The organism is Rhizobium sp. NFR07 (assembly GCF_900111905.1).
GTDB lineage: Bacteria > Pseudomonadota > Alphaproteobacteria > Rhizobiales > Rhizobiaceae > Neorhizobium.
The window spans coordinates 1-113,150 of record NZ_FOKM01000006.1 but is presented as its reverse complement, the minus strand read 5'-3'; the positions used below and the strand labels follow the sequence as shown (position 1 = coordinate 113,150).

The 113,150-nt window shown below is 61.8% G+C and carries 107 protein-coding genes, 1 rRNA gene and 1 riboswitch (1 of these 109 running past the window's edge); of the genes, 44 read left to right on the top strand and 64 right to left on the bottom strand.

Annotated features, from left to right (window positions below; translation table 11 throughout):
* The 8 genes from BM216_RS14315 to BM216_RS14280 all read right to left on the bottom strand — a co-directional run.
* Window positions 1-1,705, bottom strand: partial view of a TonB-dependent receptor domain-containing protein gene (locus BM216_RS14315; RefSeq protein ID WP_092999868.1) — the 5' portion only. Its footprint begins 581 nt before the window's first position; 1,705 of the gene's 2,286 nt are visible here — the first part of the coding sequence; the start codon lies at window positions 1,703-1,705; the stop codon falls past the left edge of the window.
* Window positions 1,706-1,835: 130 nt separating this feature from the next.
* The gene (locus tag BM216_RS14310; RefSeq protein ID WP_092999867.1) at window positions 1,836-2,840 is read right to left on the bottom strand and encodes a FecR family protein; all 1,005 of its coding nucleotides are present in this window, start codon (window positions 2,838-2,840) and stop codon (window positions 1,836-1,838) included.
* A gap of 99 nt (window positions 2,841-2,939) precedes the next feature.
* A complete protein-coding gene (locus tag BM216_RS14305; protein ID WP_348272004.1) occupies window positions 2,940-3,485 on the bottom strand; it encodes a sigma-70 family RNA polymerase sigma factor in 546 nt (181 codons plus the stop codon).
* 135 nt (window positions 3,486-3,620) lie between these two features.
* Entirely contained in the window at window positions 3,621-4,463 is an 843-nt protein-coding gene (locus BM216_RS14300) for a sugar phosphate isomerase/epimerase family protein (protein ID WP_092999866.1), read from the bottom strand.
* Window positions 4,460-5,779 carry a DUF6005 family protein gene (locus BM216_RS14295; RefSeq protein ID WP_348272003.1) on the bottom strand — a complete coding sequence of 440 codons (1,320 nt, stop codon included), beginning with the start codon at window positions 5,777-5,779 and terminating at the stop codon, window positions 4,460-4,462. Before BM216_RS14295 ends, BM216_RS14300 begins: the two co-directional genes overlap by 4 nt.
* Complete coding sequence (locus BM216_RS14290; RefSeq protein ID WP_092999865.1) at window positions 5,779-7,056, bottom strand: AMP-binding protein; 1,278 nt, start codon at window positions 7,054-7,056, stop codon at window positions 5,779-5,781. The genes BM216_RS14295 and BM216_RS14290 overlap by 1 nt, the downstream gene beginning before the upstream one ends.
* Window positions 7,053-8,780 carry an IucA/IucC family protein gene (locus BM216_RS14285; RefSeq protein WP_092999864.1) on the bottom strand — a complete coding sequence of 576 codons (1,728 nt, stop codon included), beginning with the start codon at window positions 8,778-8,780 and terminating at the stop codon, window positions 7,053-7,055. Before BM216_RS14285 ends, BM216_RS14290 begins: the two co-directional genes overlap by 4 nt.
* Window positions 8,764-10,563, bottom strand: a complete 1,800-nt coding sequence (locus BM216_RS14280) for an IucA/IucC family protein (RefSeq protein WP_092999863.1) — start codon at window positions 10,561-10,563, stop codon at window positions 8,764-8,766. Before BM216_RS14280 ends, BM216_RS14285 begins: the two co-directional genes overlap by 17 nt.
* Window positions 10,564-11,039: 476 nt before the next feature.
* On the opposite strand from BM216_RS14280, the gene BM216_RS14275 reads away from it, so the two are divergent.
* Entirely contained in the window at window positions 11,040-11,561 is a 522-nt protein-coding gene (locus BM216_RS14275; protein WP_177230793.1) for a helix-turn-helix transcriptional regulator, read from the top strand.
* A gap of 52 nt (window positions 11,562-11,613) precedes the next feature.
* On the opposite strand, the gene BM216_RS14270 is transcribed toward BM216_RS14275, so the two are convergent.
* From BM216_RS14270 to BM216_RS14260, 3 genes are all read right to left on the bottom strand, one after another.
* The gene (locus BM216_RS14270; RefSeq protein ID WP_177230792.1) at window positions 11,614-14,457 is read right to left on the bottom strand and encodes an ATP-binding protein; all 2,844 of its coding nucleotides are present in this window, start codon (window positions 14,455-14,457) and stop codon (window positions 11,614-11,616) included.
* Between the two features lie 111 nt (window positions 14,458-14,568).
* A complete protein-coding gene (locus BM216_RS14265) occupies window positions 14,569-15,945 on the bottom strand; it encodes an aldehyde dehydrogenase family protein (RefSeq protein ID WP_093000097.1) in 1,377 nt (458 codons plus the stop codon).
* 183 nt (window positions 15,946-16,128) lie between these two features.
* The gene (locus BM216_RS14260) at window positions 16,129-17,679 is read right to left on the bottom strand and encodes an ATP-binding protein (RefSeq protein WP_092999860.1); all 1,551 of its coding nucleotides are present in this window, start codon (window positions 17,677-17,679) and stop codon (window positions 16,129-16,131) included.
* A 383-nt stretch (window positions 17,680-18,062) separates the two neighbouring features.
* Between BM216_RS14260 and BM216_RS14255 the strand changes: the two genes are divergently transcribed.
* The 4 genes from BM216_RS14255 to BM216_RS14240 all read left to right on the top strand — a co-directional run bounded on the left by BM216_RS14255 (window position 18,063) and on the right by BM216_RS14240 (window position 21,863).
* The gene (locus BM216_RS14255) at window positions 18,063-18,368 is read left to right on the top strand and encodes a putative quinol monooxygenase (RefSeq protein ID WP_092999859.1); all 306 of its coding nucleotides are present in this window, start codon (window positions 18,063-18,065) and stop codon (window positions 18,366-18,368) included.
* A gap of 52 nt (window positions 18,369-18,420) precedes the next feature.
* The gene (locus BM216_RS14250) at window positions 18,421-19,650 is read left to right on the top strand and encodes an MFS transporter (RefSeq protein WP_092999858.1); all 1,230 of its coding nucleotides are present in this window, start codon (window positions 18,421-18,423) and stop codon (window positions 19,648-19,650) included.
* A gap of 82 nt (window positions 19,651-19,732) precedes the next feature.
* Window positions 19,733-20,842, top strand: a complete 1,110-nt coding sequence (locus tag BM216_RS14245; RefSeq protein ID WP_092999857.1) for an NADH:flavin oxidoreductase/NADH oxidase — start codon at window positions 19,733-19,735, stop codon at window positions 20,840-20,842.
* A gap of 208 nt (window positions 20,843-21,050) precedes the next feature.
* Window positions 21,051-21,863 (top strand): type 1 glutamine amidotransferase domain-containing protein, encoded by an 813-nt coding sequence (locus BM216_RS14240; RefSeq protein ID WP_092999856.1) that lies wholly within the window; start codon window positions 21,051-21,053, stop codon window positions 21,861-21,863.
* A 63-nt stretch (window positions 21,864-21,926) separates the two neighbouring features.
* Here BM216_RS14240 and BM216_RS14235 read toward each other — a convergent pair whose 3' ends face one another.
* The 3 genes from BM216_RS14235 to BM216_RS14225 are packed head-to-tail and all read right to left on the bottom strand — an operon-like array spanning window position 21,927 to window position 24,723.
* Window positions 21,927-22,766, bottom strand: coding sequence for an ABC transporter permease (locus BM216_RS14235; RefSeq protein ID WP_244530178.1), 840 nt, complete (start codon window positions 22,764-22,766; stop codon window positions 21,927-21,929).
* On the bottom strand, window positions 22,766-23,641 hold the full coding sequence (locus BM216_RS14230; RefSeq protein ID WP_092999854.1) for an ABC transporter permease: 876 nt from the start codon (window positions 23,639-23,641) through the stop codon (window positions 22,766-22,768). The genes BM216_RS14235 and BM216_RS14230 overlap by 1 nt, the downstream gene beginning before the upstream one ends.
* The gene (locus tag BM216_RS14225; protein WP_092999853.1) at window positions 23,638-24,723 is read right to left on the bottom strand and encodes an ABC transporter ATP-binding protein; all 1,086 of its coding nucleotides are present in this window, start codon (window positions 24,721-24,723) and stop codon (window positions 23,638-23,640) included. Before BM216_RS14225 ends, BM216_RS14230 begins: the two co-directional genes overlap by 4 nt.
* 134 nt (window positions 24,724-24,857) lie before the next feature.
* Here BM216_RS14225 and BM216_RS14220 point away from each other — a divergent pair, with 134 nt between their 5' ends.
* The 5 genes from BM216_RS14220 to BM216_RS14200 all read left to right on the top strand — a co-directional run bounded on the left by BM216_RS14220 (window position 24,858) and on the right by BM216_RS14200 (window position 29,830).
* The gene (locus BM216_RS14220; RefSeq protein ID WP_177230791.1) at window positions 24,858-25,889 is read left to right on the top strand and encodes an extracellular solute-binding protein; all 1,032 of its coding nucleotides are present in this window, start codon (window positions 24,858-24,860) and stop codon (window positions 25,887-25,889) included.
* A gap of 241 nt (window positions 25,890-26,130) precedes the next feature.
* Window positions 26,131-26,556 (top strand): GlcG/HbpS family heme-binding protein, encoded by a 426-nt coding sequence (locus BM216_RS14215; protein ID WP_093000096.1) that lies wholly within the window; start codon window positions 26,131-26,133, stop codon window positions 26,554-26,556.
* Window positions 26,557-26,647: 91 nt separating this feature from the next.
* Window positions 26,648-27,703 (top strand): NAD(P)-dependent alcohol dehydrogenase, encoded by a 1,056-nt coding sequence (locus BM216_RS14210; protein WP_092999851.1) that lies wholly within the window; start codon window positions 26,648-26,650, stop codon window positions 27,701-27,703.
* 80 nt (window positions 27,704-27,783) lie between these two features.
* Window positions 27,784-28,539, top strand: coding sequence for an alpha/beta hydrolase (locus BM216_RS14205; RefSeq protein ID WP_093000095.1), 756 nt, complete (start codon window positions 27,784-27,786; stop codon window positions 28,537-28,539).
* Between the two features lie 88 nt (window positions 28,540-28,627).
* Window positions 28,628-29,830 carry an amidohydrolase family protein gene (locus BM216_RS14200; protein ID WP_092999850.1) on the top strand — a complete coding sequence of 401 codons (1,203 nt, stop codon included), beginning with the start codon at window positions 28,628-28,630 and terminating at the stop codon, window positions 29,828-29,830.
* A gap of 15 nt (window positions 29,831-29,845) precedes the next feature.
* Here BM216_RS14200 and BM216_RS14195 read toward each other — a convergent pair whose 3' ends face one another.
* The 7 genes from BM216_RS14195 to BM216_RS14165 all read right to left on the bottom strand — a co-directional run bounded on the left by BM216_RS14195 (window position 29,846) and on the right by BM216_RS14165 (window position 37,244).
* Window positions 29,846-30,454 carry a DUF2026 family protein gene (locus BM216_RS14195; protein WP_092999849.1) on the bottom strand — a complete coding sequence of 203 codons (609 nt, stop codon included), beginning with the start codon at window positions 30,452-30,454 and terminating at the stop codon, window positions 29,846-29,848.
* 205 nt (window positions 30,455-30,659) lie between these two features.
* Window positions 30,660-31,925 (bottom strand): MGH1-like glycoside hydrolase domain-containing protein, encoded by a 1,266-nt coding sequence (locus BM216_RS14190; RefSeq protein WP_092999848.1) that lies wholly within the window; start codon window positions 31,923-31,925, stop codon window positions 30,660-30,662.
* Between the two features lie 20 nt (window positions 31,926-31,945).
* Window positions 31,946-32,998 carry an ABC transporter ATP-binding protein gene (locus tag BM216_RS14185; RefSeq protein WP_092999847.1) on the bottom strand — a complete coding sequence of 351 codons (1,053 nt, stop codon included), beginning with the start codon at window positions 32,996-32,998 and terminating at the stop codon, window positions 31,946-31,948.
* Window positions 32,999-33,009: 11 nt separating this feature from the next.
* On the bottom strand, window positions 33,010-33,840 hold the full coding sequence (locus tag BM216_RS14180) for a carbohydrate ABC transporter permease (protein WP_092999846.1): 831 nt from the start codon (window positions 33,838-33,840) through the stop codon (window positions 33,010-33,012).
* Window positions 33,837-34,688 carry a carbohydrate ABC transporter permease gene (locus tag BM216_RS14175; protein ID WP_092999845.1) on the bottom strand — a complete coding sequence of 284 codons (852 nt, stop codon included), beginning with the start codon at window positions 34,686-34,688 and terminating at the stop codon, window positions 33,837-33,839. Before BM216_RS14175 ends, BM216_RS14180 begins: the two co-directional genes overlap by 4 nt.
* A 212-nt stretch (window positions 34,689-34,900) precedes the next feature.
* A complete protein-coding gene (locus BM216_RS14170; RefSeq protein WP_092999844.1) occupies window positions 34,901-36,178 on the bottom strand; it encodes an ABC transporter substrate-binding protein in 1,278 nt (425 codons plus the stop codon).
* 55 nt (window positions 36,179-36,233) lie between these two features.
* On the bottom strand, window positions 36,234-37,244 hold the full coding sequence (locus BM216_RS14165; protein ID WP_092999843.1) for a LacI family DNA-binding transcriptional regulator: 1,011 nt from the start codon (window positions 37,242-37,244) through the stop codon (window positions 36,234-36,236).
* A gap of 304 nt (window positions 37,245-37,548) precedes the next feature.
* Here BM216_RS14165 and BM216_RS14160 point away from each other — a divergent pair, with 304 nt between their 5' ends.
* Entirely contained in the window at window positions 37,549-37,869 is a 321-nt protein-coding gene (locus BM216_RS14160; protein WP_092999842.1) for a chorismate mutase, read from the top strand.
* 58 nt (window positions 37,870-37,927) lie between these two features.
* Here the strand turns inward: BM216_RS14160 and BM216_RS14155 are convergent, their stop codons facing one another.
* Genes BM216_RS14155 through BM216_RS14130 form a run of 6 tightly spaced genes read right to left on the bottom strand, consistent with a single transcriptional unit; the run spans window position 37,928 to window position 43,885 of the window.
* Window positions 37,928-38,671, bottom strand: a complete 744-nt coding sequence (locus BM216_RS14155; RefSeq protein ID WP_244530177.1) for an SDR family NAD(P)-dependent oxidoreductase — start codon at window positions 38,669-38,671, stop codon at window positions 37,928-37,930.
* Window positions 38,664-39,548, bottom strand: a complete 885-nt coding sequence (locus tag BM216_RS14150) for a polysaccharide deacetylase family protein (RefSeq protein ID WP_092999841.1) — start codon at window positions 39,546-39,548, stop codon at window positions 38,664-38,666. Before BM216_RS14150 ends, BM216_RS14155 begins: the two co-directional genes overlap by 8 nt.
* 22 nt (window positions 39,549-39,570) lie before the next feature.
* Complete coding sequence (locus BM216_RS14145; protein WP_092999840.1) at window positions 39,571-41,283, bottom strand: dipeptide ABC transporter ATP-binding protein; 1,713 nt, start codon at window positions 41,281-41,283, stop codon at window positions 39,571-39,573.
* The gene (locus tag BM216_RS14140; RefSeq protein WP_092999839.1) at window positions 41,280-42,155 is read right to left on the bottom strand and encodes an ABC transporter permease; all 876 of its coding nucleotides are present in this window, start codon (window positions 42,153-42,155) and stop codon (window positions 41,280-41,282) included. Before BM216_RS14140 ends, BM216_RS14145 begins: the two co-directional genes overlap by 4 nt.
* Window positions 42,155-43,126, bottom strand: coding sequence for an ABC transporter permease (locus tag BM216_RS14135; RefSeq protein ID WP_092999838.1), 972 nt, complete (start codon window positions 43,124-43,126; stop codon window positions 42,155-42,157). Before BM216_RS14135 ends, BM216_RS14140 begins: the two co-directional genes overlap by 1 nt.
* A gap of 57 nt (window positions 43,127-43,183) precedes the next feature.
* Window positions 43,184-43,885, bottom strand: a complete 702-nt coding sequence (locus BM216_RS14130; protein ID WP_093000093.1) for a creatininase family protein — start codon at window positions 43,883-43,885, stop codon at window positions 43,184-43,186.
* 231 nt (window positions 43,886-44,116) lie between these two features.
* Here BM216_RS14130 and BM216_RS14125 point away from each other — a divergent pair, with 231 nt between their 5' ends.
* The 3 genes from BM216_RS14125 (at window position 44,117) to BM216_RS14115 (ending at window position 47,296) form a co-directional block, all read left to right on the top strand.
* Window positions 44,117-44,656 (top strand): MarR family winged helix-turn-helix transcriptional regulator, encoded by a 540-nt coding sequence (locus tag BM216_RS14125; protein WP_092999837.1) that lies wholly within the window; start codon window positions 44,117-44,119, stop codon window positions 44,654-44,656.
* Complete coding sequence (locus BM216_RS14120) at window positions 44,653-46,257, top strand: ABC transporter substrate-binding protein (RefSeq protein WP_092999836.1); 1,605 nt, start codon at window positions 44,653-44,655, stop codon at window positions 46,255-46,257. The genes BM216_RS14125 and BM216_RS14120 overlap by 4 nt, the downstream gene beginning before the upstream one ends.
* 88 nt (window positions 46,258-46,345) lie before the next feature.
* Complete coding sequence (locus BM216_RS14115; protein WP_092999835.1) at window positions 46,346-47,296, top strand: isoaspartyl peptidase/L-asparaginase family protein; 951 nt, start codon at window positions 46,346-46,348, stop codon at window positions 47,294-47,296.
* Between the two features lie 138 nt (window positions 47,297-47,434).
* On the opposite strand, the gene BM216_RS14110 is transcribed toward BM216_RS14115, so the two are convergent.
* From BM216_RS14110 to BM216_RS14085, 6 genes are all read right to left on the bottom strand, one after another.
* Entirely contained in the window at window positions 47,435-48,067 is a 633-nt protein-coding gene (locus tag BM216_RS14110) for a LysE family translocator (RefSeq protein ID WP_093000092.1), read from the bottom strand.
* 231 nt (window positions 48,068-48,298) lie between these two features.
* A complete protein-coding gene (gene rutD, locus BM216_RS14105) occupies window positions 48,299-49,072 on the bottom strand; it encodes a pyrimidine utilization protein D (protein WP_092999834.1) in 774 nt (257 codons plus the stop codon).
* A 69-nt stretch (window positions 49,073-49,141) separates the two neighbouring features.
* Window positions 49,142-49,528, bottom strand: coding sequence for a pyrimidine utilization protein C (gene rutC, locus BM216_RS14100; RefSeq protein WP_092999833.1), 387 nt, complete (start codon window positions 49,526-49,528; stop codon window positions 49,142-49,144).
* A 19-nt stretch (window positions 49,529-49,547) separates the two neighbouring features.
* On the bottom strand, window positions 49,548-50,291 hold the full coding sequence (rutB, locus tag BM216_RS14095; RefSeq protein ID WP_092999832.1) for a pyrimidine utilization protein B: 744 nt from the start codon (window positions 50,289-50,291) through the stop codon (window positions 49,548-49,550).
* Window positions 50,291-51,382, bottom strand: a complete 1,092-nt coding sequence (gene rutA, locus BM216_RS14090; protein ID WP_092999831.1) for a pyrimidine utilization protein A — start codon at window positions 51,380-51,382, stop codon at window positions 50,291-50,293. The genes rutB and rutA overlap by 1 nt, the downstream gene beginning before the upstream one ends.
* A 1,145-nt stretch (window positions 51,383-52,527) precedes the next feature.
* The gene (locus BM216_RS14085; RefSeq protein WP_177230790.1) at window positions 52,528-53,910 is read right to left on the bottom strand and encodes an FAD-binding oxidoreductase; all 1,383 of its coding nucleotides are present in this window, start codon (window positions 53,908-53,910) and stop codon (window positions 52,528-52,530) included.
* A 182-nt stretch (window positions 53,911-54,092) separates the two neighbouring features.
* On the opposite strand from BM216_RS14085, the gene BM216_RS14080 reads away from it, so the two are divergent.
* A complete protein-coding gene (locus BM216_RS14080) occupies window positions 54,093-55,208 on the top strand; it encodes an RHE_PE00001 family protein (protein ID WP_093000091.1) in 1,116 nt (371 codons plus the stop codon).
* A 317-nt stretch (window positions 55,209-55,525) separates the two neighbouring features.
* Window positions 55,526-56,356: an alpha/beta fold hydrolase gene (locus BM216_RS14075; RefSeq protein WP_093000090.1), complete on the top strand. Its 831-nt coding sequence runs from the start codon at window positions 55,526-55,528 to the stop codon at window positions 56,354-56,356.
* 60 nt (window positions 56,357-56,416) lie between these two features.
* Here the strand turns inward: BM216_RS14075 and BM216_RS14070 are convergent, their stop codons facing one another.
* The 7 genes from BM216_RS14070 to BM216_RS14040 form a co-directional block, all read right to left on the bottom strand.
* Window positions 56,417-57,448, bottom strand: a complete 1,032-nt coding sequence (locus BM216_RS14070; protein ID WP_092999829.1) for an ABC transporter substrate-binding protein — start codon at window positions 57,446-57,448, stop codon at window positions 56,417-56,419.
* Entirely contained in the window at window positions 57,445-58,242 is a 798-nt protein-coding gene (locus tag BM216_RS14065) for an ABC transporter ATP-binding protein (protein WP_092999828.1), read from the bottom strand. The genes BM216_RS14070 and BM216_RS14065 overlap by 4 nt, the downstream gene beginning before the upstream one ends.
* Complete coding sequence (locus BM216_RS14060) at window positions 58,239-59,045, bottom strand: ABC transporter permease (RefSeq protein ID WP_092999827.1); 807 nt, start codon at window positions 59,043-59,045, stop codon at window positions 58,239-58,241. The genes BM216_RS14065 and BM216_RS14060 overlap by 4 nt, the downstream gene beginning before the upstream one ends.
* A gap of 22 nt (window positions 59,046-59,067) precedes the next feature.
* A complete protein-coding gene (locus BM216_RS14055) occupies window positions 59,068-59,676 on the bottom strand; it encodes a YkoF family thiamine/hydroxymethylpyrimidine-binding protein (protein ID WP_092999826.1) in 609 nt (202 codons plus the stop codon).
* Window positions 59,670-59,781: riboswitch (TPP riboswitch) on the bottom strand. (Overlaps the previous gene by 7 nt.)
* A gap of 143 nt (window positions 59,782-59,924) precedes the next feature.
* Complete coding sequence (locus tag BM216_RS14050) at window positions 59,925-61,814, bottom strand: bifunctional sugar phosphate isomerase/epimerase/4-hydroxyphenylpyruvate dioxygenase family protein (protein ID WP_092999825.1); 1,890 nt, start codon at window positions 61,812-61,814, stop codon at window positions 59,925-59,927.
* 16 nt (window positions 61,815-61,830) lie between these two features.
* Window positions 61,831-62,697 (bottom strand): shikimate dehydrogenase, encoded by an 867-nt coding sequence (locus BM216_RS14045; RefSeq protein WP_092999824.1) that lies wholly within the window; start codon window positions 62,695-62,697, stop codon window positions 61,831-61,833.
* A gap of 58 nt (window positions 62,698-62,755) precedes the next feature.
* On the bottom strand, window positions 62,756-63,766 hold the full coding sequence (locus BM216_RS14040) for a TRAP transporter substrate-binding protein (RefSeq protein WP_092999823.1): 1,011 nt from the start codon (window positions 63,764-63,766) through the stop codon (window positions 62,756-62,758).
* A gap of 316 nt (window positions 63,767-64,082) precedes the next feature.
* Here BM216_RS14040 and BM216_RS14035 point away from each other — a divergent pair, with 316 nt between their 5' ends.
* Window positions 64,083-64,733 carry a TetR/AcrR family transcriptional regulator gene (locus BM216_RS14035; RefSeq protein ID WP_093000089.1) on the top strand — a complete coding sequence of 217 codons (651 nt, stop codon included), beginning with the start codon at window positions 64,083-64,085 and terminating at the stop codon, window positions 64,731-64,733.
* A 4-nt stretch (window positions 64,734-64,737) separates the two neighbouring features.
* Here the strand turns inward: BM216_RS14035 and BM216_RS14030 are convergent, their stop codons facing one another.
* From BM216_RS14030 to BM216_RS13995, 8 genes are all read right to left on the bottom strand, one after another.
* Window positions 64,738-65,574, bottom strand: a complete 837-nt coding sequence (locus tag BM216_RS14030) for a GntR family transcriptional regulator (protein WP_092999822.1) — start codon at window positions 65,572-65,574, stop codon at window positions 64,738-64,740.
* Window positions 65,575-65,856: 282 nt separating this feature from the next.
* Complete coding sequence (locus BM216_RS14025; protein WP_092999821.1) at window positions 65,857-66,627, bottom strand: ABC transporter permease; 771 nt, start codon at window positions 66,625-66,627, stop codon at window positions 65,857-65,859.
* A gap of 17 nt (window positions 66,628-66,644) precedes the next feature.
* Window positions 66,645-67,472: an ABC transporter ATP-binding protein gene (locus tag BM216_RS14020; RefSeq protein WP_092999820.1), complete on the bottom strand. Its 828-nt coding sequence runs from the start codon at window positions 67,470-67,472 to the stop codon at window positions 66,645-66,647.
* Complete coding sequence (locus BM216_RS14015; protein ID WP_177230788.1) at window positions 67,469-68,080, bottom strand: cysteine hydrolase family protein; 612 nt, start codon at window positions 68,078-68,080, stop codon at window positions 67,469-67,471. The genes BM216_RS14020 and BM216_RS14015 overlap by 4 nt, the downstream gene beginning before the upstream one ends.
* Entirely contained in the window at window positions 68,080-69,102 is a 1,023-nt protein-coding gene (locus BM216_RS14010; protein ID WP_177230787.1) for an ABC transporter substrate-binding protein, read from the bottom strand. The genes BM216_RS14015 and BM216_RS14010 overlap by 1 nt, the downstream gene beginning before the upstream one ends.
* 46 nt (window positions 69,103-69,148) lie before the next feature.
* Entirely contained in the window at window positions 69,149-69,961 is an 813-nt protein-coding gene (locus BM216_RS14005) for an acetoacetate decarboxylase family protein (protein WP_092999817.1), read from the bottom strand.
* 82 nt (window positions 69,962-70,043) lie between these two features.
* Window positions 70,044-71,495, bottom strand: a complete 1,452-nt coding sequence (locus tag BM216_RS14000; protein ID WP_092999816.1) for a class I adenylate-forming enzyme family protein — start codon at window positions 71,493-71,495, stop codon at window positions 70,044-70,046.
* Complete coding sequence (locus tag BM216_RS13995) at window positions 71,492-72,352, bottom strand: amidohydrolase family protein (RefSeq protein WP_092999815.1); 861 nt, start codon at window positions 72,350-72,352, stop codon at window positions 71,492-71,494. Before BM216_RS13995 ends, BM216_RS14000 begins: the two co-directional genes overlap by 4 nt.
* A 406-nt stretch (window positions 72,353-72,758) precedes the next feature.
* Here BM216_RS13995 and BM216_RS13990 point away from each other — a divergent pair, with 406 nt between their 5' ends.
* From BM216_RS13990 to BM216_RS13975, 4 genes are all read left to right on the top strand, one after another.
* Window positions 72,759-73,142 carry a response regulator gene (locus tag BM216_RS13990; RefSeq protein WP_244530176.1) on the top strand — a complete coding sequence of 128 codons (384 nt, stop codon included), beginning with the start codon at window positions 72,759-72,761 and terminating at the stop codon, window positions 73,140-73,142.
* The gene (locus tag BM216_RS13985) at window positions 73,123-73,497 is read left to right on the top strand and encodes a response regulator (RefSeq protein ID WP_092999813.1); all 375 of its coding nucleotides are present in this window, start codon (window positions 73,123-73,125) and stop codon (window positions 73,495-73,497) included. Before BM216_RS13990 ends, BM216_RS13985 begins: the two co-directional genes overlap by 20 nt.
* Before the next feature lie 210 nt (window positions 73,498-73,707).
* Window positions 73,708-75,015 (top strand): MFS transporter, encoded by a 1,308-nt coding sequence (locus BM216_RS13980; RefSeq protein WP_244530175.1) that lies wholly within the window; start codon window positions 73,708-73,710, stop codon window positions 75,013-75,015.
* Window positions 75,016-75,120: 105 nt separating this feature from the next.
* Window positions 75,121-75,942, top strand: coding sequence for a bifunctional allantoicase/(S)-ureidoglycine aminohydrolase (locus BM216_RS13975; RefSeq protein WP_092999812.1), 822 nt, complete (start codon window positions 75,121-75,123; stop codon window positions 75,940-75,942).
* A gap of 24 nt (window positions 75,943-75,966) precedes the next feature.
* Here the strand turns inward: BM216_RS13975 and BM216_RS13970 are convergent, their stop codons facing one another.
* Both BM216_RS13970 and BM216_RS13965 read right to left on the bottom strand, forming a co-directional pair.
* The gene (locus BM216_RS13970) at window positions 75,967-76,656 is read right to left on the bottom strand and encodes a GntR family transcriptional regulator (protein WP_092999811.1); all 690 of its coding nucleotides are present in this window, start codon (window positions 76,654-76,656) and stop codon (window positions 75,967-75,969) included.
* A gap of 87 nt (window positions 76,657-76,743) precedes the next feature.
* Entirely contained in the window at window positions 76,744-77,742 is a 999-nt protein-coding gene (locus tag BM216_RS13965; RefSeq protein WP_092999810.1) for a zinc-dependent alcohol dehydrogenase, read from the bottom strand.
* A gap of 125 nt (window positions 77,743-77,867) precedes the next feature.
* Between BM216_RS13965 and BM216_RS13960 the strand changes: the two genes are divergently transcribed.
* Entirely contained in the window at window positions 77,868-78,713 is an 846-nt protein-coding gene (locus BM216_RS13960; protein ID WP_092999809.1) for a sugar phosphate isomerase/epimerase family protein, read from the top strand.
* Window positions 78,700-79,896 carry a M24 family metallopeptidase gene (locus tag BM216_RS13955; protein ID WP_092999808.1) on the top strand — a complete coding sequence of 399 codons (1,197 nt, stop codon included), beginning with the start codon at window positions 78,700-78,702 and terminating at the stop codon, window positions 79,894-79,896. Before BM216_RS13960 ends, BM216_RS13955 begins: the two co-directional genes overlap by 14 nt.
* Here BM216_RS13955 and BM216_RS13950 read toward each other — a convergent pair.
* The 3 genes from BM216_RS13950 to BM216_RS13940 all read right to left on the bottom strand — a co-directional run bounded on the left by BM216_RS13950 (window position 79,893) and on the right by BM216_RS13940 (window position 82,282).
* Window positions 79,893-80,570: a GntR family transcriptional regulator gene (locus tag BM216_RS13950; protein WP_177230786.1), complete on the bottom strand. Its 678-nt coding sequence runs from the start codon at window positions 80,568-80,570 to the stop codon at window positions 79,893-79,895. The two genes, BM216_RS13955 and BM216_RS13950, sit on opposite strands and share 4 nt — an antisense overlap.
* Window positions 80,571-80,712: 142 nt before the next feature.
* Window positions 80,713-81,531 carry a sugar phosphate isomerase/epimerase family protein gene (locus BM216_RS13945; protein ID WP_092999806.1) on the bottom strand — a complete coding sequence of 273 codons (819 nt, stop codon included), beginning with the start codon at window positions 81,529-81,531 and terminating at the stop codon, window positions 80,713-80,715.
* Between the two features lie 10 nt (window positions 81,532-81,541).
* Window positions 81,542-82,282, bottom strand: coding sequence for an SDR family NAD(P)-dependent oxidoreductase (locus tag BM216_RS13940; RefSeq protein ID WP_092999805.1), 741 nt, complete (start codon window positions 82,280-82,282; stop codon window positions 81,542-81,544).
* Window positions 82,283-82,478: 196 nt separating this feature from the next.
* On the opposite strand from BM216_RS13940, the gene BM216_RS13935 reads away from it, so the two are divergent.
* Together BM216_RS13935 and BM216_RS13930 are read left to right on the top strand one after the other, a co-directional pair.
* On the top strand, window positions 82,479-83,177 hold the full coding sequence (locus BM216_RS13935; RefSeq protein ID WP_092999804.1) for a hypothetical protein: 699 nt from the start codon (window positions 82,479-82,481) through the stop codon (window positions 83,175-83,177).
* Window positions 83,174-84,073 (top strand): NAD-dependent epimerase/dehydratase family protein, encoded by a 900-nt coding sequence (locus BM216_RS13930; RefSeq protein WP_092999803.1) that lies wholly within the window; start codon window positions 83,174-83,176, stop codon window positions 84,071-84,073. The genes BM216_RS13935 and BM216_RS13930 overlap by 4 nt, the downstream gene beginning before the upstream one ends.
* On the opposite strand, the gene BM216_RS13925 is transcribed toward BM216_RS13930, so the two are convergent.
* Complete coding sequence (locus BM216_RS13925) at window positions 84,052-84,741, bottom strand: TetR family transcriptional regulator (RefSeq protein WP_177230785.1); 690 nt, start codon at window positions 84,739-84,741, stop codon at window positions 84,052-84,054. The genes BM216_RS13930 and BM216_RS13925 overlap by 22 nt on opposite strands.
* Window positions 84,742-84,954: 213 nt before the next feature.
* Between BM216_RS13925 and BM216_RS13920 the strand changes: the two genes are divergently transcribed.
* The 10 genes from BM216_RS13920 to BM216_RS13875 all read left to right on the top strand — a co-directional run bounded on the left by BM216_RS13920 (window position 84,955) and on the right by BM216_RS13875 (window position 94,895).
* Entirely contained in the window at window positions 84,955-85,788 is an 834-nt protein-coding gene (locus tag BM216_RS13920) for a transporter substrate-binding domain-containing protein (RefSeq protein ID WP_092999801.1), read from the top strand.
* A gap of 92 nt (window positions 85,789-85,880) precedes the next feature.
* On the top strand, window positions 85,881-86,315 hold the full coding sequence (aroQ, locus tag BM216_RS13915; protein ID WP_092999800.1) for a type II 3-dehydroquinate dehydratase: 435 nt from the start codon (window positions 85,881-85,883) through the stop codon (window positions 86,313-86,315).
* On the top strand, window positions 86,312-87,373 hold the full coding sequence (locus BM216_RS13910) for a Gfo/Idh/MocA family protein (protein ID WP_092999799.1): 1,062 nt from the start codon (window positions 86,312-86,314) through the stop codon (window positions 87,371-87,373). Before aroQ ends, BM216_RS13910 begins: the two co-directional genes overlap by 4 nt.
* Complete coding sequence (locus BM216_RS13905; RefSeq protein WP_092999798.1) at window positions 87,370-88,194, top strand: sugar phosphate isomerase/epimerase family protein; 825 nt, start codon at window positions 87,370-87,372, stop codon at window positions 88,192-88,194. The genes BM216_RS13910 and BM216_RS13905 overlap by 4 nt, the downstream gene beginning before the upstream one ends.
* Window positions 88,191-89,018 (top strand): aldo/keto reductase, encoded by an 828-nt coding sequence (locus BM216_RS13900; protein WP_092999797.1) that lies wholly within the window; start codon window positions 88,191-88,193, stop codon window positions 89,016-89,018. The genes BM216_RS13905 and BM216_RS13900 overlap by 4 nt, the downstream gene beginning before the upstream one ends.
* Window positions 89,019-89,043: 25 nt before the next feature.
* Entirely contained in the window at window positions 89,044-89,706 is a 663-nt protein-coding gene (locus tag BM216_RS13895) for an amino acid ABC transporter permease (protein ID WP_092999796.1), read from the top strand.
* Between the two features lie 12 nt (window positions 89,707-89,718).
* The gene (locus tag BM216_RS13890; RefSeq protein ID WP_092999795.1) at window positions 89,719-90,363 is read left to right on the top strand and encodes an amino acid ABC transporter permease; all 645 of its coding nucleotides are present in this window, start codon (window positions 89,719-89,721) and stop codon (window positions 90,361-90,363) included.
* Window positions 90,364-90,376: 13 nt separating this feature from the next.
* On the top strand, window positions 90,377-91,138 hold the full coding sequence (locus tag BM216_RS13885) for an amino acid ABC transporter ATP-binding protein (protein WP_092999794.1): 762 nt from the start codon (window positions 90,377-90,379) through the stop codon (window positions 91,136-91,138).
* Window positions 91,139-91,217: 79 nt separating this feature from the next.
* Window positions 91,218-92,945: an FAD-dependent oxidoreductase gene (locus tag BM216_RS13880; RefSeq protein WP_092999793.1), complete on the top strand. Its 1,728-nt coding sequence runs from the start codon at window positions 91,218-91,220 to the stop codon at window positions 92,943-92,945.
* A gap of 60 nt (window positions 92,946-93,005) precedes the next feature.
* The gene (locus tag BM216_RS13875) at window positions 93,006-94,895 is read left to right on the top strand and encodes a bifunctional sugar phosphate isomerase/epimerase/4-hydroxyphenylpyruvate dioxygenase family protein (protein ID WP_092999792.1); all 1,890 of its coding nucleotides are present in this window, start codon (window positions 93,006-93,008) and stop codon (window positions 94,893-94,895) included.
* Window positions 94,896-95,065: 170 nt separating this feature from the next.
* Here BM216_RS13875 and pcaG read toward each other — a convergent pair whose 3' ends face one another.
* From pcaG to pcaD, 4 genes are read right to left on the bottom strand one after another with little or no spacing between them, the layout of a single operon-like run.
* Window positions 95,066-95,680 carry a protocatechuate 3,4-dioxygenase subunit alpha gene (pcaG, locus tag BM216_RS13870; RefSeq protein WP_092999791.1) on the bottom strand — a complete coding sequence of 205 codons (615 nt, stop codon included), beginning with the start codon at window positions 95,678-95,680 and terminating at the stop codon, window positions 95,066-95,068.
* Complete coding sequence (gene pcaH / locus BM216_RS13865; RefSeq protein ID WP_092999790.1) at window positions 95,680-96,429, bottom strand: protocatechuate 3,4-dioxygenase subunit beta; 750 nt, start codon at window positions 96,427-96,429, stop codon at window positions 95,680-95,682. The genes pcaG and pcaH overlap by 1 nt, the downstream gene beginning before the upstream one ends.
* 2 nt (window positions 96,430-96,431) lie before the next feature.
* On the bottom strand, window positions 96,432-96,842 hold the full coding sequence (gene pcaC, locus BM216_RS13860; RefSeq protein WP_092999789.1) for a 4-carboxymuconolactone decarboxylase: 411 nt from the start codon (window positions 96,840-96,842) through the stop codon (window positions 96,432-96,434).
* Window positions 96,835-97,647, bottom strand: a complete 813-nt coding sequence (pcaD, locus tag BM216_RS13855; RefSeq protein WP_092999788.1) for a 3-oxoadipate enol-lactonase — start codon at window positions 97,645-97,647, stop codon at window positions 96,835-96,837. The genes pcaC and pcaD overlap by 8 nt, the downstream gene beginning before the upstream one ends.
* A gap of 93 nt (window positions 97,648-97,740) precedes the next feature.
* On the opposite strand from pcaD, the gene pcaQ reads away from it, so the two are divergent.
* On the top strand, window positions 97,741-98,682 hold the full coding sequence (pcaQ, locus tag BM216_RS13850; protein WP_092999787.1) for a pca operon transcription factor PcaQ: 942 nt from the start codon (window positions 97,741-97,743) through the stop codon (window positions 98,680-98,682).
* Window positions 98,683-98,852: 170 nt separating this feature from the next.
* Entirely contained in the window at window positions 98,853-99,887 is a 1,035-nt protein-coding gene (locus BM216_RS13845; RefSeq protein ID WP_092999786.1) for a zinc-dependent alcohol dehydrogenase, read from the top strand.
* A gap of 36 nt (window positions 99,888-99,923) precedes the next feature.
* On the opposite strand, the gene BM216_RS13840 is transcribed toward BM216_RS13845, so the two are convergent.
* On the bottom strand, window positions 99,924-100,685 hold the full coding sequence (locus BM216_RS13840; protein WP_092999785.1) for an IclR family transcriptional regulator domain-containing protein: 762 nt from the start codon (window positions 100,683-100,685) through the stop codon (window positions 99,924-99,926).
* Between the two features lie 147 nt (window positions 100,686-100,832).
* On the opposite strand from BM216_RS13840, the gene BM216_RS13835 reads away from it, so the two are divergent.
* From BM216_RS13835 to pcaF, 3 genes are read left to right on the top strand one after another with little or no spacing between them, the layout of a single operon-like run.
* Window positions 100,833-101,540 carry a 3-oxoacid CoA-transferase subunit A gene (locus BM216_RS13835; protein WP_092999784.1) on the top strand — a complete coding sequence of 236 codons (708 nt, stop codon included), beginning with the start codon at window positions 100,833-100,835 and terminating at the stop codon, window positions 101,538-101,540.
* Complete coding sequence (locus BM216_RS13830) at window positions 101,537-102,226, top strand: CoA transferase subunit B (protein ID WP_092999783.1); 690 nt, start codon at window positions 101,537-101,539, stop codon at window positions 102,224-102,226. The genes BM216_RS13835 and BM216_RS13830 overlap by 4 nt, the downstream gene beginning before the upstream one ends.
* Window positions 102,227-102,237: 11 nt before the next feature.
* Window positions 102,238-103,443: a 3-oxoadipyl-CoA thiolase gene (pcaF, locus tag BM216_RS13825; RefSeq protein WP_092999782.1), complete on the top strand. Its 1,206-nt coding sequence runs from the start codon at window positions 102,238-102,240 to the stop codon at window positions 103,441-103,443.
* A 152-nt stretch (window positions 103,444-103,595) separates the two neighbouring features.
* On the opposite strand, the gene BM216_RS13820 is transcribed toward pcaF, so the two are convergent.
* From BM216_RS13820 to BM216_RS13805, 4 genes are all read right to left on the bottom strand, one after another.
* Window positions 103,596-105,101: a tripartite tricarboxylate transporter permease gene (locus BM216_RS13820; RefSeq protein WP_092999781.1), complete on the bottom strand. Its 1,506-nt coding sequence runs from the start codon at window positions 105,099-105,101 to the stop codon at window positions 103,596-103,598.
* On the bottom strand, window positions 105,101-105,580 hold the full coding sequence (locus BM216_RS13815; RefSeq protein ID WP_092999780.1) for a tripartite tricarboxylate transporter TctB family protein: 480 nt from the start codon (window positions 105,578-105,580) through the stop codon (window positions 105,101-105,103). The genes BM216_RS13820 and BM216_RS13815 overlap by 1 nt, the downstream gene beginning before the upstream one ends.
* Window positions 105,581-105,590: 10 nt before the next feature.
* Complete coding sequence (locus BM216_RS13810; protein WP_092999779.1) at window positions 105,591-106,559, bottom strand: Bug family tripartite tricarboxylate transporter substrate binding protein; 969 nt, start codon at window positions 106,557-106,559, stop codon at window positions 105,591-105,593.
* 116 nt (window positions 106,560-106,675) lie between these two features.
* On the bottom strand, window positions 106,676-107,920 hold the full coding sequence (locus BM216_RS13805; RefSeq protein WP_244530174.1) for a CaiB/BaiF CoA transferase family protein: 1,245 nt from the start codon (window positions 107,918-107,920) through the stop codon (window positions 106,676-106,678).
* A 341-nt stretch (window positions 107,921-108,261) separates the two neighbouring features.
* Between BM216_RS13805 and BM216_RS13800 the strand changes: the two genes are divergently transcribed.
* From BM216_RS13800 to BM216_RS13790, 3 genes are all read left to right on the top strand, one after another.
* Entirely contained in the window at window positions 108,262-109,194 is a 933-nt protein-coding gene (locus BM216_RS13800; protein WP_092999777.1) for a hydroxymethylglutaryl-CoA lyase, read from the top strand.
* 163 nt (window positions 109,195-109,357) lie between these two features.
* Window positions 109,358-109,762, top strand: a complete 405-nt coding sequence (locus BM216_RS13795) for a PaaI family thioesterase (RefSeq protein ID WP_244530173.1) — start codon at window positions 109,358-109,360, stop codon at window positions 109,760-109,762.
* 125 nt (window positions 109,763-109,887) lie between these two features.
* Entirely contained in the window at window positions 109,888-110,604 is a 717-nt protein-coding gene (locus BM216_RS13790; RefSeq protein ID WP_092999775.1) for an IclR family transcriptional regulator, read from the top strand.
* A gap of 453 nt (window positions 110,605-111,057) precedes the next feature.
* Here BM216_RS13790 and dinB read toward each other — a convergent pair whose 3' ends face one another.
* Window positions 111,058-112,146, bottom strand: a complete 1,089-nt coding sequence (gene dinB / locus BM216_RS13785; protein WP_092999774.1) for a DNA polymerase IV — start codon at window positions 112,144-112,146, stop codon at window positions 111,058-111,060.
* 761 nt (window positions 112,147-112,907) lie between these two features.
* Between dinB and BM216_RS13780 the strand changes: the two genes are divergently transcribed.
* Window positions 112,908-113,150, top strand: a 16S ribosomal RNA gene (locus BM216_RS13780); the annotation flags it as partial.

Genomic DNA, 113,150 nt, shown 5'->3' with positions numbered 1-113,150 from the left:
CGAGGCCGATCATGTAGTTGTTAGCGGTCACCGGTTCCGGCCCGTCGGAACCGTAGTCCCAAAGCGGATTGATGATGAAGTTTTCCGTCAGCGGCACGCCGGCCCAGACATGGGAAAAACCGGCCTTTGCGGTGAAGATGTCGGTCAGATCGTATTCACCGGAAATGTTGGCGGAAAGGCCGGCATTTGTGAAGTCGCGATCATCAACGCTGGTGAACCACTGGTGGTCGGCACGCCCGCCGAAGGAAAGCCGGGTCCTGTCCCAGGGTTCAAGCCTTGCCTGGGCGAAGATGCCGAAATTGGAGGCGCGCTCTTCGCCACCCTCGAAAGGATCGTCGAGCGAGGCCTTGTCGCGATAGAAGTCAATGCCGGCGACGACATTCCCGATATCGAAGGAGAACTTGTTCTCGAATTTTCCGTTGAAGGTCGAGGTTTTGCCAGTGTCGTCATAGAGTCGGCCCGGAGGTCCGTAGATCGGGATCGTCACCTCGGTCTCACCGTAGGCGAGCATCACCTTAGGGTCCCACCAGCCTTCCGGCGTTTCATCCGTATAGGTAAAGACAAAATTCTGCCGGTCGAGCTTGTAGTCGCGAATGCGCGGCTCCCACTCTCGCGGAGTTTCGACGAAGCCGGAATTGGCGCGGTAGGGCCGGGGTGCATCGTCGAGGACGCGGTCGTAGCTGAACTGGAACCGGTCGCCGCTGTCGAATTCGTAGCCGATCTTGCCAAGGCCGCTGAGCAGATTGGTTTCCGTTCCCTCGACGACATCGCCATGGCCGTTGTGGAACTCGTTGCCCTTGCCGTAGGTGAAGTAACCGAGAAAATCGAGGCCTTCATGCCGGCCATAGGCGGAGATGCCGGTAACCGCTGTGTCACTGTTGAAATTGTAGGTCGAGGTGACGAAGCCGCCGAAGGAGCGGCCATCTTCCAGCAGATCGGCGGCGTCCTTGGTCTCGTAATTGATGGCGCCCGCCAGTGCGCCGGGGCCTGCATCTGCCGGTGCGATGCCGGCATCCACGTCGACCGCCTTCAGGATCGACGGATCGATCAGGTTGGTGGCGTTGTGATGAAAGACCTTGTTGTTCTGGCGCGCACCGTCGATGCTGACGGCGAGATTGGTCTCCTCGACGCCGTGAACGTAGACCTTCTGGGACATGGGCAGCGAGCTGCCGACCTGGATGCCTGCTTCCTCGCGGAAGACGTCGGCGATGCTGTTGGGGTTCAATCGTTCGAGCTGTGCCGAATCGATGATGGTCTCGCCGATATCGCCCTGTCCAACCTGCTGGGTCTGCAGCACGATCGGCGCCAGGGTGTTGGCATCGCTTGCGCCCTGGTCGGCGGAGGCGCCCTGACGTCCAATCACGGCGGTGCCGTTGGAAATGCTGTAGGAAATACCAGTGCCCTGCAGAAGCTGGCCGAGTGCTGCTTCCGGCGAGAGACTACCAGAGACGCTGCGGGAGGTGATGCCCTGGGAGGTCGAGGCGGCAAGGGTGACCTGCAGGCCCGACTGCCGGCCGAAAGCGTTGAGCGCCGAGGCTAGCGGCTGGGCGGGAATGTTGAAGCTGCGCTGCGCGGTCTGTGCCAAGGCTGCCGGTGCCTGGATAACGGCAATCGCCGCAACTGCAACCGATGCCATCAATTTCAATGCGAGCGTCCTGCCACGCGTGGACTTCTTCGATCGTACCCCATTCCGCAGAAGCGCCATGCCGCCCCGTCTCCTATACGCCTTTACTGCAAGCCCCCTGCCTGCGTTCAGGGTAGAGACGACCAGCGTCCGCGCATTTTTCATCGCGAAGCGAAAAATTTTGCGCAAATGCGCCGAACTGGAAATTTGCCTAGAAAAGGGTGAGGACCCGCAGATATGGCGAGACATGATGGACCTTGCCGCCATAGGGGCTGACCAGCGCTTCAAGCGCGCGGTCGGGGTCGGCCAGATCATAAAGGCCGGTGATGCGGCGATCACCGAGTTCGACACTTGCCATGGTGATCCATGACGGATGGTAGCGCTGGAGTTCGGCAATCACCGTCGAAATCGGGACGTCCTGCACGAAGAGCTTGCGGTCGCGCCAGGAGGCGATCGTGTCGATCTCGACGGTGGCGCGGGACAGGCGTCCGCTCGTTCGGTCAAGCGTCACGGTGTCGCCGGCGATCATTCTCAGCGTGTCGCCACTGGCAACCTTGGAGAGACTGACGATGCCATGCGCGAGCTGCACGGTCTCGATCTCGGGCGTGACGTTCACGTCGAAGGCGGTGCCGACCACAGTGACGTCCAGTTCGCCGGTCCTGACGATGAATGGTCGGGCGGTATCCGGGCGGACGTCGAAATAGGCTTCGCCGGACAGAAGGCGGACCTGTCGGCTGCCGGTGGAAAAGTTGACCGCGATCGCGCTTGCCGCCCCAAGGTCGACGGTCGAGCCGTCTGCCAGCGTGATCCGACGGATTTCCGCCGTCGCGGTCGTATAGTCCGCCTCGATGCGCGTCAGGAAGGTGGGGGCCGCGATCACGGCCACGAGACAGGCTGCCAGTGCTGCGATGCCGATCGCAATCCTTCCTCGGGCGCTCCATCGGCGGCCGGGATGCCGCTCGTTCCCCGCCTGCGGTCTGCGTCTCTCGGTCTGTCCTCCGCGGACGTGGCCCCGGTCTAGGACAGGAACCGTCTCTCCCATGACCTCCCAGGTCCGACAGGCCTTCGTCCACGCGTCGCGGTTTTCGGCAGACCTGTTCATCCAGGCGGCGAAGGCTTCCTCATCGCCTTTCGCGCGGGATGGCTCGTTCAGGCGCAGGAACCAGTCCATCGCCTCTTCAAGCCGTTCCTCATTGATCTGGTCGTGCCGCGTCAAATCATACCCACTTCGGATCCGCAGAAAACTGTAACGGAGTTTGCCTGCCGAAAGTAGAAACGATTATCGCGGGTGAATTTTTCGCCGCGGAAAAGAAGTTCAGGCATTTTTTCTATCAAGCGCGACGGCGATCTTGACCATCGCCGTTCTGACATGCCGGTGGGCGGTCGCGACCGATACACCGAGATGTTTCGCCACCGCGTCCAGCGTCTGGCCGCCATGACGATGCATCTCGACCGCGATCCGGATGTCTTCCGGAAGGGATGCCAATACCTGCTGGGCTATGCGCACCTCGTCGCAGAACATCGTCGTCTGCTCGGGCGTGTCGGAGGCGCGCGGCACGATCCAGAATGGCGGGTCGTCGGACTGCGCCCGCTGCTCGATCTTGCGACGCTTGACCATGTCGAGCGAGAGATTGCGGACGATGCGATAGAGATAGGCCAGTCCCTGACGGGCGGTCTCGGTCGGCGGCATGTCCGGTACGAAGCGCAGATAGGCTTCCTGCACGATATCTTCCGCCGCATCCCGGGACCCCAGGATGCGGGCCGAGTAGCTGATGAGCGCCGCCCGATGGCCCATATAGATATTGTCTGCGTCGAGGCTCATGTCGTGGCGGTCTTGCTGCTTCGTCTGTCGTTCGTGCACGCTGTCTTCCGAGAGGTGGTCGATTGACTGAAGTGGTCTTCCCTGAGGGTAAACCTCAGCGTGCACTTCCCTAGCAGCAAAAACTTGAATTAGATAGTCATATTATGCAATTCGCTCGCAATCCCGATTGCGAGCCTAGCGTGCCATGACCCGCGTCGTCTGCGGCATGGCATCGAGTTCGCGCAGCGTGCTGCAATCCTGGGCGAGTGTCTGGAAGCAGTCATTCCCGAACCATTCGAGAGACACATCTCCTGCGGACATTGCCGGGATTGCCGAGAAGATCTGGTGGTAATCCACCTGTCCGGAAAACAGCGAGGTCATGCCGTTGCGGTTGCCTGCGGCGGCATAGACATTGGCCGGGGCGAAGACGGGAAGGTGACGGCGGTCGGTGATGTTCTTGAGGTGATAATGCCTGACGAGCGGCGCGATCTGGCGATGGAGTTCCACCGGGTCGTCGCCTGCCTCCCAGACATGCAGCACGTCGAAATTGATCTTCAGCGAAGGGTGGTCGACCTCCTCGATCAGGCGGATCGTCGATGCCGCGTTGTCGGCCAGGGTATCCGGATGGGTCTCGACCAGCAGATCGATGCCGAAATCGGCGACGGTCGCGGCGACCTCCCGAAGATCGCCGGCCAGGCGGCGGCGCTCATCGTCGGAGACCGCATGGCTCGCGCGGCCGCCGGCGAATGTCCTGATCTTCTTCGCCTTCCAGCGGCGGGCAAGGCCGCTGAGCTCTATCGTCTTGCGGCGCAGCGCCTCGCGGTGGCCGTCGAGCGGAAGATAGTCGCTGATCATCGGCACGAAGAGGTCGTAGTCGCGCAGCCAGTCGGCGTCCTTGTCGAGTTGGCTGGCAAGGTTGCGGGCATGGGCGCCCCACAGCTCGATGCCGTCAAAGCCGTTGCCGCGAGCGAAATTGGCGATTTCCGAGATCGAGATAAGCTGGTGCCGGAAGGTTATGGTGCAAAGGGAGATGTTCATACGGCAATCCTCCGCATCGGGACCACGGGTTCGGCGCAATGGCGATCGCGCCAGGCGCCGAAGATTTCGCCGAGCTTCGCCTTGAGGCGGAACTCGATCCTATCTGCTTCATCGAGCGCGTCGAACACGGAGCGGGCCTGTTGCCGATCACCGGTCTGGCCGAGCTTCATGCAGGCGTAGTGCAGCGACTTGAGCGACTGGACCAGCGCCTCGATCTCCTCGCACCAGCCTTCGAATTCGCCTGCCGGCAGTTTCAGCGCGCGCCAGAAGAAAGCGAAACCGTGCTCGTAGGCATATTTGCGGATGGTGAGCACCGGCAGCTCGCGGACCGCCAGCATTAGGTCGGAAAGCGCCAGGCCATCGCTGCCGTCGAGATGCGAGGTGACGATGGCGCGCACCGCATCGACGATCGGGTTGCGGTCGGCGATGAGGCAGCTGTCGAAGAAGGCCGCGATATCTTCCGGCGCGGGAACCCGTGCCTGCGCTGTGTCGAAGACGTAACCGCCGCCGACCGTAGGCTGCATGATCGCATGGATGACCTTGTCGCGCTCCATCGTTCCTTCCCAGCGAAAGTCTGGGTCATCAACGAACCAGGTGCCGGGATCGTCGGTCTCCTCGAGCATCAGATAGTGGGGGAACGGGTCCTGGTTGAACTTGTTCTCGCGCTCCGGCATGTGGAACATATCGAGCATGACCATGACCGAACCGGTCTCGCCGCGCGCTCTGACCAGATCGGTCATGACCGCGAGGTTCTCGGCCTTGCTCAGCGCTGGATCGTACCACTCCCTCACCGTTACGCCGTAAAGGCGTTCGAACCACGAGCGGAAGAATTCCTGGGTGATGCCGTCCGCGTGGTAGCGAAGCTGATGGCTGTCGCTGGCGGCGAATTTCGCGTCCCAGACGCCGAAATAGAGAGGGCGCTGGTCGAAGCCGCGTTTCTTCAGCCCGTGGCTGACGCAGCTCACGAAGCAATGAACCTTGATGTCGTAATAGGCCTCGCCATGCACGCCTTCGTCCGTCGCGCCGCCGGTGAGCGGGAAGGACGGAATGGGAAGGGCGGGGGCGGCAGGCTTCGGCTGATAGAGGCCAACCAGGTCATCGACCGTCTCGACATCCTGCTTCGCAATCGCTTCTTCAGGCATCGCGAGGCCGAATTCCAGCTCGAGATTGAGGAAGACCTGCAGCATCAGCACGGAATCGAGATAGAGATCCTCGTTGAGATGCGCTTGGAGGCCGAAGCCTTCCATGTGCGGATGGGCCATGTGTTGGCTCAATACCGTCTCGATGGCGGTCAGGATTTCGTCGCGGGTCATCATCATGTCACTCCCGTGCGCGCCGGAAGGAAGGCTCCGGCAGCGTGACGCTCGGCCACGTCGCGCCGGTTGATCTTGCCGTTCGCCTGGCGCGGAACCTCTGCAACCTGGATCATCTCCATCGGCAGCTGGTGGCTGGCGAGGTGGCGGCCGAGCCATTCCCTCAGGGCGCCGGGCGATATCGTTTCACCGGCGCTGAACAGCAGCGCCACTCGCTCTCCGGCAAAGCGGTCCGTCTTGCGGAAGGCGACGGCATCGGTGATGCCCGGCATGGCAGTCGCCGCATCCTCGACATCGCCCGGATAGACGTTGAGGCCGGCGACATTGATCATGTCGTCCAGGCGCGAGACGAAGACGAGCATGCCATCGGGCCTCAGATAGCCAAGGTCGCTGGTCCCGATCACCGAGCCGTCATCCTTTTGAAGCACGATCTCGCTCGCCGTCTCCAGACTGTCGCCGGTCTGCGCCTTTGCATGCGGGAGGAGGTAGCCCATGTCGTTTGCCGATGTGAGATCCGGGTTGATCGCCACGCAGCCGGCTTCCGAGCATCCATATTGCTGGAACAACCGGTCGCATCTGGCGCGGATGCGTTCGAACCATGGTTCGGGCAGGACCGTGCCGGAGGTCATCGCCGCGTGGATCGTCTCGCCGGACGGCAGGAGCTGGGCCAGCATGTTGAGAATGGCGGGCGAGGTATAGAGAAGCGGTCGCTCGGTCTCACGCAGGACCTTGAGCACATGCTTGGGATTGGTCGTATCGACGATGACCGGCACGGCACTGCGGTTAATGCCGACGAGGAGGCCGCAGATCAGCCCGTAGGAATGGGTCGTCGGGCAAGCGACGACCGGCGTCATGCCTTCCGGTGCGGTAAAGCTCGCCACGTAGCTTTCGATCTCGACGCGGATGCTCTCCCAGCTGCGGGCGATCAGCTTCGGCGCCCCCGTGGTCCCGGAGCTCATCTGCAGCAGCTGGCCCGGCTGATCATCCGCTTGCGGTTCGGAAAGCACTTCGCCGGCAAGGCTGTTGTAGAACAGCCGTTCACAGCCCGCATGCAGCGCCAGCCTCCGGGCCGCGGCATAGGGCGTTGCGGGATGGATGGGCAGCACGCTTGCGCCGGCATCGCGGATGGCGAAGAACAGCGCCAGCCATTCCGTCGCATCGGAGAAGCAGACGGCGTAGCGGCCCCGGTGTTCACCGTTTATGCCGGCGAGCTTCGCAAGCTCTGCCGAGCGGGTGTCGAAAAAGGCTTTGTCATACAGCCGTTCGCCAATTCTGATCATGGCATCGTCCTCCGCTGAGGTGTGACGTTGGCAAGGATGTTCGGGATGCGATGGTGGTATTCGGGATCGCGCGCGAGCAGTTTTCTGGTCAGCAGCGATTCCGTCAGGATCGTCGGCTGGTCGTAGCCGAGCGCCGCCATACGACGGCCGGCGCCGTGTTCATGGGCGTAGCCGTGAAGCAGATGGTCGACCTGTTCCCAGAAGACCGTCTCGGGCAGCCGGTAGATTTCCTCGAACAGATGGGCGACTTCGCTCAGATTGTAGATGAACAGCGTATCGACCACGAGCTCGCGCAGGAAATCGAGATTGTCGGTCCAGTAATACTGGTCGGGCTTCGCGTCGCGATAGAGCGGGTTCAGCGACAGGAAATCAGGCGCCGCGTCGGGATCGCGCAGGAAGGCGGGTGAAAACTCGATGCTTTCATGGAAGTCGCGCAGCACGAGACGCTCCGGCCAGCCGTCGCGGTGGACGAGCAGCATGTTCTGGCCATGCGCTTCGACCGCCAGCCCATGATGCACGAGCAGGTGCCAGACGGGCAGGATCGCGATTTCGAGAAGCCGATTGAGCCAGGGCATCAGGCCGAAGCGCTGGACCCATAGGTCGATGAACGGCTTTCCATCCTCTTCCAGCATCATCAGCGCGTTGAGGGGAATGACCTTCTCGCCCGGATTCAATCCGGCGGTGGCGCTTTCGCGCCAGATCGCACCGATCTGGCCGGAGAGCTTACCCTCATGCTGGCCGAGCACGCCGGCATATTCCTGCAGGATGGCCAGCGGATAGCGGTCGGTGAAGGCCGTGTCAGCCTCCACCATGCCGGCGATCCAGCGCGACAGGACTGGCGCGGTGCACACGGAATGCGGATCGAGAATGCGGCGCGAGGATGTGTTGACCACGTCGAGCGGCAGCTTGATGGTGGCGGCGGATGGCCTGTCGAGATTGTGCAGCGTTCTCAGCGACTGGCTCGCCAGATAACGGTCACCGAACGCGCCGAGAGCGTGCAGGCCGCCCGCCGCGACAAATTCGTCGGCGGGACCACTCATGAGATGCTGCCATTGCCAGGGATGCATGGGAACAAGCGCGAAATCCGCCCATGCCAGGCCCTTGGCCTGCCGCCGGCTTTCGATCTCGTCCCAGACGTCTTCGCCGAGTTCCCGGCGCCAGAAGTCACGCTCTTCGTCTGGCAGTTCCTGGCTGATCTCGGCCCTCGCATGCAGCACCCAGACCAACTGGAAAGGTTGCATCGATTCCGGACCGAAGCTCTGGTTATCCTTGGTGGTGAAACCGTATCTTGCCTTGAAGCAGGGGTGATAGGGATGGCCTTCGTCGAGCGCAGCATCCAGATCCGCAAAGGACATGGCGCGGCGGTCGCGGTGAGGGATGTTATCGCTGTTCCAGCGGCAAAGCGCGATCGTCTGCTCCATCTCGCGCAAAAGCTTGCCGCGGGTAATGCCGGTGCCGGGCAGTCCACGGACGACGGAGGCCAGCGTTGCGGCAATCCAGCGACCGTCATCACCCTTCATCTCGATAGAGCCGGGACGGATGCGAACCCTGCCGAATGCGCTGAAGGAAGCGCGGCAACGATAGTCGCTGTCCTCCAGCGTGAAGGCTACGCGATCCTCGCCTCTCAGGGTGAAGGACGTCAGACCCTCGAACAGAAGTGCGGCGACCAGCTGTCTCAACACCCGGTCTTCGGGGTGACCGGCGAGATCAAGAGGCAATGGCATGGGGCCTCTCCTGTGGCGGGTTGACGACTTCGGCGAGGGTCAATGGGTTAGGCATGGTGCGATAGAGCGAATGGCCGGAGGTGGAGTTCAATTCGTCCGCGTCGACGAGGCGCGTGGCGAGGTTCGCCTTGGTGCCGATCTGCGACCGGTCGAGGATATGACGAACGAAATCCCGCCCCGAGCCGCGTAGTCTGAGGGCAAGCTTTTCAAGCGTCTGGCGCAGGATGCGGATGAGGTCGATCTCGTCGGCCAGCCCGTCATGGGCCATCCGGCTGATGACGGAAAAGACCTGGTTGACGATCAGGTAATAGGCGAACCGGTCGTTTATCTCCGCCTCCGGGAAATAGAGCGAACCGATGGTTTCGGTCTCCGGCACGGTTCGGGCGATGTCAGGCCTGTGCCGTTCGGAAAGATAGAACCCTTGATTGTCGCGGTAATAGCCCAACCGGGGGTAGAGTTGGGAAATGTCGATCAGGCTGTTTTGCTGGTGCGCTTCCAGCGCAAGTCCATACCGGTCGTAGAGCTGGATCAGCGGCTCAACGGCGCAGGCGAGGTAGCGTCTGAACCATGTCGCGGCGATTTTAGCGATACCACCGCCTTCTGTCGCGTGGATGCGGCCGACCAGACGAGCGAGCCGCGAGGCCTCTCCGGGCAGAGGATCCGCAGTCAGGGCCGCAAGCGTGACGACGCCCCTGCCGCCATCGGCGCGGAAGGGATTTTCCCGCAGGATCGTCTCGAAGCCGCTTTCGCTGCGGTCGGGAAGTGCCCCGGGAAGTGCCAATGTGATGAAGGCCGGGTCCTTGATGATGCGGAAATTCGGCATTTCGCGTGCAAGTCCACGGCGCTCCACCAGCTTTGCCATCGCGACGCCGGCATCGAGTTCGTTGCGCCGGTTTATGCGCACGGAATTGGTAATACGCACCGGCAGCGAGAATTTCAGCATCCAGTCGGTTTGGCCGCTCCAGACGGTTCTGACCGAAGAAGTGGCGGTAAACATCGCGCCCGCTGCCCCGAGGCTCCGCAGGCTTCCTTCGCGCATCAGCGCTTCGATATCGGGATCGAGTGCCAAAGCCTGCGCCTGCAGGGGATGCATCGGCAGCAGCGTCTCGCCATCCTTGAGCGATATGCTTCCGGAGCCCTGGCGGGCCAGCGCATCGATGATCGTCGTTGCGGGATCGGCCGCGGCCGACGAATGTTCGATTAACTCGTTCCGAGCAGCGAAATAATGCAGCTGGAACTGCCCGTGAAATTCCGGCGCATATGTTTCCTGCTGCCAGAAGGTCATGCCCTGCCGGCTCTTCGGCGTCGGGTGCAGCCAGTGGCCGAAAACGAGGGATTGCTCGGCGGCGATGAAATCGTCGTCCCGATTGTGATCGGCAATCGCGTGCTCGACATGCATGCTGATCTGCTGGTGGCTGTCCATGACACGTAGCAGCAGCTCCGTTTCGCATCCCTGCAGATCCTGGCTGTTACTGCCGCGCAACGTGCGATAGGCCTCGTGCATCAGGGATTGCAGCGCCGACATCGGATCGGTCGGATGCCATGCGGTCTCCGAGGCGGCCCGTTTCCAGACCCGGCCGAAATGCTGCGGGCCGCACAGCGAGGCGGATGTCACCTCGGCCCGCAGCGATATTCTGTCTTCGGCCAGCAGCCATTCGATGCAATCGACGTGATCGGCCAGAATGGCGTGCCGGACCGGCTTGCCGCCGTCGATTTCACGCAGGTAGCAATTGGCAAAGCTTTGAAAGCTGGCCGTCTCGGCGGCCTTCCAGGATATGGACATGGGTATTCTCACCTAGCGGTCGCAGCAAGCTTCGATGCAGTCGCGGCGCGTGAGGCAGGTGGTTCGGCCAATGATAAATCGCGTTCCACAGGGGCCGGGCCCATGAACCCGGCCTGAAAGCGTCCGTCCTTCGTCATATCGGTTCCTCGTCGAGTTCCTGGATATGTCCCGAAGTCAAAGACGACTGGCGCTCGCGCTTTTTTCACGCCGGTCGTTTTTTTGATGAAGCAGGATCAGCAGAAGGTTCGTCGCAAGCGCTTCCGGAAGAAAGTGCGGTGCATCATCATGCGGAGCAAATGGCAATTGGTTCAATGATATGAGCGCGCTTATTCCGCTGAAGCCGCGTGTCGATGGCTCGGAGGGGGCCACCTTTCCTTGCACCATTCCACGCGACTTAACGGCCTTTGACTCGCGCCACGCGGTCTCCCGCTGCACCATCGGATCAGTCAATGGGATCCGGATACAGGGTGGCTTCCATGGAGCAGTGTTTCAGCCAAAACAGCCATGGCGGCTATCTCCCGCAGGTTCATCCAGACGCGCAATCGATATTGGGCGCCGTTGCAGGCCGTGAGCCTGTGTTGCGGGATACGCCGGTTGCAAACGCGCGGCAACGCGTCAAGGGCCTTCTGTTCTGGCAGGTGCGAAAGGTCGTTTTCTACGTCGAGGCAAACCTTGGGCGTACCATCCGTGTCGATGATATCGCCACGCTGGCTGGTCTGAGCCCGAGCCATTTCTCGCGCGCCTTCAAGCTGACTTTCGAGGACACGCCATATCGATATGTGCTGCGCAGGCGCATGGAAAAGGCGAAATTTCTGATGCGTCAGTCATCCGATCCACTTGCCGAGATCGCGCTCGATGTCGGATGCTCGGACCAGTCGCATTTCTGCAGGCTGTTTCATAGCTACATGGATCAATCGCCTTCCGAGTGGCGCCGGGATGCTTGCGCCGCGGGGGTGAAGGGAGCGATCGGAGGGCAGGTTTTGTCGCTGGCGACGTAGATGAGAATGCGCACCTCCTGCGGCTGTCCGTCCGCTTGCTTTCAGAGCGTCATCACCCGCGGCGTAACATGGTGGCGAGTTCGAGGGTCCTGGCGGCGGCGGCAAGGTCTCTGGTCGTTGTGCCGTCCACGAAGCGTGTCAATATCGGCTCGATGGTACGCACCGCCTGGTCGGGTTGCCCGGCCTCGATGTGGTGGTTCGCCAGATCGGTGGCGATCCGCAGCTCGAAGGATTTGGCCCCACTCGACCTTGCTTCGAGAAGTGCATTCTCCAGCACGATTTCCGCACCGACTATATTGCCGTCTCTTGCCAGGATGGCGGCCTTTATGCGCAGCAGTTCTGAAAGCGACCAACGTTCATTCTGTCGCTGTTGGTAGTCGAAGGCCCTTTGCAGCTGACTGCCGGCTTCAGCCACTTGCCCGCGTGAGAGGAATATTTCCGCGATGACGCCGAGATAGAAGCCGAGGCGAATGGTGAAGCGTGCGGCGACGAGCTCTTCCACGATGGCAAACATGGTGTCGGTATTGGCTGAGCCGTCGCGCAGTTCCGCGAGGACCTCGCAATAGAAACGCATGATCGGCTTCCAGAGGCCGGTGGTTTCGAGATCGAGATTTGCCTTCAGATGTGCCGCATAGGAATCCATCGCCTCGATATCGCCGTTCCAGAACGCGATCGGCAGGGCCGACATGGCAAGGACATTCGACTGGGAGACGAGATGCCCGAGTTCGCTCGCGGCGTGAATTCCCTCTTCCGCGATGCGCGCGGCATAGCGTGGACGGCCGGTAAGCCATGACACGAATGAGAGATAGGTGCGCGTGCCGATATAGCGATCGACCTGGAAACCGGCCATGCGTGACCTTTGCCCCGGCTTCAGCGTGGCGAGAACGAGGCGATCCAGTATCCGCTGTGCCTTGTTCAGATTGCCGAGATAGGCGTTGACGAAGGCAAAGAACCGCTCTCCGTCCGCTGCTGCGGGCGAACCTGGATTGTCCCTGGCGAGGCTGCGAAATTGCGTCAACCGCTCGAGCGACTGGTCGAGCCGGCCGGTCCCGCTGAGGTGGAACGAGTAACCGAGAAGGCCGCGCAGCTGATAATCGATATCGCCGTTGCGCTTGGCGAATTCGATGGCATCCTGCCATGAGCGTTCAGCGGCATATTCTCTTTTGGCGGCATAGAGCATGCTCCATGCATGGGAACTTGCAAGCTTCATCCGCTGAAAGTCCGATACCGGATGGCGCATGGCCTCGAGCGCCCTTTCCCCCACCTCCGCCATGGCGGAAATCTTGAAAAGGACCGGGATCGAGGCGATCGTCAGCCGAACGCCTATCTCGGCATCGCCGTCCTGCCTGAAGGTCCAGTACAGCGCTTTTCTGAGATCCGGCAATCGGTCCTGGTAGGAGGCAGACCATTCCTCCGGCTCCCGCCAATCCCATTCGCGCTCCGACCGTTCGAAGATTTCGACCATACGTTCGGCATGGGCCCGGCAGACTTTTTCATAAAGTGGATGCTGCCTGAGCTGTTCCAGTGCATAGCGCCGGGTCGTATCGAGCAGGCGATAGCGCATGTCCTGATCGTCGGCCGTCGCTGCCACGAGCGATTTGGCGATGAGGCTGCCGAGTGCGGCGGCGACGCCTGCTGCACTCAACTCCATACCGACGGCGATCGCGACCACGTCTGCTGCGCTGAACGTCCCGGCGAATATCGAAATCGCCTGAAAGAGCGCGGCCTCTTCCCTGGTCAGCAGCCGATAGCTCCAGTCGATCGTTGCCGAAAGGGTTCTTTGCCGATGGGGAACGCCCGCGTCCCTGCGCTCTAGGATTGCGAGATGGTCATGGAGCATGGACAGCAGCTCGGTCGCCCCGTGCCTTGCAAGCTTGCCGGCGGCAAGCTCGATGGCGAGCGGAATGCCATCGAGTGATCGGCAGATCCGGGCCAGCGCCGAAACGTCCTCATCGCGTGCCTTGTATCCCGCCACGTCGAACGCCCGCTGGATCAGCAGCCGCGCGGCGGGATATTGCTGTACTTCGTCAGGTGTCATGTCGCGATCGGTCGGCGGATAACCCAGCGGCTCCAGCCAGAATACCTGTTCGGTCGTTGTTGCCAGAGGTGCCCTGCTGGTCGCGAGCAGTCCGCATCTGCTTGCGGCTGCAAGTCGCGTCGATAGGATCGCGGCCGCGTGAAGCACGTGCTCGCAATTGTCCAGCAGGATCAGCATCCGTCGGTGCTGCAGGAAGTCGGTGACGGCATCCATGTGGTCGGCAGCCCCGCTACGCAGCCTGAGCGCCGAGGCGATCGTCGCCGGAACCAGCATCGGGTCGTCGATGACGGAGAGATCCACCATGCAGATGCCATCCGGGAAATCATCACGGCAATGTTGTGCAGCCGCGATTGCGAGTGTGGTCTTGCCCACCCCGCCGGTGCCGACGATGGTGACATGGCGGTTGTCGCGCAGCTTCTCCAGAATGCTGCCGATTTCGCGGCTCCGCCCGATGATCTCGCCCAGCTGTGGCAACTGCCGATGCTGCACGGATGGCGCAGCCGGTTTTGCCTCCCGGCTCGTGCGAACAGGGGCGATGAAGCGGTAGCCGCGACCGGGAACGGTGACGATATAATTCGATATGCCCGAAGCCTCTCCGAGAGCTCTCCTCAGGCTGAACATATTGACCTTGAGATTGCTCTCCTGCACGAACGTGTCCGGCCATGTCGCGGCGATAAGCTCTCGCTTGCTCACGACCTCGCCTTGGCGTTCGACGAGCAGGTTGAGCAGGTCGAAACCGCGCCCGCCGAGCTTCACCGGATTTTCGCCGCGAAGCAGCAACTGCTGGTCTGGATAGAGTCTGAAGGGCCCGAACATGCGAACGAGGCCCGCTGCACTGGAAATGCTCGAACTGTCCAAGTTGTGACCTCGCTCTGGATGTGGCAACCCAGAATAGCATGCCATGAACACGTTCGAGAAATTTTTGCGCTTGGCGCGTCGGCGGTCGGATCCCGTCTTCGAGGCGAAATCCTACAATCTGAAAACCACCATCTTTTCAGCCGTCATTTCCCGCATTGTGTAAGGTATTCCACCGATGCCGTATCCGGACTCGTGCCGACCGGCAAAGGGCATCCAGTCCGTGCGGAAGGCGGTATGGTCGTTGATCATCACGGCGGAGGCGTCGAGCCGTTCGGCTGCATGGAAGGCTGCCTGGAGATCCTGCGTGAAAATGCTCGACTGGAATGCCACCGGCAACGAATTCGCCTCGGCGATCGCCTCGTCCAGCGTGTCGGAGGGAAAGATGCAGGTCAGCGGCCCGAATACTTCCAGCGTCGACACTTTTGCATTCTTCGGCGGGCTGACCAGGACGGCGGGAGTAAGCGTCGTCTCGCTGAAACGCCCTCCGCCGAACAGCTTTGCTCCGCCCGCGATGGCTTCGTTGATCCATTGCTCGACCCTGTCCGCCTCCCTGGGCGTGATCAGCGGCCCGACTTCGGTTTCGGCAAGCAGAGGATCGCCATTCCTGAGCGCGGCGACACGGGCGGTGAAGCGATCTATGAACTCGTCCTGCACCTTGCTGTGCAGGTAGATGCGCTGCACCGACACGCAAACCTGTCCGGCATGATAATAGCCGCCCTTGGCAATCGGCTCGATGATCCGCTCGAGATCGACGGTCTTGTCGACAATCAACGGGGCGACACCTCCGTGTTCGAGTGCGCAGCGCGTTCCGGGCGCCAGTTTCGAGCGGAGCTGCCAGCCGACCTTGGCAGACCCGATGAAGCTCAGGAAGGCGATCCGCGGATCGGTCGCGAATGTTTCGGCGAGCCCGCGGTCTTCAGGCAGGAAGGTCTGCACCCAACCCTCCGGCATTCCCGCCTCATGGACGAGCCTGACCAGTTCAACGCAATTGAGCGGGGTGGAGGAGGCAGGCTTGATGATGATCGGGCAACCGGTGGCAATGGCCGGCGCGATCTGATGCACGACAAGGTTCAGGGGATGATTGAAGGCTGCGATCGCCGCCACGACGCCGATCGGTTCGGGCAGGGTCCAGGCACGCCTGTCCGTGCTTGCTGCGGTCAGCCCCATCGGGATTTCGTGGCCTGCCCATGTCCGAAGCAGATCGGCTGCACTGCGGATGCCGTCAATAGCGCGATCGGTCTCGATCAGGGCATCGGTGCGCGGCTTGCCTCCCTCGCGCGCGATCAGCCTGCCGAAATCCTCCCGCTGCGACTGAACCAGTGTCGCAAGCCTGTGGAGGATCTCGATGCGTTGATAAGGCTTCAGCCAGTTTTCCCGATCCTTGAACCGACCGAAGGCTATGGCCAGCTTCTTTTCAAGCAAGGTGGCGTCATCGGCTTGCAGCGAGGTGATCGGAGAGCGGTCAAAAGCCTGCACGACATCAATCATCATGAGCCCCATTCAAGACTTGGCCGGTTAATCAAGGGAATAGCGATTGGTTCGATAGGACGTCGCCGGATTTCGCGGCGAGTACATCTCCCAGCGGAGTTCGTCGTCAGCTATTATGCGGAAAATAACCCGTCAGAGGCCATCGCCGAAGTCAAACACCGTCAAACCTCGTGAATCGCCCGCCTAAGCCATGGATGACCTGCATTCGGTGTCCCACGGGAATGAAGGCGGGCGCCAGGCGGGCTCCACTCGCGTTTCACCACGTTTCGGTTCTTGCATATGAATAACCGAATGCAGCCTGTGCATGCGCGGTGTCTCTCCCGACGCAGCCAGTTTCATGCCTGCATAGGTTCTTGTGACATCGAGCAGCCGGAAGCGGATAGGGCCATCATCGGCATGAAGCGCGATCAAGGACTTGTCGACCAGTTCGCCGATGATCTCGACGATCTCTGCGTCCTCCGTTTCGTCGTCACTGGCAACGGACGCTGCGGCATCGATCGAGAATTCACCTGCGAAGATCGATAGTCGACGCAGCACCCTCCGATGGCGCTCGGGCAGCAGATCATAGCTCCAGTTCAACATGGCCTCGACGGTTTGATGACGGGGAGCAGCATCTCGGCTGCCGCGCCATCTGAGGGCCAGCTGGTTGGTCAACAGCTCGGCCGCTCTTTCGAAGCCGTAGGTGCCGACCCGACTTGCGACCAGCCCGATCGCGAGCGGATTTCCGTCGAGCCGGCGGCAGATCGCGGCAACGATCAGCGCCTGCTCATCGGTCAATGGCTGGTGGTGCCCGCCGTCATAGGCGCGCTCCATGAACAGCGTGACTGCCGGCCAATCCAGTGCCTGCCTTGCCGAGAGCCGCCCGGTATGCGGCGGCGATGCAAGGGGCCGCAGAATGTAAACCACTTCACCTTTCAGCCGCAGAGCCTCACGGCTGGTCAGAAGCACATGCACATCCGGGGTGTTGTCGAGGATTACCTGCACGAGCTCGGCAACATCCTCGATGACATGCTCGCAATTGTCGAGAATGAGAAGGCGCGGTCCTGTTGAGAGCGGCGAGATCAATGCCTGAAGGCAATCATCGCCGGCATCAGGGATCCCGAGGCCCCGAGCAACCGCATCACAGACGAGCGAACCGTCCTCGACGCAGCTCAGATCTATGAAATGAGCTGAACGCGATGCGCCATCCAGGGCATGGGCCACGAGAATGGCAAGCGTGGTCTTGCCGATGCCGCCCGGGCCAACCACGGTAATGAAGCGACGCGTGGCGACTGCCCGCTTGAGGTCGTCGATGTTTTCGTCCCGTCCAAGGACATGCTCATGGGGATGCGGCAGGCGAGCATGTTGCCACTGTGGAACGGTGGCATTCCTGATACCTGGCGGCGCGGCTTTATCCTCAAGCGGAAGATCATCCGACGCCAGCCGCTGGATCGGTGCGACAAAGCAATAGCCACGACCCGGTATGCTGATGACATAGCGGGCCCCCTCCACACCACATTCCAGTTCACGGCGAAGATTGGCCATCTGCACCCGGACGTTCGAATCCTCGACATTGAGCCCCTGCCAGGCGATGCCGATCAGCTGTCGGTGAGAAACGACCTCGCCGCCATGGAGCACGAGGGCAACCAGCAGGTCGAAGGCCCGGCTTCCCATCATGACGTCATCGCCACCGCGCCTCAGGATGCGTGCGCTCGGATAGAGACGATATGGGCCGAATACATAAATGCCGTCCATGAAGCGTACCCCGTCGAGTTGGTTACACGTTCGACATCTTACCTCCTGTGTCGGGCTTTGAATCTCCGCCAGCGTGGTTCGAACGCCAAGCGCGGTTAAAAGAGGTTAAAGGGTCGCGCAAAGATGGATCGTGCCGGAAATTGCAATTATAAATTGATACCGGAATTGAAGTGGATTTATCTTTTCACACCAATTTACAGCGTTTAACGCTGCGCCCGGCAGGGATCATGCAAGGGTACGGTTGTGCTGCTCGAAGAGCATTATGGGCTCAGGGCGTGGCGATGAAAGCCGGGGCATGCCGACACACGTGAAGAGCGGAAACCGGTTTTCAGGGCGATCGCCCGAAACGCCGGGTTCAGGCCGAGCTTTGGAAGGTGCCTTGCATGAGTTCACCGATGAAGACCGTCGCGTTGTTCGTCGCCCAAGAGGGGCGGGAAGCGGAACTCGAAGATCTGTTGCGTGCCATGGTGACACCCTCGCGTGGTGAGGCGGGCAATCTGCGGTACGATCTCTGGCGGGAAGCGGCAGAACCGCGCCGTTTCGTGCTCGATGAACTTTATGTCGATGAACAGGCCGTTGCCGCCCATCGTGCCTCTCCGCATTTCCAGAGTTACACGGCGCGTGTCGGCGAACTGGCCTCGCGGACCGCGCTCCTTGTTACGCCCGTCGATATTCTGACGCCTCCATAGGGATGGCCGGTTCACAGCGAATACATCAAGGATCAGGAGTGGGAAGCGAGCCATGTTCCAGAAGGCATTCGAACCTCAATGCAGGGCGGTAGAGGTCCATTGTACGGATAAGGCGCAGCAGGCACGGCGCGGCCTCACGCTTTTTGCGCTGGCGTTCGGCAGCTTCTGTATCGGCACATCGGAATTTGCCAGCATGGGCGTGCTGCAGCTTTTCGCGGACAGCCTGGAAATCAGTATTCCGGCCGCGACCAATGCTATAACCGCCTATGCTTTCGGTGTCGTGATAGGCGCCCCACTGGTGACGCTTGCTGCCGCTCGGGTCAACCGGAAAAGCCTGCTTCTCGGTTTGATGGCCCTCTTCATCATCGGCAATATCCTGTCGGCGCTTGCGGCCAATCTCGGGATGTTCGCAATCGCTCGGTTCATCAGCGGAATGCCGCAGGGCGCCTATTTCGGTGCCGGCGCCGTCGTTGCTTCCTACATCGTCGGTCCGGGACATGGCGGCAAGGCATTCGCCCTGGTCATGACGGGCCTGACGGTCGCCACCATAGTCGGTTCGCCCATCGCCACGCTGCTTGGCCAGAACCTCGGCTGGCGCAACACCTATTTCAGCGTCGCAGGAGCCGGCGTCCTGGCGTTGATCGCGCTATGGGTATGGGTTCCGAAGACCGCTGCGCTGGACGGTGGGCCGATCGCCCAGGAACTGAATTCGCTGCGCAAGGGCCCTGTTTGGGGCATGATGCTGGTGGCAGCGCTCGGCGTTGCAAGCATCTTCGCCGTCTACACCTTCATCGGACCGTTCGTGACCGACGTGCTCAGAATTGATCGAGGCTGGATCCCTGTCGCATTGGCACTCTTCGGCCTCGGCATGACGACGGGCAATCTCATCGGCGGCAGGATTGCCGATACCCATCCCGCCATGGGTCTCGTGCTCGGTTTCGGAAGCGCGTTGGCCGTGCTCGCCGTCCTTGCCTATTTCGGCTCGAATGCGGTGCTGATGATGGCGGGACTGTTCGGCGTCGGCGCGACGATGATGATCGCCATCCCCACCATCCAGGTGCGGCTGACGAGCGTCGCGCCCGAGGCGCCGAGCCTGATGGGCGCGATGAACCTTGCCGCGCTCAACGTCGCGAACGCCGTAGGAGCCTGGGCCGGCGGCGCAGCGATCGCAGCAGGTTACGGCTTGCTGTCAGCTGTCTGGGCCGGCTTCGCCCTGACACGGCTTGGCCTCATCGTCTTTGCGATCACCATGCCGCGTGCCCGCCGCCTGGCCGCGGCATGAAAGTGCCCGGACAGGGCTAGTCCGGCGTCCCGGACCAGGCCCGTCCACAGACGCAGTACATGGAGCCGACGGAGACCGAGCTGTGGCACGCGCGCACCTTTTCGAACTCATCCGTATCCGCAACCTTACTCTTGCCAATCGGATCATCATCGCACCGATGTGCCAATATTCGGCCGAAGACGGGTGCATGAACGACTGGCATCTCATTCACCTCGGCAAGCTCTCGCTCTCCGGCGCAGCTCTTCTGACCATCGAGGCGACTGCCGTGATGCCGGAGGGACGCATTACCTATGCTGATGTCGGGTTGTGGAACGATCAGACCCTGGCGGCGATGGCTCTTACGTTGGAGAGCATCCGTCGCTGGTCGGACATGCCGATCGGCATCCAGTTGAGCCATGCCGGACGAAAGGCCTCCACCGAGGTGCCGTGGAAGGGGGGAGCACAGTTCGATCCCGCCCATGAACTGGGCTGGGCGACAGTCGCGCCATCGGCGATCCCCTATCATCAGGGAGCAGCCATCGTGCCCGCTGCCCTGGACCGCGACGATTTGCGGGTCATCCGCAATGCCTTCGCCGTCGCCGCCACGCGTGCATCGAAAGCCGGGGTCGATCTCGTCCAGCTCCATGCGGCGCATGGCTACTTGCTGCATCAGTTTCTTTCCCCGCTGACCAACAGGCGGCAGGACGAATATGGCGGGTCGCTGGAGAACCGCATCCGCTTCCCTGTCGAAGTCTTCGAAGCCGTCCGCGCCGCCTTTCCGGCGGAGAAGCCGGTCTCCGTAAGGTTGTCCGCGACGGACTGGGTGGAGGGCGGGCTCGAACTCGATCAGATCCTGACACTGTCGCAGGCGCTGGAAAATGGCGGCTGCGACGTCCTGCACATCTCGACCGGTGGGCTGCATCCCGACCAGCGCATTCCAGCCGGGCCGAGCTACCAGGTACCTTTCGCCCGGGCCGTGAAGCAGGTCGTGAAGATCCCCGTCGTCGCGGTCGGCCTGATCACGGGCTACGATCAGGCGGAGGCGATCATCGGAACAGGTGACGCCGACATGATCGCACTGGCAAGAACCATCATCTTCGATCCGAACTGGCCGTGGCATGCCGCGGCACATCTTGGCGCGAAAGTGCGCGTGGCGCGGCAGTATCTGCGTTCGCAGCCCGGTCGCTACCGGGATCTGTTCGAGAGCGAGTGATGCGGATGCATGCCGCCTCCTCGAATGCGCCGGATTCACCGTCTTTCACCGCGCTTTACTTCGGCCACCGACGAGCGGCCCCTAGGATAGGATCAGAGTGGCAGGCACGAAGCCCGTAAGGAGAGCCGATCGGCGTGCCCTGATGGCCCGCAACGAATATCCGCACTCGGCAAGTTCAACACACCCAGACGAAGCAATGGAGGCATTCATGAGCAAGGGGACTATTCTCGTGGCCGTGTCGGCGGCCGACCGTATTCCGCTCGCATCCGGGAAGCTTGGGAAGACCGGCACCTACCTCAACGAACTGGTCGTCCCGGTCATGACGGCGAAGGACGCTGGATATGATTACGTGCTCGCAACGCCGACCGGCACCAAGCCGATCATCGACGAGGTATCCGCGGCGGCGGGCCATTTCGGAAACGACGAGGCCGCGTTCGAGAAGGCCGCGGCCTTCTTCGACAACGATCCGGCCATGCAGAAGCCGAAAACCCTAAAGGCGGTGGTGGCGGAAGGCCTGGAGAACTATGTCGCGGTCTTCGTTCCCGGCGGGCAGGCGCCGATCGTCGACATGGCGCAGGACGAGGACTTCGGAAAGATCCTCCGGTATTTCCACGAGCATTCCAAGCCGACGGCGCTTCTCTGCCACGGACCGATCGCGCTGACTGCGGCGCTGACCGAGATGAAGACTTTCCGCAAGGCGATGGAGACCGGCGATATCACGGCAGCAAAAGCCGCTGCCGCCAAGGGATGGCCTTACACGGGTTATCGAATGACGATCTTCACCAACGAGGAGGAGAAATACATCGAGGACGAGATTCTGCATGACAAGATGCAGTTCCACGTCGTTGATGCGCTTCAGGCTGCCGGTGGTCTCGTCAGCCGCAGCGAACGCGACTTCCAGCCCTATGTCGTGCATGATCGTGAGCTGATAACCGGCCAGAACCCTCGTTCAGACCACCAGTTGGCGGAAACGCTCCTGAAGGCGATAGCCGACGCGCCTTCGAGCGCGCGCGTGGCATGATGCACCACGGGGGCGAAGGCGCTCCAACGACTTTTTCCATCAACTCACCGCGGCCTGTCTAAATCAGGCCGCGGTGAGTTTTTCTATTCCATAGATCCAATTGACGATACCGAGCGCGAGCACCGCGATCAGCATCTGTACGGTCGCGATCGCGGCGATCGAAGGATCGAACTGGTTCTGCATGTAGCTCAGCATGACGACGGGAAGCGTGCTCGTCGCAGCGCCTCCGAAGAAGAACGAAAGCGACAGATTGTCGAACGACATCAGCACCGAAAACATCGTGCCGGCAAAGATGGCCGGCTTGATCAGCGGCAGGACGATGTCGAAAAGGATGCGCAGGCGCGATGCGCCCAGAACCGCTGCCGCCTCCTCGTATTCCACCGGCAGGGACCGATAGACCGCCAGAACGGTACGCGCGACATAGGGGATCGCTACGACGGTATGGGTGATGCAGAGGGCGAGAAACGAGATGCCGATCGTCATTGCCGACAGCAGATAGAGAAGCGAGAAGCCGAGAAGCATGGCCGGCACCGAAATCGGCGCCAGCATCAGGCTCATGATGGCGCGCGCCAGTACGCCGCGATCGCGCGCGACCCAAAGGGCTGCCGGTACGCCGAGAACCAGGCCGGCAAGCGCCGAAATGGCGGCAACTTCCAGGCTGACGATCAGCGACTGCAGGAAGGGCTCATAGCCGACGATCCGCTCATACCATCGCAGGCTGAGACCCGGCATCGGCAGGGCGATGAAGTTTGCGGACGAAAACGAAACCGCCACCACGGCGGTGATCGGCGCCAGCAGAAATAGAAGGAAAAGCAGGACATAGATCGCCAGCAGGATGCGGCTCCAGCGAAAGCGCTTTCGCCGCCGCGGCGCCGGATGGTCGCTCACCAGGTCATACATCATCAGACGCCCCTCCTGCGCAGGAACCGCAGCTGGATGGCCATGCAGATCAAGCTCAGCAGCAGCAGGACATTACCCATGGCCGCGGCGAAGCCGATATCCTGCGTCAAGGTGAACTGCTGGTAGATGAGGAGTGACAGGGTGGTGACCTTGCCGCCGCCAAGCAGGAGCATGCTGAGAAAACTGCCGCTTGCGAGCACGAAGACGAGGATGCAGCCCGTTGCGATCCCGTCGAGACTGAGTGGAAGGGTGATGGTCAGGAATACCCGCAGCCTGCCTGCGCCCAGTATCTGCGCCGATTCCTCCAGCCGCCGGTCGATCCCCTGCAGAACCGAGCTGACGGAAAGGACCATGAAGGGCGACAGGACATGGACGAGACCGAGATAGACGGCCCATTCTGTGTTGACCATGTTGACTGCCTTGTCGATCATCCCGAAGTCGCTCATCCAGGCATTCACCAGCCCGCGCCGCCCAAGGAGAACGGTCCAGCCGAAGGTTCTCATGATGGTGGAGGTCAGGAGAGGTGCTATCAGCAGGAAGACGATGAGGGCATTCCACCTGCCGGCATGGCGCACCATGAAATAGGCGACCGGATAGCCGATGATGAGACATGCGACTGCAGTCAGAGCCGGAACCTTGATGGTCTGCCTCACGATGCCAAGGTAATAGGCATCCCCCAAAAGCCGCGCGTAATGCTGGAATGGGTCTTCCAAGGGCAGGCTTCGTGCGATGTTGGCGAGTAGCGGGAGCACCAGGAAGATCAGAAGAAAGATCAGCGCGGGCATGGCCCAGGATACCGACGCAAGTCGGAACGATCGTTCACGACGAAATGCCGCCGGCTCTTCGGGCGCGACCCCAGGGCAGGTCTCATCGCTCATCGGCCATCATCCCGCCCGAACATGACGGCGTGGCCCTGTGGCCACGCGACCCCGACCATGCCATCGTCGCCGACCTCGACCGGCTCGTTGCTGTGGACGTAGACCGGCCCGCCGATGCCGGCGATATCCAGCTCATAGGCGTGATAGCTGCCACGAAAGACGCTGCTCCGAATGCAGGCCCTGAAGGTCTCGTTGCTGCCATTCAGCCGCAGGCGCTCGGGGCGCACGGCCACGCGTACGCTCTTCGATACGGAAAGGCCCTGTGAGCCCGCGACCTTCACCACCGGCGCGCCGGGCAGCGCGAGGCGAACGCTCCAGCAATCGTCCGGATGGCTGGCCACCAGGTCGCCGTCGAAGATATTCACCGTTCCGAGGAATTCGGAGACGAACCGGTTGCGCGGTCGCTCGTAGATCTCTGTCGGCGCACCGGTCTGGACGATCTCCCCGTTCTGCATGACGGCAATCCGGTCCGACACGGTCAGTGCCTCCTCCTGGTCATGGGTCACGATAATGGTCGTGATACCTAGCCGCTTCTGCATGGCACGCAGCTCGAACTGCATGTTCTCGCGCAACTGGCGATCCAGAGCGCCTAACGGCTCGTCAAGAAGCAGGACCTTGGGATCGGTCACGAGCGACCGCGCCAGCGCCACGCGCTGCTGCTGACCACCGGAAAGATGATTGACCTGCCTGTCTTCAAAACCCGGGAGCCGGACGAGATCGAGCATGTCACGGACCTTGTGCGCCCGCTCGGCCGCGTTGATGCCACGCATCTTCAGGCCGTAGGCGATGTTCTCGCCGACCGTCATATGCGGGAAGAGACTGTAGCTCTGGAAGACCATGCCGAGCCCACGGCGGTTGGGCGCAAGATCAGTGACATCGATATTGCCGATCAGCACCTGTCCCGTATCCGGCGCCGTGAACCCTGCGATGATCCGAAGCATCGTCGTCTTGCCGCATCCCGACGGACCGAGCAATGCGAGCATTTCGCCCGCTTCTATATCGAGGGAGGTGGGCTTGAGCGCATGGGCCGTGCCGTATCGCTTGGCTATCCCGCGCAATGTCAGCGGCACAGATTCCATCATGCTCGACTCCGCTTCAGGTCACGCGGCGACACGTTCAGCCCACGTTCCGCGGGGCCCCGCAATTGTTATAGCTGGCTCAAAGCAATTATGAAGGGTAGCATCCGCTTCACGATGGGGATCGCGAAGGGGGCATGATGTCTAGAGCATGTCTGGCATTGCTGGGAGCGCTGTTTGTCCAGGCGGGAGCGGCCGCCCCCGTACACGCCGCCGACCTCACGGTCGGCGCGTTTGGCGGGGTATGGGAAGAGGCGCTGCGCAGCTGCATCGTCGCACCTTTTGAAAAGCAGACAGGAAAGACGGTCGATGTCGTGCTGGGTGCGCCACTCCAGTGGCTGAACCAGATTGCCGCCAATCCCGACGCACCGCCCTTCGATGTCGTCTTCGCTCCCACGGAGACGGCCTACCAGATGATCGACAAGGGGCTCGTCCTGCCTTTCTCCGGCCAACCGGTCGCAGGCCTTGCGGATATCTATCCCGACATGGTCAGCTTCGCTGAAGGCTATGGCGTCGTCTTTACCTATGGCGCGATGGGCGTCATCTACAATTCCAGGACCGTGAAAGTACCCATCCGCACATGGGACGACTTTTACGATGCAGTGGAACGGGGCGAAATTACCGCTGCGATACCGAGCATCCACTATCCCGGGTCATTGGGCTCCAGTCTCTGGAACGTTACCAGGGTCAGCGGCGGGGACGAGAGGAACGCCCAGCCCGGCCTTGACCGGGTGAAACGGATGATGGCCGGCGGTTCGCTGGAATTCTGGGCCGACCACAATCAGGTCCTGAATGCTCTTGGTTCCGGCGAGATAGACGCGGCGATGTATTGGGATGGGCGCTCCAGGGCCTTCATCATCGACGGGAATAACCCGGACTTCGAATATGTCACGCCTTCGCCCGGCGGCCCGGCCACGTTCAACTGGATCCAGGTGGTGAAGAAGGCCGACCCCAGCGCATGGACCTTCGTGACGATCGCACTGGGCGCCGAGGGACAGTCCTGCTTTGCGAGCAAGACCCATTATGGCAGCGTCAACATGAAGGCTGTCTTCGATCCCGCGGTCAAGGGGGCGCTCACGCGCCACGAGGACCTGTCCATACCGTCCTTCCGCGAGATCAACAGATCGAGGCAGGCCTGGCTCGAAGCGTGGAACAAGCAGATCGGGCGTTGACGACGTCGCGTCCGGTCTGATTGCCGGCTCTTGCCAGCCTACCGTTTTCGGTTTCCCTTGGTTTTACGCCGCTTAACGTGCCGCGTCGTGCGGCTCATGTTACTCCCTTTGCCCATAATCTGAACGAAATCAGGAAGACCGCACACTGCCGTGCCGGCCGAGAACATCGGCCGGTCAGGAGCACGCTTGCCCTGTCGAGAAGGGTATTGCAGCGGCCGACCGTCGGATGATCGAGGGCAATATGCCAAGCGTGAGCGAGACCCTGACACTTGAGGATGCGAAGCGCATGCTCCTCGCTGCCGAGACCAAGGCGAGGAGTTTTGACGTCGCCTATAATGTCGCCATCGTCGACGCCGGTGGTCATCTGGTTGCCTTCGTGCGTCAGGACGGCGCTCTGATCGGCAGTATCGACCTGGCCATCAAGAAAGCGGTGACGGCGCGCATCTTCGACAATGCCACGGCCAACCTCGCCAAGCTGTCGCAGCCGGGCGAGCCGCTTTACGGCATCCAGCAGAGCAACGACGGCAATGTCATCATTTTCGGTGGCGGCGTGCCGGTTGTCCGCGATGGCCAGATCATCGGGGCAATCGGCGCGAGTGCCGGCACCGTCGAACAGGACATTGCGGTGGCCGATGCGGGCATTGCAGCCCTCGCGGATGCCGCATGAAACCGACGGCCTGCGGATATGGCCGCGGCTCATAGCTCGGCCGATGGCGCGTCATGAACACAAACGATGAACCCGATGGAAGGATGATCCAATGAAAGCGGCCCGTCTGCACGAATACCATAAGCCTCTCGTCTTCGAGGATGTATCGGTGCCCGATATCCAGCCCGACGAGATCCTCGTCCAGGTAAAGGCCTGCGGGATGTGCCGTTCCGACGTCCAGCTTGTGGACGGCTACTTCAAGCAGTACGCCGATATTCCCCGGCCGATTACGCCCGGCCACGAGATAACCGGGGTGGTGAGTGCGATCGGCGATGTCGTTCCGAAATCCTCGGGTTTCAAGGAAGGCGATCATGTCGTCGTGGCTCCGGGATGGGGGGACGGCACCTGCCGGCATTGCCAGATCGGCAACACGCATATCTGCGCTAATGTGCGCTGGCCCGGTTTCGGCCCCTATGGCGGTTATTCCGAATTCCTTCCGGTACCTGCCCGCTATCTCGTCAAGGTCGACAAGCGTCTGAAGTTCGAGGAACTCGCGCCACTCACCGACGCCGGTATGACACCCTATCGGGGCATCAAGAAGCTGAGGGATAGCGGGGCTCTGGGACCCGATCGCGTGCTGGGTGTCTTCGGCATCGGGGGCCTTGGAAGCTACGCCATCCAATACGCAAAGTTGCTCGGCGGCGGCGCGCAGGTCGTCGCCTTCGCCCGCAATGACGACAAGCTCAAGGTCGCCACGGAATACGGCGCCGATCACGTGATCAACGTCAAGGGCAAGTCATCGGCGGATATTGCCAAGGAACTCAACCAGGCGACGGGCCAGAACCAGCTGGATGCCATCATCGACTGCGCCGGCGCGCCGGAAATGATTAAGCTCGGCTTCGACATCCTCGGGATCAGCGGCCACTATGTCGATGTCGGCCTTGTCGGAGACCGGATCGACGTCCCTCTGTTTCGGCGGGTGTCGCGCGAACAGACTTTCCAGGGATCTTACTGGGGCAGTTACAATGATCTGAGCGAGGTCGTGGCGCTTGCGGCTGCAGGCAAGATCCGGCACACGATCAAGACGATTTCCTTCGACCAGATTAACGAATATCTCGAACTGCTCCGCGCAGGCGACATAGTCGGCCGGGCGGTCGTCAAGATGTAACGAGCCTCCCATCGATCGAGCCATGGCGGCGCGGCGATCCTGTCGCGCCGTCCAGTCTTCGGAAAGGAACTTCGATGAACATGCTCAAGCTTTTTTGGGGTGTGGCAGTGACGTTCTATGCCACCTGCCTGCCGCTGCAACCGGCTGCGGCCGCCGACTTGAAGGCCAGGACGGCGGTGCTCGTTCATGGCGCGTTCGCCGATGGCTCCTCCTGGAACAAGGTCATCCCGATCCTGCAACAGGCCGGGCTGAAGGTCGTGGCGGTCCAGAATCCGCTGACCTCGCTGGAAGATGACGTGGCTGCGGCCAGGCGTGCCATCCGCGACGCAGAGGGGCCCGTGGTTCTCGTCGGGCATTCCTGGGGTGGGGTGGTCATAACCGAGGCGGGCAACGATCCGAAAGTGGCCTCGCTCGTTTATGTCGCGGCCTATGCCCCGGACAGCGGCCAGTCGGCGCGCGACATCGCCTCGAAATTTCCGGCCCCGCCGGGCCGCGAGGCGATTGCCCAGGACGAGGACGGTTTTCTCCGCTTTTCAGAAGAAGGCGTGCGCAAATATTTCGCCGCCGACCTGACACCGGAGGAGCAGGCGCTCGTAGCCGCCACCCAGGGCCCGTTTCACATCAAGGGCCCCGCAACCGCGGTAAGTCACGCGGCCTGGCGCGACAAGCCGACCTTCATGGTGGTGGCGACGAAGGATACCGTAATCTCGCCCGAACTTGAAAAGGCCCAGGTGACGCTTGCCGGGGCGACCGCGATCGAAGTGCCGTCCAGCCATGTGGCGATGCTTTCGTTTCCAAAGGAAGTAGCGGCGTTGATCGTGAAGGCTGCGGAGTGAGTGCATGTGAGGACGCAGCAATATCTGTGCCGCGTCTTTCGCCATTCGAGATGCTATGAACCGTCGAAATTTCGGCTAAACTCCGATCATGACGATGACCATTTTTACCAATGCGAAGCTTGCCGACGGCCTGCTACGGGATATTCACGTTGAGAACGGCCGGATCACGGCGATCGAGCCCGTCTCGCCGCAATCGGCTGGCAGCCATAACATCGACATCGCTGGGGAGCTCTTGGTCCCGGGCTTCGTCGAGGGACACATCCATCTCGATACCAGCTTCTATGGCGGAAAATGGGTGGCGCATCGGCCGTGCACGAACGGTTTCGATGTCCATGAACGCGTCGCCTTCCAGGCTGACAACATGGCCAGGGCCGAACCGATGGCCGAGCGGGCGATCAGGCAGCTTGAACTTTGCATCGGCCACGGCGCGCTCCAGATGCGCAGCCACGTCATGGTCGATGGTTCCGTCGGGCTCAAGTCGCTCGAGACGATCCTTGCGGTGCGGGAGCGATACAGGGAGATTATCGATATCCAGCTCGTCGCCTTTCCGCAGAGCGGCATCCTGAAGAGCCCGGGGACGCCTGAACTGCTGGACGAAGCGATCGGCCTTGGTGCTGATCTCGTCGGCGGTCTTGATCCGGCAAGCTTCGACCGGGATGTGACCGCCCATCTGGAGGTGGTCTTCGGCGTCGCTCAAAGGCGGGGCGTCGATATCGACATCCATCTGCACGAGGGCGGCAGCATGGGCGCCTTCACCATCGAGGAGATCTGCGCAAGAACCGAGGCGCTCGGCATGCAGGGCCATGTGGCCATCAGCCATGCCTACGGGCTGGGGGATCTCGCGCCCGATGCGGCGCGAAAGATCGCAGCTCGGATTGCGAAGGCGGGCATTTCGATCATGACCAATGCGCCAGGGCATCACAGTTTCCCGCCGGTGGCATTGCTCCGGGCGGAAGGCGTCAACGTCTTCAGCGGCAGCGACAATATCCGCGACAGCTGGTGGCCCTACGGGGACGGCGACATGCTGCGCCGGGCCGAGATCATCGGCTACCGCTCCGGCTTTTTCACCGATGAAGATCTGACGGTCGCCTTCGACATCGTGACCAATGCGGGCGCGAAAGCGCTTCGTCTCGAAGGCTATGGCATCGAGGTCGGAGCGAAGGCGGATTTCGTCGCGTTGAAGGCCGCGCATGTGCCCGAGGCTGTGGTCGGTTTCCCGCCAGGCCGGCGTGTCTTCAAGGCAGGCCGCCTTGTCGCGGAGGCCGGCAAGGTCAGGCTCGCAAGCGGCTGACCGGCCGGCTGATCTTTACCAGGCGCCGGAAAGTGCGTTGCCGCGGAGCGACACCGTGTTCATCTTTCCACCCGGTCCCTCGATCGATATCGAAGCCGGCATCTGCTTCGGCGACTTGCGAAACCATTTCGCGGCGACCGTCGCGAGATCACCGATCATCCCGTGTTTCTGCCAGTCGGCAAAATGACCGGCCATGGCTCGGGGTTCGTGCTGAAGGAAGAAGTCACCTGGATTGCTGACGTCGTTGATCGACGCCGCCATGGATGACAGCGGCCGCTGGAACATCCTGGAAGGCAGGGCCAGTCCCTTCGCACTTTCCGAAAATGCCGGCGCCATGAAGTCGATCGCCCAGCCGTCGGCCTCGACCCAGCAGTGAAAATTCTCGCCCGCCCCCGTCACGTAACCATCCTCGCGATGATCCGCGAAGAGAATGACGGTGCCGCCGAGATTATAAGCTGCAAGTCCGCCTCTGGGCGCCGCATCGAGCTTGTAATGCTGCTTGAGGATAAAGGCCCCGAACGTGCTGAAATACATCGATGCCGTTGCCGGGTCGGCCTTCTCGTTGTGAAGCAGGCTGTTGATGACCCGATAGATCCGGTGATAGTCGCTCTGCTTGATCAACATGGTTTTCGCCCGCAAGTCCGCTTATTGAGCGCCGTCACTAGGCGATGGCAGGCAGAATGTAAACGATCTGCGGGACCGGCACGCGATCCTTGACCCGATTGCCGCCCGAAAGCGGTCCTGCCGGAATGGCCATTCCCCCAGACCGAGCCCGTATAGTGGCTGCCTTCTGCCACTATACGGGATCCCGATCGGGTAATTCGGCCCGCTACCGGGCGAGCCAGAGATAGGCTGCCGCCGTCCAGGAAAAGCCGAGCCCGCCGCAGCCTTCACCGGTGGTCGGGTCGAAATATTCGGCAAAACCTTCCGTCTCGATCGCATTGATCGTGGAGAGACGCAGCGCCTCCGCCATATCCGGTTGGCCATTACGGTTCAGGCCGTCGATCAGCAGCCAGTTGATGATTGCCCAGGCGGGCCCGCGCCAGTAGCGCTTGGGTTCCCAGCTTTCGACGAAGGGCTTGGTCGTGGGGAAGGCGACCTTCATGCCGTCGGACCAGAGCTTCATCTCGGCCACCGCGGCATCAGCCGTTTTCCTGTCCAGATCCAGGCCAAGCAACGGAATGAATCCGGCCTGCGTCGGAGCCTCGATATCCTCGCCGGAAATCAGGTCGCGGGAGACGAAGCGGGAGAGCGCCGGACGCCACTGGGCGAGAAGTGCCTTGCGGGTGCGTTCGTTGTACCCGGCCAGTTCTTCCGCCTCGGCTGCAAGGCCGAGCAGATCGGCGAGATGCTGCAGATCCTCGCCGGCTTTCAGCAGGATGCCGGTGGTCTGCACTTCGGCAACCTTGAACGGCGTTTTTGCCCACTGCTTGACCGGATCCCAGCCGCAGGCCGCATAGGTATCGACCAGATGGATGAAGCGGCGATAGTCCTCGTCACGCGGACGCATGGCGGCATCGACATGGCCGGTGTCCTTGCGCACGACAGGCGTGTCGGTGGTGGTCGGCACGCGGGCGAGCGCAATGTCCCAGGCGGGAGAATTGTCGCTGCCGCTTTCCCAGGGATGCAGAAGCGCGATAAGGCCGGTATTCTCCGGGTCGCGGGCCGCATACCACCAGCGATGCCATTTCATTCCTGCCTGCAGCAGCGCGATCGTGCGCTCTCTGGCATTCTCCGTGCCGGCTTTCTCAGCGGCCTCGTGGACGGCACGCAGCGCCATGCCGAAGACCGGCGGCTGGGTAATGCCCGAAGTCGGGGTCGTGTGGTTCGTACGCCACACGGCGGGGCCGGGGAAATAGGTGTCGCTCGGCTGGTGGAAGACGATCTGCGGGATCATGCCGTCAGCCCACTGGCCCTCGACCAGCCGTTCCAGCTCGCGATAGGCCCGGTCGACATCATAGGTGGCAAAACCCATGGCGACGAAGGCGGAATCCCAGTTCCACTGGAACGGATAGAGCCGGTCGGTCGGCACGGTGTAGCCGCCGCGATCATTGGCCGCGAGGATGCGATAGGCCTCGTCAAAATGCTTGGTCATTGTCGAAAACTCCAGAAATCTTATGCCGCGGCCGGGTAGGAGGCGCCGCTCTCGGGCGACAGCCATGTCAGGCGCTTGGGATCGAGGGTCAGCCCCACCGTCTCGCCGTTCCTGACGGTTTCGGTGGCGGGCAGGATGACGCGGGCCGGCTGGCCGAGAATGCTGCCGGTCAAGAGCAGGTGCGAGCCCATCGGTTCGGCGACACGGACCTGCATGTCCAGCCCCTGGCCGTTCGGTGCGCGCTCGACGGTTTCGCCGCGCAGGCCGAACACGATCTCGCCGCCCGTTGCCGGCACAGCGAACTGCTGCGAACCGATGGCGACCTTGCCGCCGGTGACCGGCATGGTGATGAAATTCATCGGCGGATTGCCGATGAACCCGCCGACGAAGCGGGTAGCCGGGTGATTATACACCTCGACCGGCGTGCCGACCTGCTCGATGCGCCCGTCATGGACGACGGCGATGCGGTCCGAAAGGCCCATGGCCTCGGTCTGGTCGTGGGTGACGTAGATGGTCGTGGTGCCCGCCGCCTGCAGCACGGTCTTCAACTCGGTGCGCATTTCAAGCCGCAGCAGCGCATCGAGGTTGGACAACGGTTCGTCCATGAGAAGTACGCCGGGTTCGACGGCAAGCGCGCGGGCAACGGCGACGCGCTGACGCTGGCCACCGGAAAGCTTGTTCGGATAGCGGTCGAGATAGGGCTCGATATGCAGCAGGCCGGCCGCCTTTTCGACCTGCTTCTTGACGCGCGCATCATCGGCTTTCTGCATGCGCAGACCGAAGGCGACGTTCTCATAGACCGTCATATGCGGGAAGACGGCGTAGTTCTGGAAGACCATCGCAAGTCCGCGATCCTTCGGCGGCAGGGAGATGACCGAGCGGTCTCCGATGCGGATGTCGCCCGACGTCGCGGTCTCCAATCCGGCAATGATGCGCAACAGGGTGGTCTTGCCGCAGCCGGACGGTCCGAGCAGCGAGACGAACTCGCCGTCATTGATCGTCAGCGAGACTTCCTTGAGCGCCTGGAAGGCCCCAAAGCTCTTCTTGATGTTGTCGATGACAATGTTGGCCATGAATGTACCCGTTACTTTGAAGAGATGCCCCAGATCGCAAACAGGTAGCGCCTGACCGCGAAGATGAAGACAACCGAGGGAAGGATGAGCATGAGGCCACCGGCGAAGCGGTAGTGCATCGGGCTTTCCGACAGCACGGTCAGCAGATAGGCGGTCAGCGTGCGGTGGCGCACGGTGAGAACCGAGGCTGCAAAGACCTCATTCCACGAGATGACGAAGGCGAAGACGGCCGTTGCCACGAGGCCCGGCAGGGCAAGCGGTGCCACGACCTTGAAGAAAGCCTGGATGCGGGTGCAGCCGAAGACCCAGGCAGCCTCTTCCAGTTCGCGCGGAACGCCGAGGAAGATGCCCTGCGTCACCAGCGCGGCGAAGGGCAGGGCAAGAACCGTGTGGATGAGCCCGACGCCGAGGACGGTGTCGTAGAGGCCGAGACGGATATAGGAGACGGTCAGCGGCAGGGCGAGGATGGCGAGCGGGAAGGCGCGGGTCAGCAGCACCAGCAGACGATAGCTGTCCTTGCCGCGGAAATTGTAGCGCGCCAGCGCATAACCCGCCGGTGCGCCGAGCGCGATGGAAAGCGCCACGGTGATGCCGGCCGCACCGAGCGAATTGAGAAAGGATTGCAGCACGCCTTCGGTCTTGAGGAACAGAAGGAAGGGCTGCAGCGAGACATTGGTGGGCAGGAAATTCTTCGGCCATTGGTAGGCGCCACTACGGCCGCCGAGTGCGCCGAGCGCGACCAGATAGATCGGCACGAGAACCCAGGCGCAGAGTGCGACGATGCCGCTCCAGAACAGGAGGCGGCGGGCCGGGACGAAACCCGTATTGCTGACTGTGCTCATGGCAGGCGCTCCGGATCGACCTTGATGGCCTTGAGATAGACAAGGGTGGCGGCGAGCGAGATGACCATGATCAGCACCGCATAGGCGGCGGCGACGCTGTAATTCTGGTTCTGGTTCTGCCAGTTATAGGCTTCGCCGACGAGCACCGGAAAATTGCGTCCTCCCAGCGCATAGACGACCGCGAAGACTTCGAAGGCCAGCACGGTGCGCAGGATCAGCGCCGATTGCAGGGCGGGGCGGATCAGCGGCAGGGTGATGCGGGTGAAGCGCGTCCAGGGGCTCGCGCCGAAGATTTCAGCGGCTTCCTTGAATTCCTTCGGCACCTGGTTGAGGCCTGCCACGATGATGATCATCACGATCGCGGTGCCGCGCCAGATCTCGGCAATGGCGATGCCGATGAAAAGCGCCACGGGCGTCTGGTAGGTCAGCCATGCCGTCTGCCGCTCGATCAGGCCCATGCCGAACAGGATGGAGTTGAGATAGCCGGTATTCTGCAGGATCGACAGCCAGACCATGCCGGCGGCGAGATCCGAAATGCCGAGCGGAATGGTCCATATCCACAAAATGGTCTCGCGGCCGCCGTTCATCTTGGCCACCATCGATCCCATGGTCAGCGCCATGACGATCTGGATCGGCACGACGGCGAGTGTCAGCAGGAACGTGTTCAGCACGGAGCGGCCGAAATTGATGTCGCTCACCATCGTCGTCATGTTGGCGAGCGACGGCGTGCCGTTGTCGGAGACGGCAAGCCAGATCGTCTGCACCAGCGGCACGACGAACAGCAGGCCGAGGAAGACGACGGAGGGAAGGATCAGCGCGTAGGGGATCCATGGGCGGTTTTGGGTCATCGGTTACCCTTTGATCTCTTTGGATTCTGGCGGCGGGCAATTGCGCGTAACGCAAGACCCCTCCCAAACCCTCCCCACGAGGGGGAGGGCTTAACTTGGCCGCCCCCTCCGAAGCCATATTGAGGCGAGCCAGGGCTGCAAGTCTTCTCCCCCCTTGTGGGGGAGATGGCCGGCAGGCCAGAGGGGGAAGCTGGGCGGAGACGTTTAGGAGATCACTCCACCGGGCAGGCGCCATCGCTCTTGGCGTCGGGTGCCCAGCACTGCGCTTTGGTGTCGGCCATCAGCTTGGCCATCGTCTCTCCCTGCGCCTTTAGCACGTCGGCGACCGGCTCGTTCTGCAGCACGATGCGCTGGAAGGCGTCCATATAGACCTTGTTGAACTCGCCGCCCTTGTCGCCAAGACCGACCGGAAGGAGCGAGATCACCGCATCCGGCGCACTCTGGGTGGCGGTGACGGCGCCGGCAAGCAGCGCCACGCCCGGATCGAGATCTTCAGGCAACTGGACATTCAGCGTCGGGAAGAAGCCGACGAGCGATGCCGTCTGCAACTGCACATCCTGGGTGGCGAGATGTTCGATGACGGCGGTCGCACCTTCCCTGTCCGGGGCACCCTTGGGGATGGCGAGGCCGGCGACGACGGGCATGTAGCCGCGGCCCTTCGGACCCGCCGGGGCAGGGAAGACGACATAATTGTCCGGCGAGCCGGAAATCGCATTCTTCAGGCGCGCGACGTGATCCCAGGCGACCATGACCTCACCGGAGGCGAGCGGCTCCTGCATGAAATCGTAGTTCGTTGAATTTGGACTGACGACGCTCCACAATTCCTTCAGCTTCTCCCAGCCGGCTGCGGCGTCGGCATTCTTGAAGGTGCGGACCACGCCGCCGGTGAAGGACGGGTAGAAATAGCCCTGGAAATAGCGCGGCATCAGGCCTTTGGGGCCGGCTGGGAAACCGATCTGCGGCGCGCCGGTCGCCTCCTGCATCTTCTTGCCCCACTCGATCAGCTGATCATAGGTGAGCTTGTTGATGTCGGCACCTTCCGGCAGGTATTGCAGGGCATCCTTGCTGGCGGCCATCACATAGGTCGCCTGCATCCACGGAATATACTGCTGCTCGGTCTTGCCGAGCTTGCCCAGATCGATCAGCGACTGCGGCATGCCTGCGTCGGCCAGCTTTTTGGCGAGATCGTCGAGCGGTTCGAGCGTTCCCTTGTCGGCAAGCGGCGACAGTTCGCCATGCAGCGCACCGACGAGGCTGATCGTGTGCTTGCCGGCCTGGTTTTCGGCCTCCATGCGCACGGCAAACTGCGGCGGCTCCTCCACCACGTAATCGACCGGCTTGTCGAGGCCGCTCAGGAGTTCCTCGCGCACCGCGGTCGCCTCCTCGATCGGGCGCAGCTGGGTGGACAGGAAAATGGTCTGGGACTGAGCCTGGCCGGCAAAGCCGATGGCGCTGGAAGCCAGAATGGCGACGGACAACAGATGCTTCATTGCTTTTCCTCCTTGTTTTCTTCGTGTCGTGACGGTCGTTGCGTCTCTTGGCCGGTCACGCCGCCCGTGGCGGCCGACGATGACTGTCGCGATCGACGAATTCGATCGCGTGCAATTCCTGAAGGGCTTCGGCCGGTTCGCCGGCAATGGCGCGCAGAAGCAGCGAGGCAAAGCTGCGGCCGAGGTTTTCGCCGGTCATGCGCATGGTCGAGAGGGCCGGGCTGGTGAAGGCGCCGATCGGCAGGTCGTCATGCCCGACGACGCTGACGGACTGGCCGCCATCGACCTCTCGCAGGGCTCTCAGGACGCCGATCGCCATTTCGTCGGTTGCACAGACGATCGAAGTCGGGCGATCGGGCCGATGCAGCAGCGAAAGCGCGGCTTCGTAGCCCCCCTGCTCGGTCGGCGCCTGCTCGGCATAGAGATCGACGGGAAGTTCGCATTCCCGCATCGCAGCTTCCCAGCCCTGGCGGCGAACATGGGCGAAGTAATAGTCCTGCGGACCCGCGACATGGGCGATGCGGCGATGGCCAGCGCGGTGAAAGCGCAGCGTGGCGTTATGGAAGCCGGAAAAGCCGTCGCCGTCGATGAACGGGTGCTGGATCGCGGATTCGGTGCGGCCGTTGGTGACGAAGGGAAAACCGCGCGACTGCAGGAATTCGACGCGCTCGTCATCACGCTTGGTGCGGACCAGCAGCATCGCATCCACCCTGCGGCCGTCGACGAAGCGGCGGCACATGTCGAGCTCGCTTTCGCCGTGGGGGACCGGTGCGATGACCAGATTGAGCCCAGCGCTCGCCAGATGTTCGGCGCAGCCGGAAAGCATGTCGAGGAAGTGGGGCGGACCGATATGGCCAGGCTCGCTCGGAAGGGTGACGGCAACAAGCTCCGCACGCTGCTTGCGCAGGCGCCGTGCCGAGGCGTTGGGACGATAACCGGCCTTGTCCGCTGCTTCCTGCACGCGCTGGCGGGTTGACGCCGATACGTCAGCATAGCCATCCAGCGCCCTTGAGACGGTGGTGATCGACAGACCCAATGATTGGGCAAGTTGCTTCAGATTGGCCAAAACGTGTCCTCCCAGACGCATCAAGCCTCATCCAAAACGTTTTGGGAGTCAAGCCAAAACGTTTTGGATGCTTGAATGGGTGTTTGGCATGATTGTTGCCGGAGGCTCGGGGAGTGGCCTAAGAGAGGTGAAAGGAGCGCGTGTGACGCTCAGGTCACGAGGAACTACACCTCCCTACAGCTGTAACGCGTTTGGGGCAGGCCTTCACGAAATGACGCACCGTAATGCCCGAATGGGGATTTAACCTGGGTACGGTCGCCCCCACTCATGCCATCGGGCGAGTCCGGACAGCAAAAGGTGTTCCATGACGAATTCCGATCCTAAAACGATGCTTTCCCATTACAGACAATCGATCGATAATCTCGACGCAGCCCTGATAAACATCCTGGCCGAGCGTTTTCGCTGTACCGAAAGGGTGGGGTTCCTCAAGGCGCGATACGGGCTTGCCCCACGCGACGAGGAGCGCGAGCGCCTTCAACTCGAAAGAGTGCGCGGGATTGCCGCGAATGCCGGTCTGGACGAGGATTTCGCGCAGGATTTTCTGAGCCTGCTTCTCAGGGAAGTGGTCAAGAACCACGCGGCGATCGCCCACGACTACAACGGCGACAAGGCTGCAGCATCATGACGGACCGATGGCGGGCGCCGGCACCGTTTCTGATCGATGCCGGCGTCTTGTTGGCTTGTCACCGAACCCACTGCATGCCGTCGATCTGGATATCTTGACCGGTCATGAAGTTCGGTTCGGCTGTGGCAAGGAAGGTCACGACGCTTGCGACATCCTCAGGCGTGCCGACTCGCTTCATCGAGATGCCGGCGGCAAGATCAGCCTCGCGAGCGCTGATCATCGCGTTCGAAAGCTCCGTCTTGATGACGCCGGGGCAGACGGCGTTGACGACGATCTCCGGGCCGAGTTCCTTCGCCAGCGAGCGCGTCATGCCGATAATGCCGGCCTTGGCGGCAGTATAGGCGAACTTGCTGACGGCGCTGGTGACGCCGCCGGTATGGGCGTTCATCGACGACATGTTGATGATCCGCCCGCCGCCATTGCGGCGCATCACCGGCACAGTCGGCTGGATATAGTTGAAAGCACCCTTGAGGTTGATCGCGATCGTATCGTCGAATTCCTGCTCGGAGATTTCCTCGACACCCTTCGGCATCGAGCGGCCGGCATTATTGAACAGCACGTCGATCCGACCCCACTTGCGATCGACTTCGCCGACGATTTCGGCTGCGCGGGCATGGTCACGTACGTCGGCGATGAATGTCAGCGCCTCACGACCGAGGTCACGGATTTCCGCCGACGTCCTTGAAAGATCGTCCTCGATCAGATCGACAAGCGCTATATCGAAGCCGTGGCGCGCGAGATCGAGCGCGCAGCCGCGGCCGATGCCCCGTCCGCCGCCGGTTACGAGAGCGACCTTATTCACCGGCATTCTCCTTGGCAAAGCGGGCAATGTCGGCATGGGTGCCGAACCAGACGCCGTCGTGGCCCTGGATATGGCGGATCAGCTCTTCCAGAATGAAGATGCGAGAGCGGTAGCCGGTCACATGCGGATGCATGGTCAGGAGAAACAGGCCGCCTTCCTGATAGGCGCGGTCGAATTCCCTCTTGAAGATGTCGAGCACGGCCGGCGGCGGCGTATAGGGGCGGTGGGCGGTGAAGCGGTTCATGTTGAAATAGACCGCATCGTCGCGAATCCATTCCACCGGCAGCTCGACCATCCCTGTTGGCTCGCCATCCTCGACCAGCTCGTAAGGATCGTCGTCGGCCATCAGCGAGGAATCGTAGAGCAGGCCGAGTTCGCGCTCGATCTGAAGCGTCACCTGCGAAAAATCCCAGGACGGGGTGCGCATGCCGACGGCCCGAACACCGGTGATCTTTTCCAGAGTGTCGGCGGCGCGCAGATGTAGTTCGCGCTCCTTCTCGGGCGGAACCTTGGTATTCACCTCGTGGATCCAGCCATGCAGGCCGATCTCGTGGCCCTCGGCGATGACCTGCTTCTGCTCGTCGGGATAGAGAAGGGCTGCGACGGCCGGCACGAAGAAGGTAGCCGGAACATCGGCCTGCTTCAGCGTCTCAAGGATGCGCGGCACGCCTCTGCGGTTGCCGTACTGGCCCCATGAAAGGCGGCCGATGGACTCGCCGCCGTCGCGCAGCTCGTTGGTGTCATGGTCACTGTCGAAGGAGAGTGCGACAGCGCAGCGCGATCCGTCCTTCCAGGCCTTCGGCTTGAGTGACCGGCCGGCGCGAACCTTCCCGACCTTGCCGCGCCAGATCGCTTCGTCCCATTCCCATGGTTCCATGTGTAGTTCCTCCGGTAATGATTTAAGCCGCTTGCGGCAGGACGGGTACGGCTGCGAGCAGCCGCTTGGTGTAATCGTGCTCAGGGTTGTCGTAGATCGCCTGCGCATCCCCTTCCTCGACGATCCTGCCGCGATACATGATTGCCACCCTGTCGCAGAGGTGCCGGACGACCGACAGGTCATGGCTGATGAAGATCAGCGACAGGTCCAGCTCGGAGCGCAGGCGGATCAAGAGGTTGATGATCTGCGCCTGGATCGACACGTCCAGCGAGGCGACCGGCTCGTCGCAGACGACGACATCCGGCTGCATGGCAAGCGCCCGGGCGATGGCGATACGCTGCCGCTGGCCGCCGGAAAACTGGTGCGGAAAGCGGTTGGCGAAAGCCGGATCAAGCCCCACCGCCGCAAGCCATTGGCGCACATAGGCCGGAGCCTCGGCGCGGGTGACGAGCTGATGCGCCAGCGGGCCTTCCGCCAGAATGTCGCCGATGCGCATGCGGCCGTTCAGCGAGGCGAACGGGTCCTGGAAGATGGTTTGGACGCGGGTGGTGATCTTGCGCGGGCTGCGGCCGCTGCTCATCACCGGCTTGTCCGCAAGACGAACGGTGCCCGAGGTCGGCACCGAAATGCCCGCCGCCATGCGGCCGAGCGTCGATTTGCCCGATCCGGATTCTCCGACGAGACCCAGCACCTCGCCGCGCTTCAGGGTGATCGAGACGCCATCGACGGCATTGACCGCCGGCACCGGCTGCGCGATGCCGGACTTGATGGCGAGGTTCTTGATGAACCCGGCCGGCTTTTCGAAGCGTTTCACCGCCTCGTCGATCACCAGATAGGGGCTGCCGAGCGGCGGCAGGTCGCCGACGGATGCCTTTCGCGGCGGTGGAGCCGCGTCGGCGACGCCCGAACCGCGCAGAAGCAACTGTCCGGGCTTGGCGCGCGAGGGCAGGGCGTCGAGCAGCGCCTTTGTGTAATCGTGCTGCGGCCTAGTCAGCACGGCAAGCGCCGGGCCGATCTCGACGATATTGCCGAAGCGCATGACGGCGACACGATCGGCAATCGAGGCGACGGTTGCCAGATCATGGCTGATCCAGATCAGCGCCGTGCCCAGTTCCGCCACCAACTCTTTCATCTCGGAGAGAATTTCCGCCTGGATCGAGACGTCGAGCGCCGTCGTCGGCTCATCGCAGATGATCAGTTTCGGACGATGCAGCAGCGCGATCGCGATTGCCACGCGCTGGCGCATGCCGCCGGAAAACTGGTGCGGGAAAAAATCGACCTTGCGTTCCGGTTCGGTGATGCGCACCTGCGCCAGCGCCTTGATCGCCCGTTCGCGGGCCTCGGCGGCGCCGATCTTCTCGTGTGCCTCCAGCGCCAGCCTGATCTGCGTGCCGATGCTGAGCACCGGGTTGAGCGTCATCATCGGGTCCTGGAAGACCATCGAAATCGTCTTGCCGCGGATCGAGCGCAATTCATGCGGTTTGAGCCCGATCAGTTCGCGCCCTTCGAGCTTGATCGAGCCTTCGACGATGCGGCCGGGTTCGTCGATCAGACCGATGATGGAGAAGCCGGTGATTGACTTGCCGGAGCCGGATTCACCGACAAGGCCCAGCACTTCGCCCGGCGCCAGCGAGAAGGAGACGCCGTCGACGGCCTTCACCTCGCTGCGGCCGCTCGGGAACCAGGTGCGCAGGTTCGAGACTTCGAGGAGGGGCGTTTTCGTATCTGCAGTCATCGGCGAAGCCTCGGGTTCAGCTGGTCGCGGATCTGGTCGCCGACGAGATTGAGCGAAACGATGAAGAGGATCAGCGCGACGCCGGGATAGATCGAGATCCAGTAACGGCCGGACAGCAGATACTGAAAACCGTTTGCGATCAGCATGCCGAGCGACGGCTCCGTCGGCGGCAGGCCGACGCCGAGGAAGGAGAGGGTGGCTTCGAGCGAGATCGCGCTCGCCACCTGCACTGTCGCGACGACGATCAGCGGCGGCAGCGAATTGGGCAGGATATGCCTCAGCACCACCCGCCACGGCGAAAGCGGAATGGAGAGCGCCGCCTCGACATAATCCTTCTGCCGTTCGGCCGACGCCGCGCCATGGGCCGTGCGGGCGAAATAGGCATATTGGGCGAAGATCAGCGCCAGGATCAGCTGGTAGCGCCCTTGGCCCAGTATCGCGGCGATGACGAAGGCAAGCAGGATGGCCGGGAAGGAGAGCTGCAGGTCGACGATGCGCATGACGAGGCTCTCGAACCGTCCGCCGATATAGGCAGCGGCGCAGCCGACCACGGCACCGATGACGAAGGCAACGCCGCCGGCAATCACGCCCATCTGCAGCGAGATGCGCAGTCCATAGATGATGGCCGACAGGAGGTCGCGCCCCTGGCTGTCCGTGCCGAGCCAGTGGGTATAACCGCCGGTGCCGACATAGCCGGGCGGCCGGCGCGCGTCGCGCAGCACGAGATGGGCGAGGTCGTAAGGATCCTGTGGGGTCAGGAGCGGCGCGAGCAGCGCGATGACGACGATCAACAGCACGACGATCGCTGCAACGGCAGCCACCTTGTTGCGGCGGAATTCCTCGAGGAAGCGGGAAAACGGCGTATCGCGCATCAGGCTCTTCCCTTCCGCAGGCGCGGGTCGAGCAGCGCATAGGTGAGGTCGACCACGAGGTTGATGACGATGAAGAGAAGTGCCACGAGCATGAGATAGGCGACCATGACCGGCCGATCGAGCGAGGTGATGCTGTCGATGATCAGCTTGCCGAGCCCGGGCCAGGAGAAGATCGTCTCGGTAACGACGGCAAAGGCGAGCGTCGAGCCGAGCTCCAGGCCGAAGACCGTGACGAGCGGGATGGAGATCAGCCGCAGCACATGGCGGCTGAGGATGGTGAACTCCGAAATCCCGGCGGCGCGGGCGAATTTCACCGTGTCGCTCAGCATCAGTTCGCGGGTGCCGGCGCGCGCCAGCCGGATCATCAGCGAGAACTTGAAGAGCGCCAGGTTGAGCGCCGGCAGGATCATGTGCGACAGGCCGTCAAACGTCAGAAAGCTGAAATCGACGCCGAACACGCTTACCGTGTCGCCCCGTCCGCCGGCCGGCATGCAGCCGCATTGCACGGCAAAGACCATGATCAGCATCAGGCCGAACCAGAAGGTCGGCACGGAAAAGCCGAGGATGGAGAGCGCCATGACGGCGCGGGAGACCGGGCTGTTCGGCTTGTATCCGGCATACATGCCGATCGGGATGCCAACGAGCGCCGCAAAGAAGACGGCGGCCAGCGTCAGTTCCAGCGTCGCCGGCAGGCGCGACATGATCAGTTCGCTGACCGGCATGTTATAGACGAAGGAGCGGCCGAAATCGCCTTCCAGCACGCGGCCGAGGAAACTCAGATATTGGTGCCAGAGCGGCTGGTCGAGCCCGTACTGGGCGATCACCGCGGCACGGATATCCTGCGTCGCGTCCGGCGAGATCAGTACGTCGATCGGATTGCCGACGGCATAGACACCGCAGAAAACCAGCGCCGACATGGCGATCACCACGATCGCGGCCTGCCACAGGCGTTGCAAAAGATAGCCTACCATTCGTTCCCCATGCTCCCGTCTTCTGCGGGTTTGAGATGCCGCGTTTACCCGCGACGGTTAGTGCCAGTTGTTCTCCAGAAGGTCTCTCGTCTCCTTCACGGCAACGTCCCAGATAGCCAGCATGTCCTCGTCGGGCCGCTGGTAGAGGCCATGGTAATTGCCGTCGCCGAGAAGCCCGCGCTTGCGCCCGGCATCGACGCGCGCGAGCGCTGCGAAATCAATGCACGGCTTGGAGGTCGTCGGCTGGCGCGGATCGCCGGTGCGCGTCCAGGGGAAATTCTCCATCCAGGAGGCATGCGAGGCGGCCGGATCAATCTCCTGAACCTTCGCCATCGTCTTCGGCGCCCGCCACCAGTCGTGGAATTTCACCGACGTGTCGGGATGGGCGTTCAGCCATTCGGAAATGACCGTCATGGCCGGGATGTTGCCTCCATGGCCGTTGACGACGAGGATCCGACGGAAGCCGGAGCGATGGATGCCGTCGAGCAGATCGCGGATGACGCGGACATAGGTGGCAAGCGACAGGGTGAGAGTGCCGGGAAAGGCGGCAAAGGAAGATGCAAGTCCGTAAGGCACGGCCGGGAAGACCGGAATGCCGAGCGGTTCGGCTGCATCGGCGGCAACCTTCTCAGCAAGGATCATGTCCGTCGCGAGGCTGAGATAGGCGTGTTGTTCAACACTGCCGATCGGGAGGATACAGCGATCGTCGGAGGCCGCGCGCTCCTCGACCTGCATCCAGTTCATATCCGCGATCTTCACCGGCGCGCTCTCCATTCTCCGTCTTCGGCAAAGCGCGCAAAGAAATTGCATGCATTGACGAAAACGCACAAAAATTATGCTCTGACGACGGCTGTCTTCGCCAAATGCAAAGTTCCATACGGGACTAAAAAAAAGAAATTGACAGCCAATTGCGGTAGCGTCAAGTTCCATACGGGACTAATTTAAAGTTGGGGCGCGGGGACTATCGTGCGGGTTACGTCGGGACAGGCGTTGGATAATCTGCTGCAGGAAGGTGGCAAGCTTGCCGCCGGCAGCCATGGCGTCGACGATCTCGTGGCGGTCAAGCTGTGGCATAATCCCTGCTGGCTTTCCTTCCGCATCAACTTCCTGGCGCTGCAGTTCAACGAGCCGATCTACCGCCGCATTGAGCGCGAGCACGGCGTGCCGAGGCCGGAATTCGTCGTGCTCTATTCGCTTCGTCTGGCGGACGGCCTCACCGCCAGCGCGATCTGCAACTCGTCGGGCTTTCCGAAGAACACGATCAGCCGCGCAATCCAGAAGCTCGTCGACAAGAAGATCATCCGCCGCGAGGTCGATCAGGCGGATTTGAGAAGTTTCGTCCTCTACATCACGGACGAAGGCAGGCGCATCGTTGATCAGGCCATGCAGCCGATGGTCGAGCGCGAAAGCATGATGGTATCCGGCCTGACCCCTGCCGAAAAGCTGATGCTTTCGGAACTGCTGGCAAAGGTCGTCGTGGATTCCCCCAATTGGCCTCAAATAACAAATACAGAGGAGAACGAAGAATGACGATCTTGACAACGATCTCAGGGACATTGCGTACGGTTGCGCTTTCGACCGCGCTGCTCGGCAGCGTATCGGGTGCGGCACTCGCCGCCGATCTTACCATCGGCGTGCGCGCCGGCCCGCTTTCCATCGACCCCGATTTCACAGCCGCCGGCACTCATGCCGAGGCAATGAAGCACATCTTCGATTCCCTTGTTAAGTCCGGTAACAACCTGGAACTCGAACCGGGCCTGGCGACGAGCTGGACCGCGATCGACGACACGACCTGGGAATTCAAGCTGCGCGAGGGCGTGAAATTCCATGATGGTTCCGATTTCACCGCCGAAGACGTGAAGTTCTCCATCGAGCGAATTCCGAAGGTCGCCGGCCCCAATCCGACGACGATCTATGTCCGCCGCGTGAAAAGCACCGAGATCGTCGACGCCCATACGATCCGGGTAAAGACCGACGGCCCGGCGCCGACCCTGCCGAACGACTTCATCCGTCTCTTCATCGTCTCGCATGTCGCTGCGAAGGATTATTCCGACAGCCCGGAAAAGGCATCGGAAGGTTTCAATTCCGGTAAGGCTGCGATCGGCACTGGTCCCTACAAGTTCGTCTCGTGGACGCCGAAGGAACAGCTGGTTCTGCAGAGCTTCGATGGCTATTGGGGCGGCAAGGAACCTTGGGACAAGGTCATCCGCAAGGAAATCCCCAACGACGCCGCCCGCGTGGCGCAGCTGAAGGCCGGCCAGGTCGACCTGATTGCCCGCATCCCGGCATCCGACGTGCCGACGCTGGAAACCGACAGCAAGCTGACCATCGTGCGTCAGGACAGCGTCTATCTGTTCAACATGGCCTTCGACTTCCGTGAAAAGCCGCCGCAGGTGACGGCCAAGGACGGTTCGCCGCTGCCGAAGAACCCCTTCCTCGACCCGCGCGTCCGTGAAGCCTTCGATCTCGCGATCGACCGCGAAACGATCACCGAGATCGCCATGGAAGGCATGGGCACGGTCCAGTCGCAGCTCGTGACGCCGAATATTTTCGGCTACAATCCGGATGTGAAGGCGCCGGCATGGGATGTCGAGAAAGCCAAGGCGCTGCTGGCAGAGGCCGGTTATCCGGACGGGTTCAAGGTCGTGTTCTCCTTCACCAACGACCGCCTACCGGGCGACAAGGATGCCGGCACGACGATTGCCCAGATGCTGACCGCGATCGGCATCCAGGTGGAAGCCAATTCACAGCCGGGCGCCGTCTACTTCCCCGCCAACACGCGCGGCGATTATTCGCTGACATTGTCCGGCTGGGGCACGCTGACCGGCGAGGCGAACTACACGCTTTCGTCGCTGGTCCATTCCAACGACCCGGCCAAGAAACTCGGCGCCTTCAACATCCGCAATTACGTCAATCCGGAAATGGACAAGCTGATCGAGGCCGCCGGCGTCGAGATGGACGCCAAGAAGCGCGAGAAATTCCTGATGGATGCCAATGCGCTGGTCGCTTCCGACCGCCCGAACCTTGCGATCGCCTCGATCGTCTCGGCCTGGGGCATGAAGAAGACGATCACGATCGTGCCCCGTTCGGACGAAGACACGCTGGCGATGAATATCCGCCCGGCGAACTGATTTTCCCAGCCGTAAGGCAACTTGGGCCGGGCACAGTGCCCGGCCTTTTTTATAAGCCCCGGCTATTACAAGCATGGAGAGACTACCAATGGGCAAGATAGCACTCGCGATCCACGGAGGCTGCGGTGTCATGGCCAAGCTCGACCTGAGCGAGACCGACTGGGCCGAGGCGCGGCGTGACCTCGGGCTGTCGCTGAAGGCAGGCTGGGCGGTGCTCAGCGCCGGCGGCACGGCGCTGGACGCGGTTGAAGCCGCGGTCGTGGTGATGGAAGACAGCCCGCATTTCAATGCCGGCTATGGCGCAGCACTCAATACCGATGGAAAACACGAGCTGGACGCCTCGATCATGGATGGCCGCAATCTGGAAGCGGGCGGCGTGACGCTGGTGCGCCGCATCCGTAACCCGATCAAGGCCGCCCGAAAGATCATGGAAGCGGGCGATGCTATCCTGCTCGGCGGCGACGCGGCTGACGCATTCGCCGCAGCCTCCGGCCTCGACATGGTCGAGCCCGACTACTTTACCACCGAGCGCCGGGTCAACGCGCTGGCGGCTATGAAAGCCCATGCGGCGGCCGGCACGGCGGCGAAGGCGAGCGAATCGGAAAAGCACGGCACGGTCGGCGCGGTGGCCCTCGATGCCGAAGGCCATCTGGCAGCCGCAACCTCCACCGGCGGCTACAACAACAAGCCGGCCGGGCGGATCGGCGACACCCCGATCGTCGGTGCCGGCACCTATGCTCGCGACGGCGTCTGCGCCGTTTCGGGCACCGGAAAGGGCGAATATTTCATGCGCTACGCCGTCGGCCATGAAGTGGCGAGCCGGGTGGATTATCTCGGCGAGAGCCTCGAGCAGGCATCCGGAAAGCTGATCATGGAAGACCTGAAGAGCCACGATATCGGTGCCGGTCTGGTCGCTGTCGGCGCCGACGGATCGATTGCCGCTCCTTACAACACCGATGGCATGTTCCGAGGCTGGGTGACCTCCGAGGGGAAGTTCTTCGTCGCCACCCATGATGAGGTATTCGCGCTGCCTGCGTGAGGATCCGGCACATTCGGTGATTTCCGACGGCCATAGTGCCGCCGGTATCGGACCTGCGAGCGGCGGTGGTTCATCGATCGCTCGCAGGTCCCGGCCCGGTCAGGCGTCACCAAGCGCCGTGTTCCGGCGCCGAACCTGTTATGCGCGGTTGTAGACGGCGCTGTAGACGAGCCTCAGTCCCAGAGCGCCGAGAAGGCCGGCGGCGGCGCGATCGATCCATCGCTTCGCGCTCAAGTAGATGGACTGGGGCTTCGACGACGAGAAGATCAGCGCGACGATGACGTACCAGCTTGTCTCGACGAGGAAGATGCCGACGGGCAGCGCGATGAACAGGCTCGGCGGTATGCTGGGCGGCAGAACTGCGGCAAAGACGCTGGCATAGACCACGATCGCCTTCGGATTGCTCAACTGGGTGAGAACGGCAACCCCGAAGCTGCGGCCGACGGTACTCTGCTCTGCCGCGCCCGTTGCCGTGATCGGATGGGAGGCGCCAAGCCACATCTGGGTGGCGATATAGATGAGATAGGCGCCGCCGAAGACCTTGAGCGCGACGTAGAACCAGATGAACTGGGTGATCAGAGCGGTGACGCCGGCAAGCGCAAGCGTGGCGAATATCGTGCCGCCGAGGCCGATACCTATCGCGGCGGCAAGGCCATCCATGCGCGAACGCGAGATCGATATGCGCGAGACCATCACGAAGCTTGGACCGGGGCTCATCGCACCTACCATGATGGTCCCGAGAATTGTGATCAGTATGGCGGTGGGTGACAGCATGGTTGGCTCCTTGATTTCCCCGCCGGCCACCGCTTCGCGGAGTGATCGTGACAAGAGGCGGGCCGCCGGATGGCGGTGGAGCTATCCACGCCTGCGTCGTGTTGCTTGGCAATAAGCGGAAAACGAAATTGTATTTCAGATGAAATGGCCGGGTTGATCGGTCGCCATAGTCTCACGCAGCAGCCAAGCCTTGCTCTGATGGTTACCTTTGTGCCGGCCCTTCGCCCGTCAGCTTCGCAGGAACCTGAGCATGGATTCGTTGAACGGTGCCGGAGTGACGACGTTGACGGCGTGGGCACCGAACTCGAAGAGCGCGAGTTCCGCGCCGGGCAGCTTTTCGGCAAGATGCAGCGAGCGGCTATAGGGCACGAGCAGGTCATCCTTCGTTGCAATCACCAGCGCCGGGACCGCGACTTCGCCAAGCCGCGCTTCGATATCGAATGCCCTGAGCGCTGTTATCCTGCGCAGGATATTCTCGCGGCCCTGGAAATGGCGAAGGCCGTGCTGTTCCTCTTCCGCCAGGCGGGCGGCGTTTTCCGCCATCCAGATTGCCGGATAGAGAAAAAGCGGCTGCGCCCTGATGAAGGCTTCGACGCCGGTGTTTTCGAGCAGTGCGATCCGCGTGTCGAAGCAGCGGCCGGAATGCGGGTCGGCCTTGCTCCAGGCGTTGATGAGAATGAGCTTCTCGATCATGTCTGGTCGGCGCAGGGCGATGTCGAGCCCGATCAGGCCGCCGAGCGCGTGGCCCATGAAGCTGAAATGCTCGAGGCCTAATGTATCCGCGATCTCCAGCACATCGTCCGCCATGGCCGAGATGCCGCCGTCTTCCGGCACCTCGCCGCCGCTGCGGCCGCAGCCGCGATGATCGTAGGTGACGATGCGAAAGTCGGAGGCCAAAGCCTCGATCTGCGGCGCCCAATAGGCTCCCGATCCACCGAGCCCGGAGGACAGGATGATCGTCGGAGCCGCAGGATCCGTCAGGCCTCGAACTTCATAGTGCATGGCGTGCCTTCGATTGGGGGATGTCAGGGGAGGTGAATACCCCCTCGCTCCATCTGCAGATAGGGGCGATCACTTGCCGATATGGGCGACGGTGGCGATCTCCACCAGCGCATCCGGCTTCACGAGGCCGCACTGGATGCAGTAGCGCGCCGGCTTGTCGCCCGGGAAATACTCGGCATAGACCGCATTGACGGCCTGGTAATTCGCCCAGTCGGTGATGAAGATATGGTTCATCGTGACGTCTTCCATCGTGCCGCTGGCGGTCTCGATGACGGACTTGATGACCTCCAGCACATGGCGCGTCTGGGCACCGGCATCGCCGACATGGACGACGTCGTTGTTCTTGTCGAAGGGCAGGGTGCCCGAGACATAGACGACACCATCGGCCAATGTGCCCGGCGAATAAGGGGCGATCGGCTTCTGGGTTCCTTCCGGCACGATGATCGACTTCGGCATTCTTCGTTCTCCTCTATGATTATGCCTGGCTGGCGTCTGCGGGTGCTGCCTGCGAAATGACGGCGCAGAAATCGTTGACGGTGGCCACCCAGCCGAAGAATTTCTCGACATTGTAGACGGTCGCCTGCTGGATGAAGTCGGGGCCCAGGTGATGAGTGGCGTCTTCCAGCATCACGCCGAAATATTCGAGGTGGAAGGCATCGCGCAGCGAGCTCTCGACGCAGACATTGGTGGCGATGCCGACGAAGACGAGGTTGCGGATGCCGCGCGCTCTGAGCACGCTGTCCATGTTGGTGTTGAAGAAGCCGGAATAGCGGGTCTTCGGCACCAGGATGTCACCTAGCTGCGGCTGCAGCTCGTCGACGATCGCATAATCCCAGGTACCCTTGGCAAGAAGCTTGCCCTGCATCTCCGAATTGGCGCGCATGTGCTTGAGTGCATTGGATTTATGCCAGTTCGGCGAGCCCGGGCCGCCGGCTTCGACATAATCCTTGTCCCAGCCGTTCTGGAAATAGATGACCTGCACGCCGTTTGCGCGGGCCGCATCAAGTGTCTTCCTGATATTGTCGATCGTGCCCTTGGCGCCGGAAATGTCGAAGCCGGCGAGATCGACATAGCCGCCTTCGGTCGAATAGGCATTCTGCATGTCGACGACGACGACCGCCGTTTCCGACGGCTTGATCGAGATCGGCTCGGGTCTGGCGGGGAGTGTCACGCTGTCGAGACGGCTTTCGGGAGCCCTGTATCCTGCAACCGTAACCATTATTCCGCAGCCTCCAGAGCCGGCGTCACATGCTGGCGGCATTGCATCAGCGGCTGCACGAATTTCCCGAATTTTTCCACGCCCTCGACGAAATCGTCGAAGGTCAGCATCACGCCGCCGGTGCCGGGGACTTCGCTCATCTCGTCGAGCATGGCGGCGACTTCCGCATAGGAGCCGATCAGCGTGCCCATGTTGATGTTGACCGGCGAGACAGCGCTCGACATGTGGCGGACATTGGTATCGGAGCCGGACTTGGTGTCGGCAGCACTCTGCAACCCGAGCCAGCCGATCGCCTCGTCGTCAGCGCCGGCCTTGTAATGCTCCCACTTCGCCCAGGCTTCCTCGGATGTCTCCTCGGCGATGATCATCGTCAGCACGAAGGAGCGGACGTCGCGGCCGGTCTTTTCGTTTGCCGCGAGCAGCCGGTCATTGGTCGGCGCGAAGGCCTTCGGCGTGTTGATGCCCACGCCGAAGCAGAAGCTGTAATCGGCAAATTGCGAGGAAAACGCCATGCCGGCATTCGACGAGCCGGCGCAGATCAGCTTGACGCCGCCTTCCGGGACCGGCTTCATCCGGCAATCGTCCATCTGGAAATACTGGCCCTTGAGGTCGGACTGGCCGGTGGTCAGCAGATCCTTGAGCACGGTCGTGTATTCGGTCAGATAGGCATAGCGGTCGGCGAAATAGTCGTCGCCGGGCCACAGGCCCATCTGGCTGTATTCCGGGCGCTGCCAGCCGGTGACGAGATTGACGCCGAAGCGGCCGCCGGAAATGCTGTCGATCGTGGTGGCCATTCGGGCGACGATCGCCGGCGGCATGACGAGCGTGGCGGCGGTGCCGAAGAGCTTGATCTTGGAGGTGACGGCGGCAAGCCCCGCCATCAGGGTGAAGGATTCCAGATTGTAGTCCCAGAACTCGGTCTTGCCGCCGAAGCCGCGCAGCTTGATCATCGAGAGCGCGAAGTCGAAACCGTATTTCTCGGCCCTGATCGTCACTTCCTTGTTGAGCTCGAAGGACGGCTTGTATTGCGGGGAATTCTCCGACAGCAGCCACCCGTTGTTTCCGATGGGAATGAATACACCAACTTCCATGTCGACTCCTTCACCCTATGGCCGCGAGCGATGCGCCGCGGACTTGCGTTTTGATAAGCAGGAACCGTGCCAGGTGAAGTTTTGACGGGATTTCAGCAGGATAGGTGATCCGCTGGATTTCGGGAACGAGAGAGGGGTGAGAATTTTGACCATTTGATAAATATTTGCCTGATCCTTGTGCAGTGCTTGGGCGGGGTTATCTATGGCGATCCTTGGGCTCGCCGCGCTTGAGCTGCAGACAGAGTCCGCCCTTGGCGATCCTTGGCATTTTCGAAGTCGGCCGGGGCGCTGAAAGCTGCCTCGTAAAAGTTAGTTTAAAGTGACACCTCTCAGCGCCCCGTTCGGCAGTTTTTATCCGTGAACTCCGGTTGCTCTGCGGCGAGCGGGACAGTGGGCACGGGGGCGTGTCTCATTTGCGAGTGTCATGCACGCCCTTTTACGGAACCCGGCCCGGGCCATGACAACCTTGGGCCACGTCATCCACCTGCGCCACGGTTTCCGAATGTCCGAAGACATCCGCGAACGCCCCATGGCGCCATCCCGCCACCCTGTATGCCTCACAGGCACGCCCGACGCGCCATAAGGGAAGTGATGCGGGACGTCGGTCCGACTTTCATCCCGCGCCTCCCGGTCGTCGGAGGGCAACCATTTTCTCACGGACCCCGATGAAGGAGACTTACGTCGTTTCTCCATCCACCAGTGCCGGCCCCGCCTCGCCGGAACGCCTTCCGGTGTATCCGCGACGGGACGGGGGGATTGTAGGCAAAGGTTTTTGGGGCGGGGATGAAGTTTGTTGTAAGGGATTGATTTTGTTGAAATGGGGTGCGGGAACATCCCCAAGGATGGAAACGGTATCTGTTTTATCTTGGAGACTTGGAAACTCTGTAGGCGATATCATCAAGCACGCTTGGCCCATCATCTTTATATCGCGCGATCTCATCATCGAGGAGTTTTATCTTCACCTCGTACATTCCCAGATCGCCACAAAGTATCGATAGAACGAGCCCTGACTGATGATCCTCAAACAACTGCCAAGCCACACGCGTACCTTCGTCGATTTTTTTTCATGCGATCTTCTTAAAGCCCAGTTCAGACCATAAGGCGGGCGCGATAAGACGATGGAAGCGCCGAGGCCACGCCGAACGTCACTCTGCCGCAAAAATCCGCCCAGGGTTGAGAATGCCCGCCGGATCCAGCATCCGCTTGAAACCTTTCATCAGAGCGATCTCTTCCGGCTTGCGGCTGCGTGACAGATAGGGGCGCTTCAACACTCCGATGCCGTGTTCGGCGGAGACGCTGCCGTGGAAGCGGCCGACGGCTTCGTAGAGCGCCTCAGCGGCGGGGTAGAGGTCTTCTCCGGTTTTCGACGGAAAGAGCGAGAGGTGCAGATTGCTGTCGGCCATGTGGCCATAGGCGATGAAGATGCGGCCGGGGGCGTGAGCTTCGGTCTCGCGGCGCATATGGTCGATTGCCTCGTCCATTTTTGCGGTCGGCAGGCTGACATCGAGATGGATGGCGCCCGGCATGACACTGTCGAATTCGTAATTCGCCTCGCGATAATCCCAGAAACGCTGCCTGTCCTGCAGCGACTGGGCGATCAGCGCATCCGAGATGAGGCCGCGTTCCAGCAGACCGGCCAGGGCTTCGGCAAATTGATCCTGCGCTGCTTCATCATCGCCCAGCGCCGCTTCGATCAGCAGCGTGATCTCGGCGCGCTCGGCAAAGGGTTCCCGCGTCTTGCCCATGCTGGCGGTGACATCCATATATTCCCGCCACATGCCTTCAAAGGTGACCAGCCTGCCGGGAAATAGGCGGTCGAGTTCTCCGAGCGCCACGACGGCATCATCGGCGCTCGCGGCGGCGCAGAGCGCGCTCTGATAGGCCGGAAGGGCGGGTGACAGGGCGAGCGAGACGCGGGTGATGACGCCGAGCGTGCCTTCGCTGCCGATCATCAGCTGCGGCCAGTCATAGCCGGTATTGTTCTTCATCAGCTTGTTCAGCCCGTCGAGCACCGTTCCGTCGGCAAGCACGACTTCGAGGCCGAGAACGTTGCGGCGGGTGACGCCGTAGCGCAGCGCCTGGACACCGCCGGCATTGGTGGCGACATTGCCGCCGATCGTGCATGTGCCGCGGGCGCCGAGATCGACACCGTAATGCAGGCCGGCTTCCTTCGCCGCCTCCTGCACCTTGTAGAGCGGCGTGCCGGCGCAGGCGATCATCGTGCGGCCCGCGACATCGATTTCTTCTATGCCCTGCAGGCGCTCCAGCGACACGGCGATCTCGCCCGCCTGCGGATGGGCGCCGCCGGCAAGGCCGGTCATGCCGCCCTGGACGACGATTTTCTGGCCGGCGCGCGAGCAGAGCGACAGGACGGCGGAGACTTCCGCCGTCGAGGCGGGAAGGACGAGCGCTGCGGGACGGACAGGCGACATTTCGGCCATGTCGGCCCAGTTGCGGTGAGGTATGGCGTCGCCTTCACGGACAAAATTCTCGCCGACTGCTTCCTTCAACGCTGCGATCAAATCCATGCCATTCCCCGGTTCGCGCCATGCCGATCTTGCTATCGGCTTTGTGCGCCATGCTGTTGCAGCAGACAATCCGCTGCGATGATGAGATTCGCAATGGGTTGTGACAATTGCCGGATGGCGACTGTCGCCACTGTCCCCGCCCTGGTTATGATGGCGGCCGCGATTCCCTAGCAGACGAGCCGATGCGATACGATCTTTCCGACCTGCCATTGCGAAGCCTCATGGCCCCGATTGCCCGGGCGACGGCGGCTGTGGCACGGCTGGATGAACGCATTTCGCGCTCGCCCGTGGGTGTGGGATGGCGAGAGCGGTCGCATTTTCTCGATGCCGCGGCTTCGCTCTGGATCGACGGCGAACTCGTCCACCTTGAGGACCTGGTTCTTCATGATGCCGCGATGGGCATCCGCGCGCCCACCCATGAGCTCACCATTGCCCATGATGTGCTGCGCAGTCGCCGCCGAATTCTTGATCATGAGCCCGGTTGGGCTGTCAGCGACGACGGCTTGCGGCGCCTGCGCGGCCGGGCGGGCGATGCGGAGCCGGCATCGGACGCCGGACGCCGCGAGACGGCGCAGGCCGAGGCCGATCTGGATGATGCCGATCCCGAAGAGGACCCGCTGGCCGATTATCTCGCCGAAATCGATGCCGCGCTTGCCAGAAGCGAAGCTGCCATTTCCCAGGCGTTGAAGCCCACCGCCATGGTGCCGGAGCACCGCCGCGAGCGCGACCCGCTGGTCTACGAACCGGATTGGGACGAGGACGAACGGCTGGAGGAATGGCGACACGTTCTTGGCGAGAGCATCGGCTTGCCTGCCGTGCTTCGGGCCGCGCTGGCGCTCGACGCCTGGAACAGTCTGCAGGTTCTCCAGCACGCGCCGTGGATGGGCCGTCTGCTTGCCGTATCGCTGTTGCGCGCGGACGGGCTGGCTGGCGGTCATCTGACCACGCTCAGCCTCGGGCTCAAGATGATCCCGCGAGAAAGGCGCGCGAGCCGGAACCGCGATACCCGTCTTGTGGCGCTGATCGAGGCGATCGCCGAGGCAGGCGAGATCGGCCTCAAGGAACATGACCGGCTGGCGCTGGCGCGTCAGCAGCTGAACCACAGGCTTGTCGGGCGGCGCCAGTCTTCGAAGCTGCCGCAGCTGATCGACCTTGTCCTGTCGAGGCCGATGGTGTCTTCCGGCATGATCGCCGAAGCCCTTTCGGTCACCCCTCAGGGGGCACTGAAGATCGCCTCGGAACTCAACCTTCGGGAATTGACGGGCCGCGGCCGGTTCCGGGCCTGGGGAATTGTCTGACCCGCCCGGCTCGTGTCATCCTGCTGTCGCAGATGCAGAGTTATCAGATGGTTGCAGCCGCCTTTGCGCATGGCCGAAATTGTTGCCGTTGAAATATACAATAAGCCTTGAATTCCTTTGCCTAGCTTCGTTTGCGATCGATGCGGAACGTCTTCCGCATCTTCACCGCATAACGGAGCCGCAGCATGAGCAGTGAGCATCACCTCGAGCTTTCCCGCCGGCAGACCCTGCTTGCGGGCGCTACCCTGTCACTCGCGATGACCAGCCCGGTCTTCGCGCAGACCTCATCATCGCACGCAGAAAAAGGGATCGATCCTATGACCGAGGCATTCGTCAAGACCAAGGACGGCGTCAACATCTTCTACAAGGACTGGGGCAAAGGCCAGCCGGTCGTTTTCCATCATGGTTGGCCGCTGTCCGCCGACGACTGGGACACGCAGATGCTGTTCTTCGTGCAGAAGGGCTATCGCGTCATCGCCCATGACCGCCGCGGCCACGGTCGTTCGTCACAGGTCAGCGAAGGCCATGACATCGCTCACTACGCCGCCGATGCCGCGGCGCTGACGGAACATCTCGACCTGCGTGACGCCATCCATATCGGTCACTCCACCGGCGGCGGCGAGGCTTGCGCCTATGTCGCCCGGCACGGCAAGGGCCGCGTTGCCAAGCTGGTGCTGATGAGCGCCATTCCGCCGCTGATGCTCAAGACCGAGAGCAACCCGGGCGGCCTGCCGATCGAGGTTTTTGATGGCCTGCGCGCCCAGCTCGCCGCCAATCGCGCGCAGTTCTATCTCGACCTGCCGACTGGCCCCTTCTACGGCTTCAACCGCCCGAATGCGAAGGTCTATCCGGGCTCGATCCAGAATTGGTGGCGGCAGGGCATGATCGGCAGCGCCAAGGCCCATTACGATGGCATCAAGGCGTTTTCCGAGACTGACCTGACGGAGGACCTGAAGAAGATCGACGTGCCGACGCTGGTCATGCACGGCTCCGACGACCAGATCGTGCCGATCGACGATTCCGCCCGTCTCTCAGTCAAGCTTCTCAAGCACGGTACGCTGAAGGTTTATGACGGCTTCCCGCACGGCATGCTGACGACCCATGCGGGTGTCATCAACGCCGACCTGCTGGAATTCGCCCTGAGTTGAGAGTGAGACAGGCGGGGCAGGCACCGTTCTCGCGGCGGTGCCTGCCCCGTGCTCCCTTCCTCAATGGGCAGCGAGGAAGTCGTTGGTAAAGTACGGGGCAAAATCCGGTTTCTCGCGGAGTGTTGCGCCGCTCGCGTCCTTCAGGATGCCGGCATCGAAGAGATAGGCGCCTATCGCCTCCATCTTCGCCGGATCGAAACTGCCGATCGTGCCGTCGGCACCCTTCAGATAGTGACCGTCGATCAGGGCCTGCATCGAAGCCCGCACCAGTGCGCGGTCGGTGAGCGCGTCGCTGTTTGCGCCGATCAGGATATCGGTCGCGGCATCCGGCTGGGCATTGGCGAAATCGTAGCCGCGTCGCGTCGCCGACAGGAAGGCGGATGCGGCTTTCGGATCGGCGGCGAGGAACCTGCTGCTCGATCCGATCAGCGTCGTATATTCGTCCGGCACGCCGTAATCCCCGTAGCGGAATGTCCGCTGCTTGGCGCCATCGAGCTCGGCCTTGACGCCTTCCCAGGTGCGGACTTCGACGGTGAAATCGACGGCGCCGTTTGCGAGCGCCTGATAGGCCGAGGTGCCGAGCGTCACCGTTTCGAACTTGCCCTTGCCGCCATCATGCCGGATCATCGACCTGAGCAGCGCGCTTTCCCATTCCGACCCGAAGCCGCCATAGGTCTTGCCGTCGAGATCCTTCGGGCTCTGGATATCCTCGCGGTCGCCGTTGAAGACGACGCGTCCCGTTTCGGTCTGGACGATGGCATAGGTGGCGACGAGATCGGCGCCGACCGCGCGCTGGGTGAAGAGGTCGATCGTGCCGAAGATGCCGAAATTGGCGACGCCGCTGGCGACGAGCGTCGATGCGGAACTGTCGGTATAGGGCAGGATGTCGACGTCGAGGCCGGCTTGCTTGTAGAAACCTTTCTCGCGGGCGACGAAGAGGCCGATATGGTTGGTATTCGGCGTCCAGTCGAGGGCGACGGACACTTTTGTGGCGGCATGCGCTCTGCCGGAAATCGCAGGCATGGCGAGGGTGGCGAGACCGGCAAGCGTGGCGCGGCGGGTCAGGTGAAATGGCGGTATCGTCTGGTTCATTGGGTAGATCCTCCCTGAAGGTGCGGGCGTTGCTGATCATCGTCCTGAGGTGAAAAGAGCGCGTCGAGGATCGTGCCCTCGATGGCGGATGCCCTGGCGCGGCTGGCGGCATCGCGCAGGCGCGGGCGGGGCAGGGGCACGTCGATGACTTTGGCGACTGTGGCAGGGCGCGGCGACAGCACATAGATGCGGTCCGACAGCATGACGGCCTCGCGCACATCATGGGTGACGAGGATCACCGTCCAGCGATGCTTCAGCCACATCGCTTCCAGCCAGAGCTGCATGCGGTTGCGGGTCAGCGCGTCGAGCGCGCCGAAGGGTTCGTCGAGGAGCAGGATCGACCGGCCCTGGACGACGGTGCGCAGCAGCGCGACGCGCTGGCGCATGCCGCCGGAGAGGGCTGCCGGATAATGCTGCTCGAAACCGGCAAGGCCGAATTCCTCGAAGAGCGGTTCGACCTGCCGTCGCGCCTGCTTGCGCGACAGGCCCTGTACCTCGAGGCCAAGCGTGGCGTTGTCGACGATCCGCCGCCACGGCATTAATGCGTCGCGTTGCGGCATATAGGCGAAATGCCGGGGGCCGGCGTCGAGCATGTCGCCATCGAAAAGGATTCGCCCACGCTCTGCATGAGCTGCGCCCGTCAACAGCTTGAAGATCGTCGATTTTCCGGCACCGGAGGGTCCGACGATCGAGATGAATTGCGAGCGTCCGATGGTGAGCGACAGGTCGTCGAGAACCGGCAGGCCGTCATAGCTGAAGGAGACTCGGTCGAGTTGCAGCAGCGACGATTTCATCGGCGTGCTCCCTTCGTTTCGATGATCCAGGGAGCGAGGATGCGCTGCAGGAGGAGCGTTGCGCCGAACAGCAGGAGCGTCAGCACCGAGCTGACCATGACGGCGGCAAGCACGAGATCGGCGCGAAAATTGTTCTTGGCGTTGAGGATGTAGATGCCGAGCCCTTTCGCCGAGCCTGCGTATTCCGCGAAGATCGCGCCGACCACGGCATAGGTGATGGCAATCCGGAGACCGGCGAAGAAATAGGGTAGGGAGGAGGGAAGCCGCGCCAGCAGGAAGCGTCGCCAGCGGGAGGCGCCCATCGAGCCGAGCAGGTCTTCAAGCTCCTTTTCCGTCGCCGCATAACCTTCGACGAGCGCGACCAGCATGGGGAAGAAGGTGACGAGCGCGACGAGCAGGATTTTCGGCATCAGCCCGAAGCCGAACCAGAGAACGACGAGCGGCGCGATCGCCACCATGGGAAGGGTCTGGCTGATGATGAAGATCGGAAACAGCGCCTGCCGCAGGATGTGGGAGAAATCGACCGCGACCGACAGCACGAACGCGGCGGCGAGCGACAGGGCGAAGCCGGCAAGCGTCGCGCGCAATGTCGGCAGCAGATTGTCCCACAGCCCCTGCCGGTTCGCCCATGCCTGAGCGAAGACGTGAGAGGGGGCGGGCAGGGTCGTCGGGGATATGCCGGAGAGGTCGCAATAGGCTTCCCACGCGAGGAAGAGGCAGGCGACGGCAATCAGCGCGGGCAAGACGCGGATGAGGAAGGCACGAGACGGCGTGTTTCGCCGATAGGAGGCGCGTGATGGCATCGAATTGTCCGTTATTCGCGGGTCAGATCGCGGTCGGGCTGTTGGCCGAAACGGTCAGGTCGATGGTCACATGGCCTTGCGGCGGCCCGAAGCGCACGAAGGCTTCGCCGATCGTGGCGAAGACCGGCGCGGCGTCACCGCGCAGCTTGGTGCAGAAGTTCTTCGCCTTGTCGAAGACGCCGGACGTCTTGAGGAAATCGATGCAGCCATAGATCTCGTCCATGTGCTGATCGATGCCGAGCGTATAGAGCGAGAACTGCGCTGCCGCGGGCTGGCCGGAGACGCCGGCCGAGGAGACCGCAGCGAGGGCCTGGGCCTTGCGCTCCTCGAGAGGGGCCAGCGGGCCGGTCATTTCCGGAACTGCGCAGATCGGGTCGTCAGGCTCGCCGGGGCATCCGCGAGAGATCGTCGCGTGAAGGACGCAATGCTTGCCGCTGCTGGCAGCCTCGACGAAGAGGTCGCGCATGGCGGCGAAGACGATGTCAGGCGTGCCGACGATCAGGGTCGAGATGTCGTCGGTCTCGATCCTGAGGCGATCGCGGTAGGGATCGAACGCCTTCAACGAGCCGAGAATGACACCGACGAAATCGTCGGACATGGGGTATAGGGAAATTTGCGCGCCGGAAAACATCGCTTGAACCTCGCTCCGCTGGCATTATCCAGATCAGCTTGAGGGTCCACGATCTTGGCGACCGTATCTCAGCCCCGGCATTACGGAGCACCCCTGTCTGCGCAAGTGATAGATCACCGGTGGGGTGATGTGCAAGCGGGTTTGTTTCAGATGTCATCGAAATGACGTATCAGGTGGCGTTGTTGCGCCGAACATTTGTTTAAAAACAATCTCTTCTAGTCATTTCATCATGTGAAATGCCATGAGGTTCAGTTTTTGGGTACGCCTTCCGGCCGCAATGCCTTTTTCAGCGCAGCGATACGGAAAATGGCATTGGCCGCGCCATAACCTTGGTAGCCCTTGCGTTCGATGATCTCGAAGAAGAAGCCTTCGCCATAGGTGGTGCTGTAGAGCTGGAAATATTCGCCGTGCTCGTCCCTGTCATAAAGAATATTCCCGGTTTTCAGCTGCTCGGTGAGGTCCGGATCGAGGCCAAAGCGGGCTTCAACGTCGCCATAATAATTCGGGGAGATCGGTAGCGTTTTGAACCCGTTATCTCGAAGAGTTCGTGCAGTGGTGAAAATATCGTCGGTGCGGAAGGCAAGATGCTGGACGCCGGAACCGAATTTCTCCGCGATGAAATGGCCGGCAAGCGTACGCCGGTTCTCCGCACCGTTGAGGGTGATGCGCAGCGCGCCGTCGGCGCTTTCCAGCACCTGGCTGCGAACCACGCCGGCCGGATCGATGATGTCCACCATCGGCGTCTTTTCGACGTCGAAGATCGAGCCGTAGAAAAGCAGCCAGGTCAGCATCTCGTCATAACCGACTGTCTGGGCGATGTGGTCGACCGCTTTGAGGCCTGCCGGCGCAGCCCCGGTGTCATCCAAGACCGGTTCGAAGTCGATTTCGGAAAAGCGGCCGAGGTCGCTCCTGTTATCGAGCAGGTAGATCAGTCCGCCGCCGACGCCGCGGATCGCGGGGATGGCGATTTCGCCTTCCGCTACGCTCTGTTCGAAGGGTTCTGCCCCGAGGGCAATCGCCCTAGCATAGGCCTCGCGCGCATCGCCGACGACCAGTGCAATGGCGTAGGCGGAGACGCCGTGGACGGCGAAGGTGGCGTTGGCGAAGCCCTCTTCGTCCGTATTGACGATGATGCGGATGTCGCCCTGGCCGAACAGGTCCACCCGCTTGCTGCGGTGCTTGGCGAGCCTGCGGAAGCCGAGGGTGTGCAGGATGCCGGTGAGGTCTGCGGCGTCCTTCGGATCGGCGGAGAATTCGACGAAGCCGACGCCGTTGACCTTGGCGCGGTCCGGCATGGAGGGCAGTTGCGACGCCGTGGATTGTGTGGCGCGGCGAACCTGATCGCCGAGATAGATGAGCGAGCGATGGCCGTCGGCGGCGATCGACCGCGTAGACCCGCCGCGGAACTGGTCGTTGAAGATTTCCAGCGAGTAATAGCCGTCATAACCCGTATCGGCGATCGCCGTGGTGAAGTCGGTGACGGGCAGGTCACCCTCGCCGGGCATGCTGCGGAAATGGCGGCTCCAATAGAGAAGATCCATCTCGATCTGCGGCGCATCGGCAAGCTGGACGATGAAGATCTTGTCCTTGGGGATGGAGCGGATCGAGTTGACGTCGATCCGGCGGGAGAGCGTGTGGAAGCTGTCGAGGATCAGGCCGATATTGGGATGGTCCGCCCGGCGGACGATCTCCCAGGCGTCGCGGTGGTCGTGGATGTGGCGGCCCCAGGCGAGGGCTTCATAACCGACCCTGAGGCCGCGTTTTGCCGCCCGTTCCCCAAGTTCGTGAAAGTCTGCGGCAGCCCGGTCGATGCCGCCGAGCGAGACGGGCGAGACATTGGAACAGACGAGGACGAGATCGGTACCGAGTTCCTGCATGATGTCGAACTTGCGCTCGGCCCGATCGAACGTGCGGCTGCGATGCGGCTCCGGCATGCCTTCGAAATCACGGAAGGGCTGGAACAGGGTGATCTCCAGCCCGTGGTCACGGACCATGCGGCCGACATCCGCCGGGCTGCCGTCGAAGGCGAGGAAATCGTTTTCGAAGATTTCGACGCCGTGAAAACCCGCGCGGGCGATGGCTTCGAGCTTGTCCGGCAATTCGCCGCTGATGGAAACGGTCGCGATCGAGGTCTTCATGCGGGCTCCTTCACCGTTAGTGAGCCGTCGTCATCCTGTCGAAATGGTGGCGCATGCGCGTTACGTCGGGCTCATGTCCCGTCAGCAGCCGGAAGGCGCCGACGGCCTGGAACACAGCCATGCCGCCGCCAATTAGGGTTCGGCAACCGATGGCTCTCGCCTGCCGAAGAAGCTCGGTCTCCAGGGGGAAATAGACGATCTCAGCGACCCAATGATGCGGAGCCAGCAGCTCCGCCGGCAGAGGCAGGCCGGGATAATTTTCCATGCCGGTCGGCGTCGCGTGGATGAGTCCGGATGCCGCGCCCATGGCGCTTGCGAGGTCGTCTCCCGCGACAATCGTGGCTGCGGGAAATAGGCGGGACATGGCGGCGGCCAGCTGTTCGGATCGCTCATCGTCGCGGTCGAAGACGGTCAGGTGCCGGAGCCCGAGCGACAGGATCGCGTAGGCTGTCGCGACACCGGCGCCGCCGGCGCCGATCTGCACGGCAGCGGTCATATTGACGCCGGAAAGGCCGCCGCGAAAACTTTCGGCAAAGCCCCACCAGTCGGTGTTGTGGCCGTATCGCCTGCCATCCTTGAAAACGACGGTGTTGACCGCACCGATGGCGCGCGCTTCCGGCGACAGGTCATCGAGATGGGGAATGACGAGCTGCTTGCAGGGATGGGTGATGTTGAGGCCGACGAAACCGCGCGCCTCGGCATCATCCAGCAAGCGGGGAAGCGCATCCGGTGATAGATTCCGGGCGGCGAGATCGATGAGTTCGTAAGCGTAGGAAAAGCCCTGTGCCCTGCCTTCTTCCATGTGCATTGCCGGTGTGAGCGATGCCCGGATGCCGGTGCCGATCAGGCCGGCCATCAGGGGCTTTACCAATGTATCGGCCATCGAGAATGCCTCATGATTGACGGATGAGCCGGCCTCGTGAAGGGCCGGCGATTGTGGTTCACTTGCGGGCTGCTTCCAGCTCCTTGAAGAGAAGCGTGACGGTGTCCTGGCCGATATCCGGCGTGAACTTCTCGATCAGCGGCTTCACGGCATCGCGCAGTTTCTGGAGTTCTTCCGGCGAGAGCTCGGTGACCTGCATGCCGGTCGCCTTGATCTCCTCAAGCGCCTTCACCTCGGCCTCGCGGGATGTTGTGCGCTGGAAATCACGCGCCTCGACGGCAGCGTCCTGCAGTATCTGCTGTTCCTCGCCGTTCAGCTGGTCCCAGTACGGCTTGCTGATCAGCACGATCTGCGGGTTGTACTGGTGGCGGGTGACGGTCAGGTATTTCTGCACTTCGAAGAATTTTGCATTGAGGATGTTGGCATAGGGATTTTCCTGTCCGTCCACCGCGCCGGTTTCCAACGCCGGGTAAAGCTCGGGATAGGGCATGGGCACGGCATTGGCGCCGAGCGAGCTGAACAGCGCGATCGGGATCGGCGATTGAAGCGTGCGGATCTTCAGGCCCTTGATGTCCTCCAGCTTGGCGATCAGCCGGCGGTCGTTGGTGACGTTGCGGAAGCCGAGTTCCCAATAGGCCAGGCCGACGAGACCGAACGGCGGCAGCTTGTCGGCAAGGCTCTTGCCGAATGGCCCGTCCATGACCTTGTCCGCCTCTTCGCCGCTGTCGAACAGGAAGGGCAGGTCGACGGCGCCGAAGGACTTGCTGAGGCTCGCCATGATCCCGGCATTCAGCACCAGCATTTCCACCGTGCCGCCCTGCAGCGAGGCGACCGTCTGAAGGTCGCCGCCAAGCGCGCCGCCCGGGAAGAGGTTTACGACCATCTTGCCGCCGCTCTTCTCCTTGACGATCTCGGCGAATTTTTCCATGCCGGTGACCTGCGGATGCCCCTTGCTGTTGGCGGCCGCGAATTTCAGCGTGTGCTGCCGGATCTCGGCGAGCGCGCTGCCGCTGCCGGCCAGCAATGGAATGGTTGCGGCGAGCGCCGCTATCATCAATCTCTTCAGCATCTTGTCCTCCTCCCAAAGGAACGGTGAGCGCAACGGTCATCGCTGTGCCCGTCAACTGCGTCTCTTCTGCCTGCCTTTCGTCGATCCAACCCCGGAACCTCCATTCCAGGTGCCTTCTGCCTCCTGTCCGTGAAGCTGCGCATGCGCTCCAGATCCGCAATCCTCCAATCGCGTCGGACGGTCACATCAAAATGTACGAACCGGTGAGTATGTCAAGAAAATCCGCAAAAGCTGGACTTGCGGCTGTTGCTTCGGTCAGATGGACAAGAGGCGGAGAAGGCGGAAGCGATTCCGTGACAGCATGATAGAGGTCAGCATGTCGGCGAGGTCTGCAAGCACGAGGAAAAACGATCCGGAGCGGACCAAGGCCGATATTCTGGACGTCGCCACGGAGGAGTTTGCCGCCAACGGCCTGACCGGAGGGCGCGTCGACGCGATTGCGGAAAAGACCCGCACGTCGAAGCGGATGATCTACTATTATTTCGGCAGCAAGGAAGCGCTCTATCTCGCCGTGCTGGAGCGATCCTACCGGGCCATCCGCAGCCTTGAAGCCGATCTCAAACTTTCCGATCTGCCGGCGGACGAAGCGTTGCGGGTTCTGGTTTCGACGACTTTCGACCACGACGAGGCCCATCCGGATTTCATCCGCCTCGTCAGTGTCGAGAACATCAACAATGCCGTGCACATGCAGCGCTCGGAAGAAATCCGCGATCTCAACGTCTCGATCATCAACACGCTGGACGACATCATCGCCCGTGGCGTCAAGGAAGGCGTCTTTCAGCGCCGGCCGGAAGCGCTTGACGTGCATATGCTCATCAGCGCCTTCTGCTTTTTCAGGGTATCGAACCGCCACACGTTCGGCACGATCTTTCGGCTCGACCTGTCCGAGCCGGCCTTGATGTCGCGCCACCGCCAGATGATTGCCGATGCTGTGCTGAGCTATCTCATGACGCCCGAGGGAAAGTAGGCGGTTAGCGGCTGCTGTCGTCGCCGTCTTTGCCTTCACCGACCGTTGCGGCGGGCCGCGAGCGCATGGCGCCCTTCTTGTTACGCTCCATCGTCATCCGATACTGGTAGCGATCGGTGCGGTAGAGGATGCGGATGAACTCGACCGGTTTGCCGGCCGTGTCGAAGACGGTACGGGCGATGGCGAGAAGAGGTGTGCCGACCTGGACGCCGAGCGCCTGGGCGATCTTCGGGTCCGCAAGCGAGGCGCTGAAGGCCTGCTGCGCGCTGCCGATCCTGATGCCGTTCTTTTCCAGAAGCCCCATGAGCGAGCCGGAATTCATGTCCTCTTCGGTGAAATTGCGCCCGATATGGCCGGGCACGAAGCTGACGAGGTAGGAGAAGGGTTCGCCATTGTAGCTGCGCACGCGTACAGCGCGCTGGACGAGCTCGCTCGAGCCCACCTGCAATTCCTGCTGCGCGTCGCTGGGCGGCAGCACGAAGCCGAATTCCAGCACCTGCGCCCTGGTGCGTACGCCCATGTCGAACAGGTTTTCCAGAAGGCCGTCGATATTGGCGGGCACGGTGGAAGCCAGTTCGCGGTTGACGATGCGTGTGCCTGCGCCGCGCCGTCTCTCGACCAGTCCCTGCTGCGCCAGATCGTTGATGGCGCGCGCGACGGTGATACGCGAGACATCGAATTCGCGGGCGAGTTCCATCTCGGCCGGAAGCGTGCCCTTCTGCCCGTAATAGCCCTGCTCGATCCGCTCGCGCAGCACGAGATGCACCTGGTGATAGAGCGGGGTGGGGATATCTGCCGGCGAGCGAACGAGCGGCGTATTCGCGATGGGGCCGTCTGTCATGTCAAAATCCTTCCCCTTTGACGCCACGGGCAAAGCCGGCAGCAGGGATCACATCAACCGCAACAACACCTGGAAAGCCGCTGGCAGATCAGGGTTGAGGACACGAATAGCACTTTCTTCCGTCACGCCGTCCAGTGCTTCTTGGGGGATACCCTGTGCACAAACGTCTCGACGGTCCGGCGCCGCATGGGCGGCTGGCGGGCCGCGACGGTAGTATACACGTTTCCGTGATGCCTTGCCGATACGTCGATTGTCCACCTATGGATTGCATCCACGACCGCCTCAATCGTTCTTTGCGGCAGCGTGCCAGGGCGTCAGGTAGCGTCGCATCATGACGACAAGGAAGTAGAGGATCAGGCCGAGCGCCGTCAGGATGAAGATGACGCCGAACATGGACTGCACGTCGAAGGCGTTGAGCGTCGACACCGCGAGGTAGCCGAGGCCCTGGCTGCCGCCGAGATATTCGCCGACGATCGCGCCGATCGTCGCGAGCACGATGCCGACTTCCATGCCGGTCAGGATGAAGGGCAGGGCGCTCGGCAGTTCGACATCACGGAAGGTCTGCCAGCGGCTGGCATTCAACGCCAGCATCACGTCGCGATGGCCGGTCTCCACCGATTTGATGCCGAGGATCGTGTTGGTCATGATCGGGAAGAAGGAGATGACGGCGGCAAGCACGATCTTCGACGTCACGCCGAAGCCGAACCAGACGATGAAGAGCGGAATGAGCGCCACCTTGGGCATGACCTGCAGGCCGACGATCAGCGGATTGAGCGTTTGTTCGAGCCAGCGGATCTTGCCGAGAAGTCCGCCGAAGACGATGCCGATGATGACGGCGATGATGAAGCCGGCGACGATCTCGTAGAGCGTGATCAGCGTGTGCTGCCATGTGCGCGGATCACTCAGCAGCTTGACGATCGCCTTGCCGACTGCAAGCGGTGAGGGAAGGATGAAGGGCGAGACGGAGAAGATCGTCACATAGGCATGCCAGATGGCGATGAGGGCGATCAGGACCAGTGGCGTGGCGAACCAGGCGGCGTTGTTCTTGGACATGGGAGCCTCTTCTCTGTTCAGGCAAAGGAGTCGAGGCGCTTGCGCAGCTCGAGTTCGTGGGCCTGGAATTCGGGCGTCGACTGGTCGTAGCTGCTGCGCGGCCGGGCGATCGAGATGTCGCGGATGGTGTCCATCTTGCCCGGACGCGGCGAGAGCAGCAGCACCCGGTCGGCGAGGAACACGGCTTCGCGGATCGAATGCGTGACGAGAACGACGGTGCAGCCGCTCTCCATCCAGATGCGCTGCAGCTCAAGATTCATCTGTTCGCGGGTCATGGCGTCGAGCGCGCCGAAGGGCTCGTCCATCAGGAGGATTTGCGGCCTGGTGCTGAGCGCGCGGGCGATCGCGGCGCGCTGGCGCATGCCGCCCGACAGTTCGCGCGGCCAGCGTTTCTCGAAACCCGTGATGCCGACCAGTTCGCAGAGCTCTGCCGCGCGGCGGCGGCGCTCCTCCTTGCCGACACCCCGGAGCTTGAGAGGAAGGGCGATATTGTCCTCGATCGTCATCCACGGGAACATGTTGGCGTCCTGGAAGACGACGCCGAGTTCCTGCATGACCTTGTCGTTGCGCCGGTTGCCGTTCCACAGCGGCTGGCCGTCGATCTCGACCGTGCCTTCGGTGGATTTCAGAAGGCCGGCGATGATGCGCATCAGGGTCGTCTTGCCGCAGCCGGAGGGGCCGAGCAGGACGAGGAACTCACCCTTGGCGATATCGAGATTGACGCCGGTCAGCGCCAGGACTGTACCCTTGTCCACACCGTAGCGCTGCTCGACCTTGGAAAGCCGGATGCCTGCGCCCTTGGCGCTTGTGGGGGCCGGATCGGCCAATGCTGCGTTGACTGTCATGCTCTTGTTCCATCCAACATGCTGCCCGCCTCCTTGATCGTGACGAGCTTTGCGAACCCGAAGGCCATGGCGGCAAGCGATGCTTCGTGCCGGGCCTCATCGAAGTCGGCACAGGCATCCGTGACGACGAAGGTCTTGTAGTCGCGCTGGCCGAGGTCGCGGACGGTGCTCTCAACGCACATCGAGGTGGTGACGCCGCTGACGAACACCCTGGCGATATTTCGCTCGGCCAGAAGGGCTTCGAGCCCCGTGCCGACAAGGGCGGAATAGCGGGTCTTGTCTATGACGATGTCATCCTCGGCGGGATGCACGATCTCCGACAGGCACTCGTCGCCGCTGCCGCGCCTCAACGCGCCGATCTTGGCGAGCCCGGGCCGGATGGAGGCGATCAGCTCGCCGCCATCCGAATAATCGGGCTCAAAGACCATGCGCGTCCAGATCACCGTTGCGCCGGCAGCGCGTGCCGTCGCCGCCAGCCCGTCGCAACGGATCGCCGCTTCCCGCATCGTGTCGATCGGCCGTCCCTGCTGCGCCATCGATCCCGTGGCATCGCAGAACGACACCTGCGGATCGATGACGATGAGGGCCGTGCCTGCGGTCCCGGACATCACGGGAACGCCAGCAGGCGCGCCGAGTCGTCGTAGAAGTTCTGGTCGGCAAGCTCCGGAATGAGGCCGGCCTTGACCATCAGGCCGTAGGCGGATGTCCATGCTTCCGCATTCGACTTCAGTTTTTCGGTCTCGGCCCGCTTGAGGTTCTTGGCGGCATACTGGAGGACGGCAAGTCCCTTGTCGTCGCGGGCGGCTTCGGCAAGCTGGTACTTGTCGTTCATCGAGGCGAGGATCGGGGCGACGTCCGTGGCACCGGCGATCGCGCCGACGGATTCATAGATGGCAGCCAGGAACTTGGCGATGACATCCTTCTTCTCGGCGAGCTGCGCCTTGGAAGTCATGTAGACCTGACCGGGGCAGCGGGCGATCTCGTCGGTCGACCAGGCGAGGACCGGCTCGTTGGTCGACTGCAGCTGGAAGGCTGTGTCGTTTGTGGCGATGAAGGCCGAGATACGGCCCTGCTTGATCAGCTGGAAGGCGGCGGGCGCGTTGCCCACGACCTCACGCTTGACCTCGTCCTTCGGGATGTCGCGAGCGGCCAGCATCATGTCCAGGAGGTTTTCGGTGGCGCCGGCTGCCGAAACGATGCCGATCGTCTTGCCCGCCATATCCTCCGGCTTTGCGATCGGCGCATCCTTGGAGCTGATGACGTAGAAGAGGTCGCGCTGGTAGATCTCGCCGACGGCGACGATCGAGGGATCGCGGGCATAGGCCTTGATCAGGTCGGTGCCGCCGGTACGCGAGACGAGCGCATTGCCGGCCGTCACCTGCTGGACGGCCATCGACGAGCCGCGTCCGCCTTCGACGGTCACGTCGAGTCCATGCTTCTTGAAGATACCGGCGCTGTCGGCATAGAGCGCCTCGGAAAAGCCGATGATGTAGCCGAAGGGCGTCAGGTAGGTCATCTTGACCATGTCCTGCGCCCGGGCGATGCCCGGCATGGCAGGAAGTGCAGCTCCCACCGCCAGAGCCTGGGCGCCGATGAGAAAATTGCGTCGGTTCAGTTCGAATGTGCTCATGTTACCCTCTTTATTGTCGTTGGTTCTTATGCGCACCGGGTCGGTTCTATTCGCCCGAATAGTCATGCAGCAGCCGGGCCGTCCGGTCGGTCGTCCAGCCGCGCTGATAGGAAAAGCCTCCGGTCACCTCGACTGTGCCGAGCACTGTGACTTCCTCGTCTTCGGCATCGAAGAATTCGATCTCACCGCGGCCGGGGCGGATCTCGCCCATCGAGACATTGGTGAAGGGAAGTTCGAACAGCTGCTCGACATCGGCAACGTCCGGGCCGGGGCTTGCGATATAGCGGTAGAGGAAAGTCGATCCGCCGTGGCCGGGAAGGCTTTTGACAACCTCGCCATCCTTGTCGAAGTCGATCGACATGCGCAGGACCGGGTGGCCGTGGCGGGTGACGGTTCCACCCAGCCGGTAGCTGCTTCCAGAGAATGCCGGATTGGTGGACTGGAAGCGGGTGCGATCGACGGAGGCGAGCCGTTTGCCCCAGCCGAAGATGGCGCCCATTCCGAGCGACCAGTCGCGATCGACCCAGACAAGCGCGCTGTAGCGGCCGATCCGATCACCGAACCGACAGTAGAAGCCGAGCACGCATTCATTGTAGGAGGACCGCGCGGGGTCGCGCCACATCTGTTCGGGATTGCCGGTGCTGACCTTGGCCATCTCGGCGATCATCACCCAGCCATCGCCGGTATCGAGCGGCTCCAGACCCGGCGGCAGGAAATGCGCGACGCGCGCCGGATCGGCGCGGAAATTGACGTGCAGCGCATCACAGCTGATGTGATGCGGAAGCGGCTCCACCAACGATGAACGACCGGACGCGGTGCGCGGCCATGACTGGCCCGCCCACGGCTTTTCAGCCTGCATATCACCCTCTGAAGTTCTTATTTGTTATATTGACATAACATTAACACAGGATGCTCGGTGCGCAACCGCGCCTTGCGGTTTTTTAAGCAGCTGAAGTCGGCAATCCGGCCGCCAGCTCCGCCTTCAGAACCTTGCCTGCGCTGTTGCGCGGCAGGTCGTCGACCCGGAAGAATGCCTTCGGCAGCTTGTAGGGCGCCAGCCTTTCCGCGCACCACAGCTTGAGATCCGTATCATCGACCGGCTCGGCTGCTACGATGAAGGCTGCAACCTCCTCGCCCAGCCGCTGCGATGCCCATCCCACCACGGCGGCTTCCGAAATGGAAGGGTGTTCGCGCAGGATCGTTTCGATCTCGCCCGGATAGATATTGACCCCGCCGCGGATGATCATGTCCTTTGCGCGACCGCGCAGGATGACGTGTCCGGCTTCGTCGATCTCGGCAAGGTCGCCCGGATAGAACCAGCCGTCGCGGAAGGTTTCCCGGTCGATATCCTCGTCGCGAAAATAACCGGTTGCGACGCCGGGGCCGCGATAGCGAAAACGGCCGATCTCGCCTGCCGGGAGAGGCGCGTGATCGTTGTCCACGACCTCCACTTCTACGCCAAAGACCGGACGTCCGACAGCGTTCGGCTGCAGGCGGCGCGTGTCGGGTGTCGCAAGCGATATTCCGCCGCCTTCCGTCGAGGCATAGTATTCCACGAAATTTGTGCAGAGTTTCGAGATCGCGACGCGCTCGTCGCCATCGAGTGGCGCGCCGCTGGATATCAGCAGCCGCAGCTTGCCGACCGGCGCGAGGCTGGCGATGTTCTGGGTGAGCAGCTTCCGCAACTGCGTCGGTACGAGGAATGTACTGGTCGCGGAAACACGGTCGAGTTCCGCGCAGAGATCGGCGGCATCGAATGGCGGCGGAAAGAGGATGACGGTGCCGCCGGAAAAGAGCACGGACATTGCAAAAGTCCGTCCGCCGCCGAAATAGAGCGGGGTCGCCGAGACATAGCGATCGGTGCTGTTGAGGCCGAGATTGATCCAGTGCGTCCAGAAGCGCCGCAGCATCTGCGTGTGGGTGATGCGCGGCCCCTTGGGGCGGCCCGTCGTGCCGGAAGACAGTGACAGGAGAAGGGGAATGTCATCGCCGGGCAGGATTGCGCCGGCGGCATCCGTCTCTTCGGGCAGCGCGTCCCAGGCGAGCATCTGCAGGTCGCCAACCGGATCGCTGTCCGACTCCACCAGAATGAACCTTGTTTCGAAATGCGCGGCGACGCGCAGCTTTTCCGCTTCGGTCCAGCGCACGTCCATGGGCAGGATGACTGCGCCGATGCGGGCGAGCGCATAGAGAAAGATCAGGTGTTCGGCGCTGTCCTTGAGACAGAGGCCGATAATGTCTTCGCGGCCCACGCCGGCGGTCTGCAGCCGCGCGGCGGCGGTAGCTATCGCTCCCGCCAGTTCGCGGTAGGTCAGCCGGCGGTCGCCCTCGATGATCGCGATGTGATCGGGCCGCGCCTTGGCGTTGATCTCGATGGCTTCGGCGAGGTTCATTTCGCGTCGAGCCCGTAGATGCGGATCACGTTGTCGCGCAGGAATTTCTGCTTCGGCCCCGGGCGCAGGTTGAGTTCGTCGATCTGGCGCATCGTCTCGCCGAAATCGAGGACCGGGAAATCGGTGCCGAAGATCACCTTATCCTGCCCGTAGGTGTTGATGTAATGGATGAAAGATTGCGGCCAGTAGCGCGGCGCATGGGCGTCCGAGCCGATGAAGACATTCTCGTGCTTCCAGGCCATGGCAATCATCTCTTCCGTCCACGGAATGCCGATATGGATGCCGATGAGCTTCAGTTCGGGAAAGTCGCAGGCGACGGCGTCGAGCGTGATCGGACGGCCGGTGCTGCGGCGGGGAAAGCTCTTGTCGTAGACGAGCGACTGCCCGACCTGCAGCTGGATCGGCACGTCGAGTTCGACGCATTTGGCATAGAAGGGATAGTAGCGGGCATGGTCGGGCGCGAGCTCGAACCAGTGGGGATAGGTATGTGCGCCGATGAAGCCGTATTCACGCACGAGCATTTCCAGTTCCCGGACGCCGCGCATGCCCTCGGTCGGGTCGACGCCAGCAAGGCCGAGAAAGCGGTCGGGATATTTCTGGACTGCGTCGACAACCAGCTTGTAGGGCACGTGGTAGCAGGCGCGGTGATCGGCCGGACCGACCTTGGCGGCGATCAGCATGGAGCGCTCGATGCCGGCCTCGTCCATGCGCCGGATCATGTTTTCGAGCGAGACGCCTTCGAATGTGCCCCGGTCGACCTTCACCTTGCCCGTGTAGAAATCATTGCGGTCCGGCCGGCCGGCAAGGGCCTCCTCGGTCCATATGTTGACGACTGCGTCGATCGCGCCCGTTCCCATATCGAAGTTCCCATTTTTGTTTATTGATATAACAATATGCACAGGCTTCACGACGACACAAGCGCATAAATTCAATCATAGCGCGCCGAATTTCCCGACGAATTCGAGCGAAATTTTATTTCTGAATGTTATATGAGTATGACATTTGAGATTGCTGTTGTCTGGAAAGACCGCCGCCTCCTCGCTGGAATGGCCATCTTTAGCGATCAGCTTGTGCGAGTGACGGGCGAGAGTCCATATGGCCGCCCGCTAATGTGTTTGAAGTGCCACACCGGTCTCTTGGCGACCGTCAATCGATCGGCTAGATCGGGAACAAAAGACAGTGTCAGGTATTTCTGACGTCAGGTCGCGTAGGGCGAGAGGCAAGATCGGTATGATCCCGGCATATGTGGGCGGCAGGCCCGGCGTGGACGCATCGCCCATCCGCGTGCTTCTTGCCGAAGACGAATTCCTCCTCAGGATGGATGCCGCCGACAATCTGCGGAGGATCGGCTGGGAAGTCATCGAGGTCTCTTCCGCCGACGAGGCGATGGATCTGCTGCGCTATGGCGTGAAATTCGATCTCCTGCTGACGGATATCGACATGCCGGGCCAGGCGAACGGCATCGATCTCGCCCGCCACGTCCGCACCCATCATCGGGGCATGAAGATTGCCATGATGACCGGCGATGCCCGCCAGGATGTGGATCAGCGCTTCTGCGACCTGTTTCTGAGAAAACCTGTCTGGAACGTCGCGGATACGCTTCGCGCGCTTTTTAAGGGAGAGCCTCATGCAGACGGAAACGGCTGAGACCATTCTGGTGGTGAGCAGCGACGCCCTGCAGCGGTCGGCAGTAGCGAAATATCTGCGCGAATGCGGATATCGGGTCATCGAGGCAACCGGTCTCGAAGATGCAAAGCTCAGCGTCGAGCATCACACGGTCGATGTTATCGTCTCGGACGTGGCGATGCGCGACGGCAGCGGCTTCGATCTCTCGACCCATGTCAGGAAACAGGGCGGTGAAGCGCAGGTCGTCCTGACCCAGTCGCTGAGCAGAACGGCGGAGGTGGCCGGTGACCTCTGCGAACAGGGGCCGCTGGATCAGCCCTATCATCCGCAGCAATTGCTCGATGAGATCAGGCGTTTGCGTGCGATGCGCAGCTAGGGCGAAATAGCCGGTCTTTCAACAGGCTTGCATGTGCCCCCAAAGGCAGTTTCGGCACGGCGGATCGGCGCGAAGCTGAGAAGTTTCATATGTAACGCGACGGCTAACTTTCAGAATATGAGGTTCGCTTTGGATGGCTCTGTTGCGCTCGACGCAACTGAGGTCGATTGCATGTCGCGCCCCCCATATTCGCCAGCAGTCGGACCGGCTGTGACGCATCGTCATAGCCTGAAGACACTCTGTCTCGTGGCCGCGGGAGGTGCCCTGGAATTCTATGACTTTGTAATATTCATCTTCGTTGCTGACTTCATCGCCACCCTGTTCTTCCCGCCACATCTGCCGGCCTGGCTGGTCTCGGTGCAGACATTCGGGATATTCGCGACGGGCTATCTTTTCCGCCCGCTTGGCGGTGTTGTTTTTGCACATTTCGGCGATCTTTTCGGGCGCAGGAACGTCTTTCTTTTTTCAATCCTCCTGATGGCAAGCTCGACCCTCTCCATGGCCTTTCTGCCGGATTATTCGGAGATCGGCATAGCCGCGCCGGTGATCCTGATGCTGCTTCGCATTCTTCAGGGCATCGCCATCGGAGGAGAGGTTCCAGGCGCATGGACCTTCGCGTCGGAGCATATCGCGCCGGAGCGCGTCGGCTTCGCCTGCGGCATCGTCGGCGCGGGTCTCGCGTTCGGCGTCTTTCTCGGCTCCGTGGTGATGGAGACCATCACCACCACGCTGTCGACCGAGGATATGCTCCACTTTGGCTGGCGATTGCCTTTTCTGCTTGGCGGCATGCTTGGGGTCATAGCCGTATATCTGCGAAGGATGCTGCACGAAACGCCCGTCTTCATGGCGCTTCGGGCACATCGCTCGCTCATTCCCGAGCCGCCTCTCCGGACCGTGCTGAAGCATTACAGGGGCGGCATCGTCATATCCGTCTTGTGTACGTGGGTGGTGGCGGCATGCGTGCTGACGCTGTCGCTGCTCATGCCGACCATCCTGCAGAAACTGCACTATATCGGCCGTCTGGAGACCTTGACGATCACCAGCATCAGCGCCGCCTTCAGGATGCTGGCGGTGATCCTCGCCGGTATTGCCGTCGACTATGCCGGGCCGGCGAGCGTCTTTATCGTGGGAGGAGGGCTTCTGGCTGCGGGCGCCTGCGCCCTCGCGACGCTTGAAAGCACCGGGATGAACTATCTCTGCATCGTGAGTGCGGTCATCGGATTATCCGGTGCGGTCGCGACGGCGGTACCCGTCGTGATGATACGGTCATTCCCGCCGCAGGTCAGGTTCAGTGGCGTCTCGTTCTCCTACACTGTCTCCTACGCGGTATTCGGCGGAGCCTTGCCTCTGTGCATGGCGGCGCTATCCGAGGACAATGCGCTGGCGCATGTCTATTTTCTCCTATGCGTCAGTGCAGGCGCCGTCATCATAGGCATCTATCTGTGGTTCTCGCCGGCGATCATAAGATATCGTCGCCATAACGAGGATGGCGAACCGACCACTTCCGGCGACGAATAGGCACTTGGCCCTGGTCAGCCCCGATCCGAGCATCTCCGTCGTTTGCCGATTGCTGAAATCTGTCCCCGCGCTTAAAGCTGGACGACCGACAGACGGGGAGACAGCATGACCGAAGGCCGATACTTTTCTTCCGTGGGCGGCCTGCCGCCGCAGACGCAACTTCTATCCAGCAAGGCCGTGTTCAAGACCGCCTATGCCGTGATCCCGAAGACGGTAATGAGCGATATCGTCACCAGTGTGCTTCCGCATTGGGAAAAGTCGCGTGCCTGGATCATCTCGCGCCCGTTGAGCGGCTTTGCCGAGACTTTCGCTCAATATATCATGGAGGTTCTTCCCGGCGGCGGCAGCGCCCGTCCGGAACCGGACGCGCGTGCCGAGGCGGCGATTTTCGTCGTCGCGGGCGGCTGCACGATTACGCTCGATGGCAAGGCTCACCAGCTTCGCGAAGGCTCGTTCGCGTTTCTGCCGGCGGGATCGAGCTGGAGCCTCGCCAACCCCACCCAGGGTGCCTGCCGCTTTCACTGGGTCCGCAAGGCATTCAAGGTCGTAGAGGGGCTGGATGCGCCGCCGGCGATCTTCACCCATGAGGATGAATGCGTGCTCAACCCGATGCCGGATACCGAGGGCCGCTGGGCAACGACCCGCTTCATCGATCCGTCCGACGTGCGCTACGACATGCATCTCAACATCGTCACCTTCGAGCCAGGCGCCGTCATTCCATTCATGGAGACGCATATCATGGAGCATGGCCTCTATGTGCTCGAAGGCCGCGCGGTTTATCGCCTCAACGAGGACTGGGTCGAGGTCGAGGCGGGCGACTACATGTGGCTGCGCTCGTTCTGCCCCCAGGCATGTTACGCCGGCGGACCGGGCCGCTTCCGCTACCTCCTCTACAAGGACGTCAACCGTCACGCCGACCTCTGGTAATCTCCAAGTCGCGCCAGGCGGCGTTCAGGCCAGTCGCGGTTTTCCCCTGCGGAGTGCTTCCAGGGCATGGATATAGTTTGGTCCCATGGCCGAGATATGTGCCCGCAGGATCGAGCATAGCTTGCTAGGGTCGCGTGCTTTTACGGCTTCGGCCATCTGTTGGTGTTCTTCGTAGGTCATTCGACGATGCAGCTTGAGCTCGTCGGAAAGATGGGCGCGAAGGGCAGCGATACGGCCCGCCGCGATGTCGTATGCTTCGGCGAACAGATAATTATGGCTGTGCTCGAAGAAGGCGTTGTGGAAATCGCCATCCGCCCGGGCGTATAGCAGAGCGTCGTCCGCCTCGCGCGCCCGGACCATGTCCTCCAGAGCTTTGACCATGGCGTCGTGGAGCCCGCCGGGTGCATGTTTCACGGCCAGACGCGCCGCCCGCAGCTCGATATTCATGCGGTATTCCACCAGAAGGCGAATGTCTTCGCGACTGGGCTGAAAGACGAAGCTGCCGCGGCGCGGCAGGATCACTATGAGGCCCTGGAGTTGCAGGATCGCAAGCGCTTCACGAACGGGCGTGCGGCTTACATCCATGGCGGTGGCGATCTTGTCTTCCGAGAGCGCTTCGCCGAGCGCGAGTTCGCGGGCAAGGATCGCCGCCTTGATGCGGTCGGCGACGGTTGCGGCAAGCGACTGGGGGCGGCTGATCGGGCTTTTCTTCATCTGTTGTCTATCGTTCCCCTGTCTGTCCGGTCTGTGCCTGCCCGTTGTAGCCCATCATCCGGTGGGACTTCGCGGGGCCATTCCAAGTCAGTTCATCAGAACGATCTTGGCGGCGCTCGTATCACCTCTGTCGAGATCGGCGAAAGCCTTCGCGCCCTCGGCCATCGGTCGGGTCTCGACCCAGTTCAGCGGGCCGAGGCGATTGGAGGCGAGCAAGGCCACGGTTTCCCTGAAATCCGTCATCGAATAGCAGTAGGAGCCGACGAAGGCGATCTCGGCCAGCGTCATCCTTCTGACGTCGACCCCCTCGGATCCGGGCAGAAGCCCCAGATGGACGATGGTGGCGCCTCGCCGGGCCAGCCTGAAGGCAGCCTCCCGGGTCGCCCTGGCGCCGACAGCATCGAAAATCAGATCCGCGGAGGCAGGCTCAATCTGAGCTTCGCCAAGCGGATCATAGGCGACGATTGCATCGGAGGCGGCCTGGGCCGTCGCGCGCCGCGTAGCGCTCGTTTCACCCAGCATGACAGTCGCAGCACCCTGAGTTATCGCGACCAGCGCCGTTGCCAGTCCGATCGCGCCGCCTCCCAGAACGACGACCCTGGCGGCCGATAGAGGACGTCGCAGGTTACGCATTCCGATCTGCACTGCGTGATAGGCGACCGCCACAGGCTCGGACAAGGCTGCCGTCGGGAAATCCATATGGTCCGGGATTTCGACGAGGCTGGTTCCCGGCACAACGATCCTGTCGGCGAAGCCGCCCGCATGCGGCGGCAGGCCGATATTGCGTTGCTCCTCGCAGAGTTGCGGTGCCCCGGACAGGCATTCGTTGCAGCGGCCGCAGGTGAGAAGCGGGTTGATGGTCACGCGCCGCCCCGCGCTGGGGCCGCTCTCCAGCACGCCTGCCATCTCGTGGCCCATGATCATCGGTGGAACGCGGCGCGGATCGTGTCCGTGATAGCCGTGCATGTCCGAACCGCAGATGCCGCAGGCATGGACCTTAACGATCACGCCACCGGAGGCTGCTTCCGGTTCGGGGACGTCGCGGTACCCCATGCTTTCCTTGCCCAAATACACGAGCGCTTTCATTTATTCCTCCTCGAAAAATATGGACAAAACTGCTCTCTGAGGTACTGTATGTCAACAAGTCGCTGCGCTGCCTGGAGGGGATTGGCTGCGTGTCTGTCTGCAGAACGATTTTGGGAGGAACCGGAGTGAGCCGTCTTTATTCGCTTTCCTACATGACGGTGGAGGTCAGTCCGCCGAGGATGATCGAGTTGGCGGCCGAGGCCAGCTATGATCTGGCCGGCGTGCGGATGATGCCGGCGGTCGCAGGCGGGCAGGCCTTTCCGCTGATGGACGATCCGACCATGCTGCGCGAGACGATGCGGCGCATCGCCGACACCGGCGTCGGCGTTCTGGATGTCGAAATCGCGCGGATAGACGGGGTCAACACCGTCGACCTGTGGCTGCCCATGCTGGAAGCTTCGGCCGAGATCGGCGCGCAGACCATCGTCGTGGCGGGCGACGACCCGGACGAGAAGCGCCTCACCGAGACATTCGGGGCTCTTTGCGATGCGGCCGCTCCGTTTGGCCTAAGCGTCAACCTCGAATTCACACCCTGGACGGCGCTCAACAACGCTGCCGCGGCACGGCGCGTGGTTTCCGATGCGGGGCGGGAAAATGGTGAACTCCTGATCGACCTCATACACGTGGCCCGTTCGGCGACGTCGCTTGCCGATATCGCGGCGATCGAACCCGGGCGAATGCGCTATTTCCAGATCTGCGATGCGCCTGCCGGAATACCGACGGAGAGGGAAGAGCTGTTGTTCACCGCCCGCCAGGAGCGGCTTCTGCCCGGCGAAGGTGGCGTGGATGTCACGGGCATGGTGAAGGCACTCCCCCGGGACCTGATCGTCAGCATAGAGATACCGAGCCATTCAAGGCTTGCTGCGATGGGGCCGTCGGCCTGGAGCCGACACGCGTTGCAGACCTGCCGGCATTTCATGGAGGGCATTGATGCCTCAAGACAGGAGGCAGGGGCCGATGAGCGCGTTTAAACCGGACCTCACACCGCCGTTCGACTGCGCATTGCTCGACCGGTTGATGGAGGAAAAGGACTTCGACGTGCTGCTCGTCTCCTCGAAGCACAACATTCAGTATCTGCTCGGCGGCTATCGCTTCTTCATGTTCGACTACATGGATGCGACGGGGCTCAGCCGGTATCTGCCGATCCTGATCTATGTCAGGGGACGTCCCGATCTTGCCGCCTATATCGGCAATCCGAACGAAGGTTACGAGCGCGATCTCGATCGCCTGTGGCCGGGCAATCTCATGCTGAAAGCACGCGGTTCAACCGATGCCATGCACTATTGCATCGAGACGCTCGTCGCCTCTGGGGCCAAGATGTCTTCGATCGGGGCGGAGCTGGGTTTCCTGCCTGCGGACGCGTTCGAGGTCCTTCGCTCGAACCTGCCGAACGCTACAATTGCGGACTGCGTCGAGACGCTTGAGGCCCTGCGCGCAGTCAAGACCGGAACCGAACTTGCAGATCTCAGAGAGGCATCCGAGAGGGTGGTCGACGCCATGCTGGCGACCTTCTCCCGCATCGTGCCGGGCCAGACGAAGCAGGATGTCGTCGAAATCCTTCGCCGTGAGGAAGTCGAGCGCGGCTTGTTGTTTGAATACTGTCTCATCACGGCCGGGAAAAGCCTGAACCGCGCTCCCTCCGAACAGCGGCTTGCGGCAGGCGATATCATCTCGCTCGATTCAGGCGGCAATTATCGCGGCTATATCGGCGATCTGTGCCGGATGGGGATCGTCGGCGAACCGTCGCTGGAGCTTCAGGACGTGCTGGCTGAAATCGACCGGATCCAGAAGGCCGCGAGAGTGCCTATTCGCAACGGTGCAATCGGTGGAGACATATTTTCGGCGGTTGCCCCCTTGATGTCGAAAGAGAGGGAAGGGCGATTGAGCTTCGTCGCGCATGGTATGGGGCTGATATCCCACGAAGCGCCGAGGCTTCTCGACGACGGGCCCATTCCATATCCCGCGTCGCACCGGTCAACGCCGCTGGAGAGCGGGATGGTTTTGTCGATTGAAACCACCTGGCAGCATCCGCGCCTCGGGTTCATCAAGCTGGAGGATACCGTGGCCGTGACGGACGAGGGCTGCGAGGCCTATGGCGATGTCGGTCGCGGCTGGAACCGCTGCGGCTGCGAGGCCGGGCCGTTTTCGCGCTAGTCCAGAAGCGGGCCGATGTGATCCAGTTTTGCGCTGCGCGCCGCACGGCCTCCCGTCACCCTCGCGGGGCCTTCATCGAGGCCGTATCGCTCCGCCATCATCAGGATGTGAGTGCCGAGATAGTCCAGCGCTTCGGCGATACGATCGGCTTCCAGCAGTTTCACGATGGCCAGGTGTTCGGCGCTCGCCTTGTCGCGGCTCGGAAGGGTCGAGCGGTGAGAGCGAAGGGCCGCAACCTTGCTGGATACGAGGCGGTAGGCATTGACGAGATAAGGGTTGCCGCAGTTGTCCAGGGAGGCGTCGTGAAACCGATCGTCGGCGCGCGCGCTGCCCAGATTGTCGCCGGCCTCGAAGGCGACAAGCATGTCTTCGGCCGCCGCGCGCATGGCGCTGAGCGTTTCTTCCCGCTTGCGCTCCATGGCCAGACGCAACGCCTCGAGCTCGACGGTCTTGCGGAACTCGCAGAGGTTCTGGGTGTCCTCCCGCGTCGGCAGGAAGACGAAGCTGCCGCGCTGCGGCCGCACGTCGATCAGTCCCTGCTGTTCGAGCGTCGCAATCGCTTCCTTCACCGGACTGCGGCTGACGCCGAGCGTCGTGGCGAGCTTGTCCTCCGACAGGGCGTCGCCGAGTTCGAGTTCGCCGTCGATGATCGCCCGGCGGAGTCGCTCGGTCACGCGGGCACCCAGCGAAGATCTTGGTCTTGAATCCATTTTCATGCCCTTCCAGCCCGACCTAGACCGGGAACGTGCGCCCGTCCCGCAGATCAATTTTCCACGCGGGCGCCGGGCGCTAACCAACACGCCCGGCGTGCATTGGTCAACTCGCCAGATTGTCCAGGAAGCGGCGTGCTGTCGCCATTCCCTTTTCAGCCCGCTCGGTAAAACTCAATGCCGAATCACCCTTGTGAGGCGTCTCGACACTGATCACAACATCCGAGGGCAGGGCAGCCATCAGTTCCTTCAGCCATAGTTCGCCCTCGCCGGGGAACATACGCGCCGTTCTCGCTTCCGCGATGCAGCCTGCATTGTCGGTCGGTTGCTGCGCGGGAGCGTCGCAGAGCTGAAGATAGACGGCGAGGCCTTCCGGCAGGGCCGCAACGTCGGCGGGGCTTCCTCCGGACCGGGATAGATGCAACGCGTCGATCAGCAGGCCGACATTGCCGCGCCCGGAAGCGGCGGCAAGACGGGCGGCATCGTGGATCGTCGCGGTGGATCGCCAGCGCATGAATTCTATGGCCATTTTGATGTCGTGTTGCGCCGCGGCGTCGGCTATGCGGCCGAGCTTGTCGCCCGCGCGAGAAAGATCAGTATCCTCGCAGGTGATCTGCATTACCGGCATTCGAAATTCACCGGCGGTCTCGATGATCGGCAGCCAGGTCTCGACGTCGGTTTCCGGAAGCAACGTGAATACTTCCCCGTCGTAGAAGGATATGCCGGTATCTGCGGCAACCGAGAGGATCTCCCGGATGAGGGCAGAGTTGCCGACGATCGGATGGGCAAGCTCGAGGCCGTGCGGAGCGACGAGCCGCAGGCTCGCCATGTCGTAACCGCAAGCGGCAGCAACCTTGACGTTCTCGACCGGCGGGCAGCCGAATACCGTCAGATAGGCAAGCGAAAGGGGATGGTTCTGATACATGGCCAAAACCTCAATAGGTCGCGCGGCCGCCGGAGACGTCGAAGACGGCTCCTGTGGAAAACGAGCATTCTTCGGAGGCGAGCCAGTTCACCAGCGCTGCGACCTCATCAGCCTCGCCGAGCCTGCCGACGGGGATTTTCGCCGTAACATAGGCTTTGAACTCCGGTGTGAGCTGGTTCATCATCTCGGTTTCGATCGCTGCCGGGGTCACGCAATTGACCCGGATCTGCGTGGTCGCCAGTTCCTTGCCGATCGACTTGGTAAGGCCGATCACGCCCGCCTTGGAGGCGGAATAAGCAACGGCGTTGGGATTGCCTTCCTTGCCGGCGATCGAGGCGATGTTGACGATACGGCCATAACCAGTCTTCAGCATCTCGCGCACCGCGGCCTGGCAGCAGTAGAAAACCGCGTCGAGATTGAGCGACATCACGAAACGCCAGCCGTCGAGCGGGTAGTTTTCGAATTTTTCCAGCGGTCCGTTATGGCCGGCGCTGGTCACGAGGATGCCGAGCGGTCCCATCTCCGAAACCACCTTCCTGGTTGCCGCGTCGACCGCTGCAGGGTCCATGACGTCGACGACATATCCCCTTGCGCCGGGCAGTTTGGCGGCGGCCTCTTCGACCCGTTCGCGATTGATATCCCAAAGGGCAACCTTGTGGCCTTTTGCGGCCAGTCGAGCGGCAATGGGATAGCCCAGCCCGCCGGCGCCGCCGGTTACGATCGCTACGCGTGAAGTTTCCTGGTCCGCCATGTGTCATTCCTCCCTGACGTTCGAGCCCGTCCTCACGGGTCTCGGCTTCTGCCTGCCGTCTTCACGCATCCGTTAAGCTGGTTGGCTGCGCTTGACATTTGGCACATACTAACATTCTAGTAGGCTACATGAGTTGGAAATGACCTGCTTGTCAAGCGTATGAGGATGCGCGTCCAGGCAGGAAGGGAGGATAGGAATGGGACTGAAAGGATCAGCCTTTCTGGCGATGTGGCATGACATCGAGGAAGGGGCCGAAAGCGAATATATCGAGTGGCACACGCGCGAGCACATGCCGGAACGCCTGTCGATACCGGGCTTTACCACCGGCAAGCGGCTGCAGGCTCCGGGTGCGTCCCGTTATGTTTTCGGCACGGTCTATGCCGGAGAGAATGTTGAGACCTTCCGTTCGCCCGCCTATCTCGAGCGGCTCAACAGCCCGACGCCATGGACCGCATCGGTGGCCCCGAGCTTCCGCAATTTTCTGCGTGTTGCCTGCGAGCGGATCGCCTCTGCGGGCAATGGCGACGGTGGCAGCATGGCGACGATTCGTTTCGATCTTGCCGGCGATGATGGGGAAGGAAAACTGAAGGCCGGAGGGCAGGCGTTGGCCGAAAGCCTTCTGGCTGTACGCGGTGTTTCCTGCGTCCATATCGGTATTTCGCGGAACGAGGTATCGAGCGTTCGCACGCGAGAAACGGAACTGCGCCAGCAGATGAGCGAGAGCGGCTTCGACGTCGTGATCCTGATCGAAGGATCGTCAAGCCCCGGCTTGCACTCGGCGCTGCCGGAAGTCGAGAGACTGGCAGTCGGCAGCGGGATCCTCTCCGGCCCCGTCACCAATATCTATGAAACCGCGTTTTCGCTGACGGCGGAAGACATGAGGGAAGCCCAATGACGCGGATATTGGTCACGGGTGGTGCGGGCTTCCTGGGCGGATGGATCCTGAAGTCCCTGAGGGCGAAGGGGTGCGACGTCCGCATCTTCGACCGGACGACGGATCGCCGCATCCTGCGTGAAATCGCTGGGGAGGAGGCCGACGGCGTGGAGTGGTTTCAGGGCGACATTGCCGATGGCGCCGCGGTAACCGAGGCGGCGCGCGACTGCGCGGGAATCATCCATCTTGCCGCATTGCTCACCCCGGCCTGCAAGGCCGATCCCGTTCTCGGCGCAACGGTCAACCTGATCGGCACGCTGAATGTCTTCGAGGCTGCCAAGGCGAACCGGATAGCGCGCGTCGCCTATGCCAGCAGCGCCGCCGTTTTCGGTCCGGACGATGGGGTGACGCCCCATCCGGTCACGCAATATGGTGCATTCAAGCTCGCCTGCGAGGGAAGCGCCCGGGCCTATTGGCATGATGCGGGTATTGCCAGCGTGGGCCTGCGCCCCACCGTGGTCTACGGGCCGGGGCGTGAAAGCGGTCTCACGGCGGGACCGACACTCGCCTGCCGCGAGGCGGTGCTGGGGAATGCCTATACGATCGGCTATTCAGGCCCTCAGGACATGGTCTTCGTTGCCGACGTCGCTGCGGCGTTCACCGCCGCCGCGACCATGCCGTTCGAGGGCGCGCACGCCTTTTCGCTTGGCGGATCGCGCGAGGACCTGCCCGATGTGATTGCGGCCATCGCAGACGAGGTGCCGGGCGCAAGGATCGATTTCGAGGGGGCGCCGGTGCCGATGGCGCCGGACATTGCCGCAACCGACAATCAATCCCTGCTCGGTGCGATTCCGTTCACGCCGCTTCGCGAAGGCATTTCGCGGACGGTTGCCCATTACCGGTCGATGGCGAGGTGATGATGTCCGTCCGCCGCCAGATACCGCATGATCATCTCCGTTATCGTCGAGAGACGAGCTTCGACGGCGTCCTCGGCCAGCAGTTCGCGTCCGAACAGGATCTTCAGCGTATGGCGGTTGGAGACATAGGTGAAGCCGAGCGCCGAGATGGAGATGTAGAGATCGAGCGGATCTACCCGGCGAAAGATGCCTTGGGCGACGCCACTTTCGACGATCTTCGAAACCTTGTTGACGATCGAGCTGTTGAGACCCGCCATGTTGCCGGTTGCCGCCTGAAGGTGGACGGCGCCGTGCAGGTTTTCGGTATTGATCATTCGGATGAAGGCGGGATTGTCGATGTAATATCGGAAGGTGAAGGAGATCAGCGCCTTCATCGCGCCGACGGGATCAGCCGGATCGAGGTCCAGCCGCTCTTCGGCCTCGCGGATGCCCGAGTAGAGGTCTTCCATGGCGGCAAGGTAGAGATCCTCCTTGCTGCCGAAATAGTGGTAGACCATCGCTTTGTTGGTTCGCGCGCGCTGGGCGATGCGATCAACCCGGGCGCCGCCAATCCCATAGGTCGAAAATTCCAGGATCGCCGAATCGAGCAGCGAACGTTTGCGCCGTTCAGGCGAGCGTTGACCCGGATCCAGGGCGGTTTGTGCGGACGTCGTCTTGGTATTCGCCATGTGGTTTCCCCGATGCCGTTCCCGATTCGCGATGGCGACGGGCAAAGGCGGCGGCTTGAAGTTTAACTGATAGGTCCGCGTGAAGCATAGCACGCGGATTGACATCAACCAACCGGTTGGTTAACTGAAACGCGGGTACCTGCGTTAGGTCGGCGAAGAGGAGTTCGTCGGCCAGGCATAACGACAGCATACAACCCTTTGAGGAGGACAATCATGGCAGGCAAATTCTCACTTCGCAGCATTGCGTTCACTCTCGTCGCAGGCGTCAGCATGGCGCTCGCAAGCACGGCCGTGCAGGCGCAGACACTGGAAAAAATCAAGAGCGCCGGCGTCATTCGTATTGGCGTCATGGGCGAGCAGGCTCCCTGGGGCTCCATCGACGCCAGCGGCCAGAACATCGGTTACGACGTCGATGTGGCCAAGCTGATCGGCGAGGAAATGGGAGTAAAGGTCGAATTCGTACCGAATGCCGTTTCTGCCCGCATCCCGAACCTCCTGACCGGCAAGGTCGATCTGCAGATGGCGGTGATGGGCATGTATCCGGATCGCGCCAAGGCGGTTCAGTTCTCCAAGCCCTATGCCGGACTGAAGATCATTCTTCTCTCCAGCACCAAGAACAATATCGAGAAGATCGAGGACGCCAAGGACCTGCGTATCGGCGTGCCGCGCGGCGCAGCACAGGACAAGTCGATCACCACGCTGCTCGGTGATGTGCCGAACATCCGCCGTTTCGACGACGACAGCTCCAACATGCAGGCGCTGGTTTCCGGCCAGGTCGATGCGATCGGTGGCAACACCACCTACAAGATCAATCTCGACAAGGCGGCGCCGGGCAACGACTTCGAGCAGAAGCTGGTCTTCAACGAACAGTGGATGGGCGTCACCACCAAGCTGGGCGACAGCGAAATCAACGCCTGGCTCAACCAGTTCATCGACAAGATCAAGGCTGATGGCCGCCTCGAGGCGATCAACAAGAAATGGCTCGGCGAAGACAAGCTTCCGAACTTCCCGGAGAAGCTCGAAGGCGTTCCCTTCACCGTAGAATAACGTTCGCGACACTTCTGCAGACAGCATGACGAAACCGGGGCGCGGCCACGGCTGGTGAGCCGCGCCTTCGATCAGCAGCAGGATGTACGGACATGCGCACAATTTTCATTTTGAACGGACCGAACCTCAATCTTCTGGGCCAACGTGAGCCGGAGATTTACGGCAGCACGTCGCTTGAAGAGATCCATGGCTGGCTCAAGGCCGATGCAGCCGAACTCGGAGTGGCGATCGATTTCCGCCAGTCGAATTTCGAGGGTGAAATCATCGAATCCATCCATGCGGCCCGCCAGGAGGCGGCCGGCATCATCATCAACCCGGCCGCCTATACGTTTACCTCGATCGCCATTCTCGACGCTTTGAAGACCTTCAACGGCCCCAAGATCGAGTTGCATATCTCGAACGTCCATCAGCGCGAGGAAATCTATCACAAGTCGCTGGTCTCCAGGACCGCGACGGCAGTGATGGCGGGTTTCGGCGCCTATGGCTATCGCCTCGCCCTGCGTGCAATGACGGAGATGACGGCATGACCCGAATTGGCCTCATGGGAGCCGGCCTGATCGGCCGGGAACACGCCGACCTGCTCGCATCGAACAGCAGAGCAGAGATCGCGGCGATCTGCGACCCTTCGCCGGCCGCGGCCGAATTGGCAACCCGCCTGTCGGTGCCGCATTTCTCAAGCTATGACGCGATGCTCGACGAGGTCAGGCCGGACGGCGCCATCGTCGCGCTGCCGAACCAGCTTCATGCGCCGGCAGCGCTCGCCTGCATCGAACGCGGCGTGCCCTGCCTGATCGAAAAACCGATCGCCGAAAGCCTGTCGTCAGCCAGGCTCATCGTCGACGCCTCCGAAAGGAAGGGCGTCCCGGTGCTCGTCGGTCATCAGCGCCGCCACAGCCCGGATATCCGTTCTGCGAAGCGTGCGATCGACGCTGGAGAACTCGGCGACCTCGTGGCAGTCAACGGCATGACGCTGTTCGACAAGCCGGACGACTATTTCGAGACGGAATGGCGCCGCAGGATCGGCGGCGGCGTGCTGCTGATCAACCTGATCCACGATATAGACGCCCTTCGTTACCTCGTCGGCGAGATCGACAGCATCCGCGCCTTCACCTCGTCCGCGCGCCGCGGCTTTGAGGTCGAGGACACGGCCAGCGTCTCGATCCGCTTCGTCAACGGCGTGCTTGGCACTTTCCTGATCTCGGATGGAGCGGTCAGCCCGTGGGCCTGGGAATACACGTCGGGGCAGGCGCTTTACCATCCCCACCAGCCAGGTCCCTGCCTGTTCCTCGCCGGGCGCAAGGCGGCTCTGTCCGTCTCCGACATGTATCTGTGGCGGCATGCAGAGGCGAACGATCACTGGCAGCATCCTCTCGTGCGCGAATACCGTCCCGGCGACGGCTCGCTCACCTATGTGAATCAGCTCGACCATTTCGTGGACGTCATCCGCGGCGATGCGCAGCCCCTGATCACCGCCCGCGACGGAATGTCGACACTCGCCGCCACGCTCGCGGTCGATGTGGCCGCGCGGGAGGACCGCACCGTGACGCTCGCCGAAATGCTGGCACCGGGGAGAGCGGCGGCATGACCAGAAAGCTCTCGCTCTCCTTCCTCACCTGCAGCGCCGAACCGGAAGAGGCCGTGCGGGCGGCCGCTGCCGCAGGCTACGATTACCTGGGCTTCCGGCTTATGCCGGCGTTCCCCGGCGGCCTGGCACATCCCCTGATGGATGCTCCGTCGCGGGTGAGGGATCTGCAGAAGCTGATGGCCGACAGCGGTGTCGGCGTGTTCGACATCGAAATGGTCCGTATCGCCGGGCAATTCGATCCCGAGCCGCTGCTGCCCATGCTTGAATGCGCAGCCAGTCTCGGTGCGCGCGCTGTCCTCGTTGCGGGGGACGATCCGGATGAGGCGAGGCTGACCGCCTCTTTCGTGAGACTATGCGAGGCGGCCAAACCCTACGGCCTTTTCATGAATCTCGAATTCATGCCGCAGTCGGAGCTGCACGATCTTGCGGCAGCGCTTCGCGTGCTGACGGCGGCCGGCCAGCCGAACCAGGGCGTCATCATCGACACGCTGCATGTTTCGCGGTCACGAACGTCGATCGAGACGATAGCGTCGGTTCCCGCGGAATGGTTACACTATGCCCAGATTTGCGACGGGCCGGCGGAAATCCCGCAGACCCGCGAGGCATTGAACCATGCGGCTCGCCACGAACGGCTCCTGCCCGGAGACGGTGCGCTCGATCTGGTCGGCATGTTCGCGGCTCTTCCGGCAGACCTGCCGGTCGCGATCGAGATTCCAAACGACCGCCAGTCGGCAGGGCTTTCTGCGACCGAATGGGCGACCCGCACGCTGCAGGCATCACGCAACGTCCTGCAGCAGGTTGCAGCGGAGGCCGCAGAATGACCGGCTTGGAAACCAAGATCGTCCAGGGCGAGACAATTCCGAGCCTCGGTCTCGGAACCTTCGAGCTGACAGGGCCGGACGGCGAAGCGGCGATCCGCACTGCCATCGAACTCGGCTACCGCCAGATCGACACCGCGATCCGCTACGGAAACGAGCTGGAGGTCGGGCGGGCGATCCGAGAGAGCGGCGTGCCGCGCCGCGAGCTCTTCGTCACCAGCAAGATCTGGTTCAACGATCTTGCGCCGGAAACGGTATCGTGCCGGGTCGATGAAATCCTCGAAAGGCTCGGCTTCGACTATGTGGATCTGCTGCTCGTTCACTGGCCGACCAGGGACGTGCCGCTCGGCGAGACGCTTGCGGCCTTCGCCGAGGCGAAGGCGAAAGGCAAGACACGCCTGATCGGCGTCAGCAATTTCACCGTCGCGCTTCTCGACGAGGCGCTCGACGTTCACAAGGCCGAGCTCTTCTGCAACCAGGTCGAATACCACCCCTTTCTTTCGCAGCAGAAGCTGCTCGACCGGATGAACCGCGCCGGCATGCTCCTGAATGCCTATCAGCCGATCGCGCGCGGCAAGGTGTTCGGCTCGGACCTGTTGAACGACCTCGGTCGCAAATACGGGAAGTCTGCGGGCCAGGTCACGCTCCGCTGGCTCATCCAGCAGGACAATGTCGGAGCCATCCCGCGCTCGGCAAAGCCCGAGAACATGAAGTCCAACAGGGACATTTTCGACTTTGAACTGTCGCAGCATGACATGGCCGCCATCCACGCCTTGGCGCGTGGCGAGCGCTATTCACGTTTCGACTGGGAGCCCGAATGGGACTGACCGCCAACGCCAAGGGAGGTAGGCGATGATACTTGATTTCAGCGTGGTCGCCGATGCATGGCAATCGCTCGTCTACGGGACGCTCGGGACCCTGTTCCTCGCCGTTGCCGGAATGACGATTGCGACGATCATCGGCATTGCCGGCGTCGCCATTCTCAGAACCCATCTCGCGATACCGTCATTTCTGGTGACGGCCTTCGTTGAGGTTATCCGCAACACGCCTTTCCTGGTGCAGATCTTCTTCATCTTCTTTGCGCTGCCGATGGCGGGTATCAGGCTCAACCCGACGCTCACTGCGGTGATCGCGCTCGGGCTGAACGGCGGCGCCTATGCGATCGAGATCATCCGCGGCGGTGTCGAGAGTATTCCGAAAGGGCAGACGGAAGCCGGGCTGGCGCTCGGCCTGCACAAGCATGAGGTCTTTCGCCTCATCGTGCTGAAACCGGCGCTGCGCGCCATCTATCCGTCCCTGTCGAGCCAGTTCATTCTCCTGACGCTGACGACGGCGATCTGTACCTCGATCTCGGCCTATGAGCTGACATCGGTCGGTCAGCGCATCGAGGCCGAGACCTTCCGCAGTTTCGAGACCTATTTCACGCTCACGGGCATCTATCTGGTGATTTCGCTGGTGACCATGTGGTCGCTCGCCGCGATCGGCCGCCGTGCCTTCAACTATCCGCAGCGCTGAGGAGGATTTCCAATGGGTCTGCAAGAATTCACCTATCTGCTGCAGGGATTGGGCTGGACGCTCATCCTGACGGCAATGGCGTTTGCCGGCGGCATCGTGTCCGGTGTGATCGTAGCGCTCATGCGCGTTTCGAAACGCGCCTGGCTTCGCGTGATTGCCATCGGCTGGATCGGCCTCTTCCAGGGCACGCCGTTGTTGATGCAGCTCTTCGTTGCCTATTTCGGGCTTCCTCTGCTCGGCTTCGACCTGCCCGGCTGGGCGGCCGTGGGCATTGCGCTCACCGCTCACGCCTCGGCATTCCTTGGCGAAATCTGGCGCGGCGCGATCCAGGCCGTGCCGAAAGGTCAGACCGAAGCTGCAGACGCGCTTGGCCTGCATACACGCAGCCTGATGATCGACGTGATCATGCCGCAGGCGTTCAAGCTTTCGCTTCCCGCGACGGTCGGCTTCCTGGTGCAGCTTTTGAAGGGCACCTCGCTTGCCGCCATCGTCGGCTTCATCGAGCTCACCCGCGCGGGCTCGATCGTATCCAACCAGATCTACAGGCCGCTTCTCGTGTTCGGCGTGGTCGGTGCGATGTATTTCGCCATGTGCTGGCCGCTTTCCCTTTGGGGTCGCCGCATCGAACGCCGCATGTCCGCCGGTCTCGCCAGATAGAAAGGAAAACACCATGCCAGCAACAAACCAGACAGGCGCCCAGCCGATGATCATGATGCGCGACGTCGAAAAGTGGTACGGCGCCTTTCATGCCCTGAAGAAGGTTTCGCTGAACGTCGCCAAGGGTGAGAAGATCGTCCTTTGCGGGCCGTCCGGCTCGGGAAAATCGACCCTTATCCGCTGCATCAACAGGCTCGAGCCAAGCCAGGGCGGCGAGATCGTCGTGTCGGGACACGCGGTCAAGGACGATCAGAACGCAATCGATGCGGTGCGCCGCGAGGTCGGCATGGTGTTCCAGCAGTTCAACCTGTTCCCGCACAAGACGGTTCTGGAGAACTGCATCCTTGCACCGATGCGTGTGCGCAAACTGTCCCGCGCCGAGGCGGAGGCGACGGCGCGTAAATATCTGGATCGTGTGCGCATCGGCGATCAGGCCGATAAATATCCGGCGCAGCTTTCCGGCGGCCAGCAGCAGCGTGTGGCGATCGCCCGGGCACTCTGCATGGAGCCGAAGGCGATGCTGTTCGACGAACCGACTTCGGCGCTCGATCCGGAAATGGTCAAGGAAGTGCTCGACACGATGGTCTCGCTCGCCCGTGACGGGATGACGATGATCTGCGTCACGCACGAAATGGGCTTCGCCCGCCAGGTTGCCGACCGCGTCATCTTCATGGCCGATGGAGAGATCGTCGAGGAGAACGACCCGGAGACCTTCTTCCGGGCACCCGCACACCAGCGCACACGCGCCTTCCTTGGCGAGATTCTGTCCCACTAGCCGTGAAGTCGGATGGCGCATATCGCCGCCATTCGGCACGTCCGATCTTTATCAGCCGCTCGAATGCGGGGAGCATCGCATGCACCGGAAATTGACCGACGTCAGCCAGGCCTTCGACGTGGTGGTGATCGGCGCGGGCGCCGGCGGCCTTTCGGCGGCGATCTTTGCGGCGCTCGAGGGTGCACGCGTCCTGCTGGTCGAGCGTTGCGAACATGTCGGCGGCACCTCGGCCTATTCTGCGGGGACGACATGGATCCCCCTGACGCATCACTCGGAAAAGCTCGGTGCCGATGACAGCTACGAGAAGGTCGCTGGTTTTCTGGATCGCGCCGTCGGCAACCAGAGCCCGGCGGTACTGCGTGATGCCTTTCTAAACGCCGGGCGGGAAGTGGTCGCGACGCTGGAAGACCGAACGGCCATGCAGTTCCGCGCGCGTCCCTTCCATCCGGATTACATGTATGAGCTCGAGGGGGCTTCCAGCTTCGGACGTGCACTGGAGCCGATACCCTTCGATGCGAGCGTGCTCGGCGAGGACTTGAAAATGATACGGCCGCCGATACCGGAATTTACGGTGCTCGGCGGGATGATGGTCGATCGCGACGATATCGCGCAACTGATGAAGATCGGCAAATCCTTCCGGTCGACGGTCTATTCCGCAAAGCTGATCGCGCGCTATTGCCGCGACCGGATGCGCCATGGTCGCGGGACGCGGCTCGTCATGGGCAATGCCCTGGTCGGACGGCTGCTGCTCGCGGCGCTGAAACTGGACGTCACCATCCTGACGAACACGGAGACTGTGTCGCTGATCGGAAACGGAGATGGCATTACCGGCGTGCTGCTCCGCCAGGACGGGAGCGAGCGGACAGTGGCAGTAGCGGGCGGGGTGATCCTGGCGACTGGCGGCTTTGCCCAGCACAAGGTCATGCGTGCCGCGAAACTGCCGCATCCGCTTCCCGAGTTCAGCCCATCGGCGCCGGGCAGCACCGGCGCCTTACACGACCTCGCCTTCGAGGCTGGAGCATATCACGGCGAGACCGCGGCGCAGCCCTGCTTCTGGGCGCCGGTTTCCCGCCGCCAGCGCAAGGACGGCTCGATGGCGGTGTTTCCGCATTTCGTTTTCGACCGCTCGAAGCCGGGCATCATTTCGGTCGGGCGCGACGGCCGCCGTTTCGTCAACGAGAGCACGAGCTACCATCGCTTCGTTTCGGCGATGTATGCCGCAGACAAGAACGGTAGCCACATGCCGGTCTATCTGGTGGCGGATGCGGAAGCGCTGAAGAAATACGGGCTCGGCATGATCCGTCCAGGTGGTGGCAACATCCGCCCGTTCCTGGCCGACGGATACCTTACCGAGGGCACGACGCTCGACGACCTGGCGGCAAAGCTCGGCATCGACGCCGATGGGCTGAAGGACAGCGTAAGCCGCATGAACGCGTATGCGAAGACCGGTGTGGATGCGGATTTCGCCCGCGGCACGACCGTCTATGAAAAGGCGAACGGCGATGCCGCGCATGGCCCGAACCCGAGCCTCGGTACGCTCGACACCGCACCCTTCTATGCGATCCGGCTCTGGCCGGGAGACATCGGATCGGCGACAGGCCTTGTCGGCGATGAAAACGGGCGTCTGCTGCGCCGTGACGGATCCGCGATCGACGGGCTCTATGCGTGCGGCAACGACCTGCAGTCGATCATGGGCGGCGTCTATCCGGGGCCGGGCATCACCATCGGTCCCGCGATCGTCTTCGGCGCCTTGAGCGGACGGCATGCGGCAAGGCGGAGAACCGAAGGTAGCCACCCGGCAGGATGAACGGCATCCGCCGTCGGTCCGTAAACACTGGAAACGAGTTCGAGCAAGCGGGGTCAAGATATGAAAACGTCGATAGCGACCGTATCCATCAGCGGCGAATTGCCGGAAAAGCTCGCGGCGATCGCTCAGGCCGGCTTCAGCGGCGTCGAAATTTTCGAGAACGATTTTCTCGCCTTCGACGGGACGCCCGCCGATGTCGGGCGCATGGTCAGGGACCATGGTCTGGAAATTACGCTCTTCCAGCCGTTCAGGGACTTCGAGGGCATGCCTGAGCCGCATCGGTCGCGTCTCTTCGACCGGGCGGAACGCAAGTTCGACATCATGCAGCAACTCGGCACCGATCTCGTTCTGGTCTGCTCGAACGTCTCGCCGATCGCGCTCGGCGGCATCGACCGCGCGGTGGCGGATTTCCATGAACTCGGTGAACGGGCGGCCAAGCGCGGGCTGAAGGTGGGTTACGAGGCGCTTGCCTGGGGTCGCTACATCTTCGATCACCGCGACGCATGGGAGATCGTACGGCGCACGGATCATCCGAATATCGGGCTGATCCTGGACAGCTTCCACACCCTGTCGCGGCAGATAGACATCAACTCCATCCGATCGATCCCCAAGGACAAGATCTTCATCGTCCAGCTCGCGGATGCACCGCTGATCGACATGGACCTGCTCTACTGGAGCCGCCATTTCCGCAACATGCCGGGCGAGGGCGACCTCCCGGTGGAAGCGTTTACCAGTGCGATCGCCGAAACCGGATATGACGGGTACTTCTCGCTGGAAATCTTCAACGACCAGTTCCGCGGCGGGTGGGCCAAATCGATTGCGGCGGACGGCCTCCGGTCGCTCATCACGCTGGGCGATCGGGTGAGGCGCAATCCGAACGCGTCCGCACTGACGGTGCCGGCAATGCCGGACCGCAGCCCGGTGAAAGGCGTCGGTTTCGTGGAGTTCTCCGCCAGCGAAGCGGATGCGGCCGCGCTGGCGGGCATCCTGCGCACGCTCGGGTTCAGGAAGACCGCGCAGCATCGCAGCAAGAAAGTCAGCGTCTTTTCCCAAGGCGACATCCGGCTGTTGCTGAACACCCAGGAAACCGGGTTTGCCAGCGCCTCTTACACGGTTCACGGCACCTCGGCCTACGCGATGGCGATGACCGTCGATAATGCGCATGATGCCTTGGACCGGGCAGCCGCTCTCGGCGCAGAGGTCTTCAGCCAGCCGGTGGATGCGGGCGAGGTAGCCATCCCGGCCATTCGCGGGGTCGGCGGAGGGCTGATCTATCTTCTCGACGAGAAAACCGATCTCGGCCGCATCTGGGACATCGACTTCGTCCCGGTCGAGGACGAGGAAAGGACGCAGGACGCCGGTCTGCTGCGGGTCGACCATGTCGCCCAGACTGTTGCCTACGAGGAAATGCTGACCTGGGTCCTGTTCTACACGTCGATCTTCGAGATGAAGAAGACGCCGATGGTCGACATCATCGATCCGTCCGGCGTCGTGCGCAGCCAGGTCGTCGAAAGCCCCTCGGGTTCACTGCGCGTCACCCTGAACGGGGCGGAGAACCGGCGCACCCTTGCCGGACACTTCATTGCTGAGACATTCGGCTCCGGCATCCAGCATCTTGCTTTCGAGACCGCCGATATCTTCGAAACCGCGGCGGCGCTACGGGCAAACGGCTTCAAGCCTCTGCCGATCTCGCCGAATTACTACGGCGATGTCGAGACGCGTTTCGGGCTCGATCCGGAATTGACCGAAAAGCTGAAGTTGGAAAACATCCTGTATGATCGCGACGAGCACGGCGAATATTTCCAGCTCTATAGCGGCACTTATGGTGAGGGCTTCTTTTTCGAGATCGTCCAGCGGCGCGATTATCTCGGTTATGGTGCGGCCAACGCGATCTTCCGCATCGCTGCGCTGAAGAAGCAGATCAGACCGGAAGGGGTGCCGAAGCTCTGAGAGCGGCTGATGCCGTCAGGTTTCGACGCTCGAGCCTCCCGAGGCCAACCCTCTGACACTTTCGAGCCTCTCGGAACGGTCGAGAGGTGCTGGCCGATCGCGGCAGCGGTGCCGCGCCAGCTTTGTCAATGGCGTAGGTCGGAGAGGCCCGGAGCCGAAAGGGCAGGGCGTCAGATGTCCAAAAAGACGGTTTCCTTCGGTCCCTGGAGATGGATGTCGAGCGTATAGATGTTTCCGTCCCGCTGCGCGACCATCGTCTCGACGCGCTGGCGGTGCTCGATGCGCAGCAGCAGCGGGTCGGCGGCATTGGCTTCTGCCTCGTCCGAGAAGTAGATGCGCGTATGCAGGCCGATATTGATGCCGCGTGCGACGATCCACAGTGTGACATGCGGTGCCATCAGGCGGCCGTCCTTGAACGGAACCTTGCCGGGCTTGATGGTTTCGAACTCGAAATAGCCGTCTTCGCCGCTGGTTGGGCAGCGGCCCCAGCCGGTGAAGTTGGGATCGGCCGCGCCGCGCATCTCGGACGGGCTGTTGTAAAGGCCGGCGCCATCCGCTTGCCAGATTTCCGCAATCGCGTCGCGCACCAGCGTGTCGGCACCATCGAAGATGCGGCCACGAATGATGATGCGTTCGCCAAGGGTCTGGTCGTTGACCATGGCGGTGCCGAGATCGTTGTCATAGACGCCGCGGATGTCGCAGAAATTCGGGGTCAGTCCGATATGGACGTAGGGGCCGGCGGTCTGCGACGGCGTTTCCTTCAGCCTGTGAAGCTCCTGGACCATCAGTTGCCCTCCAGCCTGTTTTCGAAAAGGGTCGATCGCCGCCCACGCAGGACGATATCGAACTTGTAGGCGCGTGCATCCATCGGAATGGTCTGGCCCCAGTCGAGTGGCGCAATCAGTTGTTCGATCGCCGCGCGATCCGGGATTGTGTTGACGATCGGACATTTCCAGATCATCGGATCGCCCTCGAAATACATCTGTGTGATCAGGCGCTGGGCAAAGCCATGTCCGAACACTGAAAAGTGGATATGCGCAGGGCGCCAGTCATTGACACCATTCGGCCACGGATAGGGGCCGGGCTTGACCGTGCGGAAGGCATAATGCCCGTCATCATCGGTGATCGCGCGGCCGCAGCCGCCGAAATTGGGGTCAATTGCGGCCGGATAGGTTTCCTTCTTGTGCCGGTAGCGTCCGCCGGCATTGGCCTGCCAGAACTCGAGCAGGGCACCGCGGACCGGTCGGCCCCGTTCGTCGAGCACCCGGCCATGGACGACGATGCGTTCGCCGATGGCGCTTTCGCCCGGCCGCGCGTAGTTGTGGATCAGGTCGTTGTCCAACTCGCCGATCATCGAATGGCCGAAGACCGGGCCGGTGATTTCCGAGATCGTGCCGTCGAGCGACAGCAGCGCACGCTGCGGCGAGCGGAGGATCGACGTCTTGTATTCAGGCGTCAGGGCCGGGGCATGCCAGGCGCGGTCACGCGCGAAAAACGCGCCGGTTTCCGGTCTCTGGTTCGAATTGGCGGACATCCCTAGGTTTCCTCCCTCGATGTCTTTTCGGCATCCATCTCATCATAGACGCGCTTGGCGATCTTGATGGCATGATTTGCGGCGGGCACGCCGGCATAGATGGCGACATGCAGCAGAGCCTCACGGACATCCTCCCGCGAGGCACCGGTATTGGCTGTGGCGCGGACATGCATGGCGACCTCTTCGTCCTGGCCCAATGCTGCCAGAAGCGCGATCGTGACGATCGACCGTTCACGTTTGGTGAAGTTGGGTCGCGACCAGACATGACCCCATGCGGCCTCGGTGATGAGCGCCTGGAACGGCTGGTCGAAATCGGTGGAATTGGCGGACGCGCGATCGACATGGGCGTTTCCCAGCACAGCGCGCCGCGTCGCCATGCCGAGGCGGTGCCGGTCTGTCTCGGCCTCACTCATTACGCTTTTCTCCGGTGATGACGGTTCCGACGAATGCTCGGATCAGGTCGGTCAGCGCTTCCGGCTGCTCGACGCAAGGGATGTGCCCGGCATCCCTGACGATCTCGAAGCGGGCTCCGGGGATGCGGTCAGCTGTTGCCCTGACGAGGTCGGGCGGAGTCGAGCCGTCCTGGTCGCCGACGATGCAGAGCGTGGGCACGGCTATCCGTGCCGCGGCTTCGGTGTAATCCGCATCGCGGATCGAAGCGCAGGTCGCCGCATAGCCTTCGGCCGGCTGGCGTTCCAGCATGTTGCAGTAACCGCGATAGGCGATGTTCTCCGGTTGGCGGAACGGCGGTGTGAACCATCGTTCCATGACCGCATCGACGATGCTCGCCAGACCATTCTTTTCCACCGCCGCGATGCGGGCATTCCACATCTCGGCGGAGCCGATCTTGCTTGCGGTATCAGAAAGGATGAGCGCTCTCACCAGATCAGGCCGCGCCTGATAGATCGCCTGCGCGATCAGACCACCGACGGAAAGGCCGCAGATAGCGGCATTACGCACGTTTAGCAGGTCCAGAAGTTCGATCAGATCCGCCGCGTGATCCTCGATCGCATAGGGTGTCTTTCCGACATCCGACAGGCCGTGGCCGCGCTTGTCGTAAAGCACGAGCGGGAAATCACCGGCCAAGCGAACGATGACGTCACGCCAGATGCGGAAATCGGTGCCGAGCGAATTGGCGAACACGATGACCGGCTTGTCGGCCGGACCGCCGATCACTTGGTAATGAATCGTGACGTCGTTGACGCGTGCGAACTGCATTGAAAATCTCTCCCGTGCCTATCTTGGTATATTGAAGCGGTTAGGTAAAATGACTTCTCGATCATTTTTCATATCGATTTGGTTATAGATTGAATGAACACGTCGCGGGTCAAGTTTCGTCATCTCCAGGCATTTATCGAGGTCGCGCGTCACAAGAGCGTGGTCAAGGCAGCCGGTTTCCTCAATGTCAGCCAGCCCGCCGTCACCAAGACGATCCGGGAACTGGAGGAGGCGCTCGGTGTCGCTTTGGTTGAGCGCGACGGACGCGGCATCCGGATAACGCGATACGGGGAGGCCTTTCTGAAACATGCGGGCGCGGCGGTCGCCGCACTTAGGCAAGGGCTCGATTCCGTTTCCCATGAGCGGGTCGGCGATGCGCCGCTCCTGCGCGTCGGCGCCTTGCCCACCGTCGCGAGCCATATCATGCCGCGTGCCATGGATCTTTTCCTGAAGGAAAGAACCTGGAGCCGCATCAAGATCGTTACCGGCGAAAATGCTGTGCTTCTGGAACAGTTGCGTTTCGGCGATCTCGACCTCGTGGTCGGGCGGCTTGCAGGCGCCGACAAGATGGCCGGCTTTCTGTTCGAGCACCTTTATTCCGAACAGGTGGTGTTTGCCGTGCGTGCCGGGCATCCATTGCTCGCCTCGGAACGCTCACCGTTTGCCGAACTCGGGGACTACACGATCCTGATGCCGCCACCTTCGTCGATCATCCGGCCCTTCGTCGATCGATTTCTGATCGCTAACGGCGTCTCCAGCCTGCAGAACCAGATCGAGACCGTCTCGGATTCCTTCGGCCGTGCCTTCGTGCTGTCGAGCGATGCAGTCTGGATCATCTCGGCAGGCGTGGTCACCAGCGACATCGGGGAGGGGCGACTCCAGACGTTACCGATCGACACCAGCGACACGCGCGGCCCGGTCGGGTTGACCATGCGAACGGATGCGGTTCCGTCGATCCCGATGTCGCTTCTGATGCAGACGATACGCGAAGCGGCTGCATCCCGGCCTCTCATCGCGATGCCATCAGCCAGCTGACGAATTGTGCGATTATCGTACAAATTTCGAATATTGCGCAAAGGCCTTGCCGCGATGGCGGCATGGATCTAGCCCTTTTACCCGATCGATCGGCCCGGAGGAGGGCAGGGGAGGGTGATGCGCATCATCTTTGAGGTGAGGGCGGATCGCAGCAACGGGTTGGAGGAAACATGAAGGCCGTCGCGAAACTGCGCCCGGAAAACGGCGCGATGGCGCTCATCGACATGGAACAGCCGGTCGCCGGCCCCGGCGAAGCGCTGGTGAAGATCACTGCCGGCGGCATATGCGGCACCGACGTGGCGATCTGGAAATGGCACGAGGCCGTGGTGGGGCAATATGCCCCGAACTTTCCGCTCGTCGTCGGGCATGAATTTGCCGGGACGGTGATATCGGCCGGCCCGCAATGCCGGGCCGTCGAGGGCGACACGGTTGCGATCAATCCGCAGATTGCCTGCGGGCGCTGCGAATATTGCGGACTGGGGCGACCGACGCTCTGCGTCGACCGCCGCCTCATGGGTGGGCGGATCAATGGCGGCTGGACGGAATACGTCACCGTGCCGGAGCAGAATCTCCATCCGCTTCCGAAGGGGCTGGATTCGGCGGTCGCGCCGCTGCTCGAGCCTCTTTCGGTCGCCACCCACGCAGTAAGCGAGCGGGTGCCGGTGCGGCCGGGCGACGTGGTGGCCGTCATCGGTGCAGGTCCCATCGGGTTGCTTGTCGCGATCCTCGCCAAGGCCGCCGGCGCGTCGGCGGTCGTCCTGACTGGCATCGGCGCCGACAAGGGGCGGCTGGAACTGGCCGCAAGTCTCGGGTTCATTCCGGTCAATGTGGAGGAGGCAGATGCCGCGCGCGTCGTGAAGGCCATTCAATGGGATGGCGCTGATGTCGTTTACGAAACGAGCGGCAATGCTTCGGTTTTCGACCAGGCGGTCGGTCTATCCCGCCGCACCGGGCGCATCGGTCTCATCGGCCTTTGCCACGGTGCGACGACGTTCAAAAGCACGCCGATCGTGCTGCGTGAACTCGAAGTCATCGGCTCGCGCGGCTATAACGAGACGACCTGGAGCCTGATGATGCGCCAGCTTCCCGCGGTGGCGGGCGACGTCCTGAAGCTCGTCACCCACGAAGTCGAACTGAAGGATTTCGAACAGGCGCTCGGGCTGGTGGAACGGCGCGAAGGCATGAAGATCATCCTGAGGCCCTAGCGAACTCGAAAGCAGGATGTGGGGTGGCGCCTCCTGTCAGGACAGGATGCCCATCAGATCCCGGCTGACCTGAAGGAGTGGTGGGAGATAGGCCTCGATGACATCCGTCATCGGTTCCGGCGAGGCCGCAAGACCGGTGTTCAGGGCTGCAATGACCACGCCGCGCGCATTTTTGACCGGCACGGCGACGGATCGCAGGCCAAGTTCGACCTCCTGGTCAACCGCGGCATAACCCTGAGCCCGGACACGCGCGAGTTCCGCCATGACCGCATCCATGTCGCTGAGCGTATGCACGGTTCTGGCCTGGAGAGGATGACTTTGAAGAATGTCGCGTGCCTGGTTTTCGGCAAGCGCGGCCAGCATGACACGCCCCATGGATGTGCAGTAGGCCGGGAGGCGCGATCCGGGCATGAGGGCAATCGACATCACCTTGCGCTGCGCCGCGCGCGCCACATAGACGATTTCGGCACCATCGAGAATGGCAACCGACGTGCTCTGGCCGATCCGTTCGGAAAGCTGGTCGAGCCAGGGCTGGACGATGCGAGGCAGCGGCATGGAGGCAAGGCATCCGGTGCCGAGCCGCAGCACGCGCGGTGTAACCGTGAAGAACTTGCCGTCATAGGCGCAGTATCCGTGCTCTGCGAGCGTCAGCAGGCAGCGACGGGTCGTTGCCCGGTCGAGGCCAGCGATCTCGGCCGCCTCCGAAATGCTCAGCCGCGGCGTTTCGGCCGTAAAGGCTTCGATCACACGCAGGCCCTTGGCCAGACCACCCATCATGTCGTTTTGCTTGATGACCAAGGTAGAACTCCATCTTGTGCGGTATTGCAACAAACAGATCATATCGCACAAAGTCATTGAGGTCGAGCGCCAGCGGCGTTAGACCTCTCGCCAGAGGCTCCGAGAAAATATGGAGCCAGTCAGATCCAAATGCCTGGGAGGTCGCGGATGGACAAGACGAGCCACAGCCTTGCGGAGGCGGTGTCCGATATCGGCGACGGGGCGACGATCATGATCGGAGGTTTCGGCGGATCCGGTGCCCCGATCGAACTCATCCATGCCCTGATCGACAAGGGGCCGAGAGAACTGACCGTCATCAACAACAATGCCGGCAACGGCCGCATCGGGATCGCGGCAATGATAGACGCCGGCATGATCCGCAAGATGATCTGCTCATTTCCGAAATCGTCCGATCCGCGTGCATTCACAGACAGGTATCTGGCAGGCGAGATCGAGCTGGAACTGGTTCCCCAGGGAACGCTTGCCGAGCGCATTCGTGCCGGCGGTGCGGGCATCCCGGCCTTCTACACGCCGACTGCCTACGGCACGGAGCTCGCCGAGGGCAAGCCGACCGGAGAGTTCGACGGAAGGCATTATGTGCAGGAGCGCTGGCTGAAGGCGGATTTCGCCATCGTCAAGGCCCATCTCGGCGACCGGCACGGCAACCTGACCTACAACAAGGCGGCTCGCAACTTCAATCCGCTGATGTGCATGGCCGCCGCCAGGACGATCGTTCAGGTCTCGCAGATCGTGCAGCCGGGCGAGATCGACCCCGAACATGTCGTGACGCCCGGCATCTTTGTCGATCGCCTCGTTGAGGTGGCGAAGCCGAGCCAGGAAGAAGAGCTCATTCGAGCCGGAGCGACCTACGCATGACCATCATTGCCCGCGAAGACATCAAGCTCAGCAATGCCCAGATCGCTTGGCGTGCCGCCCAGGACATCGTCGACGGCGCCTATGTCAATCTCGGCATCGGCTTCCCTGAAATGGTCGCCCGCTATCAGCCGCCCGGGCGCGAGGCGATCTTCCACACGGAAAACGGCATCCTTAATTTTGGCGAGGCGCCGCGACCGGGCGAGGAGGATTGGGATCTCATCAATGCCGGCAAGAAAGCGGTCACGCTGAAACCGGGTGCAGCCTTCTTCCACCACGCAGACAGCTTTGCCATGGTGCGCGGCGGCCATCTGGATGTCGCGATCCTCGGTGCCCTGCAGGTTGCGCAGAGCGGTGATCTCGCCAACTGGCGGGTCGGTTCGAAGGGCGTTCCCGCCGTTGGTGGCGCCATGGATCTCGTGCATGGCGCCAAGCAGGTCTTCGTCATCACCGAACACGTGACCAAGAACGGCGAGCCGAAGCTGGTGGAGACATGCACGTTTCCGCTGACCGGCGTCGCATGCGTCACCCGCATCTATACCAGCCATGCCGTCATCGACATCGTCGACGGGAACTTCGTACTGCGCGAGAAGCTCGCCGCCATGAGCATCGACGAGCTGCAGGCCATGACGGGTGCCCCTCTCCATGTCGGCGAACCGGTAGCCGATCTCGTCGTCCCGCAATTGTAAGGAGCGCAGCCATGGCCGAGGCCTTCATCTGTGACTACATCCGTACACCCATCGGCCGCTTCGGCGGCTCGCTGTCTTCCGTCAGGGCCGACGATCTCGGTGCCGTGCCGCTCAAGGCGCTTGTCGAACGGAACGCTGGTGTCGATTGGGAGGCGGTCGGCGACGTGATCTACGGCTGCGCCAATCAGGCGGGCGAAGACAATCGGAATGTCGCGCGCATGTCCCTCCTCCTGGCCGGCCTTCCGGTTTCCGTCGCGGGTGCGACCATCAACCGCCTCTGCGGATCCGGCATGGATGCCGTCATCACGGTAGCCCGTGCAATCAAATCGGGCGAGGCCGAGTTGATGATCGCGGGCGGGGTTGAAAGCATGAGCCGTGCGCCCTTCGTCATGCCCAAGGCAGAAACCGCCTTTTCTCGTCATGCCGAAATCCACGACACGACGATCGGCTGGCGCTTCGTCAATCCGTTGATGAAGAAGCAGTACGGCGTCGATTCCATGCCGGAAACGGGCGAGAACGTTGCCGAGGACTACGAGGTCTCCCGCGAGGACCAGGACGCCTTCGCTCTCCGCAGCCAGGCGAAAGCCGCAGCGGCCCAAGAGAACGGCCGCCTGGCGCGGGAAATCACCCCGGTCGTCATTCCCCAGCGCAAGGGTGATGCCATCACCGTGTTGAAGGACGAGCACCCTCGGGCAACCACGATCGAGGCGCTTGCCAAGCTTGGTACTCCTTTCAAGAAGGAGGGCGGGACGGTGACCGCCGGCAATGCCTCCGGCGTCAACGACGGTGCTGCCGCCCTCATCATCGCGTCGGAAGCGGCCGCCAGAAAATACGGCCTGACACCCATTGCCCGTATCATGGGCGGTGCGACCGCCGGCGTGCCGCCGCGCGTCATGGGCATCGGCCCGGCTCCCGCGTCCCAGAAGCTGATGGCCATGCTTGGCCTGACGCAGGATCGTTTCGACGTGATCGAACTCAACGAGGCCTTTGCATCGCAGGGCTTGGCGACGTTGCGCCAACTCGGCATCGCCGACGACGATCCGCGGGTCAATCCGAACGGCGGCGCGATCGCGCTCGGGCATCCGCTTGGAATGTCGGGAGCCCGTATCGCTGGAACGGCGGCGTTGCAATTGGCTTTCGGCGAGGGCCGCTACGCACTTGCGACCATGTGTGTGGGAGTTGGGCAGGGTATCTCTGTAGCACTTGAACGGGCGTGAGAGCCTATCGGATCGAGCATTTGGCCTATTTGACCTTCGCGCGAGCAAGCGGAGGGAGCTTCTGATCCGCTCGGATCACGGTTGCAAGTTTGTATCCCAAAGACTCTTGGGGGCGATGCATCGCCCCCAGAGTCACTCATGATCCAGCTTGCTCAAGTGCTGACGCTTGCGGGCTTGCGGTTGCGCAAAAGCCCGAGAACCAAAGGCACGACAAGGGCAAGAACAGAGATCGTAATCAGCGTCGCCGAGATCGGTCGCGTGTAGAAAACCGACAAGTCGCCCTGGCTGATCGTCATTGCGCGTCGGAATTGCTGCTCGGCGAACGGGCCGAGGATCATGCCGATGATCACGGGGCTTGTCGGGAAATCATAGCGGCGCATGAAGAAGCCTACGATTCCGATCGCGTAAAGCAGAGCCAGGTCGAAGACGGACTGGCTGATGCCGTATGTGCCGATCGTCGCAAAGAGGAGGATGCCGGCGTAAAGATATGGCGTCGGAATTTTCAGGACCTGGACCCAAAGACCGACGAGTGGCAGATTGAGAACGAGGAGCAGGATGTTGCCGATATAGAGGCTGGCAATCAGGCCCCAGACGAGGTCGGGCTGCGAGACGAGGAGTTGCGGGCCCGGATTGATGCCGTAGGACTGGAATGCCGACAGCATGATCGCGGCCGTCGCAGACGTGGGCAGGCCCAATGTCAGAAGCGGGACGAAGACGCCAGCGGCGCTGGCATTGTTGGCGGCTTCCGGCCCCGCCACGCCCTCGATTGCACCCTTGCCGAATTCTTCCTGATGTTTCGAAAGCTTCTTTTCGGTGAAATAGGACAGGAATGTCGGGATCTCAGCCCCGCCTGCAGGCATGGCGCCGATCGGAAAACCGATGAAAGCGCCGCGCAGCCACGGCTTCCAGGACCGGGCCCAATCCTGCTTGGTCATCCAGAGGGACCCCTTGATCGGAATGATCTCGTCCTTGCCTGCCCGGTAGCGTGATGCGAGATGCAAGGTTTCTCCAACTGCGAACAGGCCCACACAGATGATGACGACATCGATCCCGTCGAGAAGCGCCATCTGTCCGAATGCAAAGCGCGCCTGGCCGGTTTGCAAATCGACCCCGACCAGCCCGATCAGAAGGCCGAGCACCAGCGCGGTCAGGCCGCGGACCATGGACGAACCCAGCACCGCCGATACCGTCACAAAGGCAAGCAGCATCAGTGCGAAATAGTCTGCGGGGGCAAAGGTCAGGGCGAATTTGACAATGATGGGCGCCAGTAGCGTTATGCCGACGACACCGAGCGTTCCGGCCACGAAGGAACCGATCGCAGCGGTTGCCAGCGCCGGACCACCCCGGCCTCTCTTCGCCATCTGATGGCCTTCGAGTGCAGTGACGATCGTCGCGCTTTCGCCCGGCGTATTGATGAGGATGGATGTGGTCGATCCTCCGAACATCGCACCGAAATAGATGCCCGCAAACAGGATGAACGCCGCGGTCGGCTCCACCTGAAACGTGATGGGTAGCAGCATCGCGATTGTCAGCGCCGGTCCGAGCCCAGGCAGGACGCCCACGAAGGTGCCGAGCGTGACGCCAATCAGGCCCCACATGAGATTGACAGGGGTGAGCGCAACGGCAAATCCGTTCGCCAGTGAAACGAAGGAGTCCATCAGAAAAGATCCTCAATGAGCCCGCTTCCCATGCGCAGGTCGAGCACACGCGCGAAGCCGAAATATGCCAGAAGGGCGAGAACGAAGCCGACGATCGCGGCAAGCCACAGCCTTCTGCTGCCGAACGCCTTTGCAACCAGGACAAACATGGCGGTCGACGCGATGATGAAGCCCACATAGGCGATCAGAACGAGATTGATCGCCAGGCCCGCGATAACCCACAGCATGGGGGCTAGATCGGGTTTCTGTGCCTCCTCATCATTGACCTCGCATGACCAGCTGCCCGCGAACGCATCACGAAACAGGAATGCGCCGAGGCCGATCAGGGCTGCTCCGACCGTATAAGGGAAGATCGTTGGACCTACTTTTGCATAGGTCGGCGGAACCGCGATCTGCGTGGTCATGTAGACCACGCCGACCCCGAGGGCGATGACGCAAAGCGCCACCGCCAGAAGTTCGATGTTACGTGCCGTGCTCATCAGTCCGACCTCAAGCGAGACCGAGATCCTTGAGGATGCCCGCGATACGTTGCGTGTCTTCCTCAAGATATTTGGCAAACTCGTCGCCTGCCAGGAAGAGCCTTGTCCACGAGCGGGTTTTCAGTTCGGATTGCCATTTCTCGGAAGCATCCATCTTGGTGACGAGATCGACCAGATTGGTCTTCTGCTCGTCCGAGAGGTCCGGGCCGCCAAAGACGGCGCGCCAGTTGAGAAGCTCGACGTCGAGACCCTGTTCCTTGATCGTCGGTGCATCGATGCCCTCGACGCGCTCGGGAGCGGAAATGCCGAGCACACGCAGGTTGCCCGCGGCCACCTGCTCTGAGAATTCGCCCCAACCGGATACGCCACACGTCACCTGGTTGCCGAGGAGGGCAGCCATGGCTTCGCCACCGCCCGCAAAGGCGACATAGGATACCTTGATCGGATCGACACCTGCAGCCTTGGCAACCAGACCTGCGAGAATGTGGTCGCTGCCGCCGGCCGAACCACCTGCCCATGACACGGCACCGACGTCCTTCTTCAGCGCGTCGACGAGGTCGGTCATGGACTTGAGAGGAGATGCCGCCGGAACGACGATCGTCAGGTATTCTCCCGTCAGCCGGGCGATCGGCGTCACCGCCGTCAGATCGACCGGCGACTTGTTGCTGATGATCGCACCGATCATCACCATGCCGCCGGTCATCAGCGCGTTGCCGTCACCCTTGTGCTGGTTGATGAACTGAGGCAAGCCGATCGTGCCGCCGGCCCCGCCGACATTGGTGATGCGCGAGTTGCCGATGAGCTTGGCATCACGCATCACCGCGTCCATGACGCGCGCGGTTTGATCCCATCCGCCACCAGGCGCGGCGGGTACGAAAATTTCAAGACGCTTGACGGTCTGCGCGTCTGCGAAACGCGGCAACGCGCTCATCACTGTCGCTATGCCGGCGGATGCCAAAAATTGACGACGGTTCATGATTCACTCCTCCCAAGTGCAGGCATAATTGCCCGGTTCCTCTGTCTGTGTATCGGCTCTCCCGCCTCGTTCATTCCGTGCAAAGTCGAGACGGAAGCCGATTGCGGCGCCTCGAAAATCTAGGCCAGCTTTCGGACTGTGCCGGATGCCGACGGAGTTTGCTCACCCGCAACAGCTCCATCGGTTACAAGGCGATCGATATCCGCCTGCTCATATCCAAGCTCCCGAAGGATCTCGTCGCTATGTTCCCCGCAGCGTGGAATGTTCAGCCGAAGTCCGAGGCGTTCCCCGTTGAAGTCGATCGGCAGGGTTGGGACCCTTGTCGCCGTTCCGTTCGGTAACACCACATCGACTGTCCCGCCGGGCTGGCTCACATGCGGGTCATCGAACAGATCCTGAGGTTTAGCGATCGGCGCAAACGGCAGGCCGATCTCCTCGCAGCGGGCAAGCGCGTCCTTCAAAGTCAGTGCCGAGAAGATCGCCCTGATGTCCGGCATGAACACGTCTCGATGCAGCACGCGGTTGGAATTTGTCTGGAGATCGGGGTTGGACAGGAATTTCTCGAGGCCGAAGGATTTGCAGAAGGCTGCCCACTGGGTGTCGCTCACGACGCCGACGAAGATCTGCTCACCGTCGCCCGTGTCGAACAGGTCGTAGACCGCCCATGCTGAAATCCGCTCGGGGAGGGGGGCGGCCGCTTTGCCCGTGACGGCCATCTGCAGCATGTGCTGGGCGACGAGGAAGACATTGTTCTCGAACAATGCACTGCGGACGAGCTGGCCTTTGCCTGTCTTCGATCGTTCCTGCAGAGAGGCAAGAATAGCGATCGCTGCAAACATTCCGCCCATCACGTCGTTCACGGATGCGCCGGCGCGCAAGGGCCGTCCGGTCGGACCCGTCATATAGGCCAAGCCGCCCATCATCTGGACAACTTCGTCCAGTGCCGCCCGATGCTCATAGGGGCCCGAGAGAAATCCTTTCAGGGAGCAGTAGACGAGAGATGAATTGCGCGCGCTCAGCGCTTCATATCCGAAGCCGAGCTTCTCCAATGCACCCGGTCGGAAGTTTTCTATGAGGACGTCGGCTCCATCGATGAGTTTCTGAGCGACTTCGTGACCGTCCTTCGATTTCAGGTCGACGACGAGACTGCGCTTGTTGCGGTTGAAGGTCGGAAAGAACCCGGCGCCGGAACCATTCAGCCGACGCGTGTTGTCACCATTCGGATAGGGTTCGATCTTGACGACGTCCGCTCCGAGATCGGCAAGGATCATGCCGCAGCTCGGTCCCATGATCATGTGAGAGAACTCGACCACCTTCACGCCAGTCAAAGGAAGGGCCGAGTTGTCTCGAAACGTCTGGGTCAAGGCATTCTCCATATTCTGCTAGACAGAAATTAGTTCTATTAATTTAAGAATTGAGACAAAGACCGTGTTGTGTCAAGGCAATTGCATGCTGCGGCGCACATCGGAAAGATAAGATCGTCGAAAGCTGTCGCTCGAAGCTTGAGGAACGCATCATCGTTCTCTTGTGATGTGGGCGGGGGAAATTTCAATAAAATCAGAGTAGTAAGTTCTTCAGTAATGATTGATGCCCTCGGCGAAATGCTGTAATTCTTCGCAAAACAGCTACCGAAACGCGTTTGACCTCAACTAAAATTCTGTCTAATAGAAATTAATTCTGTTGATGGGAATTTGAGGAGGTTCTTGTGAGTGCAGTGGAACGAGACGTGATCGTCAGTGAGGTTGGACCACGCGACGGATTGCAGAGCATCAAGCGCTCGATGCCCACCGAAACAAAGATCGAATGGATCAAGGGATTGGCGTCGGCCGGGCTGCCCGAAATCGAAGTCGGCTCCTTCGTGTCGCCCAAGCTGCTTCCGCAGATGGCGGACTGTGCCGAGGTCGTGGCCGCCGCGACCGAGATCCCCGGCATCACCGTGCTGGCGCTTGTGCCGAACCTTCGCGGCGCGCAGGCGGCATTCGACGCCCGGTCCCACAAGATCAACATGCCCGTCTCCGCATCGCAGGCACACAGCAAGGCAAACATCAATCGGACCGTTGAAGAAGCCGTCGAAGATGTCGCTCGCGTCCATGCTTTGCGGCAGGAGTTTTCGGCTGACTATCATCCCGGGATCGAGGTCGGGATTTCGACGGCGTTCGGGTGCACGATCGAGGGCCCGGTTTCGGAAGATTGGGTCATCCGGCTCGCCGAGATGCTGGTCGAGGCCGGTGCGGACAGCGTCGGACTTTCCGACACCACGGGCTACGGCAATCCTGCGCAGGTGAAGCGTCTGTTCAAACGACTGAAGAGCGAGATCGGGGGGAAGGCTGGCGGAGCTCACTTCCACAATACGCGTGGGCAAGGCCTCGGAAACGTCGTCGCCGCACTCGAAGTCGGTGTGACAACATTCGATTCTTCCCAGGCCGGGCTTGGAGGATGCCCCTATGCTCCTGGCGCCACCGGCAACATCGTGACGGAAGATCTCGTGTTCATGCTCGAAGCCATGGGCCTGAAAACCGGGATCGACATAGAAAAACTGATCGCCGCCCGTTCGACCATTCTTTCCGGACTGCCGGGAGAAGCTCTCTACGGCCATGTCCAGGACGCCGGATTGCCGAAGGGTTTCCGGTACGCGTGAGCCAGGGCCGGGCCGAGTTTTCAGCCTCGAGAGCGATCAACTTTCGGCTGCCCCGACCTAATAGGAAACCGCAACTTGCTATCGGCTGGGTTATCGGGCGTATGCCAGCTGTGCTCTTAGGTGCGCTTCTATTCGGCGTCATCCCTTTGAAAGGATCAGCCTCGTGACAGGGGAAACGGATTGGATCGAAGAAATCGACGATGGCTTCATCAAGCTGGTCGGGCCGGTTTTCCACAAGGTGACGACTGCAGGAGAGGGGCGGTTTCGTTTTCTTGCGGAGCCCAAGCATAAAAACCGCGCCGGCTTCGTCCAGGGCGGGATGCTGATGACGCTTGCGGATCGCGCAATGGGGAAAACGGCCCGGCAAAACAATCCGGACAGGCCTCAGGCGACTGTGCAGTTCGACATGCAGTTTCTCGAACCGGCACGGATCGGTGAGACGGTGGAAATCACCTGCACCGTGGTGAGAGAGACACGGCACCTCGTTTTCATGCGAGGCGAACTGTTCGTCGAAGATCGCCACATCGCAAGTGCGCACGGCGTCTGGAAAATAATCGCGGGAAGCTGATATCCATGCAGCGGTGGCGGACTTGCCGCTGCCGTCGCGCTTCGAATGCAGTATAGGGGTTCCATGCGCGTAGCGGGAAGGCCGTAAGCGTTCCAGAATTGCAATACCTCAGGCGGAGACGTTGAATGGCAGGCCAGAAAGAACAGCGCGTTGAGGCGGTGGAGCGTGCGCTGACCATCCTGGACGCGTTCGGCGACAACGACCCCCGGCTGACCCTGAACGAACTCGCGCAAAAGACGGGTTTCTACCCGAGCACTATCCTGCGCCTCGCCGCATCCCTTGAGCGCTTTGGATATCTCAATCGCGAGCCGGACGGTCGATTTCGTCTTGGTTCTTCGCTCTACCGGCTTGGAAATCAGTATCAGAGGGCATTCAACCTCGCCGATTACGTGCGCCCGGTCTTGCGCGAGCTGGTCGAGGAGACACAGGAGACTGCCGCGTTCTACATCAAGGATGGCGACCGACGGATTTGTCTCTACCGGCACCATGCCGAACGAATGTTCCGGCACTATCTGGAAGAGGGAGCTTCCCTGACCCTCGACAAGGGAGCGACGGCCCGCATCCTGATGGCGTTTTCGGGGGAGCCTGGCCTCTTTTATGACGACATTCGTCAAAAGGGCTATTACATTTCCCTCGGAGAACGCGATCCGGATACGGGAGCGATCGGCGTCCCTGTTTTCGGCGTTGGAAACGCGTTGATTGGCGCTCTCGGCTTGACGGTTCAGATGCCGCGCTTCACGCCCGAGGCGCAGAAATCTCAACTCGATGTGTTGAAGAGTTCGGCCGGTGAACTATCCCGCAAGCTGGGCGCCCATTCTTTCGGCGGGTCGAAGTCTCGTTAGTTCGAGAGACTTGCGGACGCACGGTCTCGCGGCGGTGGACGATGGGCGCACCCGGTCCACTTGAAGCGATCTAAGATGATCTCGGCGTCCAGCCCATACAGGGCGCCGAGTTTTCGAACGATAGGGTCAACGGTTCAGGGCTATCGATCGCACGATCCAACCATGCAGCCCGACACGTGAGGGCGGTTCGAAATTAAGCATTTCTATCCGGAAGGGTTGCATCTGGCGCATGGCTGGCTTGCGATGGATCTACTAACCTTCATTCGGGATTATTGTATAACTGGCTCCAACGAAGCGATGCACCTCCTCCCGCAGGACTTCGGATTTCAGGCGACCCACTCCTCCTCCCGAGGGAAGCCTGATGGAGCAGCGACACTCCTCCTCCCAGTCGCTGTTCAATTTTTTCAAAGAGCCTGCCGCACCTCCTCCCGCGGCAGGCTTTTTTGTTTCCGTTTATCCGCTGAAATCGAGCTGTGGCTGGTTGCTGTCGTCGCCGGTATCATTCGTCAGCGATGACAGTGTCACCCCAAGCAGACGGACCGGCCGCCTGAAGGGATGAACGGTTGCGAGCAACTCGGACGCAGCTTCAAGCACATGGCTGCAATCGGCGAAGGGCAGGGATGTTGTCTTGCTGCGCGTCGCCTGGGTGAAGTCGGAATATTTGATCTTCACGGTGACGGTCTTGGCCGAGAGGCCCTTCGCCTCGCAGTGGCTCCAGACCTTTTCGACCAACGGTTTCAATTCACGGGTTGCCAGATCGAGATCATCGATGTCCAGGGCGAACGTATCTTCGGCCCCGACTGATTTTCGCACCCTGTCGGGCCGGACCTGGCGATTGTCGATGCCGCGGGCAATGCCATGGAAATAAGGTCCGGACTTTCCGAAATGCCGGGTTAGAAACTGCAGAGATTGTTCCTTCAGATCAGCGCCGGTCTCGATCCCGAGCCGCTGCATCTTGTCTGCGGTGGCTGGCCCGACACCATGGAATTTCCGCACGGCAAGGCCCTCGACGAAGGCAGGCCCATTCCTTGGCGTGATAACCGCCTGGCCGTTAGGCTTGTTGAGGTCGGACGCCATCTTGGCGAGGAACTTGTTGTAGGAAATGCCGGCCGATGCGGTGAGGCCGGTCGCCGCCTTGATCTTCGCCCGGATTTCCATCGCGATCTCGGTGGCGATCGGCATGCCCTTCAGGTTTTCGGTGACATCGAGATAGGCCTCGTCGAGAGACAGGGGCTCAATGAGGGACGTGTATTCGGCAAAGACCTCGCGGATCTGCTGGGACACGGCGCGATAGACGTCAAAGCGCGGTTTCACGAAGATCAGGTCGGGGCATTTGCGTGCAGCCGTCACCGACGGCATGGCGGAGCGCACGCCATACGCTCGCGCTTCATAGCTCGCTGCTGCCACGACGCCGCGGGCGGCGGCCCCGCCGACAGCCACCGGCTTGCCACGCAGCTCGGGATTGTCCCGCTGCTCGACAGAGGCATAGAACGCATCCATGTCCACATGGATGATCTTGCGGACCTCTCGTATATCGCTCATTGCCGCTCTGCAGATATGCCGCCAGGGACGCGTCCTGCGACGCCGAAACAAAAGAAGAACATATCAGCAGAGCTTTCTGGCGGCAACTCTCGACCGGGCCTCTGATCCGACCGATAACCGGCGCGGGCTCGGGACGCCAGGTTTCCGCTGGACTACGAATATCCGCATATTTTAACGACCTCGGCCGAAGTTCAGGCGAAACCCCTCGGGGCAGGGGGCTTCTACCGCGATAGTCCCTGTTGGGAGATGCCGGTATGCCGAACCCGGGCAATCAGAAAAGGGGCATTCCAGCGAGAAAAGAAAAATATATATCAAATTCAATGACATGTCGGTTTTTTGGTTCTCCTGCATTTTTCCCCATTGACGTTGCGACGGCCCCGGCCTTATAAGCCCACTCACTGACGAGGGCGGCGGCGCTGCTGGCGACGAAGTTCTTGTCGATAAAATCTCTGACAGATTGGCTGATGCTGATTGGGACCGGTTTAACGGTTGGTCTCTTGGGATTGATGACGTTTCGGCTTTTAATGAGGCTGTTGAGCGTCTGTTTTTTGACAATTGAATATGGAAGAAAGAGAAACGTGGTCGGCGGGTTTTCGCGGACGGTTTCAGGGCTTTAGGGTTTTGGAACGGTCTGTTTAGAAGACAAAATGACGGTCACGTTTTGAAGTGAGAACGATGGAAACGGCGTAGAGATACGCTGGTGTACATATAAAAATGTTCTCGTCGATTCAGAACATAGTGATCAGTCATGATTGAATTCTCAACTTGAGAGTTTGATCCTGGCTCAGAACGAACGCTGGCGGCAGGCTTAACACATGCAAGTCGAGCGCCCCGCAAGGGGAGCGGCAGACGGGTGAGTAACACGTGGGAATCTACCCATCCCTACGGAACAACTCCGGGAAACTGGAGCTAATACCGTATACGCCCTTTGGGGGAAAGATTTATCGGGGATGGATGAGCCCGCGTTGGATTAGCTAGTTGGTGGGGTAAAGGCCTACCAAGGC

Excerpts from the sequence above, each read along its gene's own strand:
- BM216_RS14300 (WP_092999866.1), bottom strand. The coding sequence starts at position 4,463 with ATGAACATCTCCCTTTGCACCATAACCTTCCGGCACCAGCTTATCTCG.
- BM216_RS14295 (WP_348272003.1), bottom strand. The coding sequence starts at position 5,779 with ATGATGACCCGCGACGAAATCCTGACCGCCATCGAGACGGTATTGAGC.
- BM216_RS14290 (WP_092999865.1), bottom strand. The coding sequence starts at position 7,056 with ATGATCAGAATTGGCGAACGGCTGTATGACAAAGCCTTTTTCGACACC.
- BM216_RS14285 (WP_092999864.1), bottom strand. The coding sequence starts at position 8,780 with ATGCCATTGCCTCTTGATCTCGCCGGTCACCCCGAAGACCGGGTGTTG.
- BM216_RS14280 (WP_092999863.1), bottom strand. The coding sequence starts at position 10,563 with ATGTCCATATCCTGGAAGGCCGCCGAGACGGCCAGCTTTCAAAGCTTT.
- BM216_RS14275 (WP_177230793.1), top strand. The coding sequence starts at position 11,040 with ATGGAGCAGTGTTTCAGCCAAAACAGCCATGGCGGCTATCTCCCGCAG.
- BM216_RS14265 (WP_093000097.1), bottom strand. The coding sequence starts at position 15,945 with ATGATTGATGTCGTGCAGGCTTTTGACCGCTCTCCGATCACCTCGCTG.
- BM216_RS14260 (WP_092999860.1), bottom strand. The coding sequence starts at position 17,679 with ATGGACGGCATTTATGTATTCGGCCCATATCGTCTCTATCCGAGCGCA.
- BM216_RS14255 (WP_092999859.1), top strand. The coding sequence starts at position 18,063 with ATGAGTTCACCGATGAAGACCGTCGCGTTGTTCGTCGCCCAAGAGGGG.
- BM216_RS14250 (WP_092999858.1), top strand. The coding sequence starts at position 18,421 with ATGTTCCAGAAGGCATTCGAACCTCAATGCAGGGCGGTAGAGGTCCAT.
- BM216_RS14240 (WP_092999856.1), top strand. The coding sequence starts at position 21,051 with ATGAGCAAGGGGACTATTCTCGTGGCCGTGTCGGCGGCCGACCGTATT.
- BM216_RS14235 (WP_244530178.1), bottom strand. The coding sequence starts at position 22,766 with ATGATGTATGACCTGGTGAGCGACCATCCGGCGCCGCGGCGGCGAAAG.
- BM216_RS14230 (WP_092999854.1), bottom strand. The coding sequence starts at position 23,641 with ATGAGCGATGAGACCTGCCCTGGGGTCGCGCCCGAAGAGCCGGCGGCA.
- BM216_RS14225 (WP_092999853.1), bottom strand. The coding sequence starts at position 24,723 with ATGATGGAATCTGTGCCGCTGACATTGCGCGGGATAGCCAAGCGATAC.
- BM216_RS14220 (WP_177230791.1), top strand. The coding sequence starts at position 24,858 with ATGTCTAGAGCATGTCTGGCATTGCTGGGAGCGCTGTTTGTCCAGGCG.
- BM216_RS14215 (WP_093000096.1), top strand. The coding sequence starts at position 26,131 with ATGCCAAGCGTGAGCGAGACCCTGACACTTGAGGATGCGAAGCGCATG.
- BM216_RS14210 (WP_092999851.1), top strand. The coding sequence starts at position 26,648 with ATGAAAGCGGCCCGTCTGCACGAATACCATAAGCCTCTCGTCTTCGAG.
- BM216_RS14205 (WP_093000095.1), top strand. The coding sequence starts at position 27,784 with ATGCTCAAGCTTTTTTGGGGTGTGGCAGTGACGTTCTATGCCACCTGC.
- BM216_RS14200 (WP_092999850.1), top strand. The coding sequence starts at position 28,628 with ATGACGATGACCATTTTTACCAATGCGAAGCTTGCCGACGGCCTGCTA.
- BM216_RS14195 (WP_092999849.1), bottom strand. The coding sequence starts at position 30,454 with ATGTTGATCAAGCAGAGCGACTATCACCGGATCTATCGGGTCATCAAC.
- BM216_RS14190 (WP_092999848.1), bottom strand. The coding sequence starts at position 31,925 with ATGACCAAGCATTTTGACGAGGCCTATCGCATCCTCGCGGCCAATGAT.
- BM216_RS14185 (WP_092999847.1), bottom strand. The coding sequence starts at position 32,998 with ATGGCCAACATTGTCATCGACAACATCAAGAAGAGCTTTGGGGCCTTC.
- BM216_RS14180 (WP_092999846.1), bottom strand. The coding sequence starts at position 33,840 with ATGAGCACAGTCAGCAATACGGGTTTCGTCCCGGCCCGCCGCCTCCTG.
- BM216_RS14175 (WP_092999845.1), bottom strand. The coding sequence starts at position 34,688 with ATGACCCAAAACCGCCCATGGATCCCCTACGCGCTGATCCTTCCCTCC.
- BM216_RS14170 (WP_092999844.1), bottom strand. The coding sequence starts at position 36,178 with ATGAAGCATCTGTTGTCCGTCGCCATTCTGGCTTCCAGCGCCATCGGC.
- BM216_RS14160 (WP_092999842.1), top strand. The coding sequence starts at position 37,549 with ATGACGAATTCCGATCCTAAAACGATGCTTTCCCATTACAGACAATCG.
- BM216_RS14150 (WP_092999841.1), bottom strand. The coding sequence starts at position 39,548 with ATGGAACCATGGGAATGGGACGAAGCGATCTGGCGCGGCAAGGTCGGG.
- BM216_RS14145 (WP_092999840.1), bottom strand. The coding sequence starts at position 41,283 with ATGACTGCAGATACGAAAACGCCCCTCCTCGAAGTCTCGAACCTGCGC.
- BM216_RS14140 (WP_092999839.1), bottom strand. The coding sequence starts at position 42,155 with ATGCGCGATACGCCGTTTTCCCGCTTCCTCGAGGAATTCCGCCGCAAC.
- BM216_RS14135 (WP_092999838.1), bottom strand. The coding sequence starts at position 43,126 with ATGGTAGGCTATCTTTTGCAACGCCTGTGGCAGGCCGCGATCGTGGTG.
- BM216_RS14120 (WP_092999836.1), top strand. The coding sequence starts at position 44,653 with ATGACGATCTTGACAACGATCTCAGGGACATTGCGTACGGTTGCGCTT.
- BM216_RS14115 (WP_092999835.1), top strand. The coding sequence starts at position 46,346 with ATGGGCAAGATAGCACTCGCGATCCACGGAGGCTGCGGTGTCATGGCC.
- rutD (WP_092999834.1), bottom strand. The coding sequence starts at position 49,072 with ATGCACTATGAAGTTCGAGGCCTGACGGATCCTGCGGCTCCGACGATC.
- rutC (WP_092999833.1), bottom strand. The coding sequence starts at position 49,528 with ATGCCGAAGTCGATCATCGTGCCGGAAGGAACCCAGAAGCCGATCGCC.
- rutB (WP_092999832.1), bottom strand. The coding sequence starts at position 50,291 with ATGGTTACGGTTGCAGGATACAGGGCTCCCGAAAGCCGTCTCGACAGC.
- rutA (WP_092999831.1), bottom strand. The coding sequence starts at position 51,382 with ATGGAAGTTGGTGTATTCATTCCCATCGGAAACAACGGGTGGCTGCTG.
- BM216_RS14085 (WP_177230790.1), bottom strand. The coding sequence starts at position 53,910 with ATGGATTTGATCGCAGCGTTGAAGGAAGCAGTCGGCGAGAATTTTGTC.
- BM216_RS14080 (WP_093000091.1), top strand. The coding sequence starts at position 54,093 with ATGCGATACGATCTTTCCGACCTGCCATTGCGAAGCCTCATGGCCCCG.
- BM216_RS14075 (WP_093000090.1), top strand. The coding sequence starts at position 55,526 with ATGACCGAGGCATTCGTCAAGACCAAGGACGGCGTCAACATCTTCTAC.
- BM216_RS14070 (WP_092999829.1), bottom strand. The coding sequence starts at position 57,448 with ATGAACCAGACGATACCGCCATTTCACCTGACCCGCCGCGCCACGCTT.
- BM216_RS14065 (WP_092999828.1), bottom strand. The coding sequence starts at position 58,242 with ATGAAATCGTCGCTGCTGCAACTCGACCGAGTCTCCTTCAGCTATGAC.
- BM216_RS14060 (WP_092999827.1), bottom strand. The coding sequence starts at position 59,045 with ATGCCATCACGCGCCTCCTATCGGCGAAACACGCCGTCTCGTGCCTTC.
- BM216_RS14055 (WP_092999826.1), bottom strand. The coding sequence starts at position 59,676 with ATGTTTTCCGGCGCGCAAATTTCCCTATACCCCATGTCCGACGATTTC.
- BM216_RS14050 (WP_092999825.1), bottom strand. The coding sequence starts at position 61,814 with ATGAAGACCTCGATCGCGACCGTTTCCATCAGCGGCGAATTGCCGGAC.
- BM216_RS14045 (WP_092999824.1), bottom strand. The coding sequence starts at position 62,697 with ATGGCCGATACATTGGTAAAGCCCCTGATGGCCGGCCTGATCGGCACC.
- BM216_RS14040 (WP_092999823.1), bottom strand. The coding sequence starts at position 63,766 with ATGCTGAAGAGATTGATGATAGCGGCGCTCGCCGCAACCATTCCATTG.
- BM216_RS14035 (WP_093000089.1), top strand. The coding sequence starts at position 64,083 with ATGTCGGCGAGGTCTGCAAGCACGAGGAAAAACGATCCGGAGCGGACC.
- BM216_RS14030 (WP_092999822.1), bottom strand. The coding sequence starts at position 65,574 with ATGACAGACGGCCCCATCGCGAATACGCCGCTCGTTCGCTCGCCGGCA.
- BM216_RS14025 (WP_092999821.1), bottom strand. The coding sequence starts at position 66,627 with ATGTCCAAGAACAACGCCGCCTGGTTCGCCACGCCACTGGTCCTGATC.
- BM216_RS14020 (WP_092999820.1), bottom strand. The coding sequence starts at position 67,472 with ATGACAGTCAACGCAGCATTGGCCGATCCGGCCCCCACAAGCGCCAAG.
- BM216_RS14015 (WP_177230788.1), bottom strand. The coding sequence starts at position 68,080 with ATGTCCGGGACCGCAGGCACGGCCCTCATCGTCATCGATCCGCAGGTG.
- BM216_RS14010 (WP_177230787.1), bottom strand. The coding sequence starts at position 69,102 with ATGAGCACATTCGAACTGAACCGACGCAATTTTCTCATCGGCGCCCAG.
- BM216_RS14005 (WP_092999817.1), bottom strand. The coding sequence starts at position 69,961 with ATGCAGGCTGAAAAGCCGTGGGCGGGCCAGTCATGGCCGCGCACCGCG.
- BM216_RS14000 (WP_092999816.1), bottom strand. The coding sequence starts at position 71,495 with ATGAACCTCGCCGAAGCCATCGAGATCAACGCCAAGGCGCGGCCCGAT.
- BM216_RS13995 (WP_092999815.1), bottom strand. The coding sequence starts at position 72,352 with ATGGGAACGGGCGCGATCGACGCAGTCGTCAACATATGGACCGAGGAG.
- BM216_RS13985 (WP_092999813.1), top strand. The coding sequence starts at position 73,123 with ATGCAGACGGAAACGGCTGAGACCATTCTGGTGGTGAGCAGCGACGCC.
- BM216_RS13975 (WP_092999812.1), top strand. The coding sequence starts at position 75,121 with ATGACCGAAGGCCGATACTTTTCTTCCGTGGGCGGCCTGCCGCCGCAG.
- BM216_RS13970 (WP_092999811.1), bottom strand. The coding sequence starts at position 76,656 with ATGAAGAAAAGCCCGATCAGCCGCCCCCAGTCGCTTGCCGCAACCGTC.
- BM216_RS13965 (WP_092999810.1), bottom strand. The coding sequence starts at position 77,742 with ATGAAAGCGCTCGTGTATTTGGGCAAGGAAAGCATGGGGTACCGCGAC.
- BM216_RS13955 (WP_092999808.1), top strand. The coding sequence starts at position 78,700 with ATGAGCGCGTTTAAACCGGACCTCACACCGCCGTTCGACTGCGCATTG.
- BM216_RS13945 (WP_092999806.1), bottom strand. The coding sequence starts at position 81,531 with ATGTATCAGAACCATCCCCTTTCGCTTGCCTATCTGACGGTATTCGGC.
- BM216_RS13940 (WP_092999805.1), bottom strand. The coding sequence starts at position 82,282 with ATGGCGGACCAGGAAACTTCACGCGTAGCGATCGTAACCGGCGGCGCC.
- BM216_RS13935 (WP_092999804.1), top strand. The coding sequence starts at position 82,479 with ATGGGACTGAAAGGATCAGCCTTTCTGGCGATGTGGCATGACATCGAG.
- BM216_RS13930 (WP_092999803.1), top strand. The coding sequence starts at position 83,174 with ATGACGCGGATATTGGTCACGGGTGGTGCGGGCTTCCTGGGCGGATGG.
- BM216_RS13925 (WP_177230785.1), bottom strand. The coding sequence starts at position 84,741 with ATGGCGAATACCAAGACGACGTCCGCACAAACCGCCCTGGATCCGGGT.
- BM216_RS13920 (WP_092999801.1), top strand. The coding sequence starts at position 84,955 with ATGGCAGGCAAATTCTCACTTCGCAGCATTGCGTTCACTCTCGTCGCA.
- aroQ (WP_092999800.1), top strand. The coding sequence starts at position 85,881 with ATGCGCACAATTTTCATTTTGAACGGACCGAACCTCAATCTTCTGGGC.
- BM216_RS13910 (WP_092999799.1), top strand. The coding sequence starts at position 86,312 with ATGACCCGAATTGGCCTCATGGGAGCCGGCCTGATCGGCCGGGAACAC.
- BM216_RS13905 (WP_092999798.1), top strand. The coding sequence starts at position 87,370 with ATGACCAGAAAGCTCTCGCTCTCCTTCCTCACCTGCAGCGCCGAACCG.
- BM216_RS13900 (WP_092999797.1), top strand. The coding sequence starts at position 88,191 with ATGACCGGCTTGGAAACCAAGATCGTCCAGGGCGAGACAATTCCGAGC.
- BM216_RS13895 (WP_092999796.1), top strand. The coding sequence starts at position 89,044 with ATGATACTTGATTTCAGCGTGGTCGCCGATGCATGGCAATCGCTCGTC.
- BM216_RS13890 (WP_092999795.1), top strand. The coding sequence starts at position 89,719 with ATGGGTCTGCAAGAATTCACCTATCTGCTGCAGGGATTGGGCTGGACG.
- BM216_RS13885 (WP_092999794.1), top strand. The coding sequence starts at position 90,377 with ATGCCAGCAACAAACCAGACAGGCGCCCAGCCGATGATCATGATGCGC.
- BM216_RS13880 (WP_092999793.1), top strand. The coding sequence starts at position 91,218 with ATGCACCGGAAATTGACCGACGTCAGCCAGGCCTTCGACGTGGTGGTG.
- BM216_RS13875 (WP_092999792.1), top strand. The coding sequence starts at position 93,006 with ATGAAAACGTCGATAGCGACCGTATCCATCAGCGGCGAATTGCCGGAA.
- pcaG (WP_092999791.1), bottom strand. The coding sequence starts at position 95,680 with ATGGTCCAGGAGCTTCACAGGCTGAAGGAAACGCCGTCGCAGACCGCC.
- pcaH (WP_092999790.1), bottom strand. The coding sequence starts at position 96,429 with ATGTCCGCCAATTCGAACCAGAGACCGGAAACCGGCGCGTTTTTCGCG.
- pcaC (WP_092999789.1), bottom strand. The coding sequence starts at position 96,842 with ATGAGTGAGGCCGAGACAGACCGGCACCGCCTCGGCATGGCGACGCGG.
- pcaD (WP_092999788.1), bottom strand. The coding sequence starts at position 97,647 with ATGCAGTTCGCACGCGTCAACGACGTCACGATTCATTACCAAGTGATC.
- pcaQ (WP_092999787.1), top strand. The coding sequence starts at position 97,741 with ATGAACACGTCGCGGGTCAAGTTTCGTCATCTCCAGGCATTTATCGAG.
- BM216_RS13845 (WP_092999786.1), top strand. The coding sequence starts at position 98,853 with ATGAAGGCCGTCGCGAAACTGCGCCCGGAAAACGGCGCGATGGCGCTC.
- BM216_RS13835 (WP_092999784.1), top strand. The coding sequence starts at position 100,833 with ATGGACAAGACGAGCCACAGCCTTGCGGAGGCGGTGTCCGATATCGGC.
- BM216_RS13830 (WP_092999783.1), top strand. The coding sequence starts at position 101,537 with ATGACCATCATTGCCCGCGAAGACATCAAGCTCAGCAATGCCCAGATC.
- pcaF (WP_092999782.1), top strand. The coding sequence starts at position 102,238 with ATGGCCGAGGCCTTCATCTGTGACTACATCCGTACACCCATCGGCCGC.
- BM216_RS13820 (WP_092999781.1), bottom strand. The coding sequence starts at position 105,101 with ATGGACTCCTTCGTTTCACTGGCGAACGGATTTGCCGTTGCGCTCACC.
- BM216_RS13815 (WP_092999780.1), bottom strand. The coding sequence starts at position 105,580 with ATGAGCACGGCACGTAACATCGAACTTCTGGCGGTGGCGCTTTGCGTC.
- BM216_RS13790 (WP_092999775.1), top strand. The coding sequence starts at position 109,888 with ATGGCAGGCCAGAAAGAACAGCGCGTTGAGGCGGTGGAGCGTGCGCTG.
- dinB (WP_092999774.1), bottom strand. The coding sequence starts at position 112,146 with ATGAGCGATATACGAGAGGTCCGCAAGATCATCCATGTGGACATGGAT.